Genomic DNA, 98,978 nt, shown 5'->3' on the forward strand with positions numbered 1-98,978 from the left:
CCGGCAGAACCGGCTCTCCCGGATCGGGTCGCTGACCCTGGTCGCCCTCATCGGCCTCAGCAACCTCGTCTCGCTCGGCCTGCTGGTCAACGCCATGGTCACCGACCGGGCCGACGACGGCGGCTCGCTGCTGCTGGCCGCGCTCCAGGTCTGGGCCACCGGCATCATCGTCTTCGGCCTGGCCTTCTGGGAGCTCGACCGCGGCGGCCCGGTGGTGCGCACCCAGGCCGACCGGGCCGAACTCCCGCTCGCCGACTTCCGGTTCTCCCAGGACGAGAACCACGACGCCGTCGAGGAGGTCGCCGACGGCTCCGCCCGCAGCTCCGACTGGGTGCCCACTCTGATGGACTACCTGTACGTCTCGGTGACCAACTCCACCGCCTTCAGCCCCACCGACACCATGCCGCTGTCCACCCGGGCCAAGGCCCTGATGGCCGTCGAGAGCATCGCCGCCCTCATCACGTCCCTGCTGGTCATCGCCCACGCGGTGGGCCTGCTCGACCAGTAGCACGGCTCCGGCGCGGCAGAGCGCCCGCCGCCCCGCACGGTCGCGGGGGCGGCGGCCGCTCGGCCGCGCCCGGCCGGTCAGGGCAGCCGGTGCCCGTCCGGGCCGCCGTGCACGCCGTCCCGCACCTCGTGGGCGGTCTCCCGGCCGGTGGCCCGCAGCTCCTGCGCCGCGTGCTGCCCGGCGTCCCGGGCGGCCGCCGCGGTGGTGTCGGCGGCCTGCCGGGCGGCGGCCTCCACGGACCGCACCGCCCGGGCGGCCGGGTCGTGCAGGTCGTCCCGGACGTCCCGCGCGGTGTCGAGGGCGGCCCGCTTCACCGGCTCCAGCAGCTCCGGGTGCTCGCGCAGCCGCTCGCCGCCCCGCTCCTCGATCCGGCTGGCGGGCAGCAGCGCCGCCGCGAGCAGGCCCGCGCCGAACGCCACCAGGCCCGCACCCAGCGGGCTGCCCTGCGTCCGCCGGCGCACCTGCTCGGGCGCCCGCCGGACGGACTCGCCCAGCTGGGCGGCGCCCTCCTGCGCGGTGCGGCCCAGCCGGGCGGCGGTGTCACCGGTGGCGTCCGCCGCGTGGCGGGTCGACTCGGCGCTGTCGTGGACGGGTCCCATCACTCGCTCCTTGATCCCGGTCATCGTGCGGCGTGCGGCGTCGGCCCGGCGGTGCACCACCCGGCTCGGGGTGATCCGGTCGGCGAGCCGGTCGACGTTCTGCGCCAGGTGCGCCCGGCGGGCCTCGACCTCGTTCCTCAGCTCATCGGGTGTCGCGCCCATGCGGCGTCCTCCTTCAGGGTCTGCACGGTCTGTTCGGGCTTGAGCCGGACGTCCTTCAGCCGCTTGCGGCCGGTGCTCCACAGCACCGCCCCGGCCAGCGCCCACAGGGCGGTGACCACCAGCGCGGCCCAGGCCGGGGGCATCACCGCGGCCAGCGCGAAGACCACCGTCAGGCTGCCCAGGACGACCGCCATGTGCCCGGCGTACCCGGCCCCGGCGAGCATGCCGGAGGCCTTGCCCGCCTTGGTCGCCTCCTGCTTGATCTCGGCCTTCGCGAGTTCGATCTCGTCGCGCACCAGGCGGCTCAGGTCGCCGGTGATCTCGCTGATCAGGTCGCCCAGCGACTCGTGCCCGCCCCGCTCGGCGGAGCCGGGCGGCTGCCGGGGCGGGGGAGGGGTCGGGCCCGGGGCCTCGGCCGCGGGGTACCCGGCGGTGCGGTGGTCGGTGAAAGGTGCGGTCACGGTTCACACCCCCCGGGCCGGCGGCTGCTGCCCCAGGCCGTGGAACGGGGCCTGCTCCCCGCCTTGCTCCCAGCCGTGGTCCCGGCCCTGCTCCCAGCCCTGGTCCCGGCCCTGCTCCCGGCCGGGGAGCGGCCCCTGCAACTGGCCGTGCCGCGGGTCCTCGACGTGGCCGGTGCCCCCGACGGGGCCGGGCTCCGGCGAGCGGCCCGGGTTCGGCCGGTAGGCGGGGGCCGTGCCGTACGGGTCGGAGGTGCCGGGGACGGCCGGGGGCACGGTGGGCGGGGCGCTCACCGGGGCCGTCACGACGCCCGGACGGTCCGGCCAGGCCCCGTCCCGCTCGTCGTGGCCGCCGAGCCCCTCCTGCCCGTCCTGCCCGTCGTGCCCGTCGTGCCCGTGCTCGGAGGGGCCGTCGGCCGCTGCGACGCCCTTGCCGGCCCGGCCGAGCGCGAACCCGGCCAGTGCCGCTCCCGCCAGGAACAGGCCGGGGCGGCGGCGCGCGAAGTCCTGCACGTCCTCCAGCAGCCCGTCCGGGCCGCGCCGCTGCAGACGGTCGGCCACCCGCTGCCCGCCGTCGGCGAGCTGGGCGACCGCGACGGCCGCCGTCGAGTCGGGCTTGCCGTGCGCGGCCATCTCCCGCAGCTCCGCCGCCAGCCGGCGGACGTTCTCCGCCAGCCGCTCCGTCTGCTCCCTGGCCTGGCCCCGCACCTGGCCGCGGGCCTCGTCGAGCAGGTCCCGGGCCTGCGCGAGCGCCTCCTGGGCGACCCGGGCGGCCTGCTCCTCGACCGTTCCCGCGACCTCACCGGCCTGGTCGGCCACCACGTGCGCGCCCCCGGCGGCGCCGTCCCGCACGCTCCGGGCGGCGGCACCCACCGGGCCGACGTGCTGCTCCGACTCCCAACTTCCCTGATTCGCATAGTCGTTCAAGGCTGCTCCTCACTCCGCGGGTCGGATCGTTCGTGCCGCCCGACTGCCCCGTTCCGGGCGACATACACAGATATGTCCGCAACCCGTTCGATCCGGCCCCGGCCGCGGCGGCCGCCGCTCCGTCAACCCGCCTGCCCGGCAAGGCGGGTGACGTGCCGTCGAGCGCCGGCCGATCCGGCCCCGGCCGGAACCGGGGGCACCCGGGCGACGTCCTGTCGGGGCATGGACAACAACACCTTGGGGCGGCGCGGACTCCTCCGGACGGCGGTCGCGGGGGCCGCCCTCCTGCCGGTGGCCGGGGCCGTCACCCCGGCCGCCGCCGCAGGCGAGCCGCAGCCGCAGTCACAGCCGCAGTCACCGCCGCAGGGCGGTGGCGGCGCCGAGACGGCGTTCACCTGGCTGGGCAACAGCGGCTGGCGGATCGAGGGCGACGGGCACACCGTCCTGTTCGACCCGTACCTCACCCGCTTCCCCACCCACGGCTTCGACGCCGCCACTCCGCTCACCGTGGCCACCGACGTGGTCGACCGGCACATCGGGGAGCCCGACCTCGTGCTGGTCAGCCACAGCCACTGGGACCACTTCAACGACGTCCCGTACATCGCGAAGAGCCGCGGGGTCCAGGTGGTCGGCACCGCCACCACCTGCCACCTGCTCCGGGCCACGGGCGTGCCACCGGCGCAGCTGATCGTGGTGAAGGGCGGCGAGGTCCTCGACTTCGGCGGGTACACCGTGCGGGTGGTGGCCAGCCTGCACAGCCGCAACGCGACGCACCGCTACTGGGCGCCCGGCACCCTCACCGCTCCGCCCGCCGCGCCGCCCGCGACCATCGGCGAACTCGTCGAGGGCGACACCCTGGCCTTCCAGGTCCGCATCGGTGACGGCCCGTCGACCCTGCTCACCGGCGCCAGCGACTTCGTCGAGCACACCTACGCCGGCCTGCGCCCCGACGTCGCGATGATCGCCGCCGAGAGCACCGCCCGCACCACCCACCAGTACGTGCCGCGGCTGCTCCAGGCGCTCGACCACCCGCGCACCGTCGTCCCCGTGCACTGGGACACCTTCGAGACGCCGCTGGCCGAACCCGCCGTCCAGGACCCCGGGATCGACCTCGACGGCCTCCTCGACCAGGTGCGCCGGCTCTCCCCGCGCACCCGGCTGGTCCGCCCCGAACACCTCGCCACCCTGCGGCTGCGGGCCTGACGGGCGGTCGCGGAATGCCGGCGGCCCGCCGGGAGTTGGGGCAGGCACCAAGCCCCCTCCGGCGCGGCCGCCGGCCGACCGGAACGACCCGCGCCGGAGCCCCGCATGACACCCCGTTCGTTCCTCTTCCTGCTCGGCAGCGCTCGCACCGGCGGCAACACCGAGGCGCTCGCCCGGGCCGCCGCCGAGCAGCTCCCGGCCGGCACCGGGCAGCGCTGGCTGCACCTGGCCTCCCTCGACCTGCCCGAGTACGTCGACGCGCGGCACGCGCCGGGCGGGCCGGAGTCCCGGCCCACCGTCGGGGACGAGGCGCTGCTGCTGGAGGCCACCCGCGGCGCGAGCGACCTGGTGATCGCCTCGCCGCTGTACTGGTACTCGCTCTCCTCCGCCGCCAAGCGCTACCTCGACCACTGGTCGAAGTGGCTGCGCACCCCGGACCCGGGGTTCCGGGCCGAGATGGCCGGGCGCACCCTGTGGGGCGTCACCGCGATGGCGCACGCCGAGGAGGAGGTGGCCCGCCCGCTGGAACTGACGCTCCAGCACACCGCCGCGTACATGGGCATGCGCTTCGGCGGCGTCCTGCTGGGCAACGCCAGCAGCCCGGGCCAGGTCCTGGCCGACGAGCGGGCGATGGCCCGCGCCAAGACCTTCTTCGCCGGGCGGCCCCCGCTCGCCCGCTTCCCGTACGAGGACTGACGGGGAGCGACGGGCAGCGGCGGCGGCTACCCGGAGGAGCGGGTGGCGTTGCGGGCCAGGTTGGCGAGCAGGCGGCGGTTGCGCAGGTGCAGGAGCAGCTCGGTGAGCGGGTTCTCCAGCCGGGCCCCGATCCCGCGCAGCGGGTGCTCGTCGAGCAGCAGCAGGGTGTCGTTGCCCCAGGGGACGAGCGAGAAGGCGATCCGGGCGGTGCCCAGCGGGTCCGCCGCGGCCTCCAGTTCGAGGCGGCGGCCCGGCTCGCAGATCCGGACGACGCAGGTGTCCTCCAGCGTGGCGGGCCCGAGGCCGACCCGGAACCTGAGCCGGGCCCCGACCTCGGGCCACTGCTCGTCCGCGTCCAGGACGTCCTGCGTCCCGACCACCCACTGCGCGTAGCTCCGGGCGTTCGCCAGGACGTTCCAGACCTGCGCCGCGGGGCAGTCGATCAGGCGTTGGCGCTGTGCCATGGGGATCCGTTCCCTTCGGACGGGCGGGTCAGCGGTGCGGCCCGCGCCGGACGGTCGGGCCGCCCGCCGGCAGGAAGCGGGCCGGCGAACGACGGTGGGCGTTCAGCGCGGCGCGGGCGGCGTTGGCGCCGCACGCCCCGTGCACGCCGCCGCCCGGGTGGGCGGAGGCGGAGGCCAGGTAGAGCCGGGCGACCGGGGTGCGGGGCCCGGCCGTGCCCGGGGTGGGACGCAGGAACAGCTGCTGGTGCGGGGCCGCGGTGCCGCCGTTGAGGGCGCCGCCGACCAGGTTGTCGTCGAGCCCGCGCAGCACCGGCGGGGTGAGCACCCGGCGGGCGGCGACCAGGTCGCGGAAACCGGGGGCGAACCGCTCCACCTGCCGCTCGATCCGGTCGGCCATCGCCTCGCCCTCCCGCTCGTCCCACCGGCCGGTGATGCCGTCCGGGCCGAGGTCCGCGGAGATCCGCTGCGGCACGTGCGTGTAGGCCCAGGCCGACTCGGTGCCGCGCGGCGAACGGGACGGGTCGGCCACCGTCATCTGCCCGAACAGGCTGAACGGACGGGCGGGCAGCCGCCCGGTGATCACCTGGTGCGCGAAGTCGCCGAGCTCGTCCAGGTCGGCGCCCAGGTGCACCGTCCCGGCCCGGCCCGCCAGCGGCGCGCTCCACGGCACCGGCCCGCGCAGCGCCCAGTCCACCTTGACGGTGCCGAAGTCCCACTGGAAGCGGCCCACGTCCCGGCGCAGCCGCCCGGGCAGGTGCTCCCAGCCGACCAGGCCGCCGTACAGCGCGGTCGCGGCGGTGTCCGCCAGGACGGCCCGCCGGGCCCGGTGCCGGCAGCCGTCCGCGGTGCGCACGCCGAGCGCCGTCCCGTCCCGCACCAGCACCTCCCGCACCGGCTGCCCGCAGTGCACCTCCCCGCCCCGGGACTCCAGCCGGCGCACCAGCGCGGCGGTCAGCGCGGACGCCCCGCCGACCGGCACCGGCCAGCCGTACCGCCGCCCCAGCATCGCCATCAGCCAGCCGAACGCGCCGCTGCCCGCCGCCTCCGGCAGCAGGTCCGCGTGCAGCGCGCACCCGGCCAGCAGCAGCCCCGGCGCGTCGCCCGCGAACTCCTCCTCGGCGAGGCGCCGCACCGGCAGCGCCAGGAACCGCGCCAGGTCCAGCAGCCCGGCCGGGCGCAGCCGGGCCGCGATCGCCGCACCCGCCCGCACCGGCGGGAACCGGGTCAGCAGGGCGTTCACCAGGTGCGGCTCCAACTCGTCCCAGCGGTCGGCCAGCCCCAGCCAGGCCCGGGCGTCGGGCCCGCCGAACATCCGCTCCAGCAGCTCCGGGTCCGGCCCGCCGTCGCCGTCCCGGTACAGGCCGGCGCAGCGGCCGTCCGGCAGCGGGTGGGCCAGCACCAGCGGGGCGTGGCTCCAGCGCAGCCCGAACCCCTCCAGCCCCAGCCCCCGGATCGCCGGGGAGGCGACGGCCAGCGGGTGGAAGGAGCTGAACAGGTCGGAGACGAAACGTGGGTCCACGCCCCGGTCGCTGCGCACCGCCCCGCCCGGGACGGGCTGCGCCTCCAGCACCAGGACCCGCCAGCCCGCGTCCGCGAGCAGGTTGGCCGCGACCAGCCCGTTGGGGCCGGATCCGATCACGATCGCGTCAGCCATGCCGGCCTCCTCAGGACCTCGACGGCCCCGCGCCTGCCCGACCCGCCCCGACCGCACACCTGCGGCCGGGACATCCGCCCCCGGCCGGGCCCGCTACCGCACCTCGAAGCCGACCAGGCAGGTGTCGTCGTCGGTGTCGGCGCCGCTGAACCGCAGCAGGTGGTCCAGGTGGGCGTCGAGGGCGGCGGCGCCCGCGCGCGGGGCGGCCTCGGAGAGGGCCACCAGGTTGGCGAGCGAGGTGTGCAGGCCCTGGTCACGGCGTTCGATCAGGCCGTCGGTGTACATCACGATCCGGTCGCCCGGCGCCAGTTCGATCTCGCTCTCCTGGTAGTCGGCCCGGCCGATCACGCCCAGCAGGATGCCGTCCACCTGCGGCAGGCACTCCGCGCTCCCGCCGCGCAGCAGCACCGGCGGGAGGTGGCCGGCCCGGGCCCAGCGCAGCCGGCGGTGCTCCGGGTCGTACAGGCCGCAGACCGCGGTGGCGGTGACGTTGTCGGTCAGGTGGTGCGTCACGCTGTTCAGCCAGGCCAGCAGCTGGGCCGGGCCGGCCCCGGTGGCGGCCAGGCCGCGCAGCGCGTTGCGCAGCGCGACCATCCCGGTGGCGGCCTCGATGCCGTGCCCGGCGACGTCGCCGACGCACACCAGCACCTGCCCGGAGGGCAGCGGCAGCGCGTCGTACCAGTCCCCGCCGACCAGGTGGTCCTTCTCGGCGGGCCGGTAGCGCACCGCGACGTCCAGGTTGTTCAGGGTCAGCGGGCCGCTGCTGGGCGGCATGATCGCGTGCTGCAGCTGCCGGACCAAGCGGTGCCGTTCGGCGGCCTGCTGCTCGGTCTGGGCCAGCTGGTCGCGGGTGGCGGCCAGCGCGACCTCGGTCCAGTGCTGGGCGGAGACGTCCTGGTAGGCGCCGCGGACGGCGCTGACCCGCTCCGCGGGGTCGTGGACCGGCTCGGCCACCACCCGGACGTGCCGGCTCACGCCGTCCGGGCGCTGCAGGCGGAAGGCCGTGGACGCCGGACGGCGGTGGTGCAGCAGGGTGCGCAGGAACCGGTCGACGGCGTGGCGGTCGTCCGGATGGGCGTGCTCGGTCAGCTCGTCCAGCGCGATCGGCCGCGCGGTGGCGGGCAGGCCGTACAGCTCGAACAGGGTGTCGTTCCAGACCACCTGGCGGGAGTCGAGGTCCTCCTCGAAGCCGCCGATCCGGCCCAGCCGCTGGGCGTGGTGCAGCAGCCGGGCGATCTTCGGCGTGTTGTCGGCCAGCCGCCACAGCACGGTCACGTGGCTGCCGTGCCGGCTGACCGACACGTACGCGTCCGTGCTCAGCGGCACCCCGTCCACCAGGGCGGCCAGCTGCATCCGCGGGTCCCGGAACGGCGTCCCGGTGGCGTGGACGTCCTCCACCGCCCCCAGCAGGCCGCCCTCCCGGGCGGCCAGCGGGTACGCCTCCAGCAGGGGCGAGCCGACCAGCGCGGCGGTCGGGCGGCCCGCGAAGTCCACGAACGCCGGGTTGGCGTGCCGGATCACGAAGCGCGGCGGGACGGCGTCGTCGGCGGGCTCCAGCACCATGCACGGGTCGAGCAGCCCGTCGACCAGCCGGGCCAGCTCGTCCAGCCGCCCGGTCCCCGGCGCCCCCTCCGGGGCGTCCGCCCCCCAGGTCTCCAGGGTGGCCGCGCACAGCCCGGCCAGCGCCTCGAACTGCCGCTGCAGCGACTGCGAGCGCTCCGGCAGCTCCCCGCGCCAGCACACCTCCAGGACGCCGATCAGCCGGCCGCCGACCCCGGCCGGGACGGCGATCCGCCCGCCGCCGGTCTCGTGCTGGCCGATCGACGGGACGGCCGCGTCGGCCAGCGTCCGGTACGCCACCGTCGCCCGCTCGTCCAGCGCCCGGCGGGCCGCGGTGACCACCCCGGGCGGCACGTGGCGCCACCGCCGGGCCTCCGCGTCGGTGAAGCCGGCGCTGCCCGCCAGCGCCAGCGACAGGTCGGGGCGGGCCGCCCAGATGGCCACCGCGACCGCGCCCAGCGGGCGCAGCGCGTGCTCCAGCATCGCCCGGGCCGCCGCGGCGGCGTCGCTGCCGCTCAGCGCGTCCGCCTCGGTGTTGCGCAGCCGGACGCCCACGCCCGGGTCCGCCGGGTCCGCCGGGTCCGCGGTCCGCGCCACGAAGTCCTGGGCGGCCTCGGAGATCTTGTCCGCGGCGGCCTGGTTGACCAGCCCGGCGGCGAGCTCCAACGGGGTGGAGCCGGCCTGCTCCGCCAGCAGGTGGAGCTGCTTGGCGGCCTCGGTCGGCCCGCAGCGCAGCCGCTCCACCAGGACGCCGACCGCCATCTCCACCACCGAGCGGCCCGCGGCGTGCGCCTGCGCCTCGTCGAGCTGCCGGCGCAGCTGGTCCACCGCGCCGGCCAGCCGCCCCAGCGCGCCGTCGGCCGGGGCGCCGTCGACCTGGGCGCCGTCGGCCGGTGCGCCCTCCGGCCCGGAGGCGTCGGTCGGGGCGGGCCGTTGGGCGCCGATCCGCCCGGACGGGACCGGGAGGGCCGACGGGATCGGCAGCTCCTGGCCGGGGTGCGGCTCCCGGGACTGGTGCACGGCGTGGACTCCTGCGGTCGGTCGGACGGGCGGTCGGGGTGGGACGGTCGGGCGCGGGGGCTACCGGGTGAGCTGGGCCTCGATCCGGCCGATCAGCTCGCCCGCGTCGACCGGCTTGGTGACGTAGTCGCTGGCACCGGAGGCGAGGCTCTTCTCGCGGTCGCCGACCATGGCCTTGGCGGTCACCGCGATGATCGGCAGCGCCGCGTACTGCGGCATCGCGCGGATCGCCGCCGTCGCGGCGTACCCGTCCATCTCGGGCATCATCACGTCCATCAGGATCACGTCGACGCCCGGGTTGGCGGCCAGCGTCTCCAGCGCCGCCCGGCCGTTCTCGGCCTGCAGCACCCGCATGCCGTGCAGTTCCAGGATGCCCGTGATCGCGTACAGGTTCCGGTCGTCGTCGTCGACGACCAGCACCAGGCGGCCGTTCAGGGCCGAGCTCCCGGCCTCCCAGGGGGCGTCCTGCGGGAGCCCGCGGACCAGCGGGACGTCCGCGGGGTGGTCGGCGCTCATGTGCAGGGCGATCCGCTCGCGCAGCTCGTCGAGGCTGGAGATGACCTCCAGCGGGCGGGCCCCGGCCCGGGAGAGCGCGTCGGCGTCGCCGGGCGTCCCGCGGTTGCTGTGCACCAGCACCGGCACGCCCTGCAGGGCGGGGTCGCGGTCCATCTCGCGCAGCAGCGCGGGGGCCGCCGCGTCGGGCAGGTCCAGGTCCAGCACCACGCAGTGCGGGGGAGCGGAGGCCAGGACGGCCGCGGCCTCCGCCGCGCCGACCGCGGTGACCACCTCGGCCCGGCGGCGGCCCTCCCCGGGCCCGGACAGGCCGGCCGGCTCGGCGGTGGCGTTCTCGGCGACCAGCGACAGCAGGCCGCCCTGGCGCTCCTCGACCACCAGCAGGCGGCGCGGCTGGAGCGGGGCGGCGCCCTCCTCGGCGCCCTGGTGCCCGGCGTCGCCGAGGGCCTCCCGCCGCTCGTCCGCCCCGGACCGGGGCTCGGCCTCCAGCACCAGGAACTCGGGGCGGGTGACCGGCAGGAACAGGGTGAAGGTGCTGCCGCTGCCCAGCACGCTCTCGGCGGTGATCGCGCCGCCGAGCAGGTAGGCGATCTCCCGGCTGATCGACAGCCCCAGGCCGGTGCCGCCGTACTTGCGGCTGGTGGTGCCGTCGGCCTGCTGGAACGCGCCGAAGACGCTCTCCAGGTGCTGCGGCGCGATGCCGATCCCGCTGTCCGAGACCTGGAAGGCCAGCACCGGCCCGCCGCGGCGCACCCCCTCGGGGACCTGCTCCTCCGGGGCCAGCCCGACCCGCAGCTCGACCCGGCCCCGCTCGGTGAACTTCACCGCGTTGGACAGCAGGTTCCGCAGCACCTGGCGCAGCCGGTAGTCGTCGGTGACCAGCTGCTCGGGCACGTCCGGGGCGGTGCGGACGGTGAAGGTCAGGCCCTTCTGGCCGGTCAGCGGCTTGAACGTGGCCTCGGCGTACTCCAGCAGGCTGTGCAGCGCGACCGGCTCGGGGGTGAGGTCCATCTTCCCCGCCTCGACCTTCGACAGGTCGAGGATGTCGTTGATCAGCTGCAGCAGGTCCGAGCCCGCCGAGTGGATGATGCCCGCGTACTCGACCTGCTTGGCGGTCAGGTTCCGGGTCGGGTTCTGGGCGAGCAGCTGGGCCAGGATCAGCAGGCTGTTCAGCGGGGTGCGCAGCTCGTGGCTCATGTTGGCCAGGAACTCCGACTTGTAGGTGGAGGCCAGCGAGAGCTGGTGCGCGCGCTCCTCCAGCTCCTGCCGGGCCTGCTCGATCTCCAGGTTCTTGGTCTCGATGTCCCGGTTCTGCGCGGCCAGCAGCGCGGCCTTGTCCTCCAGTTCCGCGTTGGACGCCTGGAGTTCCTCCTGCCGGGCCTGCAACTCCTGCGAGCGGGCCTGGAGTTCGGCGGTCAACCGCTGCGACTCGTCCAGCAGCTCGTCGGTCCGGACGTTGGCGACGATCGTGTTCAGGTTGACGCCGACGGTCTCCATCAGCTGGTCCAGGAAGGCCCGGTGGACAGTGGCGTACGGCCGGACCGAGGCCAGCTCGATGACGCCGAGCACCTGCTCCTCGACCACGATCGGGACGACCAGCAGCGACAGCTCCTCGGTGCGGCCGAGCCCGGAGGAGGCCGCCAGGTAGCCGGCCGGCAGGGCCTCGACGGCGATGGTGCGCCGGCTGCGGGCCGCCTGCCCGACGAACGACTCGCCGAGCCGGAAGCTGGCCGGCCGCTCGCCGTCCGGGTACGCGTACGAGCCGATCAGCCGCAGCAGTGTGCCGCCCTCGGCCTCCTCGGCCAGGTAGAACGCGCCGACCTGGGCGCCCACCAGCGGGGTGAGCTCGTCCATCACCGCCTCGGCGACCACGGCCAGGTCGCGCTGGCCCTGCAGCAGGCCGGAGAAGCGCGCCAGGTTGGTCTTGAGCCAGTCCTGCTCCTCGTTGGCCCGGGTGGTCTCGCGCAGCGAGCCGACCATGGCGTTGATGTTGTCCTTGAGGTCGGCGACCTCGCCGGAGGCGTCCACGGTGATCGAGCGGGTCAGGTCGCCCGCCGCGACGGCGCTGGTCACCTCGGCGATCGCCCGGACCTGCCGGGTCAGGTTCCCGGCCAGCTCGTTGACGTTCTCGGTCAGCCGCTTCCAGGTGCCGGAGACGCCCTCCACCTCGGCCTGGCCGCCCAGGCGCCCCTCGCTGCCGACCTCGCGGGCGACGCGGGTGACCTCGGCGGCGAACGAACCGAGCTGGTCGACCATGGTGTTGATGGTGGTCTTGAGCTCCAGGATCTCGCCGCGGGCGTCCACGTCGATCTTCCGGGTCAGGTCGCCGCTGGCGACCGCCGTGGTGACCTGCGCGATGTTGCGGACCTGCGAGGTCAGGTTGTGCGCCATGAAGTTGACGTTGTCGGTGAGGTCCTTCCAGGTGCCCGCGACGTTCGGCACCCGGGCCTGCCCGCCGAGGATGCCGTCGGTGCCGACCTCGCGGGCCACGCGGGTCACCTCGTCGGCGAACGCCGACAGGGTGTCCACCATCGTGTTGATCACCCCGGCCAGCGCGGCGACCTCGCCCTCCGCCTCGACGGTGATCTTCTGGCTGAGGTCGCCGCGGGCCACCGCGGTGGCGACCTGGGCGATCGAACGCACCTGGCCGGTCAGGTTGGACGCCATCACGTTGACGTTGTCGGTCAGGTCCTTCCAGGTGCCCGAGACGCCCCGGACGGTGGCCTGACCGCCCAGGTTGCCCGCCGTGCCGACCTCGCGGGCCACCCGGGTCACCTCGTCGGCGAACGCCGACAGCTGGTCGACCATCGTGTTGATGGTCTCCTTCAGCTCCAGGATCTCGCCCCGGGCGTCGACCCGGATCTTCTGCGTCAGGTCGCCCTTGGCGACGGCCGTGGTGACCTGCGCGATCGCCCGGACCTGCGCGGTCAGGTTGTCGGCCATCACGTTCACCGACTCGGTCAGGTCGCGCCAGGTGCCCGACACGTCCCGGACGTCGGCCTGCCCGCCGAGCCGCCCCTCGGTGCCCACCTCGCGGGCCACCCGGGTCACCTCGCCCGCGAACGAGCTCAGCTGGTCGACCATCGTGTTGATGGTGTCCTTCAGCTCCAGGATCTCGCCGCGCGCCGTCACGGTGATCTTCTGCGACAGGTCGCCGTCGGCCACCGCGGTCGCCACCTGCGCGATCGCCCGGACCTGGCCGGTCAGGTTGCCCGCCATCGAGTTGACGCTGTCGGTCAGGTCGCGCCACGTCCCCGAGACGCCCTGCACGTCGGCCTGCCCGCCGAGGATGCCCTCGGTGCCCACCTCGCGGGCCACCCGGGTCACCTCGCCCGCGAACGAGCTCAGCTGGTCGACCATCGTGTTGACGGTGTTCTTCAGCTCCAGGATCTCGCCCCGGGCGTCCACCGTGATCTGCTGCGACAGGTCGCCCTTGGCGACCGCGGTGGCCACCTGGGCGATGTCGCGCACCTGGGTGGTGAGGTTGCCCGCCATCGCGTTGACGCTGTCGGTCAGGTCCTCCCAGGTGCCGGACACCCCGGGAACGACCGCCTGGCCGCCCAACTGCCCCTCGGTGCCGACCTCGCGGGCCACCCGGGTCACCTCGGAGGTGAACCGGGACAGCTGGTCCACCATGCCGTTGAACACGGTGGCGATCTCGCCCAGCAGCCCGTCCGCGTCCTCCGCCAGCTCGGTGCTGAAGTCCCCGTCGCGCACCGCGGTCAGACCGGCCAGCAGCGAGCGCAGCTCGGCCTCGCCGATCTTCGAGCGGTCGGCCGCCGGCTCCGGCCCGGGGCCCGCCGAACGGGACCCCTCCGGTCGGGAGCCGGCCGGCCGGGGGTCTTCCTGCCGGGAGTCCGGGGACGTCGTCGAGCCAGCCATCGAAAGCTCAGCCTCCTAGCACGCTCCGCCGCAGGGCGGAGCAACCGATCGAGCGCACGGGCCCGGAAACCGTCCGAGCGCAGTCCCCCGGGGCCCCGGGCGAGGCTACCCCAGCCGGGCGAAGCACCGGAAACCCCGGCCCGGGGAACGCGCGGCGAACGGCTCCCCGGGAACGCCGGATTCAGGACGGGAACGCGGCGGGGGAGAGCCCGGCCGCGGGGAGCCCGGCCGGGGGGAGCGCGGCCTCCGCCACCACCGGGGCGCCGCCGTCCGCCGGGAGCACGGTGACGCGCAGGCGGTCGGTGCCGGCCGTGGCGGACAGCCGCAGGGTGCCGCCCGGGCCCGCGGGGGGAGCACCGGCGAGCGCCCCGGTGAACGCCTCCCCGCCGGCGGCCGCCGCCGCCCGGGCCGCCCCGGCCGGGACGCCGCACCCGGTCAGCCAGCCGCGCAGCGCCGCCCGGGCCGTCGCCGCCTCCTCCGGGCGGGCGGACAGCGACAGCTCCAGGCGGCCCGGCTGCCGGTAGAGCAGCACCGCCACGTCGTCCTCGTAACCCTCGCCGGGCGCCATCCGGCCGGTCACGTGGTCCGGGAGCTCGGCGGTCGGCAGGTGCCCGCCCGACCCGACCGCGCGGGCCGCCTCCGCGATGCCCGCGGCCAGGCTGCCGCGCCGCCGCTCGACCAGCCCGTCCGTGTACAGCAGCAGCGTGGAACGGCCGGGCAGCACCACGGTGGCCTCCGGCCGCGGCAGCCCGGGGCGCACGGCCAGCGGGAGCGAGCGTCCCCCCTCCAGCAGGACGGTGCTGCCGTCGGCGCGGACCAGCACCCCGGGCGGGTGCCCGGCGCTGGAGTGCCGCAGCTCGCCGGTGGCCGGATCGAGGACGCCGCAGAAGACGGTGGTGCAGACCGCGCCGGGCACGGTGGCGGCGAACGCGTCCAGCGCGGCCAGCGCCCGGGCCGGGGCCGGGTCCCGGAGCAGCAGGGCCCGGCACGCGCTGCGCAGCTGGCCCATCACGCTGGCGGCGGCCAGGCCGCGCCCGACGCAGTCGCCGACGATGATGCCGGTCCGGCCGTCCGGCAGCGGCACCGTGTCGTACCAGTCGCCGCCCACCTCCAGCGGCGGGACGGCCGGCTCGTAGCGGGCGGCGAAGCCCTCCGGCAGCCGGTCCGGGCCCAGCAGGGCGTGCTGCAGGGCGAGGGCCGTCTCGCGCTGCTGGTCGATCCGGCGGGCGCGGGCCAGGCCCTGGGCGAGCCGGCCGCCCAACAGGGTGAGCAGCAGCTCGTCCTCCCGGGTGAAGGGCCGCCGCCCGCCCAGCTCGACCACCAGGACCAGCGGCCCGTCGGGGTGCTCCAGCCGGACCCCGGTGCCGGCCGGCCCCGCCACCGGGACGAGGGCGGGCCCGGCGACCAGCTCCGCCAGCTGGCGCTCCGCCGACTCCGACAGGTGGGGCTCCGCCGGGGCGGGGGAGTCGTCGACGGCGGTGATCCGGGGCGGGGCGGCGGTGTTCGCGCGGTCGAAGCGGGCCGCCAGCACCCGGCGGGCCCGCCACAGCCGGCGCATCTCCGCCAGCGCGCAGCCGAGCGCCTCCTCGGCGTCCGCGGCCCGGCCCAGGCAGTCGGCCAGCGCGGCCAGCGCGCCCTCCCGCTGGACGGCGTAGTACTCGGCGGTCACGTCCCGGAAGGTGCCGACGGTGACGGTGCGCCCGGTCGCCGGGTCCGGCACCCGGTTGAAGGTGGAGTGCGCCCAGATCCGGTGGCCGTCCCGGTGGGTGGCGGGGACGGTGGCGCTGCCGCCGTCGCCCGCCATCGCCGCGGCCAGCGCGTCGGCGGACCGCTGCCGGGCCTCCGGGTCGGCCTCCTGATCCGCCCACCACGGGTGCGGCGGACGGTAGGGCAGCCCCTCCGGGCCGTACCCGAGGACGTCGGCGAACGCCGCGTTGACCCGGATGACCGCGCCGTCCTCGTCGCAGACGAAGAACGCGTCCTGGAGCGAGTCGACCAGCCCCTCGCTCCACCGGGTGTGCCGCTCGCGCAGCCGCGCCAGCCGCAGCGCCGCCCGCACCCGGGCCAGCAGGTCGGCCGCCGCGAACGGCTTGACCAGGTAGTCGTCCGCCCCCGACTCGAAGCCGTCGATGGCGTCCTCGCGCCCGGCCCGCGCCGACAGCAGCAGCACCGGCAGGGCGGCGGTGCGCGGATCGGCGCGCAGCGCCGCGACCAGCCGCAGGCCGTCCGTGCCCGGCATCATCACGTCGCTGATCACCAGGTCGGGGGCGACGGAGCGGACGGCGGCCAGCGCCCGGTCGCCGTCGCCGACCGCGGTGACCCGGTGGCCCGCGCCGGTCAGCACCCGGGTCAGGTAGTCGCGCATGTCGGCGTTGTCGTCGACGACCAGGACGTGCGCGGGCCCGTCCGGCCGGTCCGGCCCGCCGTCGCCGCCCGGCCCGCCGGGTCCGTCCTCCGCGGCGGCGGTCGGCCGGTCCGCGGCCTCCCAGCGGGCGGCCTCCTGGAGGAAGGACTCGGCGCCGTCGGCCGACCCGCGGCGGGCCGGGGCCGCGGGGAGGGCGGCGTCCGGGGCCAGCGGCAGGGTGACGGTGAAGGCGGTGCCCCGGTCCGGGACGGACTCGGCGCCGACCGTCCCGCCGTGCAGCTCGACCAGCTCCTTGACCAGGGCCAGGCCGATGCCGCTGCCCTCGTGCGAGCGGGCCCGCCCGCCCTCGACCCGGTGGAAGCGGTCGAACAGGTGCGGCAGCTCGGCGGCGGGGACGCCCACCCCGGTGTCCGCCACGGTGACCTCGGCCCGGCCGTCCCGCTCGCGCACCCGCACCCGGATCGCGCCCTCGAAGGTGAACTTCAGGGCGTTGCCGAGCAGGTTGAAGACGACCTTCTCCCACAGCCCCGGGTCCACCAGGACCGGGGCGCCCAGCGGCGCGCAGTCGACCTCCAGGGCGAGCCCGGCGCGCTGCGCGGCCGAGCGGAACACCGAGGCCAGCTCGGCGGTCAGCCGCGCCAGGTCGACCGGCTCCGGGCGGGCCCGCATCCGGCCCGCCTCGATCCGGGAGAAGTCGAGCAGCGTGTTGACCAGCCGCTCCAGCCGCAGCGCGTTGCGCCGGACGGTCTCCAGGTCCTCGCGGACGTCCGGATCGACAGCGGAGCCGGGCGCGCGACCGGGCCCGCCGTCCGCTCCGCCGTTCGTCCCGTCGTCGGCCCCGCCGCCCGCTCCGTCGTCCGCCCCGCCGCCCGCGAGCCGCTGCCGCAGGGCCTCGACCGGTCCCGCGATCAGCGTCAGCGGGGTGCGGAACTCGTGGCTGATGTTGGAGAAGAACGCGGTCTTCGCCCGGTCCAGCTCGGCCAGCTGCTCGGCCCGCCGCTGCTGCGCCTGGTGGCTGCGGGCACTGGAGACGCCCGCCGCCAGCCGGTCCGCCACCAGGTCGACGAAACCGAGCTGGTCGTCGTCGAGCGGCCGGTACCGGTTGAGGCCGACCACCAGGAAACCGCTCGGCCCCTCGTCACCGGGCCCGCCCAGCGGCACCACCCGGGCCCGCTCCGGCGGCTCCTGCCACGCCCCGCACGGCAGGTCCGCGAACGGGCCGCCCGCCAGCGCCGTCGTCGACGCCTCGCCGCGGCGGGCCGCCGCGACCGGCCACGGCCCGTCCGGGCCGGTCAGCGCGGGCGCGGCCGGGTGCCCGGCGGGCACGCCGGAGGAGGCGGCCAACCGGGCACCGCCCCCCTGCTCCTCGAACAGGTACGTGAGGGTGAAGGGCAGGTCGTACGGGTTGCGGGCGAGCTGCCCGGCGGCGAAGGCCAGGAACTCCTCCTCGGTGCGCACCGTCCCCGGGACGGAGCCCAGGTCGCGCAGCGTCGCCATCCGGCGCTCCGCGACCACCCGCTGGGTGTCCTCGCTGACCACGCACAGCACGCCGAGCACCTCGTCGCCCCCGTCGCGCAGCGGGCTGTAGGAGAAGGTGTGGTAGGTCTCCTCGGTGTACCCGGAGCGCCGCAGCCACAGCAGCAGCGCCTCGTCCCAGGTCGCCTCGCCCTCGGTCAGCACGTGCTCGATGCGCGGGCGGGCGTCCTCCCAGACCTCCGCCCACACCTCCCGGAACGGGCGGCCCAGCGCCCACGGGTACTTGCCGCCCAGCGTGTCGCGCCGGTACGCCCCGTTGCAGAAGAAGGTCAGCTCCGGGCCCCAGGCCATCCACATCGAGAACCGCGAGGACAGCACCAGGTCCACCGCCGAGCGCAGGCCCTGCGGCCAGTGCGCCGGGTCCCCCAGCGGCGTCGCCGCCCAGTCGACCCGCGCCAGGTCCGCGCCCACCACCGGATCGGCACCGAAGACCCCCCGTGTCCGCTCCCGCGCCACCGGGCTCCCTCCTCCCACCCGGCACCGCCGGACGCGGCACCGTCGTCACCATTCATTGTGCCGGGTCCGACCCCGGCCCTCGGCCCCGGACGGATGCCCGCTCCCCGGCCCGGTAACCGCCCGCACCGTCGGCCCGGTAACCACTGGGCTCGCCGACCCGGCGACCGCCCACCCCGTCGGCCTGGCAACTGCCCGCTCCACCGGTCCGGCGCCCGCCCGCCCCGCTGCTCCGGTAACCGCCCGCCCGGCTGCCCCGGTAACCGTCCACCCGGCCGGCCCGGCAGCCGCCCGCCCCGTCGGAGCGGTTGGCTAGCATGACCGCCATGACCGACCACATCGCGGGGCCGCCCGGAACGACGGTGCTGCCCCTGCGGGGCGACCTCGACCACGACAACCAACGCGAACTCGCCGCGGAGGTGGACGCCGCGATCGCCCGCACCACCGGCGCCCTCGTCCTCGACGTGTCGACGGTCACCTTCGCCGACTCCTCCGCCCTGCGGACCCTGGTCCTGGCGCAGCAGCGGATGGAGGCGGCGGACGGCGCGCTGGTCCTGCTCGGACCGCTCGGGCCCGCGCTCCGGCGGCTGCTGGAGATCACCGCCACCGACGGCTACTTCACCGTCGCCGACACCCTGCCGCTGGCCCTGGCGGCGGCCGCGGAACTCCTGCGCCGCGACCCGCGCGCAGCCGGCACCGGCTGATCCGGACCCGGGCCGCGCCGCATCATCCGCCCCGCCCGGGGCACAAGCTCCCCGACCCCTCCGCCCGGCCACACCGGCCGGCCCGAACGGTGCCGCAGACGATTCGAGGTCGTTCATGTCCCACGACGACGCCCTGCCGCTGACCCCGGAGGCCGCCGTCCCCGAAGACCGGCCGCCCGAGCCGGTGCCGGCGCCCGGGCCGCTGCTGACGGACGGGCCCGTGCGGACGGCGGAACCCGTGCGGACGGTCGAGCCCGAGCCGGAGGCGCAGCCCGTGCGGACGGCGGGCCAGGCCCGCACCGCACTCGCCCGACTGCTGGCCGCCGCCGGGCACCCCGGCGGCCGGGTGCTGGCCGACGCACAGCTGGCGGTCACCGAGCTCGTCGCCAACGCCATGAGCCACGGCGGCGGCCTGACCTGCTTCGACGCCCGCCTCGGCCGCTGCGGCACCGAGCTCGTCGTCGACGTCGAGGACGGCGACGACCGGCACCCGGTCGTCCAACCGCTGCACGACCGCGACCCCGCCACCACCGGCGGCCGCGGCTGGGCCATCGTCCAGACGCTCGCCGCGACCTGCCACGTCGTGCCGCTGCCCACGGGCGGCAAGCGCATCCGGGTCACCTTCGCGCTGTGAGGCCCGCGTTCCGGGGGCCGGCCGCCCGTCGGCCGCCGGCCGCCGGAAAAATTCAGAGGATTCGATCGGTGACGGCAGGTCAGACTGGGCGCATGAACACCGATCGCCGCTCGCTGTGGCAGCCCTTCTCCGAGACCGCCACCCAGCAGCCGCTGCGCCCCCGCGACGGGCAGCGGCCCGTGCGGGCCACCACGTCGCCCTTCCTCGAACCGGGCCCGGCGCCCGCCCGGTCCGAACCGCCCCGCGCCACCGCCGGGCACCCGGACCGCTGAGGACGGCGCCGGCCACGACCTCCTACGGTCGGCCCGGACCGGCCGCCAGGTCGGCCAGCACCTCGCGGGCCGCCCGCGCCCCCGAGGCCAGCGCGCCCTGCACCGAGCCGGTGGCCCGGTGGTCGCCGCACACGTACCGGCCGGGGGCCCAGCGGCTGGTGCGGGTCAGGGGGTGCGGGGCGGGCATCGCGGGCAGTGCGCCCGGGATCCGGTAGGCGGCCAGCGGCTCCCAGCCGGAGGTGTCGCGGCCGTACAGCTCCGCCAGCCGGGCGCGCACCGTCCGCTCCTCGGCGGCCGTGCCGAGCACCGAGGTCGACACCAGCGAGAGTCCCGGCGGTGCGCAGCCCGGCACCACCTCGGACAGCACCACCGTGTTGAGCAACCGCCGGTCGCCGTCCACCAGCAGGGTCGGCGCGGCCAGCGGGCTGCGCTCCGCCGCGTGGTAGAAGGTCGTCACCGCGCGGGTCGGCGGGACCGGGAGGCCGGGCAGCAGGGACGCGGCCGCCGCGGGCCCGGCGGCCACCACCACGCAGCGGGCCGCCAGTTCCCGGCCGTCCGCCAGCAGCACCCCGTCCCGGTGCACCTCGCCGACCGGGGCGTCCAGTCGCAGCACCCCGGGCGGCAGCAGGGCGGCCAGTGCCGCCGGTACCGCCCCGATGCCCGCCGCCGGGAGCGCGAGCGTGCCCCGGACCATGCTGCGCCAGTACAGGTGGAACACCCTGGCGGAGGTGGCCAGTTCGTCCTCCAGGAAGACCCCGGCCAGGAACGGCCGCAGCACCCCGTCGACGGTCGCCCGCGAGACGCCCGCCGCGCGCAGGGCCGCCGCCGTCGGCAGGTCGCGCCCGCGCCGCAGCAGGGCGGCGGGCAGCAGGGCGTCCCGCACGGTCAGCGCGCCGAGCACCGCCGCGTCCCGGGCCGGCAGCACCCGCCCGCCCAGCAGGTCGCCGGCCAGTCGCGGGCGGCGCAGCGGGTCGACCACCAGGCGGCGGCCGGCCGAACCGGCCAGGCCGAAGCCCGGGGTGAAGGGCCGCAGGCGCAGCGGGCGCAGGGCGAGGCGGCGCCGCAGTTGCGGGTAGGAGGTGTTGAACACCTGGAAGCCCCGGTCCAGCCGGAAGCCGTCGCGCAGGTCGGTGCGCATCCGCCCGCCCACCCCGTCCGAGCCCTCCAGCAGCCGCACCCGCCGTCCGGCCGCCGCGAGGTCCAGCGCGCAGGCCAGGCCCGCCACCCCGGCGCCCACCACCGCCACGTCCACCGCACCGTTCGCGTCCACCGCGCTCCTCCTGCCCTCGGCCTCCGGCCCGGGTGGGCCCGGAACCCATTCGGAACCGGACCGCCGGACGGATGGACCGCCGACCGGTGCCGGTTCCGGGGCTACCGTGGAGGGCGTGGACGTGGAACGGGCGGGCCTGCGGGAGCGGCTCGGTGCGGCCCTGTTCGCCAGGGTGGCCGGGCCGGAGGGCCCCGCCGTCCGGGAGCGCGTCCACGGCACCCCGGGGCCGCGCCGGTTCGGCCCGGAGCGGCCGATCCGGCGGGTGCACGGCGACGCCGCGATGTTCGTCGGCGGACTCGCCGCGCTCCTGGTCCAGTCGCTGCACCCGGCGGCGATGGCGGCGGTCGCCGCGCACTCCGGCTACCGGAGCGACCCGTGGGGCCGGCTCCAGCGCACCAGCACCTTCCTGGCCGTCACCACCTTCGGCACCGAGCCGGACGCGCGGGCCGCGGTGGACCGGGTCCGGGCCGTGCACGCCCGGATCAGCGGCACGACGGCCACCGGGCTCCGCTACCGGGCCGCCGACCCGCACCTGCTGGCCTGGGTGCACGCGGCGGAGACCGACAGCTTCCTGCGCGCCCACCAGGCGTACGGGGCCGCGCCGCTCGACGCGGCGGGCTGCGACGCCTACGTGGCGGACACCGCCGAGGTCGCCGCCGACCTCGGCGTCGAGCGGCCGCCGCGCAGCCGGGCCGAGCTCGCCGCGGTGCTCCGCTCCTACCGGCCCGAACTGGCCCGGACGGCCGAGGCCCGCGAAGCCGCCCGCTTCCTGCTGCTCCACCCGCCCCTCCCGTGGGCCGTCCGCCCCGCCTACGGCGCGCTGGCCGCCGCCGCGGCGGGCCTGCCCGCCGCCGAGCACCGGGCCCTGCTGGGCCTGCCGGCCGACCCGCTCAGCGCCGCCGCGGTCCGCCCGCTCGGCCTGGCCGTGGTGCGGGCGATCCGGTGGGCGATGCCGGTGCCCTCCGGACGAAGCTGAACGGTCGGAGGGGGAATCTTTCCGGGCAAGTCGGGCATACGGACCTCGTCAGTGACGGAACGATCGGTCAGGAGGCCGTGATGAGCATGGGCGACAAGGCCAAGAACGCCGGCGACAAGATCAAGGGCACCGCGAAGGAGGCCACCGGCAAGGCGGTCGGCAACGAGCGCCTGGAGGCCGAGGGCAAGGCCGACAAGGCCAAGGGGGACCTCAAGCAGGCCGGCGAGAAGGTCAAGGACACCTTCAAGGACTGAGCGGGGCCGCCCCGAACGCGAGGGGCCCGGGCCGTTTCACCGGCCCGGGCCCCTCGCGTTCGCGTCCACCGTCACAGCACGTCGTGGCGGCGCTCCTCGACCACCACCTCGTCCACGCCGCGCCCGCCCAGGTAGCGGCGCCGCCCCAGCACCCGCGCGTACACCACCACGCCGATCAGGCCCGCCGCCATCAGGACGACCCCGACCACCGTGAGGTTGACGCCCGCCAGGTGCCAGTGCACGCCGAAGGCCAGGATCGCTCCCGCCGCCAGCAGGATGATGCAGCCACCGAGTCCCATGATCTGATCGCCTCCGTCACCGTGTCGTTCCGCCCCGGGACCGGGGCCGCCCGGCGTCTACCCCCGACCGGCCGGAGGATTCCCGTCCCGGGCCCGGTCGCTGACGCCGCGTCGGCCGCCCGCCGGTCGTCCGTCGGCCTCAGGCGCCGGCGGGGTGCCAGGCCGCCAGCAGCACGGTGGCGTCGTCCCGCAGCCGGTCGCCCTGGTGAGCGGTGATCCGCCGGACGAGCCGGCGCAGCGCCTCGGGGGCGGGCAGGCCGTCGGCCATCGCCCGGGAGACCACGTCGACCAGGCGCTCCTCGCCGAACGGGACGCCGTCCGCGTCCCGCCCCTCGGTCACGCCGTCGGAGTGCACCAGCAGCTGGTCGCCCGGTTCCAGGCGCGCGGTGTGGACGGCCGGCGCGGTCCGCGGCAGGCCGGCGGGCAGGCCGAGCGGCGGGTGGACGGGGCGCTCCAGGGCCCGGGCGACGATCCGGCCGCGGCGGATCAGCAGCGGGGTCGGGTGGCCGCAGTTGATCCAGGACAGGGTGCCGGTGACCAGGTCCAGGTCGGCGATCACGCAGGTCAGCAGCCGGTCCGGGATCCACCGGGTGAGCGCGGCGTCGATCGCCCCGGCGATGTCGTCCAGGGTGCCGCCGTCCCGGCGGGTGGAGCGGCAGGCCGCGACGGCCACGGCGCTGCAGCCCCCGGAGGCCAGGTCGTGGCCCATCGCGTCGACCAGGGTCAGGTGCAGGCGGCGGCCGGCCAGGTTGTGGTCGAAGGCGTCCCCGCCGATGTCGTAGGCGGGCTCCAGCACCGCGCTGGAGGTGACCTGGGGGCTGCCGATCGTCCGGGGCGGCAGGAACGCCCGGACCAGCTCGGCCTGCAGCGTCATCGTCCGGCGCCGGCCGGTGCGCACCAGCAGGTCGCTGAACGGCGTCTTGGTGGCGACCAGCAGCGCCGTCGCGGTGGCCAGCGCCCGGCAGGAGGCCAGCCGGGCGCCGTCGAGGACGGGCGCGGTGACCTGGAGCACCCCCAGGCGCCCGATGCCGTCCACGATCGGCACCCAGCCCACCGCGCCCGCGCCCGCGCCCGCCTCGGCACCGGTGCAGGTGCGCTCGGTGCGGTAGGCCCGACCGGCCAGCGAGCCGTCCACGTCCAGCACCCCGGGGCCGGACGGCCCGGCCAGCGAGGCGTCCTCCGGCGGGACGGGCAGCGCGGTCAGGCACTTCTCCTGGACGTCGGCCAGGTAGATCCAGGCGCCGGTGAGGCCCAGCCGCCGGGCCGCGTCCCGCACCAGCCGCGGCAGGTCCCGGGGCCCGGCGCGGTGCGAGTCCTCCAGCAGGCGGAGCACCGCGGGCCCGGCCCGGTCCTCGTCGTGGCGGCGCATCGTCGGTCACCTCCGATTCCGTTCCCCCCGCGCCTGTCCCACCATCCCGGACCCGGGACGCACCCGCCCGCCGGGACCGCCCCGCCACCCGCCGGACCGGTGGCGGCCCGGCCCGGCCGGGGCGGCCGGAGGCCGGAGCGCAAGGCTTCACCGCAGGTCAGCGGGGTCTTATCGCCGTTGAAAACCGTCATCGGTGCAGCCTTTGCCAAGGTGCGCGGCGATGCGCTTCACTTCCCCGGGTCGAACGACCGGGACGGGGAGACGGGGAGGCGGAGCCGTGGGCGCCGAGCACGACCAGCACGAGGAACCCGAGCAGCACGACCACGACCGGCACGACCACGACCGGCACGACCACGAGCACGGGCCGGGCGGGCACGACCACGGGCACGGCGGCGGCCACGGCGGGCACTCCCACGGGGTGGCGGCCGACGCCGACCGCCGCTGGCTGGCCATCGCGCTGACCCTGATCTGCGCCTACATGGCGGTCGAGGTCACCATCGGCCTCGCCGCCGGTTCGCTGGCGCTGCTGTCGGACGCGGCGCACATGCTGACCGACGCGGCCTCCATCGTGCTGGCGCTGGTGGCGATGCGGCTGGCCGCCAGGCCCGCCCGGGGCGGGTTCACCTTCGGCCTCAAGCGCGCCGAGATCCTCTCCGCCCAGGTCAACGGGCTGACCCTGATGCTGCTGGCGGCCTGGCTGACGTACGAGGCGGTGGAGCGGCTGATCGACCCGCCGCAGGTCACCGGCTCGCTGGTGCTGTACACCGCGCTGGCCGGCATCGCGGTCAACGTCGCCGCCGCGTGGTGCCTCTCCCGGGCCAACCGCACCTCGCTGAACGTCGAGGGCGCCTACCAGCACGTCCTCAACGACCTGTTCGGCTTCGTCGCCACCGCCGCAGCGGGCCTGGTCGTCATGACCACGGGCTTCGCCCGCGCCGACGCGATCGTCTCGCTGGTCGTGGTGGTGCTGATGGTCAAGGCCGGGTGGGGGCTGCTCAAGGAGTCCGGCCGGATCTTCCTGGAGGCCGCCCCGGCCGGGACCGACCCGGACGCGATCGGCGCGGCCATGGCCGCCCGCCCCGGCGTGGTCGAGGTGCACGACCTGCACGTCTGGCAGATCACCTCCGGCCAGACCGCACTCTCCGCGCACGTCCTGGTCGCCCCCGACCGGGACTGCCACGCGGTGCGCGCCGCCCTGGAGCGGGAACTCGCCCACGCCGCCGGCATCACCCACACCACCCTCCAGGTCGACCACGCGGCCGCCGAACTCCTCACCGTCGGCGCCCCGCGGACCCCGGGCGCCCACTGCGCGGAACCGCACGGCGCCGTCCACCGTTAGACGCCCGGTGGGACGCCCCGGTCGGACGCACGGGTGCGGTGCGCCGGGCGCGTACGCAGGGTGAGCGGGCGCGTGCCCCCGGCGGCAATCGAACTCGCTGACGGATCGTCAAATTCCGTTCCACCGGCGGGTTGACCGCACCGGGCAATCCGGGAAACCGGGTGCCGTGATTACGTTCCGTCAGTATGCTGGTACGTGCGCGGCCACCTGGCCGGGCGGACGCCGGGGGAGGCGCGATGGCCGGGCGCGGGGCGGTGCGCGGGGGGCGGGGCGCCGGCGTGCCCGTGGCCCTGCTCGCCGTGCTGCTCTCCGCGCTGCTCGCCCTGCTCGCGGCCGGCCCCCCGGCCCAGGCCCGGGCGCCCCGCCCGCCGGCCTCCGCCACGGCCGAGGAACACCTGGAGTGCGGGCACCAGCAGGAGGCGCAGGCCCCGGCCGGGCGCGCCCGCGCCCACCACCGGGCGAACGGCGGCCCGCCCGCCCGCCCGCAGGACCGTCCCGAGGACGGGGCCGCCGCCGACCCGTCCGCCCCCGTGCCCGCGGGCCCCGCGCCCACCGGGTCCAGACCGGCCGCGCTCGCGCGCCTCCAGGTCTTCCGCTGCTGAGTCGGCCCGCGCACTGACGGCGACCGGCCGTGCCCCGGCACGCCCGGAAGCGACGTGCCCGGAACCCGCCGAGGCCAGGCTCCCGACGTCCCGTCAGTCCGCTCCGCTGCCCGGAACCAGCAGCCCCCGTCCCGGCCGACGCCGGGCGGGCGGAAGGAGACCCGATGCGAACGCCCGTGCACCACCACGCCCCCGCCCTCCCGCACCGGAAGGCCCGCGCGCTGTGAACCTCAACCCCGAGCCCGGCCCCGAGTTCGACCGCGCCACTGCCTTACGCGGTGCCCTCGCCCACTGGCGCCAGGACGTGCCCGCCTCGCTGGTGGTCTTCCTGGTCGCCGTCCCGCTGTGCGTCGGCGTCGCCGTCGCCTCCGGCGTGTCCGCCGAACGCGGACTGGTCACCGGCATCGTCGGCGGCCTGGTGGTCGGCCTGCTGCCCGGCAGCAGCCTCCAGGTCAGCGGCCCCGCGGCCGGCCTGACCGTCCTCGTCGCCGACGCCGTCCACCGCTTCGGCCCCGCCTCGCTCGGCGTGCTGGTGCTCGCCGCCGGACTCCTCCAGATCGCCATGGGCCTGCTGCGCACCGGCCGCTGGTTCCGGGCGATCTCGCTGTCCGTCGTGCACGGCATGCTGGCGGGCATCGGCCTGATCCTGATCCTCGGCCAGCTGTACGCCGTCTCCGGGCGGCCCGCGCCCCGGAGCGGCGGCGGGAAGATCGTCCACCTGCCCGCGCTGGTCGGCGACTGGTTCACCGGCCGGGCGGCCGGCACCGCGCTGCTGATGGCCGCCGCGACGATCGTCCTGCTGACGGTGTGGAAGAAGCTCCCCGCCCCGGTCCGCGCCGTCCCCGCCCCGCTCGCCGCCGTCGCCCTGGCCGCCGCGGCCACCGCCCTGTTCCACCTCGACGTGCCCCGGGTCGAGGTGGACGGCCTGCTGGACTCGATCTCCCCGCCCACCCGCGACGCCCTGGCCGCGGTCACCGGCGCCGCGGGCCTCGGCACCGTCCTGGCCTTCGCCCTGATCGCCTCCGCGGAGAGCCTGTTCAGCGCCGCCGCCGTCGACCGGATGCACCACGGGCCGCGCACCGACTACGACCGCGAACTGACCGCCCAGGGCATCGGCAACACGCTGTGCGGCCTGCTCGGCGCCCTCCCGATGACCGCCGTGATCGTCCGCAGCGCCGCCAACGTCCAGGCCGGGGCCCGCACCAAGACCTCCCGGGTGCTGCACGGCCTGTGGCTGCTGCTGTTCGCCGCGCTGATCCCCGCCGCCCTCGGCCTGATCCCGCTCGCCGTCCTCGGCGGCGTCCTCATCCACGCCGGGGCCAAACTGGTCCCGCTGCCCCAGGTGGTCGCGCTCTGGCGCGAGCACCGGGGGGAACTGCTGGTCCTGGTCGTCACCACCGCCGCGATCGTCCTGACCACGCTCTTCGAGGGCGTCCTGATCGGCGTCGCCCTCGCGGTCGCCAAGAGCGCCTGGCAGACCTCCCACCTGCACATCGACCTCACCGACACCGGCCCCGACACGCCCCTGCGGATCCGTCTGAGCGGCAACGCGACCTTCCTGCGCCTCCCCCGACTCCTCGACACCCTCGAATCCCTCCCCACCGGCCGCCCCGTCGAACTCGACTGGACCGACCTGCGCCACCTCGACCACGCCTGCCGCACCGCCCTCCTCACCTGGGCCAACCGCCACACCGCGCACGACGAGACCGCCGTCACCTGGGAACCGCCGCTCACCCTCACCACCTGAGAACGGGGGGAGAGCACCGCCAGGGGCCCGGGGAACGGCGGGTCGATGCTGCTGACGGTCGGAGCCCATCGAAGGTTCGTGCTGCTGCGTGTAGTAACGGAACCGGAAGCAGACGCACGCCACGGCAGTGAACCTCTCGCAGCCACGGCCTCGCCGTTCCCCGAGCCCCTGTATGCACGCTCTGCCGAGCCCCTGGCGGTGCTCGTTCGCAGCCGAGTCCCTGATTTCGTCACGGCGGTAAGGGGAAAGGTTTCAGCATGCGGGAACGAGAAGCCCCGGAGTCCGTCGAAACCGTCCCGCTGTCCGTGGCGCAGCGTCGGTTCTGGGCGGCCGCGGAGCCGTCGCCCGGCAGCCCGGTCCACCACCTGGCGGTCGAGGTTCGGCTGCCGGGGGCGGTGGACGAGCGGGTGGTCCGGTCGGCGCTGGGGGTGCTCGCCGCCCGGCACGGGCCGCTGCGCACCACGGTGTCCCCGGACGGGGGAGGGGCGCCGGTGCAGTGGGTGCACCGCCGACTGCCGTTGCAGTTGCGGGTGGTGGAGCTCGGCATGATCCCGGAGCGGGACCGGCCGGGCCTGGCGGGCCGGTCGGCGGCGGACGCCGCGCGCCGCCCGTTCGACCTGGCCGCGGGCCCGCTCTGGCGGGCGCTGCTGCTGCGTTCCCCGACCCGGGGGCGGCTCCACCTGGTGGCGCACCGGCTGGTCTTCGACGAGCACTCCGCCGCCGTCCTGCGGGCCGAACTGCTGGAGGGCGTCACGGCGGCACTGGCCGGGAGGGCCGCCCGGCTCCCCGAACTCCCGCTCCGGTACGCCGACTTCGCCCTCCGGCAGCAGGACGCCGCGGAACGGACCACCGGGCCCGCCAGAACCCCCGACGTCGCGCCGCTGCCGTACGACCGCCCGCACCCCGGTGCGGCGGATCCCCGGGGCGCCCGGCGGGAGTTCGCGCTGCCGGGCGGTGCGGCCGAGGTCCGCCGGGCGGCCCGGCGGGCGGGGGTGGCCCCGGAGCTGGTGCTGCTGGCGGCGTTCGCCGCGCTGCTGCACCGCTGGGGCGGCGGGACGGACCTGCTGATCGGCGTGCCGGAGGCCGGGCGGCCGCCCGAACTGCGGGGCCTGATCGGCTGCTTCGGGACCGTCCGGCCGCTGCGGGTGCGGATCCCGGCCGACGCCTCCGGCGGGCGGCTGCTGGCCGGGGTGCGCGCGGCCGAGGCGCAGGCGCTCGCCCGCCGCGGCGACGGACCGGGCCCGCTGCCCGGAGTCCCGTCCGTCCAGGCGGTGTTCGGCCCGTCGGCCGGTGACGCGTCCGGTCCGCCGTCGCCGCGGCGGTCGGCGGGCGACGGGCACCGGGAGGGTGCCGCGCGGTGCGACCTCGCGCTGGTGCTGGAGGAGCGCGGCGGCGACTACCTGGGCCGCTTCGAGTACCGCACCGCGCTGTTCGACCCGGGCACGATCGACCGGCTGCTGCTGCACTGGCGGGCCCTGCTGCCCGCGCTGCTCGCCGACCCGGACCGGCCGCTCGGCGAACTGCCCGGCCCCCGGTAGCGGAACCGGCGCCCCCGCCGCGGGGCGGTCCGGGGCGAGGGGGAGAATCGTGCGGTCAGGAGTCGTCCGGGGGTCGGTGAAGGGGCCGTGGAGTGCCGTACGTCGTCGTCAGCGCGCTCAGCCATGACGGGGTGGTCAGGGACCACAACGAGGACAGTCTGGTCCTGGGCCCGTGGACGCTGTGCGCCACCTCCACCGACAGCCCGCAGTCCCTGGTGTTCCCGCTCGGCGACACCCCGGTGGTGGTCGCGGTCGCCGACGGTCTCGGCGGCCACCCCGCCGGGGACGTGGCCTCCGCGCTGACCGCCCGCCACCTGGCCGCCGCCGGGCCGCGGTTGCGCGCCGAACAGGACGTCACCGACGAGCTGCGGGCCTGCCACGCCGTCCTGCACGCGGCGGGGGAGGCCGACCCCGGGCTGGCCGGGATGGCCACCACGGTGGCCGGGGCGGTGTTCGGCGCCGACCACGTCCTGGTGTTCAACATCGGGGACAGCCAGGTCCACGAGATCACCCCGGACCGGGGCGAGGGCCTCGGGCTGCGTCAGCTCAGCACCGACGACAGCCCGCCGCCCGCCCCCGGCCGGCGCACCAGCCACCTGGTCACCAGCACCCTCGGCGGCCCCACCGCCCCGGCGGACCTCCGGCCCCACCTCGTCCGGCTGCCCGTCGAGCCCGGCGCCCGCTACCTGCTGTGCACCGACGGCCTCACCGACCCGGTCGCCCCCGAGGAGCTCGCCGCCCTGCTCACCGAGGCGGCGGCCGAGGCCGACGGCGACCCGCAGGGCGACGACCAGCGCGCCCTGGTCGACCTGTGGCGGGCCGCGATCCGGGCCGGCGGCCCGGACAACGTCACCCTCGCCCTGGTGCGGATCGAGGACTGACCGAGGACCCGGCCGGCCGCCGGGGCGCGCGGAAGGCGGTACGGCGCCGCGACGGCTCGTCCACCCGGCCCGACCGGGAGCGGCTCAGGACGGCCGGAGCAGCAACTTGCCGGTGGTGCGGCCGGACTGGAGGTCCGCATGGGCCCTGGCGGCCTCCGCCAGCGGGTAGGTGTTGCTGACGGAGAGCCGGATCCTCCCCTCCCGCAGCCAGTCGAACACCTCCGCCGCCCGTGCGCGCAACTCCTCGGGTTCGGTGGCGTGGTCGACCAGGGTGGGCCGGGTGAGGAAGACCGAGCCCCGGGCGGCGAGCGACTGCGGGTCGAGCGCAGGGGCGGGCCCCGAGGCCGCCCCGACCAGGACGAAGGTGCCACGCCGGGCCAGGACGCCGAGACCGGCCTCGAAGGTGTCCCGGCCGATGCTGTCGAACACCACGTCGACGCCCCGGCCGTCGGTCAACTCGCGGACCCTGGCGGCGAAGTCGCCGTGCTCGCGGACCACCACCTCCGTCACGCCGGCCGCCGCGGCCGTCCCCGCCTTCTCGGCCGACGAGACCGTGCCGATCACCCGCACCCCCGAATCGGCGAGCAGCCGGGACAGGTGCCTGCCCACGCCGCCGGCCGCGGCGTGCACCAGCGCGGTCGCGCCCTTGCGCGCGGGCCAGGTGGAGGTGACGAGGTAGTGCGCGGTGAGGCCCTGGAGCAGGACCGAGGCCGCGTCGGCGTCCGTGACGTCGTCCGGCACCGGCACGGCGGCGTCCGCCCGGACGGTGACGAGCTCGGCGTAACTGCCGGGCGAGGCCCACCAGGCCACTCGGTCGCCGACGGCCGGTGCGGACACCCCGGGGCCCGCCGCGACGACCGTACCGGCGCCCTCGCAGCCGGGGACGAACGGCGCGACCGCCGCCGTCCGGCCCTCCCGCTCGTAGACGTCCTTGAAGTTGACCCCGACCGCCCCGGTCCGGACCACGACCTCACCCGGACCCGGTACCGGGTCCGGCCGCTCGGCGATGACGAGCACTTCGGGTCCGCCGGGTCGTTCCACCACGACTGCGCGCATCTTCTTCGTCCTCCTCGTTCCGTCGGATCCGCCCGACCGGGCGGCCCGTGACTGCGGTCCGGGCGCGGTGACGCCTGCAGCGCGCCCGTCCTGCCTGTGCGTCGTCCGTCCGGGTGCCGCCGACCCGGGCCCGTCACTCCGCGGCGCTCACCGCACGCTCCGCAGGATCACCCAGGTGACGGCGAGGAAGCCCACCGTCACCAGCCCCAGGCAGGTCCGCAGGCCGTCGGCCCGCGCCCCGACCAGCATCGGGCCGAAGAGCCCGACCGCCACCGCACCGCCGATCTGCCGGAAGGCGTTGAGCGAGCCGGAGGCGAGTCCGGACCGCTCGGCGGGCAGGGCCCGGAGGGCGACCGTCGGCAGGGAGGGCCCCATCAGGCCCGCGCCGAGCCCGAGCAGGCAACTGCCCGCGGTGAACACCAGCCAGTCCGGCGTCGCCCCCAGCGGCAGCAGGGCGAGGGAGCCGGCCGCCGCGGTGGCGGCCCCGGTCGCCAGCAGCGGTCGCAGCCCGGTCCGGTGCACCGCCCGGGCGAGGACGAAAGAGGCGAGGCTCCAGCACGCCGCGAACGGGACGAACGCGAGCCCGGCCCGGAACGCGTCGAGCCCCCAGCTCCGTTGCAGGTGCAACGAGATGGCGAACTGCCCACCGTAGGCGCCGAACTGGTAGAGCGCACCGACCGCGAGCGCGGCGGCGAAGCCGGGCCGCCGGAACGTCTCCGGCGGCAGGACGGGATGGGGGGAGACCCGCGCCGCCGCGACGAAACCGAGCGCGGCGACCGGGGTGGCCGCACACAGGGCGATCGTCGCCGGGGCCGTCCAGCCCGCGGCCCCGGCCTCGATCAGGGCGCCGACGCCGCAGCCCACCAGGGCGGCGGTCGCCGACTGCCCCAACAGGTCGAGCGGGGTCCGGCGGACCGGTGACACGGGCACCCACCGACGGCAGGCCAGTGCGGACAGCAGCCCGATCGGGACGTTGATCAGGAAGATCGCCCGCCAGCCGACCGCGGCGGTGAGCGCGCCGCCGGCCACCGGGCCGACCACCAGGGCGAGCGAGCTGATCCCGCCCCAGACGGTGAACGCCCTGGCGCGCGCGGCGGGTTCGGCGTACATCTGGGCGATGACGGCGAGGGACGCGGGCAGCAGCCCGCCCGCCGCCACGCCCTGGACCGCGCGGGCCGCGATCAGGGCGCCCATGCCCGGGCTCGCCGCGCAGGCCGCGGAGGCGCCGACGAAGAACAGCAGCGACACCAGGAACAGCCGCCTGGCCCCCACCCGGTCGGCCAGCGCGCCGCCGCCGAGCAGGCAGGCCGCCATCGCGACGGTGTACGCGTTGACCGTCCACTCCAGTTGCGCCAGGGAGCCGCCGAACTCCGAACTCAGGCTCGGCAGGGCGACGTTGAGGGCGCTTCCATCGAGCAGGACCATGAAGAAGCCGAGACAGACCGAGCCCAGCGCGGCACCGCCCACCGCCCGGCCGTCGCGGCCGATCGGGGCGGTGCGCCCGGCCGTTCCGATTGCTTCACCCATCCGACGTTCCACGTCCAGTCCGAATTCGCCGACCCCGCACGCCGACGGCCCGCGCGGTCTATAGTGTTCGATGGAGGTCGATCACAGTGCATCAAAGTCGCATCCTTGACGATCCGTCAAGTGCCGGTGCTCTCAAGGGTGATACCGGACCCCTCCACGGTTCGGGGGAGTGCGGGTCGCTGCGGTCGCGGAGGCTCAGCCACGCCGAACCGGCGGACGTCCCCCTGCAGGAGGCCCTGCAGGCGCTCGCCGACCCGGTGCGCCGCGCGATCGTGCGCGAACTCGCGGGCAGTCCCGAATGGAGCCGGGCCTGCGGCACCTTCGAACTCGGCGTCAGCAAGGCCACCCGCAGCCACCACTTCACCGTGCTCCGGCAGAGCGGGCTGGTCGAACAGCGGGATTCCGGAGCCCGCCGCTTCAACCGGCTGCGCCGGGCCGAGTTCGACGCGGCCTTCCCCGGCCTGCTCGCGCTCGTCCTCGCGGAGTGTGCGAACCGCACCGGATCCACCGGCTCCAGCGGCCCGGCGGGGCCCGGCGGGCCGGGGGAGTCCGGGGAGGTCCGGGCGAGCGCGTCCACCGTCGGGACGGACGCTCCGGTCGGTGCCCGTTGACCACCTCATTGCCGATTGACAATCACTGTCATAGTTTTGTCAGAGCCGGGCGGGACGAGGGCGGGGACCGGACCGGCCCCCGACCGCGGCGTGCCCTAGGGCCACTCCAGATCGCCGGTGGCCGCCCGGCCGGGCACGGCCGGGCCCGCGGGGAAGGGCTGCTGCGGCGATCCGGCCGGTACCGGTGGGGATCCGGCCCGGTCGGCCACCGGCCCCTGGCCGGAAGGGTCCGGGGTGTGAGTGGTGCGTGTGGCCGGGAACGGTGACATCAGTGGTTCGCTCCTACCGGGAGGTGATCGGCGTACGATGACGGTCGTGGACCAGCCCGCGTTCGGCCGGCGGCTGAGGCAGCTGCGCCTGGAACGGGGCATCAAGCAGACGGAGTTGGCCGGCGGCCCGGTGTCGGCGAGCTACATCTCACGCCTGGAGATGGGCAACCGCCTCCCCTCGGCGCAGACACTCAGCTACCTCGCCACCACCCTCGGCGTGTCGCTGGCCGCACTGCTCGCACCCGAGCCACCCGGGCTGCCCGAGCTGCCCGAGCAGCCCGGGCCGTCGGCGGCCGCCGCGGGGCGGACCGCCCTCGCCGTGCCCTGCGCCGCCGGCCGGTGCGGCGGGGACGCGCCGGTCCCCGCCCGGGGGCCGCTGCTGGCCGAGGCGGCCGCCGCCCTGCGGGACGGTGACGGCCGCCGGGTGGTCGACCTGCTCGAACCGGTGGCCGACCTGGTCGACGGAGTGCCCTTCGGCTGGGGCTGGCACCTGCTGTGGCTGCTGGCCGAGGCGTACGGGACCGAGGGCCGCCCCGTCGCGCGGGTGGAGGTGCTGCGCACCCTGGCGGAGTGCAGTGCCGCGTGGGCCGGTCCGGGGGTGGACACCGCCCGCGCCGGGCTGCTGGCCGAACTCTCGGTCGGCGAACGGACGATCGGCCGTCTCGCCGCGGCACTGGAGAACGGCGAGCGGGCCGTCGGCCTCTCGCACCGGGCACCCGCCGCGGAACGGGTGCGGGCCCTGATGGCCCTGGCCGCGGCCGAGGCGGAGGCCGGCCTGCTCTACCGGGCGGCCGGGCGGATCCCCGAACTGCTCCTCCTCGCGGACGAGGTGGTGCCCAGACTGGCGGCCCAGGCCTACTGGACCTGCGCCGGTCTGCGCGGCCGCGAAGGGCGCACGGAGGAGAGCGACCGGCTGATGGACCGGTCGCTGGCCAGTCTGGACAGCCGCGACGACCTCGCCGGCTGGGCGCGGCTGCGGACGGCGGCCGGGGCGCTCCGGCTGCGCAGCGGCCGCACCGACGGCGTGGAGGCGCTGATCGAGCAGGCCCAGCGCGCGGTCGACCTGGTCGGGAGCCCTGGTCAGATGGCCGTCCTGTTCTTCCTCCGGGCCTGGCTGTGCTGGGCCGAGGGCGCGTACGACAGCGCACTGTCGTACGTCGCCGAGGCGCAGCGGACGGGCCTGCTGACCTTTCATGACCGGCTGCGCGCAGGGTTGTTGAGGAGCCGGTGCCTGCTGGCGCTGGGAGCCGAGGCGGAGGGCCGGACGGCGCTGCGCGCGGTCGCCGTGGAGGCGGAGGACGCCGGGTACCTGGACCTCGCGACGGAGGCGTGGAAGGCGCTGGCCGCTGCCCTGGATCCGGCCTGAGCGCAGCACCGACGTCGTGCCGTTTTCACCGTGACTCCCTTTCCTCCCGCAGGACGTGGGGACAGCACCGGACCTGTCGGGCCGGACCGCAGCGGGTCGGCCGGTCCTTTCTGACGCCGTGTCAGGTTCGTTCACCAGTTCTTGCGAGCCTAACTCATTCGCGAGCTGACTGACCATAGCGGCCATGCCTCTGACTGCGATTCAGGCGCCGCTTGACTTGATCTGACAGTCGTGGTTAGCGTGATTCCGCATTGACGGCGAGTGACACGCCAGGGATGCGCCGCTATGGCGCCGCGCCACCCGCCGTCCGGTACCGGCCGCACGCAGGCCGTTCTCAGGGCAGCTCCGAGCAAGCCCGGCACGATCGGCCGCCGCCGGGCCTCCTCTCCGTGTCCTTCGGCTCAGTTCGCAAACCGTGTCAGCCCGTCATGTCAGCTCGTCATGTCATCCGGTCATGTCATCCCGTCGTCCGCACCGACTCGTGCTCGCCCTCGTCAGCAGCCGGCCACCGCCGCGCCCCCGCACGCCCGCCCCGGCACGCCTCGCCACGCCCCGCTCCGCCATGCCCGCACGGGTCCGGCGGGGTCCGCGGGCGCGGCGGGGACGGGCGGTGCACCGCGCTGCCGCATCGCAGAAAGGCACGTCCGCCATGAGCCCCGGCAACACAGCGCCGCAGTCCCAGACCGTGCGCGGCGCAGACACGTCGTTACAGCCCGTCCCGCCGCAGACCGCTCCGCCGCAGTCCGCCCCCGGGCCGGACCCGTCCCAGGCGGTCGCGCACACCGCCGCGGACCCCGCCGCGGACCCGGTCCGCGAGAGCATGCGGCGGCTGCCCCGCCCGGTGCAGCTGCCGCTCACCTTCCTGACCGGACGACCGCTGGCCGGCCAGCGGCCCGTCTCCCTGTCGCCGGGCTTCCACCTGGCCACCGCCACGCTCTCCGTCCTGGCCGGGGTCGTGCTCTCCGGGGCGGCGTTCGTCCTGGGCGGCCCGTTCCTGCTCCTGCTGGTGCCCGGCTGGGCGGTCACGCTGCACGGCCAGCGCAACCTCCGGATGATGATCTACCACCAGTGCTCGCACCGGAACATGTACGGGCGCCGCAGGCTGGACGCCGCGATCGGGTACGCGGTCTCCGCGCTCCTCGTGATCCAGAACTTCGAGCGCTACAGCCGCGAGCACGTCGCCGACCACCACGCCGTGCACCACATGACGCTGCGGGACCCCACCGTCCAGGCCTTCCTGATCAGCCTCGACCTGCACCCCGGCATGCCCCGCCGCCTGATGTGGCGCCGGGTGCTGCTGAAGTGCCTCTCGCCCCGCTTCCACCTGGCCTTCGGGATCGCCCGGATCCGCTCCTTCTGGCACAACGCCGCGCCCGCGGAGCGGGCCATCGCCCTCACGCTGTACGGCGGCGGAGGGGCCGTGGCCGTGGTGGGCGGATTCTGGCCGGCCGTCCTGCTGGTGTGGGCCGTGCCGACCTTCCTCTTCTTCCAGGTCAGCAACACCCTCCGGCTGTGCGTCAAGCACACCTTCCCCGAGCCCGGCACCACCGTCCGCCGGGGCCGCGACTACTTCGCCGGCCTGACCAACGCGATCTTCATCGGTGAGCCGGCGCCGCCCCGCGGCCTGCCCGCCGCCGCCGCTGCCGCCGGGTGGACGCGGTGGACGCTGCGCATGCTCCTGGTCCACCTCCCGGTCCGCTACCTGGTGCTCACCGGGGACACCGTGGTCCACGACTACCACCACCGTCATCCGGCCAGCAAGCAGTGGTCCGACTACGTCTTCGCCCGGCAGCAGGACCTCGTCGACGGCCACCGGGGCTGGCCCGCGTACACCGCCGAGTGGGGGTTCACCGCCGCCGTCAACCGGGTGTTCGACTCGCTCTCGGCGGCCGACCCCGAAGAGTTCGACGTCGCCCGGATCGGCTCGGTCAGCAAGCGCGAGCTCTTCGCGGCCTTCGACGACTGAGACCCCGCCGCCCGTCCCGCCCCGCCGCCCGTCCCGTCCCGCCAGTCGTCCCGTCCCGCAGCCCTCCTGAAAGGCAGATTTTGACATGCCCATGCCTGACCGTCCGAACGGTGCGCCCGAACGGGAAGGCCGTCTGGTGATCCTCGGTGTCGCGGCCAGCGACAGCCACGCCGTCGCCAACCACCTGATCGCCCACGGCCTGCGCGCCGACGGCTTCACCGTCGTCAACCTCGGAACCTGCACCCCGGTCGCCGAGTTCGCGGACGCCTGCGCCCGCCACCCGCAGGCGGAGGCGGTCCTCATCGGCAGCCTCAACGGCCAGATCCACGAGGACCTCCACGACCTCGCCGAGGCCAAGCGCTCCGGCCGCATCCCCTGCCCGGTCCTCGTCGGCGGCAACCTCTCCGTCGGCAGCGCCAAGGACGCGGCCTCGACGGAACGCCTCTACGCGCTGGGCGTCGACCAGGTGCTGTCCGCCGCCGCCGATCTCGTCCCGGTCCTCGACGCCCTGCACGCCGGGGCGGACGGGGCCACCGGCCGCATCCCGGTCGCCACCCGCCGGTGAGCGGTCTGCCGGTGGCCGCCGCCACGCCGACGCTGGAGGAATCGGCGGCGTACATCACGCGGAGCGGCAAACCCACCGCCGCCGAGGTGCTGGCCCGGGCCCGGACCAGCGGCCGACCGGCCCTCCAGCCCCGCTGCGGCGTCGGCGGGCACCGCGAGATGGCCGCCCTGCTGCTGGAACTGGAACGGGAGGGCGCGCCCGACCTGCTCACCCTGACCATCGACTCGCACACCAGGCTGCGCCGCTTCGAGAGCGCCGAACGGGCGCTGCGCACCGACCACCGCACGCTCAACGGCTACCCCCTGGTCACCCACGGCTGGCAGCGCGGCCGGGAGCTCAACGAGCTGGTCGCCGTCCCGCTGGAGATCAGGCACGGCTCGCCCGACCCGCGCGAGCTCTTCGCCACCGCGGTGGCCTCCGGCGTCACCTCCTTCGAGGGCGGCGGGATCTCCTACAACCTGCCCTACTCCAAGGACGTCCCGCTCGCCGACTCGCTGGCCGCCTGGGCCGAGGTCGACCGCACCTGCGGCGAACTCGCCCGGCTGGGCGTGGTGATGGACCGCGAACTCTTCGGCACCCTCACCGCCGTCCTGGTGCCGCCGTCGATCAGTCTGGCCGTGAGCGTGCTGGAGGCGGTGGCCGCGGCGGCCGCCGGGGTGCGCTGCGTCTCCGTCTCCTACCCGCAGGGCGGGCACCTCGCCCAGGACGTCGCCGCACTGCGCAGCATCCCGCTGCTGGCGGCCCGCTACCTGCCCCCGGGGGTGGAGGTCCACGCCGTGCTGCACGAGTTCATGGGGGTCTTCCCCCGTGACCGCGGGCACGCCGAGGAACTGATCTTCTACGGGGCCCTCACGGCCCGGCTCGGCGGCGCCTCCAAGCTCATCACCAAGACCTACCAGGAGGCGTTCGGGATCCCCGACGCCGCCGCCAACGCGGCGGGCCTGCGGCTCGCGTCCGTCGCCGGCTCGCCCCTGCTGGACTTCGTCACCGTCGACGAGGCCGCCGTCGGCGAGGAGCAGGAGTGGATCCTGCGCGAGACCGCGGAGATCGTCGAACCCGTGCTGTCCGCGCCGAGGCTGGACAGCGCGGTGGTCACCGCCTTCGCCGCGGGCCGGCTGGACATCCCGTTCAGCGCCAGCCGGCACGCCCGGTCGGAGGTCATCCCGCGGCGCGACCCGTCCGGCGCCGTCCGGTACCACTCGCCCGGACGCCTCCCGCTCTCCCGCGCCAGCGCCGAACGCAACCGCCGACTCCTCGGCGGCCCCGCGGACGACGCCTCGGGCGCCAGCCTGTTCGCGGCGCTGCGCCGGGACATCGACCACTTCCCCCTGCTGTTCGGCGAGACGCCCGAGGGCGCACCCGCCGGACCGTCCCCCGCCACCCCGGGAAAGGAACCCGCCCCGTGACCACCCGCCCCGCCACCACCGGCCCCGTGGCCACCGACTCCGCGACCGCCGCCCGGCCCGTCCTCCGCGTCGGCATCGTGGGCGCCGGTCCGCGCGGTGTCGTCGCCCTGGAACGGCTCTGCGCGAACGCCCCGCTGATCGCGCCCGGGGTGCCCGTCGAGGTGCACCTGGTCGACCCGTACCCGGCCGGCGGCGGCCGGGTCTGGCGCCGCGACCAGGACCGCTCGCTCCTGATGAACACGGTCGCCTCCGACGTGACCGTCTTCACCGACCCGTCCGTCCCCTGCGAGGGCCCGATCCTCCCCGGCCCCACCCAGTACCAGTACGCCCGGATGGTCGCGGACGGCCGGATCACCGACGTCACCGACGCGGAGCGGGAGGAGGCCGCGGGCATGCTGCCGTGGTCCTACGGCAGCCGCGCCTTCAACGGCGCCTACCTGCGCTGGGCACTGGAGCGCATCATCCGCGACGCGCCGGCCCAGGTCTCCGTCCACCTCCACCCCACCCGCGCGACGGCCGTCGACGACCGGGACGGCGGCGTCCAGCACCTGTGGCTGGACGGGGAGGAGCAGCCCCTGGTCTGCGACGCGGTCGTCCTCGCCCAGGGGCACTTCGACGTCGCGCCCACCGGCGGCCAGCAGCGGCTGAAGTCCTTCGCCGAACGCCACGGGCTGCTCTACCGCGAGCCGCTCAGCCCGGCCGAGTGCGACCTCACGGACATCCCGGCCGGCGAACCGGTGCTGCTGCGCGGCCTCGGCCTGAGCTTCTACGACTACGTCACCCTGCTCACCCAGGGCCGCGGCGGGCGCTTCCGGCGCGACGCCGACGGCCGGCTGCGCTACGAGCCCTCCGGCCGGGAACCGCTCGTCCACGCCGGCTCCGGCCGCGGGGTGCCCTACCTGGCCCGTGCCGAGGTGCACCTGGAGGTCGTCCCCCGCTACCAGCCGCGCTTCCTCACCGCCGAGGTCATCGCCCGGCTGCGCCGCTCGGCGGGCCGCGGCGAACTCGACTTCCGGAAGGACCTGTGGCCGTACGTCGCCAAGGAGGTCGGCTTCGTCTACTACCGCAGCCGCCTGGCCGACGCCCCCGAGGACGAGCGCGAGGCCTTCCTCGCCGAGTACGGCCGGTACGAGTGGGACAGCCCGGAACTGCGCGGGCTCATCGCCGACCGGTTCGAGGACCCGGACCTGCACTGGGACTGGGCCCGGGTCGACCGGCCGAGCCGCGGCCGGCGCTTCGCCGACCGTGCCGAGTACCAGGAGTGGGTGGCCGGCCGCCTGCGCTGGGACCTGGAGCAGTCCGCCGCGGGCCCGGCCCGCAGCCCGTTCAAGGCCACCGCCGCGATCATGCGCGACCTGCGGGACGAGATCCGCCAGGTCATCTCCCACCAGGGGCTGCGCGGCGGCTCGTACCGGGACCACGTCGACCGCTGGTTCAGCGGCCTCAACAACTACATCGCCAGCGGCCCCCCGACCGCCCGCGTCGAGGAGCTGGCCGCGCTGGTGGAGGCCGGCACCGTCCGCCTGGTGGGCCCGGAGATGACCGTCGAGCCGGACGAGGCCACCGGGCGCTTCCTGGTCTCCTCCCCGGCCGTCGACGAGGAACCGCTGGCCGTCGGCGCCCTGCTGGAGGCCCACCTGGCACTCACGGACGTCCGCCGCACCACCGACCCGCTGCTGCGCCACCTGCTCACCACCGGCGGCGCCCGACCCCACGTCATCCCCGACGCCCAGGGCGAGCCGTACGTCACCGGCGGGGTGGACGTCGCGGAGGTCTCCTTCCGGCTGCTCGACGCCGACGGCACGGACCACCGGGGCCGCTTCTCCTACGGGCCGCCGGTCGAGTCGGTGCAGTGGGTGACCGCCATCGGCGCCCGGCCCCACGTCGGCTCGCGCACGCTCATCCAGGGCGACGCCATCGCCCGCGGCTGCCTGCGGACCGGGGTGGAGAACCTCGCGCTGCGCGACCTCGCCCTGGCCTGACCCGCACCCGCACCCGCCCCGACCCGTGCCCACCCGCCCCGTCCCGTCCCGAAACCCCGGACACCGAGGAGACCCCGCCATGACCGACCCCGCACCCCGCCGGATGATGGACCTGCTGATCGGCTACTGGGCCTCCCAAGCCGTGCACGCCGCGGCGGCCCTGGGCCTGGCCGACCTCCTGGCGGACGGCCCCGCGTCCGCCGCCGAGCTCGCCGGACGCACCGGCACCCACGAGCCCTCGCTCGCCCGGCTGCTGCGCTTCCTGGTCGAGCTCGACGTGCTGGCGGACGGCCCGGACGGCCGCTACCGCACCACCGGGCTGGGGGAGACCCTGCGCACCGAGGAGCACGGCTCGATGCGCGACCTCGCCCTGCTCTACGGCGAGGAGTTCTACGCGGGCTGGGGCCAGCTGCTGCACACCGTCCGGACCGGCGAGAACGCCTTCGAGCACGTCCACGGCGCCGCCATGTACCCCTACTTCGGGCGCAGCCCGGAGTCGACCGCCAGGTTCGACCGGGCGATGGCGGCGAGTTCCTCCTTCTTCGACCCGATCCCCGGCCTGTACGACTTCTCCCGGGCCCGGACGGTGGTCGACATCGCGGGCGGCAACGGCGTCCTGCTGACGACCGTGCTGAAGGCGCACCCGGGCCTGACGGGCCTGCTGTTCGACACCCCGCACGTCGTGGACGCGGCCCGGGCCGAACTGGCCGGCTCGGAGTTCGCGGACCGGATCGGCTACGAGTCCGGCGACTACTACGAGAAGATCCCGGGCGGCGGCGACGTCTACCTGCTCTCGCGCGTCCTGCACGGCCGGGACGACGAGAAGTGCGTCAGGGTCCTGGAGCGGATCCGCGAGGCCGTCCCGGCGGACGGGGCGCTGCTGATCGTCGAGCGGGTGATCCCCGAGGACGGTTCGCCCTCGCTCGCGGCCTGGTTCGACGTCCACATGCTCGCCATCGCGGGCGGCTCGGAGCGGACCGCCGAGGAGTACCGCACGCTGCTGGAGCGGGCCGGGTTCGAGCTGACCGCGCTGCACGGGCTGCCGCTCGACAGCCAACTGCTGGTCGCCGAGCCGCGCTGAGCGGCTCCGCCTCGCCGTGCCGTCCCGCAGTGCCGCCCCGCCGGGTCACCCCGGCGGGGCGGTGCCGCTGGTTCAGCCGTCGGAGGAGACCGGGGTCAGCAGCCGGTGCGGCCTGGCCAGGGCGAGCGAGATCGGGTCCCGCCGGAGCCGCTCGTCGGTGCCGGGGCCGGGCCGCATCGTGATGTCCGCGGGCGGGACCGGGCGGTCGCAGGAGGGGCAGTGGCCCGTCCGGTCCAGCCGGGTGCCGCAGGCGGTGTGGCCGAAGAGGGTCCGCGGCCCGCCGGTCGAGGCGTTCCGCTCGCCCCACTGGGCCAACCCGTAGATCGGCTCCCAGAGTTCGAGGCCGGCGTCGGTCAGGAAGTAGCCGTACCGGACCGGGGAGCGCTGGTAGGGCTCCTTGTGCAGGACGCCCGAGGCCACCAGCGCCTGGAGCCGTGAGGTCAGCACGGCGCGCGGGATGTCGAGGTGGGCGAGGAAGTCGTTGAACCGGTGCACGCCGTAGAAGGCGTCACGGACGATCAGCATGCTCCAGCGCTCGCCGACCACCTCCAGGGCGCGCGCGAGTGAGCAGTCCTGCTGTGCGTAGTCGGTTCCCAGCGCCATGCGGCCCAGTCTAGCCCAAGGTTCCTTCACCGAACCCGGCGTGATAGATTCGTTCAGGTTCAATGAACAGACCTGACCCTGCCCCTCCCAGCCGAGGACGGCCATGAATCCCAGCCCGCCTCCCGCAGCCCGCCGCCCCGCCACCACCCTGCTGATCGCCGCCTTCGGCACGCTCCTCGTCCTGATCGACTACACCTCCCCGCTGACCACCCTGTCGCCCACCGCGGCCGACCTCGGTCTCGGGTCCTCCGCCCAGACCTGGGTCCTCACCGGCACCCTGGTCGGCCTGGCCGCGCTGCTGCTCACCATGGGCAGCGCCGCCGACGACTACGGCCGCAAGCGGGTGTTCGGCGCCGGGGCCGTCCTGCTGCTGGTCTCCACCGCCCTCTCCGCGGCGGCGCCCGGTCCGGCCGTGTTCCTGGCCGGGCGGGTCCTCCAGGGCTGCGCGGCCGCCGCGATCCTCGCCCCCACGCTCGGCCTGATCGGCCACGTGTACCCGCCCGGTCCCGGACGGGTCCGGGCCCTCGGCATGTGGGGCGCCTCGGTCGGCCTCGGCATCGCCGCCGGCCCGATCTACGCCGCCCTGCTGGAACGGGCCGGCGGCTGGCGGACGGTCTACTGGGTGCTCTCCGTGCTCTCCCTCCTCCTGGTGGCGCTGACCGCCCTCGGCCTGGAGGAGTCCCGCAACGACCGGCCGCGCAGGATCGACCTGCTCGGCGTGCTCACCCTCGCCGCCGGCGCGTCCTGCCTCATCGCCGGCCTCGCCGAGGGCAGGCACGGCTGGGGCCGCACCCCGGTGCTGCTCCTGCTCGGACTCGGGGTGGTGCTGCTCCTGCTCTTCGTGCTGGCGGAGGCCCGGGTCGCCGAACCCATGCTGGACCTCGCCCTGTTCCGCAGCCCCGGCTTCGTCGCCTCCAGCAGCGGGGCCCTCTTCACCGGCCTCGCCATCGTCGGCCTGATGAGCTACCTGCCGATGGCCCTGCAGAAGGCGCTGGGGGAGTCCCCGCTGACGGCGTCGCTCGTGCTGGCGATCTGGTCCGGCCTGTCGGTGGTCTCCGCCCTCCAGGCCCGCAGGCTGGCCGGCCGGGTCCCCGCGACGACCCAGGTGGCCGGCTCGCTGCTGCTCTGCGGGATCGGCGAGGCCGCCCTCTTCGGGATGCGGCCGGACGGCTCCTGGGTCCACTTCGCCCCGGGGCTCGTCCTCGCCGGCATCGGCAGCGGAGTCCTCAACGCGGCGCTCGCCCGCCTCGCGGTCAGCAGCGTCCCGGCGGACCGGGCGGCGATGGGGTCGGGCGCCAACAACACGGCCCGCTACCTCGGCTCCGCACTCGGCGTCGCCGTGACGCTCGCCGTGGCCGGCCAGGCCACCTCGGACCGCGGGCCGCGCTACGCCCTCGCCGCCGGCACCGACCGCGCCGTGCTCGTGGCCGCGGCGCTGTGCGGCGTCGGAGCCGCGGTCGCGCTGTGGGCCCGGATCGCGGAGTCCCGCGGTACGGCGCCGGCACCGCCGACACCGCAGCCGGCCGGGCCGCCCGCCGACGGCGGCGCGGTCGACGGCAGCCCGAGCGCGGCGGTGTCCCGTGGCTGACCTGCGACCGCTCACCCCGGGTGCTCCCGGCGCCCCCGGCACCCCCGCTGCCCAGGCCGCTCCCGGCGGGATCCTGCTGGAGCAGGGCAGGGGCCGCGTCACGGTCAGGTCCGGCGGGCTGCTGCTCGCCGACAGCCGCCGTCCGGTCGTCGTCCTGGAGGGCCACCACCCCGTCCGCTACTACCTGCCGCCCGAGGACGTCCACCGCGGGCTGCTCGTCCCCTCGTGGGAGAGCACGTACTGCCCCTACAAGGGCGCCGCCGTGCACTACGCGCTCGCTCCGGACGGCGGCGAGGCCGTCGCCTGGTCCTACCCCGACCCACTGCCGGGGATGGAGGCGCTCGCGGGCCTGATCGCCTTCTACCAGGAGCGCGTCCAGCTGGCCGTCGAGCCCTCGGGCTGACCCCGCGGGCTCCCGCGTACCGGGTGGTGACCGCGGCGGGCAGCTGCAGGGTCGTGGCGTCGCCCGTCGCCGGGGCGGGGTGAGCAGGATCCGCCGGACGGCGGCGCTGGGGCCGAGGCCGACCCGGATCCACCGCGGGCAGGTGTTGTCTGCGCCCTCCCCGTACGTGTTCGGGGTGCCGTCGACGGCGCTGCCGGAACCGTACGCCCGCGGGTGGCTGCTCTCGGAGGTCGGCGGGCCGGGCGCGAGGTCGGCGGCCGGGGTGGTGCCGCGGGTGGCGGCGGCCGGCGCCAGCACGGCCCGGTGGTGGGCGGTGGCGTTCTCCTGCCCGGTCCGTCCGGTGGCGGCCGGCCCGGGCCGGCCGCGCCGTCGGCCCGTCGGGGGAGCCGGCGCGCAGCTCCGCGAGGGTGAGGTGCTGCCACAGATGCGGGACGGCGGCCGCGGGCCGGCTCGCAGCCGCGCGCAGGGCTCCCGCGCGGCTGCGACGCCGCCACCGTCGGGAGCGGCCGCCGGTCCCGGCCCGCGCGGTGGCGCCGGGGGTGGTCAGGGCCCCACCCGGGCACCCCGCGGCCGGGCCGACAGCCAGCACAGGGACGACTGACCGGCCGTCGGCCACTGCCCGCGGATTCGGGTCAGTCCCCGGTGGGCCGCTTCCCGGCGGCCGGGGCGGGGGTGCCCAGCAGCTTGTGCAGGAAGCGGTCGACCTGCTCCGCCAGCGGGGGCCAGGCCAGGTCGGGCCGGTCGACCCGCATCGAGACCGCCCCGTGCACGGCGGCCCGCAGGTCCAGCGCGACGGCGGCGGCGTCGTCCGGGGCGGCCAGCCCGGCGTCCATGCAGGCCCGCACGGCCGCGGTGGTGGCGCGCCCCAGCTCCTCCTGGAAGGGCGCCGCGGCGTGCCGGTTGAGGGCGCTCGCGTGCAGCACCCGGTAGAGCCCGGGGTGCTCGTGCGCCCACGCCCCGAGGACCAGGACCCGGCCGCGCAGCCGGGCCACCGGGTCGCCGGCGGCCGCCTCGGCCTCCCGCAGGGCGTCCAGCAGGGTGCGGTGGCAGTGCTCCAGCGCGGCCAGGACCAGCGCGTCCCGGTCGGGGAAGTGCAGGTAGACCGAGGTCGCGGCCACCCCGACCTCCCGGGCGACGGCCCGCAGCGAGAGCGCCTGGTCGTCGCCGAGCCCGTCGAGCATCCGCAGCGTCGCCGCGACGACCTCCGCGCGCAGGCGTTCGCCCTGGCCCCGGGGGTTGCGCCCGCGGGCGGGCCGGCTGCTCGGCGTCGGGGTTCCCACGGGGTCCGCTGCTTCCACGATGGGTGATTGTATCGGGCCCGCCATTGCCTTACAGTCGTAGCGCTACAGCTGTTCACCTACGAGGGGGAGACATGTCGGACGCACGGTTGGAAGAGAACAAGCGGACGGTGCTGGCCTTCTACCGGGCCGCGATCGACGACAAGGACCACGCGGCCGCCGCCGCCCTGCTCGGCGACCGCTACGTCCAGCACAACCCGCGGATCGCCGACGGGGCGGAGGGCCTGCGGGAGTTCGTCGACACGCTCCGGGCGGACTTCCCGCACCTGCGGGCCGAGGTGAAGCGGATCTTCGCCGAGGGCGACCACGTCGTCGCCCACGTCCGGGGCGTCCGGGTGCCCGGCGGCCCGGCGACCGCGATCGTCGACGTCTTCCGGCTGGAGGACGGCCGGATCGTCGAGCACTGGGACGTCATGCAGCAGGTGCCCGAGGAGTCACGCAACCCCAACGGCATGTTCTGACGCTCCGTCGGGGGCGCCCCGCCGCAGGGTGCCCCGTCGCGGGGTGCCCCGCCACGGAGGGGGCCGCCGCGTCACCCGTTCGCGTGCCGACGCTGCGTCACCGGCGGGGCCCGGTGACGGTGGAGGGGAGAGCGGTCCCCTTCCCGAGAGGCGTGCGATGTACCAGAACCAGTTGGCGCGGACCGGGGCGGGCGTCCTGGTGATCGGCGGACTCACCCTGGCCGGGTGGTGGGCGGCCGCCGCCGCGGCGGGGCTGATCGCGGTCGGGGTGCTGTGCGTGCGGATCGGGTTCCGCCGTGGGCGCTGAGCACCGCCCGCCCGCCCCGGGGGCGCTGACGGCCCGTCGGCGGCGGCCCGCGCTGCTGCTCGCCGCCGCGGCGGGCCTGCTGGTGGCCGCGACGGTGCTGGCCGGGTACGGGCTGCGGGCCTGGAGCGCCGCGCTGGGCGTCCAGGGCTGGTGGACGCAGTGGCTGTGGGCGCCGCTGGCCGCCGCGCTGGTGCTGCAGACCGCGCTGTACCTGGCGGAGCGGCCGGCGGTCGCCACCCCGGAGCAGCAGCGCGGGCTGGACCGGCTGGAGGTGGCGGTGCTGGTGCCGGTGTTCGACGAGGACCCCGGCTACCTGCGCTCGGCGCTGGCCTCGCTGCTGGACCAGCACCGCCGCCCGGACTCCGTCCACGTCGTCGACGACGGCTCCACGGTCGACTACCGCGGGGTGCGCGGGCCGTGGCTGCGCGCCGCCGCCGCGGCCGGGGTGCGCGCCACCTGGGAGCGGCAGCCCAACCGGGGCAAGCGCCGCGCCCAGGTCGCCGCCGCCCGGCACTGCCCCGGCGCGGACGTCCTGGTCACCGTCGACTCCGACGCCCACCTCGACCCGCACGCCCTGCACGAACTGCTCCAGCCGCTCGCCGACCCGCGGGTGCAGGCCGTCGCCGGAGTCGTGCTGGCGCACAACAACCGGCGCGGGCCGATCAGCCGGATCACCGACCTGTGGTACGTCACCAACCAGCTGGCGGACCGCTCCGCGCTGTCGCCGCTGGGCGCGGTGATGGTGTGCTCCGGCTCGCTCGCCGCCTACCGGGCCGACCTGCTGGCCGACCACCGGGACGCCTACCTCGCGGAGACCTTCGCGGGCCGGCCGGTCACCTTCTCCGACGACTCGATGCTCACCTTCTACGCGCTGCGCCGCGGCCGGGTCGTCCAGCAGCCCACGGCGATCGTCTTCTCCGTCATGCCGGAGCGGGTCGGCCACCACCTGCGCCAGTACGTCCGGTGGATGCGCGGCTCCACCATCCGCTCGCTGTGGCGGGTGCGCTACCTGCCGCCGCTCCACCCGGCGTTCCTGGTCCAGGTCCTGCGCTGGTACCAGCACCTGGGCGCGAGCGCCGCGGCCGTCCTGCTGCTGTCCCGCTCGCTGCGCGCCGGGGCGCCGCTGCCGCCGGCTCTGCTGGCCGTGCCGCTGCTGGTCGTCTCCGGCCAGACCCTGCGGTACCTCACCGTGCGCCGCTCCGACCAGTCGCTCCGCTCGCAGCTGGGCACCTGGGCGCTGACCCCGCTGGCGCTCGCCTGGTCCTGGGCGGTGCTCCGCCCGGTGCACTGGTACGCCACCGCGACCTGCCTGCGCACCGGCTGGGGCACCCGCCGCAACGGCCCCGAGGTCGCCCCGGCCCCGCGCCCCGCCCCCTGACGGCCGGTCCGACCGGGGGCGCCGACCGGGCCGGGGCCGCCGATCGGGCCGGAGCCGCCGGTCAGGCCGCAGTTGCCGGTCAGGCCAGGCCGAGCGCGGGCAGGACGGCGGACTCCACGTACCGGGTCAGGTAGTCCGCGTCGGCGGGCCGGCCCTCGATCAGCGGGCGGATCCGGGTCACCCCGAAGAGCATGCTCGGGACGAAGGCGAGGGCCGGGTGGTCGGCCGGGACCTCGCCGCGCTCCACCCCGCGCCGCAGCACCGCCTCCAGCGCCGCGACCTCGGGGGCCACCACCGTCTCGCGCACCGCGTCCCGCAGGTCGCTGTCGGTCATCACGGCGTAGCCGAGCGCCTGCAGCAGGCCGGTGTCCTGGTCCGACCAGGCCCCGGTGACCGCGGCCGCCAGGCGCAGGTCGCCGGCCAGCGAGCCGGTGTCGATGCCCGCGCAGCGCGGCTGCCGGTCGGCGCGCAGGGCGGCCGCGACGAACCGGGCCTTGGTGCCCCAGCGCCGGTAGAGGGTGGACTTGCCGCACCGGGTGCGGGCGGCCACGCCCTCCATGGTGACGGCCTGGTAGCCGTGGTTGCGGACCTCGTCGAGCACCGCCTCGAAGAACTCCCGCTCCCGCTCGGAACTGATCTTCGAACGGGCCGGGGCGGTGGTCGGTTCCGCGTCCTGGTCGGGCGGTCGCGTCACGGCTTCCCCCATGGTGTCGGCACGGTGGCGGGCGTCTGTACACTACCGAAACGTATCGATACGCGCCCGTATCGATACGTTGGCGTATCGGCACTCGCGGGCGGTCCCCGAGCGCGGTCCGCCAGTAAGGGGGGAAGGGTTGCCCGCTCGGACGGAACCCGCCACGACACCCGCCGCGGACATACCCAGGCCCCGGCTGCTCCGGGAACTCCTGCTCGTCCTCGGACTGTTCACGGTCTACAAATTCGGCCGGAGACTGGCCATCGGCCACACCGAGGCCGCCTTCCACAACGCGGACCGGGTCTGGGACCTGGAACGCACCGTCCGCCTCCCCGGCGAGGGCGCCGTGCAGTCCCTGCTGCTGCACGACCACACCGTCGTCCAGGCGGCGAACGCCTACTACGCGACCGTCCACTTCCCGGCGACCGGGCTCTTCCTGGTCTGGCTCTACCTGTGCAGACCCGCCCACTACCTGTGGGCCCGCCGGGTGCTGGCCGCCGTCACCTCGGCCGCGCTGGTGCTGCCCTTCGTCTTCCCGCTGGCCCCGCCGCGGATGCTCACCGCCAGCGGACTGCTCGACACCGGCCGGCTCTACGGCCCCTCGGTCTACGGCCCGCCGACCACCGACCACCTCTCCAACCAGTACGCCGCGATGCCCTCGCTGCACTTCGGCTGGGCCCTGATGGTGGCGATCGGCCTGATCGCGGCCACCCGCTCGCGCTGGCGCTGGCTGTGGCTGCTGCACCCGCTGATCACCCTGACGGTGATCGTCGGCACGGCCAACCACTACTGGCTGGACTCGATCGCCGCCACCCTGATGTTCCTGCTCGCCTTCGCCCTCCTCCCCGGCCCCGGCCGCACCGGCACCAACCTCCGCCGCCGCGGCCCGCACCGCGCCCGGCCACCCGTGGCCACCCCGGCCCACCCGTAGCCGCCCCGGTCGCCGCGCCGCGCCCCCGCCCCGGCCGCCGGGGAGCGGGCGCGCGGCGGCCGGGCGATCCTGTGCACACCGGCGGTGAGCGCCGGGCCACGGGACGGGCCACCCGGTCCCGGGGCACGCCGAGCGAGAGGTCGGAGCCGATGGAACGGGTGAAGGGCGCACTGACGGCCTGGGCGGCACTGGCAGCGGCGTTCCTGCTGGCCGCCTGGCTGCTCCCGGGCATGTCCCTGCACGGCGGCCTGCGCGGCCTGCTCTGGACCACGCTGCTGTTCTCCCTGGTCAACCTGGTGCTGGGCAGTATCCTCCGGACGGCCGCACACCCCCTGGTGGTGTGCTCGCTCGGACTCTTCCTGGTCGTCATCAACACGGTCACCCTCAAGACCACCGCACTGATCACCTCCGACCTGGAGGTCCGCGGCGTGGCCACCGCGTTCTGGGCCGCCCTGGTGATGTCCGCGGTCACCCTCGCCACCCGGCTGCTCCGGCGCCGCCACCGCGCCCGCCCCGTCGAGGCCGTCTCCTGACCCGCCCGCCGCAGCCGCCACCGTCCGGGAGCGCGCACACCGACGGCCGCCCCGGGGACGGAGACCCGGACGGCGCCCCGGTCACCCGCGCGGTGGCGCTGGCCGCCGCCGTCCTGCTGTACGGGCTCGTGGTGGGCCTCCAGTACGGCACCGACGGCTGGCACCTGCCCTCCGTGCTGGTCGCGGTGCCCGCGGTCGTCGCGCTCGCCTTCGGACCGCCCGCGATCCTCGCCTCCGCGTTCCTCGCGGTCGCCACCCGCTGGGCGTTCACCCTCTCCGACCCCGGGCGCACCGGCGCCGCCGTCGGCACCACCCTGGTGATCCTCGGCATCGCCGCGCTCGGCTGCTTCGTGGTCCGCCGCCGCGAACGCTCCGCGGCCCGCCTGGTCAGCGTCGCCACCGTCGCCGAGACCGCCCAGCGCGCCGTGCTGCGCCCCGTCCCGGCCACCGTCGGCGGGTTCCGGGCCGCCGCCAACTACCGGGCCGCCGCCCGCTACGCCCGGATCGGCGGGGACCTCTACGCCGTCGCGGACACCCCGGCCGGACTGCGCGCGCTGATCGGCGACGTCCGCGGCAAGGGCCTGGACGCGGTGGCCACCGCCGCCGTCGTGCTCGGCGCCTTCCACGAGGCCGTCCTGGACGCGCCCACCCTGGACGCCCTCGCCGACCGGCTCGACGCCAGCCTGCGCCGCCACCTCACCGACCCGGAGTCCTTCGTCACCGCGTTCCTCCTGGAGGCCGCGCCCGACGGCACCGCCCGCGGCCTCTCCTGCGGCCACCCCGCCGCCCTGCTGCTGCGCGGCACCGCGGTCCGCGAGCTTCCCGCCCCGCCCGGCCTCCCGCTCGGCCTGCGCACCCCCGCGGCCGGCCCCGCGCCGGCCCCCGCCACCCTGCTGCACCCCGGCGACACCCTGCTGCTGTACACCGACGGGATCAGCGAGGCCCGCGACCGCGACGGCGCGTTCTACCCGCTCCCGGACCGGCTGGCCGCCTGTGCCGGACTGCCCCCGCAGGCCCTGGTGGACCGGCTGCAGCAGGACGCCCACGACTTCGCCGGCGGCACCGACGACGACACGGCCCTGCTCGCCCTGAGTTGGGGCCCCGCCGCGCCGGACCCGCTGCGCAGCGCTTGAACCGGGGCGCGGCGTTCGAGGCCGGCGTCGACGACGCTCCCGCCGGCCGGTTCCCGGACGCCACCGGGCGTCACCCGGCGCCACCGGGCTCCGGTGGGCGTACCGTCGGAGCCCGGTACCGAGGAGGGCTCCCGATGCACGACGTGACCTGTTCGATGACCATCTCGCTCGACGGCTACACCACCGACCCGGACGGCGGCCTCGGCTGGGCGGCACCCGACGAGGAGGTCTTCCGGCTCGCCACCGACGAGGTCCGGGGGACCGGCGTCCACCTGCTCGGCAGGCGGCTGTACGAGGCGATGCTGTACTGGGAGGACGCCGACCGGGACCCGGAACTCGACTTCTCCACCCGGGAGTTCGCCGAGCTCTGGCGGGGGCTCCGGAAGGTGGTCTTCTCCCGCACCCTCCCGGCGGTGCGCGGCAACGCCCGGCTGGCCTCCGGCACGCTCGCCGAAGAGGTCGCCCGGCTGCGGGCCGAGCCGGGGGACGGCGACATCGCGATCGGCGGCGCCGACCTCGCCGCCCAGGCGGCCGGCCTGGACCTGATCGACGAGTACCGGCTGCGGACGTACCCCGTCCTCCTCGGCGGCGGCACCCCGCTCTTCCCCCGGGACGGACGGCGCAGGGACCTCGAACCCGTCGAGTCCCGCCCCCTCGCCGCGGGGGCCCGCTACCTGCGCTACCGGGTGCTCAGGGAGCGGTGAGCGTGCCCAGCGCGTCCTGGGCGAAGGCGACGGCGGCGGCCTCGGCGGGGTCCGGCGCGCCCTCGGCGGACGGGCCGGAGCCGGCCGCCGCCGAGTAGTCGACCGTGATCAGCGCGTTGCCCCGGAGCGCCGTCAGGGTGACCCGGCCGAAGTTGCCGTAGGCGACGTGCAGCACCGTCGCCCGGTCGCCGAGCCCGGGGACGGTCCGGTCGCCGGTGATCTTCCCGCCGGCGCCGGACGCGCTGGTCCGGTCGACGGTCACCGTCTGCTGGTAGACGCTCCCCGCCTGCGGGGACAGCAGCACGCCGACCTCCACCGTGGCGTAGCCGCCCCCGCCCGTCCAGGTGCCGCGCGCCGAGACCGTCCCGCCGACGGCCGGTGACGCGGTGCAGGTGGCGCCCTTGGCGTAGCGCTCGACCGTCTCCGGGCGCAGCAGCGCGCAGCCGTCGGCCAGTGCGGTGTAGAGCGCGGGGGCGGTGCTCGGGGCGGTCGGGGCGGGCGAGGACGACCCGTCGGCGGCGGACGTCGCGGAGGCCGTCGCGGCGGAGGCCGCGGCGGACGGCGCCGGGTCGGTCAGGTGGGCCAGCAGGCTCAGGGCGAGGACCACGGCGCCGGCCCCGGCGGCCAGGCCGCCGAGCAGCCAGGTCCAGCGCCGGGCGGGACCGACCGGGCGCAGGTCCGCCGGGTCGGGGAGGGTGGCCGGGGTGGGCTGCTCCGGCAGGACGCGGGTGGCCGCGGGGGGCGGCAGCGGCCGGGTGGTGGGAGGCGGCGGGGCCCCGGGCGGGGGCAGCAGCGGGAGGGTCGCGGGCGGGGGTAGCAGCGGGAGGGTCGCGGGCGGGCCCGGCGGCAGCGGCCGGGTCGGCGGGTCGTCCTGGAAGTCGGCCATGGCGCGGTGGACCTTTCGACTCGACGGCGGGTCAGCCGGCGGGCAGGTGGTAGGCGGTCAGCGTGCTCCCGTAGCCGACCAGCAGGGCCGTGTCCCGGAGCAGGACCTGCGGTTCGCCCGGCTGCCGGGCGAAGGACTGCCGCCACCGGGGGGTGCCGTCGGCCGCGCCGAGCGCCTGCAGGGTGCTCCCGCCGTCCGCGGCGGGCGCGGTGAGCAGGACCAGCCCCCCGGCGGCGCCCCGGACGGTGCCGCCGCCGGGGGAGCGCCAGGTCCAGGTGGTGCGCCCGGTGCGCAGTTCGGTGCCGGACGCGCCCTGCGGCCCGCCCAGCACCAGGGTTCCGGCGGCGGCCGCGCTCCCGCTGAGGTAGCCGGGGCGCGGGCCGCCCCAGAGCCGGGTGCCCCCGGCGGCGTCGAGGGCCGCCGTGGTGACCTGCCCGTCCGGGACCGCCGCGCTGCCGGGCGGCAGGCAGGTGACCACGTCCTGGTGGAGGGCCAGCGAGCCCAGGTAGGAGCCGGTGGCGATGGTCGCGGCGGCCGGGGGCAGGCCGGTGGGCCGGGTCCAGCGGGCGGTGCCGTCCCGGGCGTCCAGCGCGGCGAGGTCCAGCTCCCGGGTCAGGGCGTACAGCCGGTCGCCGGTCGGCGGCACGCACAGGTCCTGGGCGTCGAGGGACCAGAGTTGCCGGCCGGTCGCGCGGTCGAGGGCGGCGAAGCGGAACAGGCGGTTCGCGGCCTGCTCCAACCCGGCGGTCAGGGTCAGCACCAGCAGGTCGGCCGCGGCCGAGCCCCGGGGGCCGTAGGAGGTGCCGAGCGCGGGGCCGGTCCACAGTCGGTCGCCGCGGTCGGCGTCGTAGCCGTGCACGGCGCCGTCCGGGCCGGTGACCAGCAGCAGGCCGGGGACCGGCAGGGTGACGGACTGCGCGCCCGGGACGGGGTCGGCCGAGCGCCAGAGCGTCCGGCCGTCCCGGGCGTCGCGGGCCCGCACGGCGCCGTCCGCGTCCACGGTCCACACCCGGTCGCCGTCGCCCACCGGGTGGGAACCGGCGGCCGCGGTGCTGCTCCACAGCGTCCGCCCGTCGGCGCGGGCGTAGCCGACCAGGCCGGTGCCGTCCGCGCAGACCACCGCCTGCGGGCCGCAGCCGAGCGGGGCCATGCCGGGGCGGGGGAGCGCCACCGACCAGCTCTTCGGGGGCGCCCCGGCGTCCGGGCCGGGCCACAGCGCCCGGGCGGCGCCCGCGGTGGCGGCGGTGCCGAGCAGGGCCGTGCCGAGGACGAGCAGGCGGCGCCGGGTGCCGTTCGGGTCCTTCAGCACCCGGGCCAGGTCCCGCTCGTGCCGGCGCACCGTCCGGTCCGCCCCGCCGAGCCAGCCGGCGCCGGCCGTCCAGCCGGTGCCGACCGCCGGGCCGTACCGGAACGCCTCGGCGAGCTCGGCCGGGGCGGGCCGCCCGGCCGGGTCGCGGTGCAGGCAGCGCAGCAGCAGCCCGAGCAGTTCCGGCGGCACCCCGTCGAGGTCCGGCGGCTCCTCGGCGGCCCGGTAGATCAGCACCGCGGACGGCCCGTGGCCGAACGGCGGGCGGCCGGTGGCGGCGAAGGCCAGCACGGCGCCGAGGGAGAACAGGTCGCTGGCCGGGGTGAGTTCCCCGCCCGCCGCGTGCTCGGGGGACATGAACCCGGGCGTGCCGATGATCTCGCCGCTCGCGGTGGGCAGCGCGTCGAGGGTCGGCTTGCTGATCCCGAAGTCGATGACCCGCGGGCCGTCCCGGGTGACCAGGATGTTCGAGGGCTTCAGGTCGCGGTGGATGATCCGGGCGCGGTGGATCGCGGCGAGCGCCTCCACCAGCCCCGCCCCCAGCACCTGCAGGGCCGGCCCGGCGAGCGGACGGTGCCGGGACACCGCCTCGTGCAGCGACGGCCCGACGACGAACTCGGTCGCCAGCCAAGGCAGTTCGGCATCGGTGTCGGCGTCCACCACCGCCACCGTGTAGGCCCCGTTGACCGCCCGGGCCGCCGCCACCTCCTGGGCGAACCGGCGCCGGAACTCGGCGTCGGCCGCGTACTGCCGCTGCACGGTCTTCACCGCGACGGGGCGCCCGCTGTCGGTGACGGCCAGGTGGACGTCGCCCATGCCGCCCGCGCCGAGCCGCCGCAGCACCCGGTACGGGCCGATCCGCCGCACGCTCACGCCGCACCCGCCCGGAACGCGCGCAGCGTGGTCGCCGAGGCGCAGTACAGCGTCGCGCCGTCGGCCGCGGTGGTCCACCGGCCCTCGTCGGAGGGCGCCCGGGCCACCCAGCGGACCGCGCCGCCCGCCCGGTCCAGCACGGCCGCCGCGGACGACCCGTCCAGCAGCGGCACGGCGAAGAAGCCGTCGCCCGCCGACGGCGCCTGGAAGTCCGTCCCCGTCCCGCCCGGGTCCACGGCCCGCACGGTGGTGTGCCACAGCCCCTTGCCGGTGCCGACGTCCAGACAGTACGCCGTGCCCCGGCTCCCGGAGAGCAGCAGCCGCCCGGCCCCGAGCGCGCAGCCGAAGACCGCCTGCGGGACGGCGGGCGCCGTCCAGCGCCGCTGCCCGGTCGCGGGGTCCAGGGCGGCCACCGCGGTCCCGCGGACCACGAGCAGCAGGTCGCCGGTGCGCAGCAGCCGGGAGGGCGTCCCGGTGTCCGGGGTGACGCCGGTGGCCTGCCAGCGGGACTCGCCGGTGCGCAGGTCCACCGCGTGCAGGGCAGTGCCGTCCTCGTAGTAGCAGCGGCCGTCGGCCACCAGGCCCATCGAACTGCCGGAACCGTCGAGCAGCGGCTCGTCGCTGCGGGCCGTGGCGACCGCCGTGCTCCGGCCGATCTCCTGCTGCCAGCGCACCGCCCCGCTGTCCGGATCGACCCCGGCCACCGTCCCGCCGCCGGTGACGGAGGTCTGCCGGGCGAGCACCACCGTCCGGTCGTCCGCGCCGAAGACCCGCAGGCTCATCGCCGCCGCGTCGTGCTGGTCGGCGGGCACCGCGAGCGGACCCTGCCGGACCCGGCCCCCGCCGTCCAGCCGCAGCAGGTTCGCGAGCCGCCCGGACGTCCCGTACAGCACGCCGTCCTGCACCTGGACGCACTGGACGTCCGGCCGGGAGGACCAGGCCGGGCGCCCGCTCGCCCCGTCGTAGCCGACCGCCTCCACACCCGCGCCCCACCACACCGGGGTGGCGCCGAGCAGGGACAGCCGGTGGCCCACCGTCACGCCGGTGACCGGGGTGCTCCACAGCGGGGCCGGGGCCCCGGCCGGCGTGCCGCCCGCGGCCTCCGCCCCCCACGCGTCCACCGCCCGCCCCACCGGGGCCGCGCCGTCCCGCTGCGCCGCGCGGCCGGTGAGCAGCAGCGGCACCCCGACGGCGCCGGCCGCGCCCGCGCCGAGACCCGCGCCCAGCCCGAACAGGCCGCGGCGGCTGAGCGACTGCCAGGTCCGCACCGGCAGCGCGGGCGGCTCGGCCGCCGGCGCCCCCAGGTCCGCCTCCGCCTGCCGCTCCCGGGCGTCGAGGTCGGCGAGCAGCCCCGGACCCAGCAGCGCCGCCGGGTCGGCCGGGGCCAGCGCCGCCAGCACGGCCGCCGGAGAGGGCCGCCGGGCCGGGTCCTTGGCCAGGCAGGAGGCGACCAGCGGCAGCAGCCCCGCGGGCACCCCGGACAGGTCCGGCTCCTCGTACACCACCCGCCGGTTGACCCGGGCGGGCTCACCGCCGCCGAACGGCGCCCGGCCGGTGAGCGCGTGCACCAGCACGCAGCCCAGCGAGAACAGGTCCGCCGCCCCGGAGGTGACGGAGTCGGAGACGACCCGCTCGGGGGCGATGTAGCCCGGCGTGCCGCACACCGTGCCGGTCCGGGTCAGGTGGACGGCGTCGAAGGCGCGGCTGATCCCGAAGTCGATGACGCGCGGGCCGTCCCGCGCGATCAGCACGTTGCCCGGCTTCAGGTCGCGGTGCACCACCCCCACCGCGTGGATCGCCGCCAGCGCCTCCGCCAGACCCGCCCCCAGCGCCCGCGCCCCCGCCTCGCCCAGCGGGCCGAACCGCAGCACCACCTCGCCCAGGGTCGGCGCGGGCAGGTAGGAGGTGGCCATCCAGGGCCGCCGCCCGCGCGGCTCCGCGTCGACCACCGGCGGGGTGTGGAAACCGGTCACCCGCCGGGCCGCCTCCACCTCCTGCCGGAACCGGCGCTGGAACTGCGGGTCCCCGGCGTACTCGGGCCGGATCACCTTCACCGCGAGCAGCCGCAACCCGGGCGAACGGGCCAGGTACACCTCCCCCATCCCGCCCTCGCCCAACAGTCGCAGCAACTGGTGCGGCCCCACGAACACGGCCCGCTGCGCCCGCCCGTCCGCGGTGTTCCCGTCGGCAGCCACCGAGCCTCCCCGTGCGCGTCGCCGTCCAACCCAGACAGACACAGTGACACGTACAGCTCACCGGCGGTTCCGTTTTCCCTCCGGAGGCGGCTTTCCGCCGAAGGAGGGCTTAACTCGCGTGCTGAGTAAGTAAGATGACGCTCGGACAGCTCCCGTTCCTCCGCCGGCGGCGGTCTCAGGGCTTGCGCGCGACGCCGCCCGCGATGCAGCGCCGGCCCGCGGTCAGCGGCTTCAGCCGGGGGCCGACGGGCCACCAGTCGCAGCACCGGACCAGGCCGGGGGCGAGCAGTTCCAGACCGTCGAAGAGCCCCAGCAGTTCGTCGCGGGTGGAGAAGATCCCGCTGCCCATCATGCTGTGCAGGAACACCTCCTCCATCTTCCGGGCGGTCCGGCTGTACTCGTCCTCCGGGTCCAGGAAGTGACTGACCGCCACGTACGACCCGGACGGCAGCGCGTCGGCGTAGGCGCGCACCAGCTCCCGGCGGGTGCGCACCGCCTCGCCGTTGTAGTGGTGCAGCGTGCCCAGCTGCAGCAGCGCGATCGGCCGCTCCCAGTCCAGGGCGGACCGCACCGTCGCGTCCCGCAGCAGCGCCTCCGGCGCGAAGATGTCCCCGGCGACGACGGCGGTCCGCTCGTCGCCCGCCAGCAGGGCGCGGCTGTGGGCCAGCACCATCGGGTCGTTGTCCACGTAGACCACCCGGGCCCGCGGATCGGCGCGCTGCACCACGGTGTGGGTGTTCTCGGCGGTGGGCAGGCCCGAACCGCAGTCCAGGAACTGGGTGATCCCGGCCTCCGCGGCCAGGTACCGGCAGACGCGGATCAGGAAGGCGCGGTTCTCGACCGCGAGGTCCACGGCCTCGGGCGCGACCTCCGTCACCCGGCGCACCACCTCCAGGTCCACCTCGTAGTGGTCGGTGCCGCCCAGGAAGGCGTCGTACACCCGGGCGATGCTCGGCTTCGTCAGGTCGACGTACGGCGGAACGGGTTCGTCGGAGATCGTCTGTGACACGCCAACGGACTCTAGCCCGGACGGGTCGGCCCCCGTGGCCGCGAACGCCCGGGACGCACCGGGCTCACCCGTTCGAGCGAACGTCGGCCGCTCGGGGACGGGACGGGGCGGAGGCGTAGCGGGGCGGGCGGGGCGCGTGACGGGCGGGCGTGCGACGTCCGAAATCCGCCGGACACCACCCGGCGGATGGCGAAGGCTGGTGCACACGGGGCGCCCGACGACCCGAACGACCGGAGAGGAACGACCGATGACCGTCCACATGACGATCGAGAGCCCGCTGGGCGACCTGCTGCTGGTGGGCGAGAAGTCCGCGGGCACGGGCGGCGGCCTCGCGCTCGCGTCGGTGTCGATGACGGGCCAGCGGAACGCCGCCGTGGTGCAGCCCGGCTGGGAGCACGCGCCCGCGGCCTTCACCGAAGTGGTGCGCCAGCTCGGTGAGTACTTCGCCGGCGCCCGCGAGGAGTTCGAACTGACCTGCCGCACCCGGGGGACGGCCTTCCAGCAGCGGGTGTGGTCCGCGCTGGACGGCATCCCGTACGGCACCACCACCAGCTACGGCGGGCTCGCCGCCGGGATCGGACTGCCCCGCACGGCGGTCCGCGCGCTGGGCACCGCGATCGGCGCCAACCCGCTGCTCGTGGTGCGCCCCTGCCACCGGGTGATCGGCGCCGACGGCTCGCTGACCGGCTACGCCGGCGGCCTGGAACGCAAGCAGCACCTGCTCCTCCACGAGGGCGCCGGCCGGGCCGCCTGAGCGAGCCCGTCCCGCCGCCCGAACGGCGCCCACCCCCGGCGGCCCACCCCGGCGCCGGGCAGCACACCGGAGGAACCATGACCACCACCACCCGCCCCGGGGCCGCCACGGTCGAAGCCGTCGACGCGGTCGAAGCGGTCGACGGGGCCGACTGGCCCGCCCTGACCCAGGAGTTGGACGCGCACGGCTGCGCGCCCACCCCGCGCCTGCTGACCCCGGCGCAGTGCCGCGAGATCGCCGCGCTGTACGAGCAGCCCGGGCACTTCCGCTCCACCATCGACATGGCCCGGTACCGCTTCGGCTCCGGCCAGTACCGCTACTTCGCCCACCCGCTCCCGGAACCGGTGAGCACCCTGCGGGCGGCCCTCTACCCGAAGCTGCTGCCGATCGCCCGTGACTGGGCCGCGAAGCTGGGCCGGCCCGCGCCCTGGCCGGACACCCTGGAGCAGTGGCTGGACGCGTGCCACCGGGCCGGGCAGCGCAAGCCCACCCCGATCCTGCTGCGCTACGGCGCCGGCGACTGGAACGCGCTGCACCGCGACCTGTACGGCGACCTGGTCTTCCCGCTGCAGGTCGTGATCGGCCTGGACGAAGCCGGCAGCGACTACACGGGCGGCGAGTTCCTGCTGGTCGAGCAGCGCCCGCGGGCCCAGTCCCGCGGCACCTCCACCGTCCTGCCGCAGGGCCACGGCCTGGTCTTCACCACCCGGGACCGCCCGGTCCGCTCGGCCCGCGGCTGGTCCACGGCACCGGTCCGGCACGGCGTCAGCACGGTGCGCTCGGGCACCCGGCGCACCCTCGGCCTGGTCTTCCACGATGCCGCGTGACGACGTGGCGACCACGGTGGCCGGCCGGGGGACCCGCCGGTACACGCTGCTCGGCGCCGACGGCCGACCGTACCCGAGCGACACGCCCGGCGCCCTCGGCGGCCACCGCCCCGGGCGCCTGTACGGACGCCTCGACTGCCCGTCCGCGCTGCGGGCGGTGGCCCGCGGCGGCTACGTCCGGCACCGGGTGTTCTTCGCCGACGAGCCGACCGCCCGCGCGGCCGGGTACCGTCCGTGCGCGGTGTGCCTGCCGGAGTGCTACCGCAGTTGGAGAACCGGTGCGAGGAGATGACGTGGGACGGCTGACCGAGAGCCGGGGGCGTTCGGGCGCGGGGTGCTGCCGCGGTGGGGGAGAGCCGGTGCGAGGAGATGGCGTGGGACGGCTGACCGAGAGCCGGGGGCGTTCGGGCTCGCCGCTGGTCGGCCGCCCGGGCGGGTACCGGCAGGCGGCGCTGAGTGTCCGTGCGGCCGGGTACCGTCCGTATGCGGCGTGTTGCCGCGGTGGGGAGAGTTGGTGCGAGGAGATGACGTGGGACGGCTGAGCGAGAGTCGCGGGCGTCCGGGCTCGCCGCTGGTCCGGCGTCCGGGCGGGTACCGGTCGGCGCCGCCGGGCGCCCACACCGGGGCCGAACTCGCCCGGCTGGTCGGGCTGTTGGCCGGGGCCAGGCCGTCGGTCGAGTCGGTCGCGGTCGGCCACGGCCGGGACGACGCGTCCCGCGCGGCCGCCCGCGCCTTCGCGGAGGTCTGGCAGTCCGCGCACGGCACCGTCCTGACCGTCGTCGACTGGCCCGAGGACGCCGCCTCCTGGCTGCGCCCGGCCCGGCGCCTGACGGCGGGGGCGCCGGACGCCTGGGTCGTCACCGGCGCCGCGCGGGGCTGGGCGCAGCTGAGCCGGCGCCTGCGGCACAGCACCGACTGGCGTCCGGACCGGACGTTCGCCTTCGCCCCGCTCGGGGACGCCGCGGTCCTCGAACTGGCGGGCGCCGACACCCTGGAGGGCTTGCGCGGCGCGTCCCCCGACGGCGGCAGCTGGTGCGTCGGCGGCGGCCTGATCATCCACGACGACCACGACGACCCGGAGGGTTGAGATGGCGGCACTCATTCCGCGTCCCCGGATGCAGCTCGCCCCGGGCGCCGTCCACGTCCCCGGCTGGCTCACCGTCGAGCAGCAGCGCGAACTGGTGGTGGCCTGCCGGGGCTGGGCATCGGCCCCGGTGCCGATCCGGCACACCAGGCTGCCGCGCGGCGGGGTGATGTCGGTGCAGACGGTGTGCATCGGCTGGCACTGGCAGCCGTACCGCTACACCCGTACCGCCGGGGACGTCAACGGCCACCGCGTCGCGCCGTTCCCCGGCTGGCTCGCCGACCTCGGCCGGCGCGCCCTCGTGGACGCCTACCAGGACCCGGCGGCGGGCGACGGCTACGCCCCCGACACGGCGCTGATCAACTTCTACGACGACCGGGCCACCCTGGGCATGCACCAGGACAAGGACGAGCGCTCCGGCGCCCCGGTCGTCTCGCTGAGCATCGGCGACACCTGCGTCTTCCGCTTCGGCAACACCGAGAACCGCAACAAGCCCTACACGGACGTGGAACTCGCCTCCGGCGACCTGTTCGTCTTCGGCGGCCCGTCCCGCTTCGCGTACCACGGCGTCCCGAAGGTCCTGCCCGGTACCGGCGACCCCGCGACCGGCCTGGCGAGCGGCCGCCTCAACCTCACCATGCGGGTCACCGGCCTGACCGGCTGACCCCGCCCGTCCCGCCCGCCGGTACGTCCGTCAGTCTCCGGCCGAGGAGGCAAGCCGCGGCGAGCGCGCAGAGGCCGGCGCAGATCCAGAACACGTTCCGGTACCCGGCCTGCGCGGCGACCGTTCCGGTGACGGCTCCGGCCAGGAGTTGGGCGACCGGGAAGGTGGACGAGTAGAGCGCGGAGGCGGTGCCCGAGCCGCCGGGCACCTCCCGCTGCACGATCACCATCGGGAGGCCGGCCACCACCGCGGTCCACAGGGCGTTGGGCACCTGCAGGGCGACGAGGGCGGCGGGCGATCCGGCCAGGGGCAGCAGGGCGAAGAACACGACGGCGAGGAGGACGGCCCAGACCACCAGGCGGGTCCGTCCGACCCGGTCGGCGAACCGTCCCACCAGGACCATCAGCGGGATCTCCAGGAGGGCGCAGGCCCCCGCGAGCAGGCCCACCAGGGCGGCCGAGCGGTGCAACTCCCTGGTGACGTACAGGGAGATGTCGATGAGGTAGACCTGATCCGCCACGTTCACCGCGGTCACCGCCCCGAGCAGCAGCCACGTCCGACGCGGCACGGTGGCCAGGACCCGGCGCGATCCGGCCCGCCGGTCCCCGGCCGCTCGGGGGCGGGGCGGGGCGGGGGCCGGGAGGAACCAGCGCCCCAGCACCGCGGTGACCAGGAGGAGGCCCGCGGCGCCCGCGTACATCGGCCCGAAGCCCAGGTGCACGAGCAGGAAGAGGCCGGCGGGCGGGCCGACCACCCAGCCGGCCGAGAGGACGGAGCGCACCCCGGCACTGAACGGCGTCAGCTCCCGGCCCGTGGAGTCGGCGAAGTCCTTGACGTACGCGAACAGTTGGGAGAGGTGGCCGTCGTTCAGGCTGAGCAGCACCGCCCCGGCCGCGAATACCACGGCGTAGTTCCGGACCGCGCCGAAGACCGCCGCGCCGACGACACCGGCCAGCGCGGTGACGGCGAGGGCGGTCCGTCGGTCCCCCAGCCGGTCGGACAGCGGCCCCGCGACCAGGTCGACGCCCACCGCGGCCAGGGCGCAGCCGACGAAGTACAGGCCGACGAGCCCTGGTCCCGCGCCGACGGCGTCCACCAGGAACAGGCTGGTCGTGGTGCCGAAGACCGACATGGCCAGGGCGTAGCAGCCGGTGGCGGCGCCCACCACCACCGCCGTCCGGCCGGTCCGGGAGGTGCCTGCGAGCTTCACGTCGTTCCTCGGTCGCCGTCGGGTGGAAGCGGGCCGGTCGAGGTCGTCCCCTCCACCCGGTCGGCCGGCCCGTCGTCCTCCGCCGCGAGGTGTCCGGGCCCTGCTGCGTCCACCAACGTAGGTCGCCGCCGCGGGCGGGCCCACCGTCTTTCACGCCGCGTCGGGCGAGCGATTCGCCCCGAATGGCCGCTCCGTCCCCGCACCCCGGCCAGGGCCTCCCGGGCCCGGGGCGACCGGCTGCGAAGTGATCACCGCAGATCAGGGCGCGACCGGCCCGGACGACATCTTTCAAGGCTTGATAAAAGTCGATCCGCCGCGCACGTGGCCGATTCGGACCCCGGTGCCGGAGCCGGGCCGGGCGCGGGCTCCGGCACCGCGCCACCGGCCGCTGGCCGCGGTGCCGGTGGGGCGGTGCCGGAGGGGGTGGGTTCAGCTCGCGGTGCAGGTGAGCGTCGGTGCGGTGTTGGCGCCGGTGCGGGTGCCCTGGAAGCCGAAGGAGGCGCTGCCTCCCGCGGCGACGGAGCCGTTGTAGCCCATGTTGACGGCGGAGACCGACGCTCCGGTCTGGGTGGCGGTGGCGTTCCAGGCGTTGGTGACCTTCTGGTCGCCGCCGTAGGTCCAGGTGACCTTCCAGGAGGTGATCGCGGCGGTGCCGGCCTTGACCTTCACGTCGGCGGTGAAGCCGCTGCCCCAGTCGCTGGTGACGGTGTAGGTCGCGGTGCACCCCTTGTCGCCCGGCACGGTGGTGCCGGTGGTGGTGACGGTGACCGCGGCGGAGGCGGCGGAGGTGTTGCCGGCGGCGTCGCGGGCCTTGACGGTGTAGCCGTAGGCGGTGCCGGGGGTCAGGCCGGTGTCCGTGTACGAGGTGCCGGTGACGGCGGCGACCTTGCTGCTGCCGCGGTAGACGTCGTAGCCGGTCACCCCGGTGTCGTCGGTCGAGGCGGTCCAGGACAGCGTCACGGTGGAGGCCGTCGCGGTGCCGGTCAGGCCGGTGGGCGCGGTGGGCGCGGTCGTGTCGCCGCCCGTGCTGCCGCCGGTGTGCTTGAAGTCGCCGAGTTCGTCGAGGGTGATGACGTACGGGTCGCCGTACACCCGCTTGAGGAAGTCCGGCGAGTTGTTGGCGCCGTCCTGCTCGAAGCCGGACCAGGCCACGAAGTACGACCAGTCGGCCCGGTAGGCGCGCAGCAGGTCGGGGTCCGGGACGGTGCCGACCTCCGACAGGGCGGCGACCTTGGTGTCGCCGGTCAGCGCCAGTTCGCGGTCGTAGGTGAGGGCCACCGGGCCGTGGTCGCCGGCGGTGGGGTAGGAGTCGGCGCTGACCATGTCGACCACGTCGTCACCGGGGTACCAGGCCGGGTCCACGGAGTTCCACTGCCAGATCAGGTTGTGGATGCCGTCGACCTTGGTGAGCCGGTCGTGCACCAGCCGGTAGAGGGCCTTGGCCGACTCCGGTCCCTTGGCGCCCCACCAGAACCATCCGCCCTCGGCCTCGTGCAGCGGCCGCCAGATGACCGGCACGCCCGCGTCCTGCAGGCGCTTGAGCTGGACGGAGATGGCGTCGATGTCGCGCAGCAGCAGCTTGTAGTCGTTCGAGGTCGGGTCGGCGAGGGCCGCCTGGACGTCGAAGGTGGTGGAGTCGGTGTAGAAGCCGCGCCACCACTCCTTGCCGGGCTGGTCGATCAGGCCGCTGGGGGCGTTCCAGTGCCAGCAGAAGGCGACGATGCCGCCGCGCTTGTCCCAGGCGATGGCGTTGTCGGTGTCCTGGCCGGTGGTGCCGCGCTCCACCCGGCTGGGGGTGTAGTCCATCATGTCCAGGCCCTCGATGGCCGGGGCCTTGCCGACGTTGGTCTCGATCCACTGCTCGTGGGCGGCGTCCTGCTGGCCGCTGAGGATGTTCTTGCCGTAGTTCGCCGTCAGGTACTTCATCAGCGACTTGGCCTCGGGAGTGGCCTGGGGGTCGGTCAGTTCGCCGGTGGCGGCGTGCGGCGGGCGGGCCGGGGCCGGGGTGAGGGAGATCGAGTCGATCAGGTACCAGCCCCAGTCGTTGCTGATCGTCACGGTGTTGGTGCCGGCCTTGAGGAGCACGTTGCCGGCGGTGGCGTCCGCCCAGCTGGTGGTGGCGGGGAGCGAGACCTCCCCCACGCCGCCGCCGTTGACCAGCAGGTTCGCCTTCTTGTCGCCGTACGGCCCGGCGTAGCGGACCGACAGGCTGTAGAGGCCGCCGGGGCTGTCGGGCACGGTGACCGTCAGGCTGTCGCTCGACTGGTCGAAGCCCTCGACGTAGCCGGTGCCCTGGAAGCCGGTGACCGACGTGCCGACGGCGACGCCGTTCAGCGTGCCGTCCTCGGCCTGGTAGACCTGGGCCGCACCGGTCTCGGCCGCCTGGGCGGCGTCCGGCTGCAGGACCGCCGCCGCCGGGAGGGCGAGCGCGGCCGACAGTGCCAGGCCGAGCAGTCTGCTTCTGAACTGCGAGTGGGGGGACAAGGGGGGCCTCCGCGTTCCATGGTGGGGACAGTTGACCTGGGTCAACTGCATGGGAGCGCTCCCAAGAAAGCGTGGGGTGACCTGGGTGTCAAGGCACCGGGTGGATGTCCGATCTCCACCTACGCGGCGTCAAGTACCTTGCAGCGCCTAGGATTCGGGCCCGCCGGCGCCGGGGGGAGGCCCGGCCGGGCGGAGCCGTTCGTGGAACTTTCACGCCCCCGCGCGGGCGGACCCGAAGCCCGTCCTCCCGGGCGGACCCGAAGCCCGTTCGCGCGGGCGGCGGTCAGGGGCAGTTCTCGTCGACCTTGTACTGGAGGGCCCTGGGGTAGTCGTGCCGGCTGAGGCGGACGCGGGCCAGGACCGGGGCGTGGTTGAGGTCGTTGTCGGGGTCGGCGAGGTCGGCGAGGAGGGAGTCGAGCTCGGCGTGGGTGCTGAGCTCGAAGCCGCGCATCGGGTCCTTCTCGGAGCCGAAGACCTCCGCCAGCTTCTCGTAGCGCCACGGGTGCAGCACGTTGTAGAAGTCGGCCCCGTCGGACGGCCTGCCCTTGTAGTAGCAGGGGCTGACCAGCATCTGCTCGATGCCGTAGAAGCCCTCGTTGTCGAGGACGAAGACCACCGGCCGCAGGTGGTGCCGGACGTGGGTGGACAGTTCCTGGCAGATCTCCTGGAAGGAGCCGTCGCCGACGAAGACCAGCGGGCGCTTCAGCGGCTGCTGCCGGCCCAGCGCCACGCCGGTGGCCGCGCCGACGGAGTAGCCGATGGACAGCCAGCTGTTCTGCGCCAGGTAGCCGGCCCGTTCGGTGATCCGCAGGTTCATCGAGCCGAGCAGGGCGAACGCCGCGTCGGAGACCACCGTGAAGGGCGAGGGGGCCTGCGGGTCGCCGCCGGTGGCCTGGTGCTCCAGGAAGTGGTTGACGCGCTCGAAGAAGCCGTCGTAGGTCAGTTCGGTCCCGTCCGGGTGCGCGGAGCTCAGCGAGTCCAGGAACTCGGCGGTGGTGGCCGGGACGTCCAGGCCCGCCTCGCGGGCCAGCGCGAAGTGGTCGGCGGGGAACGTCCGGCCCGCCAGCGCGGTCTGCAACGCCGGGACGAAGTGGCCGAGTTGGACGTCCGGGAAGTACAGGGCGCCGACGCTGACGCCGCCGCGCGCCGCCACGATCCAGTCGTCGCCGATGGACTGCTCGCCGTTGAGGTTCTTGGACGTGGACCACGTCCCCAGGCCGATCCGGCAGCCCGCGTTCTTGAAGGTCTCGCGGATCTCCGGCAGGCTCGCCTTGCCGTTGTAGACGCCGGCGAACCGCGGATGCCGTTCGGAGACCACGGACTTGGCGCCCACCGTGGTGCAGAACTGCATCTCGGTGGCCTCGACGAACTCCAGCAGTTCCCGCTCCAGCCGGTGGCGCACGAGCTCCTCGCCCGCCCAGACGATCGGCGTGCCGAGCCTCGTGATCAGCTCCGCCGCCGCCGCGACGGCCTTGTCCAGGATCGCCTGGTTCCGCTCGGTGAACGGCCGCTCGTGCGCCCGGAGCCGGCCCTGCGGGGCGTCGCAGGGCGCGTGCCAGAGGTCCTCCATGACCTCCAGGTAGACCGGCTTGCGCTCGGTCAGGCAGGCGGTGATCGCGCTGTCGATCTGCGAGGGGGCCAACCCCGGGTTGGAGAGCACCTGCGCGTCCACCGTGACCTGCCGGTAGACCTCCAGGTTGCTCTCCCGGCGCGGGCTCATGTGGGTGGTGAGCAGGCCCACCGCCTGGAAGTTGAGCCACTGCTCGTAGGACGGCGCCCCGTTGATCGCGATCAGCGGGACGTCCTCGACGTACGCGCCGCCGACCGCGTTGAGCAGGTTGAACGCGCCCACGCTGTACGTCACCGCCACGGCGGCGACGCCCTGTTCGGGCTGGTCGGCGCCGGCGTCGGCGAGCCGCACCCGGGCGTAGGCGTCGGCCGCGTAGCCGGCCCCCAGTTCGGTGGGGGTGCCGACCCAGCGCACCGCCGTGGTCTCCTGCATGATCGTCAGGAACGGGCCGAGCAGGTCGCCCGGCACGCCGAAGACGTGGCGGATGCCCAACTGCTCCAGCCTGGTCGCCAGGTAACGGCCGACCGTCCATTCGTCAGCGCTGCTCATCGGTGTGCTGCCTCCTCGTGGTTGTGCCGACAGGGCTCGACCTCCGGGGCGTCGCGGAAGCCCTCGTGCTCCGGGGCTCCCGGCGGGAGTCCGCCGCGCCGGACCGCGGGTGCCGTCCGGCGGTCGAAGCGCCCGCGGTCCTGTTCGGCGTGGACGCGGCCGCACCGGTGCGCGCGCTCGACCGCTCGGGCTCCTCGGGTGCGGACGGAACCGATCGCACGGTGTCATCGGCCCGGGGCCCAACGTAACCAGACCGCTCCGTCGCTGCCAGCGGACATCGGCCTTCCGAAGCCTTCCGGCGAGCCGATCGTGTGCCGTCGAACGAATTCCGGTCGGTGCGGTCGACCATTCGGCGGGTCCGTTCCCGAGCGCCCGCACTCCTCGATCACGGCCGAATGCGCGTCCTGGTCCCGGTTCGGCGGCGAGCCGGGCATCGCGCGGGGTGGCCGCCGACCGGCTCGGGTTCCGGCCGCCGACAGAACTGACGTTCGGTCAACATCACTACACTGGCGCGGTTCCATTCGATCTGAGAACGGGAAGAGTCATGCGCCGTAAGATTGCATCCACCCTGGTCGCCTTCGGCATCGCCGCAGCGGGCCTCACCGTGGGCGCCCCCACCGCGTCGGCCGGAGAGTGGGGTTGCGCGGGCAACGAGATCGACACCTACTCCGTGACGTACGGCTCCACCATGTACGGCGCCGTCCACCTCTACTACGACTCGTCCACCGGCAAGAACTGCGCCGTCACCGTCGCCACCAGTGCGGGCGGGTACGGGGTGGCCAAGTACATGTCGGTGATGCTCGCCCGCTGTACCCAGACCTCCCCGTCCTCCACCTGCAGCCTCGACGACGTGAAGGTCGACGCGGACACCTACAAGTACTACGCGGGGCCGGTCTCGCTGTCGGCGGCCGGCCACTGCATCAGCGTCAGGGGCCGGGTCACGTACAACGGCCACGAGGCGGCCGGCAGCACCTACGGCGGGGTCCACTGCGGCTGACCCCTCGCACCCGCCCCGCGTCAGGCCCGGTCCCCGGCGCCGAGTGACACGACCCGCGGGGGCGGGGGCGGGTGCGGTGACGGCCCTGGCGGCGCGGGCGGGCGGCCGGCGGCGAAGCACGACCGATCCGCGGGGGGCGCGGTTCCGAATCCGGGGAGCAGACGACACCGAGGCCGCGTCCCGGCCCCGCCCGGCGGAGGGGAACCATGAACACCGAACCCACGACCCGTAGCACCCCGGTACCGGGACAGCGGAGAGCGGCGCGGACGAGCGCCGCCGAGGTGCTCGAACCGGTCCTGCGCGAGGTGTTCGGCGGCCCGCCGCCCTTCGGCCTGCGGCTGTGGGACGGCTCGACGACGGGTCCGGCGGACGGGCCGCGGGTGCTGGTCCGGCACCGCCGGGCGCTGCGCAGGCTGCTGTGGCAGCCGGGCGAACTCGGGCTCGCCGACGCCTGGATCAGCGGGGAGCTCGACGTCGAGGGCGACCTCGCCGAGGCGCTGTCCGACGTCCGGCAGGGCCTCGCCGGTCGGACGCTCGGGCGCCCGGCCCTGCGCGACTGGCCGGCGCTGCTGGCCGCGGCCGCCCGGCTCGGCCTGGTCGGGCCGCCGCCGCCCCGCCCCGGCGGCCGGGCGAAGGTCCGCGGCGCCCTGCACAGCCGGGGCCGCGACCGGGCGGTGATCAGCCACCACTACGACCTGTCGAACGAGTTCTACGCCCTGCTGCTCGGACCGGCGATGGCCTACTCGTGCGCCTACTACACCTCGGACGACCAACCCCTGCAGGCCGCCCAGGAAGCCAAGTTCGACCTGATCTGCCGCAAGCTCGACCTGCGCCCCGGCGCCCGCCTGCTCGACATCGGCTGCGGCTGGGGCGCGCTCGCCCGGCACGCCGCCCGCCACCACGGCGCCCGGGTCACCGCCGTCACCCTCTCCGCCCGCCAGCACGAACACGCCCGCGCCCTGGTGGCCGAGGCCGGGGTAGCGGACCTGGTCGACGTCCGCCGCTGCGACTACCGGGAGATCGCCGCGGACGCCTACGACGCCGTCAGCTGCGTGGAGATGGGCGAACACGTCGGCAGGGACCAGTACCCCGACTTCGCCGCCCGCCTGCACGCGCTGCTGCGCCCCGGCGGCCGGCTCCTGGTCCAGCAGATGTCGCGCGGGGCCGCCGCCCCCGGCGGTGGTGCGTTCATCGAGGCGTACATCGCTCCCGACATGCACATGCGCCCGCTCGGGCAGACCGTCGACCTGATCGAGGCGGCCGGCCTGGAGGTGCTGCACACCGAGGCGATGCGCCCGCACTACGCCCGCACCATCGACGCCTGGCGGGCCAACCTGACGCGGCACCGGGACCGCTTCGACGCCCTGGTCGGCCGGCCCACCGTGCGGCTGTGGGAGCTCTACCTGGCCGGGAGTTCGCTGGCCTTCGCCGAGGGGCGGATGGGCGTCGACCAGCTCCTCGCCCGCCGCCCCGGCGATACCGAGGAGACCGTCAGGCCAGCCGACTGGAACGGGAACTGACGCCCCGACATCCGCTCCGGACGCGAACCGGTGCGCAGACCGCCGAGAAGAAGAGTCCCATGCCCGCGCACGCCGCCCACCTCCCCGCCGACACCCGGTCCGTGCTGCTCGTCCTGCACGGGGGCAGGGCGGAGAGCCTCGCCCGCCAGCCCCGCCTGGGGCTGGCCAGGCTCCGGATGCGGGCCTTCGGCGCGGCGGTCCGCCGACTGGCCGCCGACCCGTCGCTCACGGTGGTCGAGGTGAAGTACCGCTACCGGGGCTGGAACGGCGGCCACGCGCACCCCGCCGCCGATGCGCGCCGGGCCCTGCGGGAGATCGCGTCCCGCGCTCCCGGGGCGAAGGTCGTGCTGCTCGGGCACTCCATGGGCGGACGGGCGGCGCTCGCCGTCGCCGGCCACCCCCAGGTGCTCGGCGCCGTCCTGCTGGCACCGTGGTGCCAACCCGCCGACCCGGTGGAACACCTGCGCGGCAGACGCCTCGCCGTTCTCCACGACCCGTCCGACCGCGTCACCAGCGCGGAGGGCTCCCGCGCCTTCGCGGCCCGGGCCCGGCGTGCGGGAGCCGACGTGCGGTTCGTCGCGATGCCCCGCGGCGGACACGCCATGATCAGCGGCGCCGGCGCCTGGCAGCGCCTGGCGGCCCGCTCGGTCACGGCGATCCTCGCGGGGGAGCCGCTGCCGGACCTCCCCCCGGACGCGCCGCCGTGACGCCACCGGCCGCGGAGCCTGGGTCTGGCTCTGGGTCTGTGTCTGGAGCTGGGCCTGGGCCTGGGCATTCCGTGACGTGACCCGGTCTCGAACGGGCGGGGACGGGACCCGTGGTGCCAGCCGGAGGGTCCCGTCCCCGCGGTGCGCGAGATGGCCGACCCTGGCTTCGCGCACACCCGGCATTCGCGGGGGGACGCGCGTCGGCTTGGTGCCGGTCGGCGACGTTCACCCGATCGGCTCAACGGGGGGTGCGCAGGGCCTGGTCAGAGGTGGGCCGGGTCGCCGCCGAGGCGGGTGTAGAGCTGCTGCCAGGCGCGGTCCGTGGCGGTGGGCGGCTTCCCGTCGCAGTAGGGGGTGCGGCCGTTGGCGGTGTAGTAGCGCATCACCTCCAGCACCGCGGCGGTGTCGGCGTCCCGGCCCGCGGTGTAGCGGTCGGCGGGCTCGTGGGACTGGTGGACGAGGCAGGTGGGAGAGGGGGTGGCGGCCTGGGGGTCGAGGTCGCCCCGGGGCGGGCCGGCGCATCCGGCCAGGAACAGGGCCGGTGCGGCCGAGAGGACGAGCAGTCGGGCGATCGCCGCCGGACGAGTGGACACGGGCGTTCTCCGGGGACGGCGTCAGAGGGCGGACGGCAGGCTGCGCAGCACCATGCCCGTACCGACGGCGAGGACCAGCAGCGCGGTCAGCACGGCGCTGTAGGGGGCGAGCGCGCGCAGCCGAGCGAGCGCCGGGCGGGTGGCGAGCGGGCCCAGTCGGTGGCCGAGGCCGACCAGCAGCAGGCCGGCTCCGGTCAGGGTGGCGGCCATGCCGACTCCGTAGGCGAGCACCAGGGTCACGCCGAAGACCGTCCGGCCGAGGGCGACGGCGCCGAGCAGCACCAGCAGCGCGGAGGGACTCGGTACCAGGCCGCCGGCGACGCCCAGTCCGATCAGTCGGCGCCGGTCCGTTCGGGCGGCCCGGCCGTGGCCGTGGTGGTGACCGAGCAGGCCGTGGTGATGGTGGTGGGGGTGCCCGTGCTCGTGGCCGTGCTCGTGGCCGTGCTCGTGGCCGTGGTCGTGGCCGTGGTCGGGCCCGTGGTCGTGCTGTTCCTCGTCATCGTGCTGGGGGTGGTGATGACGGTGGGCGCCGGTGTGGGCGGCGGCGGAGTGGACGGCCGCCCCGACGGGGACGGGCCGCGCTTCGAGCCTGCGCCGGTCGACGGTCTCCGTGGCCGGGGCGCTTCCGGTCCGGTCGCGCCGGGAGCGCAGGGCGTCCCGCAGGAGCAGTGCGCCGACGAGCAGGACGAGCCCGCCGCTGACGGTGCCCAGGCGGGCCAGCAGGCGGTCGCCCGCGAGGGTGGAGAAGGCGGTGAGCAGCAGGCCGGTGGCCAGTACGCCGGCGGTGTGGGTGAGGGTGACGGTGGCGCCGACGGTGAGCGCGTCGCGCGGCCGGCCGCGTTTCCCGGCCAGGTAGGCGGCCATGACGGTCTTGCCGTGCCCGGGCAGCAGGGCGTGGCCCGCGCCCAGGACGATCGAGAGCAGGACGGCGAGCAGGCCGAGCGGCAGGGTCAGCTGGCGGGCGGTGCCGAGCGCGGTGAGCCGGGCTTCGAGGGCGGCCAGCCGGCTGTCCGTGCGGCCGGCCGCCACCGCTCCGCTCCGTGCGGCGGGCCCGGTGCCGGTGCCGGGCCGGGCGTGGAAGGCCGCGGCGGTGACGCCTTCGGGGGCGTCGAGCAAGTCCCGCGGGTAGTCGTGCAGTTCGTGGCTGACGGACTCGGCGGGGACGTCGGAGCGGTCGAGGGCGGCGCCGTCGCCCCGGACGGTGATCTCGTTCCAGCCGACCCGGCCGGGATCGGCACCGGTCTCGATCCGGAAGTCCGCCCCGTCCCGGGCGAGTTGCCGCTCGGCGTGCAGGCGGCATTCGAGACGGCCGGTGCGCAGTCCGGCCGCACCGTCCTGGTAGTTGAACGCGGCCGAGGCGACCGTCCAGGCGAGGAGGGCGCCGTCGGCGGTGAGCCGGATCCGGTGGGCGGCTTCGTCGCACCGGCCGGCCGCCCAGGCGGCCCGTTCGGTGGCGCCGACGGTGCCGTCGTGGTCGGTGTCGGCGGCGGGCTGCTCCTGGAGGGTGGGGATCTCGGCCAGGTCGGTGACGGCGAGGGCCTCGACGCCCCCGGCCCTGACGGTGAGTCCGAGGTAGTGGTTGACCGAGAAGTTGCCGAGCGGGTGGGCCCGGGCGGCGGGCGCGGCCAGGGCGGTGAGGGCGAGGGCCGCGGCGAGCGCGGCCCCGGCACGGGTCAGGGTGTGGTGGACTGCCACGCGGTGCCTCCGGAGTGCGGAACGGCGGTGGGCGCGGGTGCCCCGTGCGGGCTGGCGGCGCGGCAGGGTTTCGGCGCTGGTGCCCGCACACTGTCTCGGCCGTCCGTCCGCGGTGTCCACCGGCGCGGCCGCCCCGTCCGGCCGGACGGGTGACCGTGCTGGGCCGCAAGGGTGATCGCGGCACGCCGGGGGCCCGTTCGCGGCGAACCACGTCCGAGGGCGGAGGACAGTACGTGTCGGCCGACCCGCCGCACGACATCCGTACGTCCCGCATCCGCCACGGATGCGAACGACCGTTCCTGACAAGGAAATCGGAGACTCCTTGATGAGCCTTCTTCGTCGATCCCCGGGTCACGGCTCCGCCGCCCGCACGGCCGCGGTCCTCACCGCCCTCGCCCTCGGCATGGCCGGCACCACCCTGCTCGGCACCGGCGCCGGGACGTCCTCGGCGTCCAGCCACCGCGAGGCGCCGCTGATCGCCGCCGACCCGCAGGTCGACAACACCGACGTGTACGCCTTCACCAGCCCCGACAACCCCGACACGGTCACCCTGATCGCCAACTGGCTGCCGTTCCAGGAGCCCAACGGCGGACCGAACTTCTACCCGTGGGCGGACGGCGCGCACTACGACGTCAACATCGACTCGCAGGGCACCGGGCACCCCGACCTGACCTACCGCTGGACCTTCCACACCGAGGACCTGCGCGGCACCGACACCTTCCTCTACGACAAGGGCCCGGTGAACAACCTCACCGACGACACCCTGCGCTTCCGCCAGTACTACACGCTCCAGGAGCTCCACCCGAACTGCGACCCGGTGACCCTGGTCGAACACGGCCAGGTCGCCCCGTCCGACACCGGCCGGGCCTCGATGCCCGACTACGGGCGGCTGCGGCAGCAGGCCACCGTCCAACTCCCGGGCGGCGGACAGACGGTGGCCACCCAGGCCGCCGACCCGTTCTTCCTCGACCTGCGGGTCTTCGACCTGCTGTACGGCGGCAACCTCTCCGAGGTCGGCCAGAACACCCTGGCCGGCTACAACGTCAACTCCGTCGCCCTGCAGATCCCCAAGAGCCGCCTCGCCTACAAGGGCGACCCCGCCCGCAACCCCGTCATCGGCGTCTGGTCGAGCACCGAGAAGCAGAGCATGAGGCTCAGCCCCGGCAAGGCCGACCCGGTCGGCGACTACGTGCAGGTCTCCCGGCTGGGCAACCCGCTGGTCAACGAGGTCGTCGTCCCGGCCGGGCTGAAGGACGCGTTCAACGCGCTGCCCCCGTCCGAGGACCACAACCAGCCCGCCGTGGTCGCCAAGGTCCTCGACCCCGAGGTGCCCAAGCTCGTCCAGGCGATCTACGGCCTGCCCGCGCCCGCCGCGCCGCGCACCGACCTGCAGGAGATCTTCCTCACCGGCATCGCCAAGGCCGCGAACGGCCCGCTCGCCGTCGACCTCAACTCCCAGCTGATGAACCGGGACATCGACCCGAACCGGTTCGTCCCCGCGGAGGAGCTGCGGCTGAACATGTCCACCCCGGTGACGCCGAAGCCGGACCGCCTCGGCGTCCTCAACGGCGACTTCCAGGGCTTCCCCAACGGCCGCCGCCTCGGCGACGACGTCGTCGACATCGCCCTGCAGGTCGTCGAGGGCGCCACCCCCGGCAAGTTCGTCCAGGCCCTCGCCGCCGGCGACAAGGTCAACGGGCCCGGCAAGCCGTTCGCCGCGACCTTCCCGTACCTGGCCCTGCCCTACGACAAGGCCGTCAACCAGAAGTGACCACCCGTGCGGCGGCCCCGGCCCGGGGCCGCCGCCGGCCGCGCCGCCGACCGAGGAACCAACTCCCGTGCGCCGTCTCCCCCTCGTCCTCGCCACCACCCTGGTGTGCGGCGCCCTCGCCGCGGCCGGCGGCCTGACCGGCCCGCCGCCCCCGGCCCCCACGGCGCCCGCCCGACCGACCGCACCTCCGCCGGGCGGCGCCCTCGCCGCCGCGATCAGTGCCGACCGGCAGCACCTCCGGGCCCGCCCCGACGACGCCGCGGCCTGGGCCCGGCTCGGCGGCGAGTACGTCGAACAGGCCCGGCTGACCGCCGACGCCTCGTACTACCCGAAGGCCGACGAGGCCCTGCACCGCTCGCTCACCCTCGCCCCCACCGGCAACACCGACGCACTCACCGGCCTCGGCGCCCTCGCCAACGCCCGCCACCTGTTCGCCGAAGCCGCCGACCACGCGCAGCGCGCCCTCGACAGCGCGCCGCTGCACTGGCAGGCGTGGGCCGTCCTCACCGACGCCCGCACCCAGCTCGGCGACGACACCGGCGCCACCGACGCCGCCCAGCACCTGCTCGACCTGCACCCGGGCACCGCGTCCTTCACCCGCGCCGCCTACGACCTCGAACAGCACGGCCGCCCCGAAGAGGCCCGCACCGCCCTGCAACGCGCCCTCGCCGACGCCTACGACCCCGCCGACAAGGCGTTCTGCCACTACCAGATCGCCGAACTCGACCGGAACGCCGGCCGCCCCGCCGACGCCCTCGACGGCTACCGGCGCGCCCTGGCCGCCGACCCCGCCCACACCGCCGCCCTGGCCGGACAGGCCCGGGCCGAGGCCGCCCTCGGCCGCACCGACGACGCCCTCGCCCACTACGCGCAGGCCGCCGCGAAGGTGCCGCTGCCCCAGTACCTCCTCGAACTCGGCGAACTCCACGAATCCCTCGGCCACAGCGCGCAGGCCGCCGAGCAGTACCGGCTGCTGCGCGCCGAAGCCGACCTCGCCGCCGCGAACGGCGTCGTCGACGACCTGACGCTCGGCCAGTTCGAGGCCGACCACGGCGACCCCGCCACGGCCGTCCGGCTGCTGCGCGCCGAGTGGGACCGCCGCCACCAGGTGTTGGTCGCCGACGCCCTCGCCTGGGCCCTGCACCGCACCGGCGCCGACCGCGAAGCCCTCGACCACGCCGAATTCGCCCTCGCCCACGGCTGGCGCAACGCCCTGTTCCACTACCACCGCGGCGAGATCGAGCGCGCCCTCGGCCGGACCGCCGAGGCCCGCACCGACCTGTCGCAGGCCCTGGACACCGACCCGCGGTTCAACCCCCTCCAGGCACCGCTCGCCCGCTCCGCCCTGGCCGAACTGGACGCCCGGCAAGAAGAGGACCGCTGAGCCCGCGGCTTTCGAACCGGCTGTCGCCGGGCTCGTCGCCGTTCCCGCCCCGCGGGTCAACTCCCCGCCCGCCGTTCACTCCCGCAGGTGACGGCGTCCGAGCGGACCAAGCCGGCGCTTCCCCGGTGCCGAAGGCGTCGTGAGCGGGGCGCGGAGTTGGCCGGGTCCCGGACCGAGACGAGGCATGATGGCCACAGAGCACATCGACTCCCGGCTGCTCGCGGAACTCACCGAGCAGTCCGAGGACTTGAACAGCGACGCGCAGCGCATCACGCGCACCGCGCTGACCGAGTTCGGGCAGGTGTCCGAGTTCGGGCCGGTGTCCGAGTTCGGGCCGGTGTCCGAGCCGCGCCGACGCTGGTGGCAGCGGGGCGGGGCGCTGGCCGGCGCGGCGGGCGTCGCCGCGCTGTGGGGCACCTCGCGGGCGCTGGCCGCCTCCGCCTCGGCGAGCGCCGACGACGTGATGGCGCTGCAGACCGCCGCGTCGATCGAGAACCTCGCCGTGTCGGTCTACCAGACCGCCGCCGCCCTGCCGTTCATCAAGGACGGCAACAAGACGGTGGCCGCGTTCATCACCAAGACCACCGCCCAGCACCAGGCGCACGCGAAGGCGTTCAACTCGGCCGCCACCCAGGCCGGCGGCAAGGCCCAGGACCAGCCCGACCCGAAGTACAAGGCGGTGGTCGACCAGGCGCTGCCCACCATCAAGAGCCCCGCGGACGTGGTGAAGCTGGCCATCACCCTGGAGGACGTGGCCGCGCAGACCTACACCAAGAACGTCTCCCAGGTCTCCTCGCCCGAACTGCGCAGGCTGTTCGGCTCGGTGGCCCCGGTCGAGGCCCAGCACCGGGCGGTGCTGCTGGCCGTGCAGGCGCTGCTCGCCGGCAACGCCGCCGACCTGATCACCATCCCCGTCGACCCGGCCGAGCTGCCCGCCGCCGCGGGCAGCGTCGGCTTCCCCGACGCCTTCTACCAGACCGAGAACGCTTCGCCGATCAACGAGGGGGCCGTCAAGTGACCGCTCAGGACTGGGACCTGCCGATCAGCGAGGCCGAACTGTCCCGCCTCACCCGGGACATGGAGGAAGCCCACCGCGCCACCTTGCCCGCGATGCGCTCCGGCGCGGTCGACCTGGCCGCCGAACTCCGTACCCGGCCCGGCGGGCAGGCGCTCGACACCGGCCGCCGCCGCTTCCTGCTCGGTGCGGGCGGCGCGGCCGCCGCGCTGGCCCTCGCCGCGTGCTCCAGCGGCAAGTCCGGCAACTCGCCCGCCCCGAACGCCTCCTCGGCGGCCGCCTCCGGCTCGGCGTCCGGGCAGTACACGGGCGACCTGAAGGTGGTGGCACTGGCCACCGCGCTGGAGAACCAGGCCGTCGGCGCCTACCGGGCGGCCCTGGACGCGGCGAAGGCCGGCAAGCTCGGCACCGTCCCGCCCGCGGTGGCGACCTTCATCACCACCGCGATGGGCCAGCACGCCGACCACGCCGCGGCCTGGAACGGCGTCCTGACCGGTGCGGGCAAGCCCGCCATCACCGGCGTGCCGCTGTCCAACCAGCCCGCCACCCTGGAGGCCCTCGGCAAGGCGACCACCGTCGGCGACGTCGCCAAGCTCGCCCTCCAGTTGGAGGACCAGGCCGCGCAGACCTACCTCTTCGCGACCTACCACGTCACCAGCCCCGGCGGCATCGCCACGGCGGCCACCATCGCCCCCGTCGAGGCCATGCACGCCGCCATCCTCACCTACGTGCTGGGCCAGTACCCCGTCCCCGACGACTTCCTGCCCACCGACAAGGCCGCCGACCCGGCCCTGCTCACCGTCTGAGGGACGAGCGCGGGCGCTGGGACCGGGAGCTCGCCCCCACGACCGTCCCGGTACCGCCCCCGCCCCGGCGGCGGGTCGGTCCGGCGGATCAGACCGACAGGTCCTCCAGGCCGCGGGCGGTGACCAGGCGGGCGGCGCCGTCGGAGAGCTGGTAGGACAGGCCCACCACGGCGGTGCGCCCCGCCGCGACGGCGTTGGCCAGCACCCGGGAGCGCTCCAGCAGCACGTCGACGGTCTGCTCCACGTGGACGTCGATGAAGTCGTGGTCGCCGGTGCGCCCGGCGCTGCGCGCCGCCAGCACGCTGGGGGTGACGCGTTCGACCAGGTCGCGGACGTACCCGTGGTAGGCGGCGCCCTCCTCCACCGCCCCCCGGGCCGCGGCGACCGCCCCGCAGGAGTCGTGGCCGAGGACGACGACCAGCGGGCAGCCGAGCAGGGCGACCCCGTACTCGATGCTGCCCAGCGCCTCGGCGCCCAGGACGTGCCCGGCGGTGCGGACCACGAACAGGTCGCCCAGGCCGCGGTCGAAGATGATCTCGGCGGCCAGCCGGGAGTCCGAACAGCCCAGCAGGACCGCGAACGGACGCTGGGAGGGGGCGGTCTCGGCCCGCCGGGCGGCGTCCTGGTTGGGGTGCAGGGGAGTGCCGTCGGTGAAGCGGCGGTTGCCGGCGAGCAGGGCGGCGAAGGCGTCAGCAGCGGTCATCTGATCATCGGTCATGCCCCACAGCGTACGGTCGGCACGTCGACGCCTTCCTGCGGAGCCACCGGCCGGGAGCCGTCACGGCTGTCATGGCGTCCGCCGGCAGGTCATCGGACGCACGGGATCCGAGGGCGGGTGGTCCAGCGGTCGTCGGCGCGGGGCGGTGGCCGAGCAGTGCCCGTCGGAGGCGGCATGCGCAGGGGCGTACCGGGCAGAAGGCCGCCGGGCGCACCGGACGCGGACCGCACGCGGGCCGTCCTGCGGTGGTGCCCCCGATCAGGCCCGCGCGGGCACAGACGAACGGGGAGGATGAACGTCAGTGAAGGGTTTCCGGGGTTTCGTCCTGCGGGGCAACGTCGTCGACCTGGCCGTGGGCGTGGTGATCGGGGCGGCGTTCTCCGGCGTCGTGACCGCACTGGTCCGGGCCTTCCTCACCCCGCTGGTCGGCCTCGCCACCGGCGCGGTGGGCGACTTCAGCCGCCGGACCGTCAAGGTCCACGGAGTGGAGTTCCCGTACGGCGGGTTCATCGACGCCGCGATCACCCTCCTGCTCACCGCGCTGGTGCTCTACTTCGTGGTCGTGCTGCCGTTCAACAAGCTGCACGAGCGCTTCGCCCCGCACCAGGACGTCCAGGCGCCCAAACGGGACTGCCCCGAGTGCCTGTCCGCGATCCCCGCCCGGGCGATCCGGTGCGCCTTCTGCACCGCCCAGCTCACCCCGATGCCCGACCTGCCGTGACCGCCCCCGGCCCGGCGGCCTCGTGGCGCCGCAGGACGGCCGACGGGTGGCGGGCCACCGGGGACGCGCTGCGCCACCCCGTGCGCGCGCTCCGGTCGCACCGCGAGTCGGTCGTGCAGACCGCCCGGGTCGCGGTGGCCTGCGCACTGGCCTGGGAGGCCGCGGTCATCCTGCTGGGGGAGGACGAACAGCCCGTCCTCGCACCGCTGGCGGCGCTGCTGACCGTCCAACTCACGGTGTTCCGCACCCTGGCGCAGGGCCTGCGGCAGACCGGCGGCGTCGTGCTCGGGGCACTGGCCGCCCTCGGCCTGCTGCGCCTGGCCGGGGCGAACTTCGCCAGCATCGGCCTGGCCGTCGGCGTCTGCCTGGGCCTGGGGAAGCTGCTGCGCCTGGGGGAGCAGGCCACCGAGGTGCCGGTCACCGTCCTGCTCGTGCTCAGCACCGGCGCCCCGTACGCCCCCGTCCGGATCTGGGACACCCTGGTCGGCGTCGCCTCCGGCGTCCTGGTCAACCTGGTCGCGGCGCCCCCCACCTACGTGGGCCACGCCGCGCACCGGGCCGCGCGGGTCGCCCACCGACTCGCCGACATCGCCCACGACACCGCCCGCGGACTGCGCGAGGACTGGGACGAGCGGACCTCCGACGGCTGGCTGCGCCGGGTGGAGGCGGCCGCCCGCGAACTCGACCGGGCCCGGGAGACGGCCGCCCAGGCCGAGGAGGGCATCCGGCTCAACCCCCGGCGGCTGCGCCAGGAGACCGACCCGGCGGTCGCGCTCGGGCCGCTGGGCGAAGGGCTGACCTGCCTCGGCCACGTCTGTGACCAGCTGGGGTCGGTGCTCCGCGGCCTCGACGACCTGGCCCGCGGCGAGCGCCAACTCCCGCGCGGGCCAGAAGCCTTCACCGACGCGCGCGAACGGGTGCGGCCGCTCGCCGACGTCCTGGCGGCCGTCGGCGACGCGCTCGACGTCCTCGCCCGGATCCAGCGCGACCACGTCCGCGAGCCCGGGCACACCGACGACCTGACGGCGGCCCTGGAACGCGGCCGCGACCACCACGCCGCGGCCGCCGAGACGCTCTGCCGCACCGACCGCGACCCCGCCGTCTGGTCCCTGCACGGCTCGATCACGGACGAGACCCGGCAGATCCTCCACGAGCTCGACCCCCGCCACGGCCCCCACCCGGCCGCCCTGCAGCCCCGGCCGGCCCGGCTCGCGGCCCCGCACGAAGGGAGCCCGGACCCGGCCCGGTGAAACGGGGACGCCGTCGTGGAGGCCGTCGAGGCCGTCGAGTCGGCTGCCGCGGCGCCCTGTCGCCGCAGGCCCTGCCCGAGGACCGGGACCCGTACGCGGCCACCCTCGCTCGCCGAACCCCGGCCGTGGAACGGCTGCGGCCGGTGACCGCTGCGGGAGCGGTGCGACTTCGCCCCGGCGGGCCGGGTGCCGACAGTGGGAGTGGAGGCGTCCGCCTCCCCTGTCGAAGGAGGGGTCGTCATGGCCTTCCGTGACGAGTTTCCCGTGGACCGCCACCCCGACCCGGCCGCCCCCTCCGGGGCCCGGGCCGGTGGCGCGGGGCCGGCCCGGTGAGCGGGCCCCGACCGCACTGGCTCTTCGGGGACCAGCTCGGCCCGCACTTCCTGGAGCCGTCCGGGTCCGGGCCGGACCCCGACGCGCCCGTGGTGATCGTCGAGGCGCGCTCGGTGTTCCGCCGCCGGCGCTTCCACCGGGCGAAGGCGCACCTGGTGCTGTCCGCGATGCGGCACCGGGCCGCCGAACTCGGCGACCGGGCCCGCTACGTGCGGGCGGAAACCTACCGGGAGGGGCTGCGGCGGGCCGTGGGGGAGCGCGCCGTCACGGTCCGCCACCCGACGTCCCGGGCGGCGCTCGGCCTGGTCACGGCGCTGCCGCAGGTGGAGGTGCTCCCGCCGGGCGGCTTCCTGGTCCCGTTCGGGGACTTCCGCCGCTGGGCCGACGGCCTCGGCGGCCGGCGGCTGGTGATGGAGGACTTCTACCGGCGGGTCCGCCGGGCCGAGCGCCTGCTCCTGGACCCCGCCGGGGAGCCCGTCGGCGGCCGGTGGAACTTCGACGCCGACAACCGGGAGCCGCCGCCGCGCGGGGAGCCCGTCCTGCCCGTGCCCCCGCCCCGGTGGCCCGAGGAGGACGAGATCGACGAGCGGGTGCGGGCCGACCTCGACCGCTGGGAGCGGTCGGGCGAGGTGCGCTTCGTCGGACGGGACGGCCCCCGCCGCTTCGCCGTCACCCGGGCCGAAGCCCTGCGCGCGCTGGAGCACTTCGCCACCGCCCGCCTGCCCCACTTCGGACGCTGGGAGGACGCCGTCCTGGCGGCGGACCCGTGGATGGCGCACAGCCTGCTCTCCGTCCCGCTGAACCTCGGCCTGCTCGACCCGGGGGAGTGCGTGCGCCGCGCCGAGGACGCGTACCGCTCCGGGGGCGCGCCGCTCAACAGCGTCGAGGGGTTCGTCCGGCAGGTGGCCGGCTGGCGCGAGTACGTCTGGCAGCTGTACTGGTACCTCGGTGAGGAGCACCGGCACCGCAACGCGCTCGGCCACCGCGCGCCCCTGCCCGACTGGTTCGCCGAGCTGGACGCGGACGCGGTGCGGGCCCGCTGCCTGTCCGGCGTGCTGGCCCAGGTCCGGGACACCGGGTGGACCCACCACGTCCCGCGGCTGATGGTGCTCGGGAACTGGGCCCTGCAGCACGGGTACGACCCGGCCGCGGTCACCGACTGGTTCCACCGCAGCTTCGTGGACGGCTACGACTGGGTGATGGTCCCCAACGTGGTCGGCATGTCGCAGTACGCCGACGGCGGCACCATCACCACCAAGCCCTACACCTGCGGCGGCGCCTACCTCAACCGGATGGGCGACCTCTGCCGCCCGTGCCCCCACCGCCCCGGCGACCGCACCGGGGAGCGCGCCTGCCCGTTCACCGCCGGCTACTGGGCCTTCGTCCACCGCCACCGCGCCCTGCTGGCCGCCAACCACCGCACCGCCCGCGCCGCCGCCGGGCTCGACCGCCTCGACGACCTCCCCGAGGTGCTGGCGGCCGAGGCCGTCCGCGGGAGCGCCGCCCCCTGACCGCGGGCCGTCCGGCGCGGCCGCGGGAAAACGGTGCAAGAGCACTGCGAGTGGAAGGCCGCGGCGATCGGCGGCAGGTTCGACCCATGCGAACCAGTCCCCTGCACGCCCCCGTGCGGCCCCTCCCCGGAGACGTCCGCTCCCTGCGCGCCGAGCGGCTGCGAGCCCTGATGGACCGGACGGCCCGGGGCGACCGGGAGGCGTACGCCGACCTCTACGAGGAACTCGCGCCGACCGTCCACGGCATCGCGCTGCGCGTGGTCAGGGATCCCGCGCAGGCCGAGGAGGTCGCCCAGGAAGCCCTCCTGGAGGTGTGGCGCTCGGCACCGTCCTACCGGCCCGAGCGGGGCCCGGTCGCCGCCTGGGCCTGCACGATCGCCCACCGGCGCGCCGTGGACCGCGTCCGGTCGGTCCGCGCGTCCTGCGAACGCGAGCAGCGCGTCGTCCGGGAGGACCGGACGGCTCCGGAGCCCGTGGCCGAGACGGTCGAGCGGACCATGGAGGCGGTCCGGGTCCGCCGCGCCCTGTCCGGCCTGAGCGCGGCCCAGCGCCAAGCGCTGGTGCTGGCCTACTACGGCGGCTACTCGCAGAGCCAGATCGCCGCCGTCCTCGGGCTGCCGCTGGGCACGGTCAAGTCCCGGATGCGGGACGGCCTGCTGCGCCTGCACGGCGCCCTGCGGGACGGGTGAGCGCCACGACCCGCCCCGACCCGCAGGACGGACCCGCCCCGACCCGCCCCGACCCGTGAGGAGCCCCGCCATGGACGACGGAACCGACCAGGCCGATGTTCCCCTCGGCGTGCCGACCGGGACGGTCGCCCGCCGGCTGGGCGTGTCGCCCACCACGATCCGCTCCTGGGAGCGCCGCTACGGCATCGGCCCCTCCCACCGCGGGCCGGGCCGGCACCGCCGGTGGTCACCGGAGGACGTCTCCCGGCTGGACGAGATGTGCCGACTGACCGCCCGCGGCATCCCGCCGGCGGAGGCGGCGAAGGCGGTGCGCTCCACCGCGCCCGGTACGTACCGGAGGCCCGAGGACGGCCCGCGCCCGGCGGAGCCCGCCCCCGCCCCCGTCCCGCCCCGCTCCGTCCCGCCCCGTCCCGCCCCGGAACCGGCCGACGCCGCACACCCGGGCGGCAGCCGCGCCATGCCGCTCGGCACCGTCCGCCCCGAGTGCCGCGGCCTCGCCCGCGCGGCGGTCAGGCTCGACGGCCCGGAGGTGGCCGAGATCCTGCGCGCCGCCGTGGACGGGCTCGGACCCGTCCGGGCGTGGACCGAGGTGATGATGCCCGCCCTGCGCGCGGCCGGCCGCAAGTGGGCCGCCGACGGCGAGCAGTACGTCGAGGTCGAGCACCTGCTCTCCTGGCACGTCGCCGCCGCGCTGCGCACCGCCGCCGTCGCCCCGGTGCGGTACCGGGAGGCACCGCCGGTGCTGATCGCCGCCATGCCGGGCGAGCAGCACACGCTCCCGCTGGAGGCCGTGGCAGCCGGGATGGCGGTGCGGGGCCTGCCGTACCGGATGCTGGGAGCCGCGGTGCCCGCGCGGGCGCTCCTCGACGCGGTCACCCGCCTCGGCCCCTCGGCGGTGCTGCTGTGGGCCCAGCACCGCGCCACCGCCGACCCGCACCTCGCGCGCGAGGTCGGCCGCGCTTCCTGGGGCGCCGCCGGTGCCCGGCTCGACACGCTGGTCGTCATCGCCGGACCGGGTTGGAACCGCCACGAGCACCCGACCCGACTCGCCTGTCCGCGCACGCTCGAATCCGCCCTCGACCTACTCCAGCGGGCCGTCGACGACCGGGACACCTCCGCCGCCGACGCCCGCCCGGCCACCGCCGTCCGCACGCCGCCGACAGCGCGGACGGAGGGGCGCGCCGGTCCGTCCGGGGGGAAGGAGGACCCGTGCGCCCCGAGCCGGTGACCGACCTCGCCCCGCGGACGGTGCGCCCGACGCTGCTGTCCCAGGACTGGCGCGACGTGCTCTTCCTGCACTGGCCCGTCCACCCCGCCGTGGTCGCGCCCCTGCTGCCGCCCGGCACCTTCCCCGACGTCCGCAACGCCACCACCTGGGTGGGGCTCGTCGCGTTCTCCATGGAGCGGCTGGGGCCCGGCCGCACGCCCCTCCCGTACTTCGGGACGTTCCCCGAGGTGAACGTCCGGCTCTACTCCGTCGACGGGCACGGCCGGCGCGGAGTGGTGTTCCGTTCGCTCGACTGCCCGCGGCTGCCCGCCGTGCTGGTGGCACGGACGGCGCTCGGCCTCCCCTACCGCTGGTCGCGGACCCGTTGGACGGCGGACGGGGACGCGTTGCACCTCGCCACCCGGGTGCGCGGAGCCGGGGGCGGCGCCCGGTGCGTGCTGCACGCCCGGGTCGGCCCGCGCCTGGAACGGCCCGGCCCGCTCGCCGAGTTCCTCACCGCCCGCTGGGGCCTGCACACCCGCACCGCCGGCCGCACGGTCTACCTGCCGGTCGAACACCCGCCGTGGCCGCTGCACCAGGCGGAGGTGGAGCAGCTCGACGAGACCCTGCTGCGGGCGGCCGGCGTGGAGGTCGCCGGTCCGCCCGCGAGCGTGCTGTTCTCGCCGGGGGTGCCCGTGCGGTTCGGACCGGGCGGCGCGGCGGTGCCGCGCCGCCCCGCGGTCAGCTCTTGGTGATGCCGCAGGAGTAGGTGGCGCTGCCCGAGCCGCTGTACGCCTCCAGGTCGGCGTAGTAGGTGCCGCTGCTGGTCGCCGTCCAGCTCAGCGACTCGCCCGCGCCCTTGCCGTTGTTGACCGAGCGGGTCAGGGTGCTGCCGCCCGCGTTCATGAAGTACAGGTCCGCGTCGTAGGCGGCCGGGATCGTGCAGGTGACGGTGGCGGTCTGGCCCGAGGTCAGGGAGAGCCTGTAGTAGTCGCGGTCCGAGCCGGACTTCATGCTGCCGGTGACGGTCGCCGGGTAGCTGAGGCCGGTGATGTCGTTCGCGGTGCCGGTGCTGTCGTTCGGCTCGGTCTCGGTGCGCGAGGAGCCCGTGCCCGTGCCGCCGCCACCGCCGCCGCAGTCGGTGACCGGGGCGCCGGAGTACAGGTTGGCGTCGGGGGTGCCGTTGCTCACGCTGCGGGTGTAGTAGCCGCAGCTGGGGCGGTTCTTGAAGTCGAAGGTCTGTCCGGCGGTGAGGTGCCAGATCTTGAAGTTCGAGTAGGTGAGGGGCCGGCCGGAGACGGCCTGCTCGGGCTGGTGGTCGCCGAGCACCACGTAGGCGTCCGAGCCGGAGAGGGTGGCCAGGCCGTTCTTGTCCAGGAACAGCGAGCCGCCGCCCTGTTCGACGCCCACGCCCCAGGCTTTGCCGGAGGTGGTCAGGCCGTCCTTGACCGCGCGGGCGACGAAGGCCATGGTGCGGCCCATCCGGTCGCGGGTGACGAAGTGCGAGTCGTTGATCGTGTCGGCGTAGTTGGGCCAGGCGAACATGCCGGTGGTGAAGGTGACGCTGCTGTCGTAGGGGTCGGCCAGCGCGGTCGCGGAGTCGGTGCTCGCGGTGCAGGCGTCGTAGACGACGGCGCTGTTGATGTGATGGCCGGCGCTGCCGCCGCCCGAGCCGCCGCCCTTCGCGATGACGGACTGGACGGAGGACTGGAGCGAGGTCCCCTTCCAGGAGGCGTAGACGCACTGGTTGCCACCGGCGAAGTACACGAACTCGGCGTTGCGCACGTCGGTGTTGACCTGGGCGTTGTTGCCGTCGGCGGCGGAGGTGACGACGTCGGTGGTGCAGGAGTTGACGCCGGACAGCCCCATGAACACGTCGCACTCGGGGGTCTGGCTGCTGCCGGTGGCGGCGGAGTCGGCGAGCACCGTGACGTCGATGCTGCCGCTTCCGCCGGTGATGGCGGCGATCGCCTTGGCGGCGGTGGCGGGCACCACGGCACCGTCGCCGTTGAAGGTGAAGGCGGGGCCGCTCCACGAGGTGCGGCTGACGTCGGAGGAACCGCCGAGGCGGATCCGGGTCACCGAGGCGTGGGCCGCCTGCGGGGCGGCCACCGCGCCGGCCCCGGCGGCGGTCAGGGCGAGCGCGAGGAGGGTGGCGGATCTGGCGGACCCGAGGCGGGACAGGGCAGGGCGCATGGGAGCTCTCCTGGATGTGGGGGGTGGGGCACCGCCGTGGGGAGGGGTGCGTATCAGAAGTTACATCTGCTTTCGTCTTGTCAGTAGATGTAATGCACGTTGCCGTGGCAAAGCTTCTCCCAAGGGCCGGAGAGTCCAGGCTGTGCGCAATCGATGCGACTTCCGGCCGGGGGCGGCCGGGCGCACGGTGGTCGGTGGGGGCCGACGGAACGAGGAGTGATCGCCATGATGATCGTTCGCAAGCTGCACGAAGCCGGTGTCACCAGCGAGCACGCCTACGCGGCCGCGCTCGGCTCGGTGGGGCTCTCCCTGCTGAGCTGGGTGGTGTCGATGAAGGCCGAGCGGGCGGGCGTCGAACGGGCCGACCGCTGGGGCATCTTCGTCGGCGAGTGGGCGCCGACCTTCTTCGGCCTCGGCCTGGCCCTCGCGCACTACGAGGGCGGGGCGGCCGGCGAGGCGGGCGACCACCGCAGCGCGTGGTTCGACCGCCGCGCGGCCGCCGCCGAGGCCGGCTGAGCGTCGCCGACGACCGGGCCGCCCGGCGGGCGGCGGAAGACGGAGGATCCGACCCGGGTCCGGTGCGCGCTGCCCCGGACCCGGGTCCTTCCTACGTGGGGCGGAGTCGGGTCCGGTGCGGGGCGCCGGCCGGCGGGGCGTCAGTCGAGGGCGCCGTTGATGGTGGCCTGCGCAATGGCGATGCTGGGCACGTGGTAGGCGTCGAGGATCCTGCCGTACGAGCCGTCGTCCATCAGGGACTGGAGCGCGGCCTGAACGGCCTCCTTCAGCCCGGGGACGGACTTGGAGACGCCGATCCCGATCGGCGAGGCGCTGGTCGGCCCGACGGCCGCCTTGCCGAGGACGGTGTCGAACGTGCTGCCCCCGTCCGCCGTGTCCGCCACGTAGGCGGCCGTCACCTCGTCGAGGAAGTCGGCGGACACCTTCCCCGAGCGCAGCGCGAGCTGCGCCTCGGAGTCCTTCGGGAAGGCGAGGACGGTGATCGGCGGCAGGCCCTGCTCCTTGCAGAGCTCCTGGCGCTGGTCGAGGATCTTCTGGTGGTTGGTGCCGGCCTGCACCGAGACGCTCTTGCCGCACGCGTCGGTGACCACCTCGATGCCGTCGGGGTTGCCCTCCTTGACCAGCCAGCCCGGCCCGGCGTTGACGTAGTCGACGAAGTCGACGGCCTCCTCGCGCGCCTTCTTGTCCGTCATGGCGGACATGACGGCGTCGAACTTGCCGGCCTGCACCGCCGGGAGGAGGCCGTCGAACTTCTGGCCGGTGAACTCGAACCGGATGCCCAGCCGGGCGCCGATCGCCTGGCCCATGTCGTGGTCGATGCCGGTGATCTCCTGGCTGCCCTCGGAGACGTACATCTCGAACGGCGGGTAGGGGACGTCGGTGGCGACCCGGACCTTGCCCGCCTTCTTCACCGCCTCGGGCAGCTTGTCGGTGAGCTTCGGGTCCGACGCGATCGAGACGCCCTTGACGACGGTGGTGGTCGGCGAGGCGGACCCGCCGTCGCGGGCCGGGCCGGCGGCGGACGATCCGCAGGCGGTCAGGGCGAGACCGCAGGCGGCCGCCAGGGCCGCGGAGGTGATCGTCCTGAGCGCGGCGGTGCGGGAGGAGGTCATGGGGGAGCCCTTCGGTCGTGCGCCTCGGAGGAGTGTGCGGACGGCGCGAACAGAAGTTACATCTGATGCGTGTTTGGAGAATATGTATCGAGAGTTACGTTCGCGCAACGGTGTCGGGGGTGTGGAGCAGCCAGGCCGGAGGCCATTGATTCGTTACAGAATGTCTGCTACTTACTGATTCTGAAACGTACAGTACGAGCTGTGCGGTATCCGCGACAGATCCCGGGACACCGTGAACCCTCACTCCACGCCCACCGACGCCCGCCGCGTCGAGCACGACCTCCTCGGCGCGCGCGAGCTGCCCGCCGGGGCCTACATCGGCATCCACACCCTCCGGGCCACCGAGAACTTCCCCCTGACCGGGACGCCCGTCTCCGTCCACCCCGAACTCGTCGCCGCCCTCGCCGCGGTGAAGCAGGCCGCGGCGCTCGCCCACCGGGAGCTCGGCGTGCTGGACGACCGCCGCTGCGAGGCCGTCGTCGCCGCCTGCCGGGAGATCCGCGCCGGGCGCTGGCACGAGCACTTCGTGGTCGACGTCCTCCAGGGCGGCGCCGGCACCTCCACCAACATGAACGCCAACGAGGTCATCGCGAACCGGGCGCTGGAGATCCTGGGGAGCGGGCCCGGCGACTACGCGCTGCTCAGCCCCAACGACCACGTCAACCTCGGTCAGAGCACCAACGACGCCTACCCCACCGCGGTGAAGCTCGCGCTCCACGAAGCCGCGCACGCGCTCGCACCGGCCATGGACCGCCTCGCCGACGCGCTCGCCGACCGCGGGGCCGCCTTCGCGGACGTGGTCAAACTGGGCCGGACCCAGTTGCAGGACGCCGTGCCCATGACGCTCGGCCAGGAGTTCGGGGCCTTCGCGCTCGGCGTCCGCGACGACACCGCCGTCCTGCTCCGCTCCACCCGCGCCCTGTGCGAGATCAACATGGGCGGAACCGCCATCGGCACCGGCCTCAACGCCCACCCCGGCTTCGCGCGGGCCTGTGCGGAGCACCTCGCCGAGATCACCGGAGTGCCCGTGCACCCGGCCCGCGACCTCGTCGAGGCCACCCAGGGCACCGGGGCGTTCATCGAGCTCTCACACGCCCTCAAGCGCTTCGCGCTCCGCCTGGTCAAGGTCTGCAACGACCTGCGCCTGCTGTCCTCCGGCCCCCGGGCCGGGTTCGCCGAGATCAGGCTGCCCGAACTGCAGGCGGGTTCCAGCATCATGCCCGGCAAGGTCAACCCCGTCGTCCCCGAGGCCGTCACCCAGGTCTGCTTCGACGTCGTCGCCGCCGACACCGCGGTCTCACTGGCCGCGCAGGCGGGCCAGCTGCAACTCAACGCCTTCGAGCCGCTGATCGCCCACCGCCTGCTGGCCGCCCAGCGCCGCCTCGCCGCCGCCTGCACGCTGCTCGCCACCGCGTGCGTCGACGGGATCAGCGCCGACGCCGAGCGGGCGTACGGCCACGCCAGCGGGTCCGCCGCCCTCGCCACCGCGCTCAACCCGGTCATCGGCTACGAGCTGTCCACCGAACTCGCGCGGCGCGCGGTGGCGCAGCAGCGCCCGGTGCGCGAGGTCGCGGAGGAGGCGGGGGTGCTGCCGTCCGAGGTCCTCGACGAACTCCTCGACCCCCGCCGCCTGGTCGGCGGGTAGCCCGCGCGGCCCCCTCCGGCGGGCCCGACGCGCCGAACGGTGCGCAGACGATGCGACTTCCGCCGGGCGCACCCCCCGGCGAGAGTGGGGTCACGGGGAACCACCCCCGAGGCACGAATGGAGCGCTGTCATGGACTTCCGCGACGAGCTTCCCGTCGACCACCGACTCGCCAACGTCCACCGGATCGGCGCCGGACTGTGCGGCGTGCTGCTGCTGGTCTTCGGCTGCCTGGGCCTGGCGGACGGCCTGGCGTTCTTCAGCACCAGCGGCGAGCGCGTCGCCGGGCTGACCAGCAACGGCCTGCTCAGCCTGGTCTCCATCGCCACCGCGGCGGTGCTGATCGTCGGGGCGGCCATCGGCGGCAACACCGCCTCCACGATCAACATCGTGGTGGGCACCCTCTTCGTCCTGAGCGGGTTCGTCAACCTCGCCCTGCTGGACTCGGGGGCCAACGTGCTGGCCTTCCGGATCCCCAACGTCCTGTTCAGCTTCGTCATGGGCCTGGTCGTCGCCACGTTCGGGATGTACGGCCGGGTCGGTTCCAAGCTGCCGCTCGACAACCCGTACTGGCGGCACCGCCACCCCGAGGGGGCCCGGGCCGAGGCGGCCCAGCCCGTGGCGGCGCGGCTGCTCGGCGCCCCGGAGGCCCGTCCGGGCATCACCGGCCCGGCCCGGTAGCCGGACGCACCGCCCCGAGCGGCCGCGGGGCGGCTCCCGCGGGCCCCGGCCGCGGGGCGCGCGGGAGCCGGGAGGCGTCGGCGGACGAAAGGGAGGCCGGTCATGGACGTGCACGGGGCGCGGCTGCTCGTGGTGGGCGCGACGGGGGAGTTCGGCGGGCTGGTGGCCGCTCTCGCGGCCGACCGCGGGGCGCGCGTCGTCCCCGCCGGGCGTGACGCCGGGCGGCTCGCGGCGGTGGCCCGGCGCGTCGGCTCCCCGTTCGCGCCGGCCTTCGACGCGTACGACCTCGACCGCTGCTCCGCGCTCGCCGCCCTGGCCGCCGAGCACCTGGGCGGACTCGACGCCGTCCTGGTCAGCGTCGGCGCCGTGGCGTTCGGGCGGGCCGAGGAGGTGTCGGCCGAGATCGAGGAGCACCTGATGGCGGTCAACGCGCTCGCCCCGATCGCCGTCCTGCGCGGGGCCCTCCGCGCCGTCGGCCGGGGCGGTGCCGTCGGGGCCGTCACCGGGATCGTCGTCGAGCGCCCGACGGCCTCGGCGGGTGCCTACCACGCGTCGAAGGCTGCGCTCAGCGGGTGGTTGGAGACCGTGCGGCTGGAACAGCGGGCCAGGGCGGTCGGCGTCCTGGAGGCCCGGCTTCCCCACCTGGCGAACGGTTTCGCGGCGCGTGCCCTCGCCGGGGCCCCGCCGCGGCTGCCCGCCGGGAGCGACCCCGGTCCGTGGGCCGGCGCGGTCCTGGACGCGTTGCTGGCCGGCGCCGACCTCGTCCGCTGAGGCCGAAGCAGAACATACAGAACCATGGTGGTTCTCGATGGTTGTAACGACCTTTCGCGGTGGGCCCTCCGTCATCTGAGGGACCATCAGGGCTTTTCTTGAGGTTCATCGAGCGTTATGGATTCGTAGCCTTCATTACATATGGCCACCAAGATGGTTTACCTGTAACGTCCTGGCTTGCGGCGCGGCCCCTCGGCGCCGCCCAGGTCCTCGAAAGGTTGCTCCGTGAACCCCTCCGCCCCCCGCAGACCGGCCCGGCCGGCCGCGGCCGCCCTCGTCCTGTGCGGCGCCCTCGCCCTGACCGCTTGCGGGAGCAGCGGGACCAGCGGTCCCGCGGCGACCGGCCCGGTCACGGTCGCCGGTGTCAGCATCAGCGCCGACCCCGCCCTCCACGACGCACTGCCCGAGGCGGTCCGGAAGGCGGGCAGGGTCCGCGTCGCCACCGACGTCCCCTACCCGCCGTTCGAGATGTACGTCTCCGAGGGCAGCAAGGAGCTGACCGGCCTCGACCACGACCTCGGACAGGCCGTCGGTGCCAAGCTCGGCGTCCGGTTCGAGTTCCAGGCACAGAAGTTCGACGGCATCGTCCCCGCCCTCCAGGCCGGCAAGTACGACGCCGCGATCAGCGCCATCACCGACAACAAGGAGCGCGAGCAGGTCGTCGACTTCGTCGACTACTCGGTCTCCGGCAGCGGCGTCCTGGTCGCCAAGGGCAACCCGCAGAAGATCACCACCCTCGACGACCTGTGCGGCCGCTCGGTCGCCGTGCAGAGCGCCACCAACCAGCAGAAGCTCCTGGACCAGCACCAGGACAAGTGCCGCGAACTCGGCAGGGCCGCCGTCGAGGTCCAGACCTTCCCCAAGGACTCCGACGCCCAACTCGCCCTGCGCTCCGGCAAGGTGGTCGCCGACGTGCTCACCAAGCCCGCCGCCGGGTGGACCGCCAAGAGCGCCGACGGCGGCGCCGCGTTCGAGGTCGTCGACGACCCGGCCGCGCTCGGCGGCTACCACGCCTCCCCGAACGGCATCGCCGTCGCCAAGAACCTGCCGCAGCTGACCGACGCGGTGCAGAAGGCCGTGCAGGCCCTGATCGACGACGGTTCGCTCGCCAAGATCTACGACAAGTACGGCGTCGCCTCGATCGCCGTCAAGCAGGCCACCAAGAACGGCGCGGTGGACTGACGTGCCCGTCACCGAACGCCCCGCCGAGGCGGCCCCCGCCCGGCCGGACGACCTGGTGGCCGTCCCGGTCCGGCACTGGGGGCAGTGGACCGCCGCCGTCGTCGCCGTGCTCGGCCTGGTCGGCCTGGTCGGCTCGCTCGCCAAGAACCCGAACCTGAAGTGGGACGTCGTCGGCCACTACCTGTTCGCCGACCTGATCTTCGACGGCCTGTTCACCACCCTGTGGCTGACCGCCGCCGCGATGGCGGTCGGCCTGGGCCTGGGCACCCTGGTCGCCGTCATGCGGCTGTCGACCAACCCCGTCCTGTACGGGCTCTCCACCGGCTTCGTCTGGCTGTTCCGCGGCACCCCGCTGCTGGTCCAGATCCTCTTCTGGGGCTACGCCGCCGCGCTCTACAAGCACCTGATGATCGGCATCCCGTTCACCACGGTCACCTTCGTGGAGTTCGACACCAACAGCCTGCTGCCCGCCTCCGTCGCGGCGCTGCTCGCCCTGGGCCTGAACGAGGCCGCCTACGCCTCCGAGATCGTCCGGGCCGGCATCCAGTCCGTCGACCCGGGCCAGACCGAGGCCGCCCACTCGCTGGGCATGAAGCCCGCCCTGACGATGCGCCGGATCGTGCTGCCGCAGGCGATGCGGGTGATCATCCCGCCGATGGGCAACGAGACCATCAACATGCTCAAGACCACCGCGTACGTCTCGGTGATCGCCGCGCACGACCTGATGTCCAACATCCAGGACGTCTACAACCAGAACTACCAGATCATCCCGCTGCTGGTGGTCGCCGCCCTCTGGTACCTGGCGCTGGTCACCGTGCTGTCCGTGCCGCAGGCCTGGCTGGAGCGCCGCTACGGCCGCGGCACCGCCCGGGCCGGGCACGTCTCCCCGCTGCGGCGGATGCTCACCGGCCTGCCCGGCCTGCTCCCCACCACCCGCGAACGGAAGGGCTGAACCGATGGCCCGCCCCATGGTGCACGCCGAGGGCGTGCGCAAGCACTTCGGCCGGCTGGAGGTCCTCAAGGGGATCGACCTGACCGTCGAGCGCGGACAGGTCTGCTGCCTGCTCGGCCCGTCCGGCTCCGGCAAGTCCACCTTCCTGCGCTGCATCAACCACCTGGAGAAGGTCGACGGCGGACGCCTCACCGTCGACGGCGACCTGGTCGGCTACCGGCAGTCGGGCAACCGGCTGCACGAGCTGCGCGAGTCCGAGGTCGCCGAGCGCCGCCGTGAGATCGGCATGGTCTTCCAGCGCTTCAACCTCTTCCCGCACCTGACCGCCCTGGAGAACGTCACCGAGGCGCCGGTCCGGGTCGCCGGGGTCAACCGCACCGACGCCCGGCAGGAGGCCCTGCGCCTGCTGGAACGGGTCGGCCTCGCCGACCGCGCCGACCACTACCCCGCCCAGCTCTCCGGCGGCCAGCAGCAGCGGGTGGCGATCGCCCGCGCGCTAGCGATGAAGCCCAAGCTGATGCTCTTCGACGAGCCGACCTCCGCCCTCGACCCCGAACTCGTCGGCGACGTCCTGGACGTGATGCGCGACCTGGCCGCCGACGGCATGACGATGGTCGTGGTCACCCACGAGATCGGCTTCGCCCGCGAGGTCGGCGACACGGCCGTCTTCATGGACGAGGGCGTGGTCGTCGAGGCCGGCGACCCGCGCAGGGTCCTGGTCGACCCGGAGCAGGAGCGCACCAGGGCGTTCCTCTCCAAGGTCCTGTGAGCGCCCCCGCCGAACCGGCGAACCGCGCGGCCGCCGCCGAACTGGCGGCCGCCGCCGAGCAGGCGCTGCCCCGCTACCTCGCCGACCTGGCCGAACTCGTCGCCGTCGACTCCGGCTCCTACGACGCCGACGGCGTGAACCGGGTCGCCGACTGGTTCGAGCACCGGCTGCGCTCGATCGGGTTCAGCACCGAACGCACCACCCCCGGGCGGGTGGACGGGCACCGCTTCGGGGACGTGCTGGTCGGCCGGCTCACCGGTTCCGTGCCGGAGGAGGACGGCGGAGCGCGGATCGTCCTCGTCGGCCACATGGACACCGTCTTCGAGGACGGCACCGCCGCCGCCCGCCCGTTCCGGGTCCTGGACGGCCGGGCCCACGGGCCCGGCGTCAGCGACGACAAGGGCGGCCTGCTGGCCGGGGTCACCGCGGCCGAACTCCTGGTCCGGCACGGCCGGACGGCCTTCGCCGAGCTCGTCGTCCTCGCCACCCCCGACGAGGAGGTCGGCTCGCCGGCCAGCCGACCGGTCACCGAGCGCACCGCCCGCGGGGCGCACTACGCGCTCGGCCTGGAGTGCGCCCGGGAGAACGGCGACCTGGTCATCGAGCGCAAGGGCGTCGCCGACCTGCTGGTCACCGTCACCGGGCGGGCCGCCCACGCCGGGATCGAGCCCGAGCGCGGCGCCAACGCCGCCCTCGCCGCCGCCCACCTGGTGGTCGCCCTGCAGGCCCTCAACGGCACCTGGCCCGGCGTCACCCTGAACGTCGGCGTCGTCCGCGCGGGCACCCGCACCAACATCGTCTGCCCGCAGGCCGAGCTGTACGTCGAGGTCCGCGCCGCCACCACCGCCGGCCTGGACACCGCGATCGCCGAGATCCGCGCGGTCGCCGCCCGGACCGTCGTCGAGGGCACCGCGGCCCGGGTCGACCAGCTGGACCTGTGCCCGCCCATGGAGCACACCCCGCAGGCGGCGGCCGTGCTCGCCGCGGCCCTGCGCACCGGCGCCGACCTCGGTCTGCGGATCCGCGGCGCCTCCACCGGCGGCGTCGGCGACGCCAACCTCACCTCGGGCCTGGGCATCCCCACCCTCGACGGCCTCGGCCCGGTCGGCGGGGCCGACCACACCCCCGAGGAGTGGCTCGACACCGCCGGCGCCCCGGGCCGGATCGCCCTGCTGGCGATGCTCGTCGAGCGCCTCGGACGGCGCTGACACCCCCCGGGTGTCCCACGACCGGCCCGCGCGGCCCGGCTCACCCGGCCCCGCGCGGGCCGCACCACCGCCGGGTGCGCGCCACCCCCGGACGCGCACCCGGCGCCGCACGGTTCCAGAATCCAACGACCACGGAGTTCCCGGATGAACCGACACCTGCGCACCCGCCGCGGGCGCACCGCCCTCGCCCTCGCGGCCGCACTGACCCTCCTCGCCGCCACCGCCCAGACCGCCTCCGCCCGCCCGGCCGCGGCCGGGGGCACCCTGATCCTGGTCGGCGGCGGCCTGAAGGACGGCAACACCGAGATCTACGGGGAGATCGTCCGGAAGGCCGGCGGTGCCGGGAAGGCGCGGATCGGCGTCCTGACCGCCGCCTCCGTCCCCGAGAGCCAGGACCCCGACGCCGCCGACCCCGACACGTGCTCCAACTCCCGCTGCAACGGCCTCTACTACGCGGCCCTCTTCGAGCACTACGGCGCCGCCGACGCCCAGTGGGTGCCGATCGACGTCGAGCACGTCGACGCGGCCGACTCGGACGCCGCGGTCGCCCAGGTCGAATCCATGACCGGCTTCTTCTTCGGCGGCGGCGACCAGTACCGCTACGTCACCAGCCTCCTGCACGGCGACGCCCGCACCGACTCCAAGGTCATGGCGGCCATCCGCCGCAAGCTCGCCGCCGGAGCCGTCGTCGCCGGCTCCAGCGCCGGCGCACAGATCGCCTCCGGACCGGACATGGTCACCGGCGGCGACAGCTACCAGGCCCTGCGCGACGGCAGCACCCCCGGCTACTTCGCGGACCCGACCAGGCTGGGCTACCTCCCGCAGGGCGGCTTCGGCCTCTTCGACGCGGGCCTGCTCGACACCCACACCGGCACCTACGGCCGCGAGGGCCGCGCGATCCGGCTGGCCGCCGACACCGGCCACGACCGGGTCCTCGCCCTCGACGAGGACACCGCGATCGAGGTCGAGCACACCGGCACCCGCGACGAGAGCCTCCGGGTCCTCGGCACCCACGGCGTCTCGGTGTTCGACCTGCGCTCCGCCCGGACCGGCACCACCGGCGGCCACTGGACGATCGACAAGGTCCGCTACAGCTACCTCACCGACGGCGACCGCTACGACCCGCGCACCTGGCACGTGCGGGCCGGGGAGGGCAAGCGCCCCCTCACCGCCACCTCCGACACCCCCGTGCCGCCCAACCACGACGCGTTCTACTCCGTGGACGACCCGGACGGCCGGCCCTACTCCCTCTCCGGCACCGCCCGCGCCCTGACCGCGACCACCGCCCAGCGCACCGCGACCGCCGGCACCTTCGAGTCCGCCCCCGCCTTCGAGGTGCTCCTGAGCAAGCGCGGCGACACCCGGGCGTGGACCGCCGACGGCACCACCGCCGCCTCCTTCACCGACCTGGAGGTCGGCGTCCACCCGGCCGCCGACTGATCCCGGCCCCGCTCCGGGGCACCGAACCGTTCCGTGATCTCCGCAGCCCGGCACTTCGCTAGGCTGCGGAGGCACGTGCCGCGCCGCACCACCGACGACCGCCCGTAGTCCGGGAAGGGGAACCCCGCCCATGCCCACCGTCACGCTCGCCGAGGACATCCGCCAACGACTCGGCGACTGCAGCCCCGCCGAGCGCAAGGTCGGCAGGATCCTGCTCGCCGGGTGGCCGGCCGCGGGGTTCGAGACCATCGCCACCCTCGCCGAGCGCGCCGACGTCAGCGCCCCCACCGTGATCCGGTTCGTCAACCGCCTCGGCTACCGGGGCTTCCCCGACTTCCAGGCGGCCCTGCGCGCCGAACTCGACGAACGCCACGCCTCGCCCGTGACGCTCTACAGCAGCGGCAACTACGGCAGCGCCGCCGCCGACCCCGCAGCCGTCGGGGCCAAGGCCGAGAACCTCCTCGCCCACGGCCGGGAGGTGTTCACCGCGGCGGTCGACCGCACCCTCGCCGAGGTCACCCCGCACGACCTGGAGCGGGCCGTCCAACTCCTCGCCGACCCCAAGCGGCGCATCACCCTGGCCGGTGGCCGGTTCACCAACCTCTTCGCCCAGTACCTCGGGCTGCACCTGATGCAGGTGCGCGACGACGTCCGCTTCCTCCCCGACCGGGCCGTGGAGCGCACCGCGCTGCTCTCCTCGCTCGCCCGCCGCGACGTCCTGGTCGTCTTCGACTACCGCCGCTACGAGGAGGACAAGGTCACCGTCGCCGAACTCGTCCGCGAGGCCGGGGGGCGCGTCGTCCTGTTCACCGACACCTGGCTCTCGCCCGTCAGCACCCACGCCGAAGTCGTCTTCTCCAGCCAGGTCGGGGCCCCCTCGCCGTACGACAGCCTGGTGCCGACGCTGGCCGTGGTCGAGAGCCTGGTCGCCGGACTGATCGCGGAACTCGGCGACCGCGCCCACCGGCACATGCGCCACAACGAGGAGACCGCCACCCGGGCCGGCCTCACCTGAGGCCCGGAGCGCAGTGACCTTCCAGCGGACGCGGGCGCACCCGTTCCCGCCCGCGAAGCGGAAGGACCCCGCACCGCGGACCGCCCCGACGGGCCCGCGGGCGGTGCACGAACGGTGCGACCGACCTGCTCCGGCCCGCCGACGGCTCGACCCTCTGCGAGTGGAAGGGACGGGCGCGGTACTGGGACGTCGAGGCCGGCGGCCGGTTCTCGGTCCGGGCGGCGTGGAGCTACCCGGAACCGCTGCCCGGGTACCGGGAGCTCCGCGACCACCTGGCGTTCCACCCGGGCCGGGTGGAGCGCTGCACGGTGGCCGGCGAGGTCGTGCGGCCGCAGGAGGGCGGGTCCTACGGGGGGTGGATCACGGAGGAGATCACCGGCCCGTTCAAGGGCCCTCCCCGGGCCGCGGGTTGGTGAGCGGCCGGGGAGGAGCCCGCGCGGGTGTCCGGCAGGTCAGGAGGTGGGCATCAGGACGGTGTCGACGATGTAGACGGTGGCGTTGGCGGTCTGGACGTTGCCGCACAGCACCTTGGAGTTGCCGTTGACGGTGAAGTCGGGCTCGGAGCCGGTGACGGTGAGGTCGCCGCCCTCCAGGGTCTTGTGGGTGCCGGCCAGCGCGTTGGGGGCCAGGCGCTCGGGGGCGACGTGGTAGGTGAGGACCTTGGTCAACTTGTCCTTGTCGGCCAGCAGCGCGTCCAGGTCGGCCTTGGGGAGCTTGGCGAAGGCGTCGTTGGTGGGGGCGAAGACGGTGATGTTCTGCGCGGAGTTGAGGGTGTCGACCAGGCCGGCCTGCTTGACGGCGGTCACCAGGGTGGACAGCAGCGGGTTGTTGGAGGCGGCGGTGGCGACCGGGTCCTTGGCCATGCCGGTGAAGGAGCCGGCGCCGTCCTTGGGCACGGCGGCGCAGGCCGCGCCGAACGGCTGGTCGGCCGCCGCCGCGGCGGAGGCGGTGCTGCCGGACATCGCGGCGGAGCTGGAGGCTGCGGTCTGGGCGGAGGCGGACGAGGAGCTGGAACCGCTGCTGCTGCTGCACGCGCCGAGGGTGAGGGCCAGCGCGCCTGAGGCGAGCAGGGCGGTGAAGGTGCGGCGGTTGCGGATGGAAGCGGACATGGCGGATCTCTCCTCGGTGCTCGGGTGAAGTGTTGCCCGGATGAAGTGGTCTGTGGAAAAGGGAAGTCGACGGATGGTCAGGTAACGGTGACGACGGTGCTGTGCCAGCCCGTCGCTCCGGCGGGGAAGGGGGCGGCGCGCCGTTCGGGTTGTACGGCGCCGGTGGCGTCGGTGGCGCGGACCTCGATGCGGTGGGTGCCGGGGGTCGCGTCCGTCCAGGCGTAGGACCACTGCCGCCACAGGTCGGGTCCGGCGTCGGCGGCCAACTCGGCTTGCTGCCACGGGCCTTCGTCGATGCGGAGTTCGACG

At 75.6% G+C, this 98,978-nt stretch carries 86 protein-coding genes and 2 pseudogenes (1 of these 88 running past the window's edge); 58 read left to right on the forward strand and 30 right to left on the reverse strand.

What is annotated here, in order from left to right; translation table 11 throughout:
- Positions 1-508: the 3' portion of a hypothetical protein gene (locus tag ABD345_RS04840; protein WP_344550483.1), read on the forward strand. It extends 233 nt beyond the left edge of the window; 508 of the gene's 741 nt are visible here — the last part of the coding sequence; its start codon lies off the left edge, out of view; the stop codon is at positions 506-508.
- 77 nt (positions 509-585) lie between these two features.
- Here the strand turns inward: ABD345_RS04840 and ABD345_RS04845 are convergent, their stop codons facing one another.
- Genes ABD345_RS04845 through ABD345_RS04855 form a run of 3 tightly spaced genes read right to left on the reverse strand, consistent with a single transcriptional unit; the run spans position 586 to position 2,654 of the window.
- Complete coding sequence (locus ABD345_RS04845; protein ID WP_344550484.1) at positions 586-1,269, reverse strand: DUF3618 domain-containing protein; 684 nt, start codon at positions 1,267-1,269, stop codon at positions 586-588.
- Entirely contained in the window at positions 1,245-1,730 is a 486-nt protein-coding gene (locus tag ABD345_RS04850; RefSeq protein ID WP_344550485.1) for a phage holin family protein, read from the reverse strand. Before ABD345_RS04850 ends, ABD345_RS04845 begins: the two co-directional genes overlap by 25 nt.
- A gap of 3 nt (positions 1,731-1,733) precedes the next feature.
- Positions 1,734-2,654: a hypothetical protein gene (locus ABD345_RS04855; RefSeq protein ID WP_344550486.1), complete on the reverse strand. Its 921-nt coding sequence runs from the start codon at positions 2,652-2,654 to the stop codon at positions 1,734-1,736.
- Positions 2,655-2,876: 222 nt separating this feature from the next.
- On the opposite strand from ABD345_RS04855, the gene ABD345_RS04860 reads away from it, so the two are divergent.
- Positions 2,877-3,857 carry an MBL fold metallo-hydrolase gene (locus tag ABD345_RS04860; protein ID WP_344550487.1) on the forward strand — a complete coding sequence of 327 codons (981 nt, stop codon included), beginning with the start codon at positions 2,877-2,879 and terminating at the stop codon, positions 3,855-3,857.
- A 105-nt stretch (positions 3,858-3,962) separates the two neighbouring features.
- Positions 3,963-4,553, forward strand: coding sequence for a flavodoxin family protein (locus tag ABD345_RS04865; RefSeq protein ID WP_344550488.1), 591 nt, complete (start codon positions 3,963-3,965; stop codon positions 4,551-4,553).
- Positions 4,554-4,579: 26 nt separating this feature from the next.
- On the opposite strand, the gene ABD345_RS04870 is transcribed toward ABD345_RS04865, so the two are convergent.
- From ABD345_RS04870 to ABD345_RS04890, 5 genes are all read right to left on the reverse strand, one after another.
- Positions 4,580-5,017, reverse strand: coding sequence for an SRPBCC family protein (locus ABD345_RS04870; protein WP_344550489.1), 438 nt, complete (start codon positions 5,015-5,017; stop codon positions 4,580-4,582).
- Between the two features lie 28 nt (positions 5,018-5,045).
- Positions 5,046-6,671 carry a phytoene desaturase family protein gene (locus ABD345_RS04875; RefSeq protein ID WP_344550490.1) on the reverse strand — a complete coding sequence of 542 codons (1,626 nt, stop codon included), beginning with the start codon at positions 6,669-6,671 and terminating at the stop codon, positions 5,046-5,048.
- A gap of 93 nt (positions 6,672-6,764) precedes the next feature.
- Positions 6,765-9,251: a SpoIIE family protein phosphatase gene (locus ABD345_RS04880; RefSeq protein WP_344550491.1), complete on the reverse strand. Its 2,487-nt coding sequence runs from the start codon at positions 9,249-9,251 to the stop codon at positions 6,765-6,767.
- Positions 9,252-9,311: 60 nt separating this feature from the next.
- Complete coding sequence (locus ABD345_RS04885) at positions 9,312-13,646, reverse strand: HAMP domain-containing protein (RefSeq protein WP_344550492.1); 4,335 nt, start codon at positions 13,644-13,646, stop codon at positions 9,312-9,314.
- A gap of 181 nt (positions 13,647-13,827) precedes the next feature.
- Entirely contained in the window at positions 13,828-17,844 is a 4,017-nt protein-coding gene (locus tag ABD345_RS04890) for a SpoIIE family protein phosphatase (RefSeq protein WP_344550573.1), read from the reverse strand.
- 482 nt (positions 17,845-18,326) lie between these two features.
- Between ABD345_RS04890 and ABD345_RS04895 the strand changes: the two genes are divergently transcribed.
- The 3 genes from ABD345_RS04895 to ABD345_RS04905 all read left to right on the forward strand — a co-directional run bounded on the left by ABD345_RS04895 (position 18,327) and on the right by ABD345_RS04905 (position 19,610).
- Positions 18,327-18,704 (forward strand): STAS domain-containing protein, encoded by a 378-nt coding sequence (locus tag ABD345_RS04895; RefSeq protein WP_344550493.1) that lies wholly within the window; start codon positions 18,327-18,329, stop codon positions 18,702-18,704.
- Positions 18,705-18,819: 115 nt separating this feature from the next.
- A complete protein-coding gene (locus ABD345_RS04900; RefSeq protein ID WP_344550494.1) occupies positions 18,820-19,338 on the forward strand; it encodes an ATP-binding protein in 519 nt (172 codons plus the stop codon).
- A 92-nt stretch (positions 19,339-19,430) separates the two neighbouring features.
- Entirely contained in the window at positions 19,431-19,610 is a 180-nt protein-coding gene (locus tag ABD345_RS04905) for a hypothetical protein (protein WP_344550495.1), read from the forward strand.
- Positions 19,611-19,632: 22 nt separating this feature from the next.
- On the opposite strand, the gene ABD345_RS04910 is transcribed toward ABD345_RS04905, so the two are convergent.
- Positions 19,633-20,880 carry an FAD-dependent oxidoreductase gene (locus ABD345_RS04910; RefSeq protein WP_344550496.1) on the reverse strand — a complete coding sequence of 416 codons (1,248 nt, stop codon included), beginning with the start codon at positions 20,878-20,880 and terminating at the stop codon, positions 19,633-19,635.
- 115 nt (positions 20,881-20,995) lie between these two features.
- On the opposite strand from ABD345_RS04910, the gene ABD345_RS04915 reads away from it, so the two are divergent.
- On the forward strand, positions 20,996-21,856 hold the full coding sequence (locus tag ABD345_RS04915) for an oxygenase MpaB family protein (protein ID WP_344550497.1): 861 nt from the start codon (positions 20,996-20,998) through the stop codon (positions 21,854-21,856).
- 80 nt (positions 21,857-21,936) lie between these two features.
- Positions 21,937-22,110: a CsbD family protein gene (locus ABD345_RS04920; protein ID WP_344550498.1), complete on the forward strand. Its 174-nt coding sequence runs from the start codon at positions 21,937-21,939 to the stop codon at positions 22,108-22,110.
- Between the two features lie 71 nt (positions 22,111-22,181).
- On the opposite strand, the gene ABD345_RS04925 is transcribed toward ABD345_RS04920, so the two are convergent.
- Both ABD345_RS04925 and ABD345_RS04930 read right to left on the reverse strand, forming a co-directional pair.
- Positions 22,182-22,409 (reverse strand): hypothetical protein, encoded by a 228-nt coding sequence (locus tag ABD345_RS04925; RefSeq protein ID WP_344550499.1) that lies wholly within the window; start codon positions 22,407-22,409, stop codon positions 22,182-22,184.
- A gap of 139 nt (positions 22,410-22,548) precedes the next feature.
- A complete protein-coding gene (locus tag ABD345_RS04930) occupies positions 22,549-23,778 on the reverse strand; it encodes a PP2C family protein-serine/threonine phosphatase (RefSeq protein WP_344550500.1) in 1,230 nt (409 codons plus the stop codon).
- A gap of 277 nt (positions 23,779-24,055) precedes the next feature.
- Here ABD345_RS04930 and ABD345_RS04935 point away from each other — a divergent pair, with 277 nt between their 5' ends.
- The 5 genes from ABD345_RS04935 (at position 24,056) to ABD345_RS04955 (ending at position 29,885) form a co-directional block, all read left to right on the forward strand.
- Positions 24,056-25,117 carry a cation diffusion facilitator family transporter gene (locus ABD345_RS04935; protein WP_344550501.1) on the forward strand — a complete coding sequence of 354 codons (1,062 nt, stop codon included), beginning with the start codon at positions 24,056-24,058 and terminating at the stop codon, positions 25,115-25,117.
- Between the two features lie 278 nt (positions 25,118-25,395).
- On the forward strand, positions 25,396-25,719 hold the full coding sequence (locus ABD345_RS04940; protein ID WP_344550502.1) for a hypothetical protein: 324 nt from the start codon (positions 25,396-25,398) through the stop codon (positions 25,717-25,719).
- Between the two features lie 304 nt (positions 25,720-26,023).
- A complete protein-coding gene (locus tag ABD345_RS04945) occupies positions 26,024-27,466 on the forward strand; it encodes a SulP family inorganic anion transporter (RefSeq protein WP_344550574.1) in 1,443 nt (480 codons plus the stop codon).
- A 257-nt stretch (positions 27,467-27,723) separates the two neighbouring features.
- Positions 27,724-29,004: a condensation domain-containing protein gene (locus tag ABD345_RS04950; RefSeq protein ID WP_344550503.1), complete on the forward strand. Its 1,281-nt coding sequence runs from the start codon at positions 27,724-27,726 to the stop codon at positions 29,002-29,004.
- Positions 29,005-29,096: 92 nt separating this feature from the next.
- On the forward strand, positions 29,097-29,885 hold the full coding sequence (locus ABD345_RS04955; RefSeq protein WP_344550504.1) for a PP2C family protein-serine/threonine phosphatase: 789 nt from the start codon (positions 29,097-29,099) through the stop codon (positions 29,883-29,885).
- 84 nt (positions 29,886-29,969) lie between these two features.
- Here the strand turns inward: ABD345_RS04955 and ABD345_RS04960 are convergent, their stop codons facing one another.
- Both ABD345_RS04960 and ABD345_RS04965 read right to left on the reverse strand, forming a co-directional pair.
- On the reverse strand, positions 29,970-30,941 hold the full coding sequence (locus tag ABD345_RS04960; RefSeq protein ID WP_344550505.1) for a quinone oxidoreductase family protein: 972 nt from the start codon (positions 30,939-30,941) through the stop codon (positions 29,970-29,972).
- Between the two features lie 147 nt (positions 30,942-31,088).
- Positions 31,089-32,468 (reverse strand): MFS transporter, encoded by a 1,380-nt coding sequence (locus tag ABD345_RS04965; protein WP_344550506.1) that lies wholly within the window; start codon positions 32,466-32,468, stop codon positions 31,089-31,091.
- A 257-nt stretch (positions 32,469-32,725) separates the two neighbouring features.
- On the opposite strand from ABD345_RS04965, the gene ABD345_RS40240 reads away from it, so the two are divergent.
- The 7 genes from ABD345_RS40240 (at position 32,726) to ABD345_RS05000 (ending at position 41,714) form a co-directional block, all read left to right on the forward strand.
- A complete protein-coding gene (locus ABD345_RS40240; protein WP_380271850.1) occupies positions 32,726-33,079 on the forward strand; it encodes an ArsR/SmtB family transcription factor in 354 nt (117 codons plus the stop codon).
- A gap of 315 nt (positions 33,080-33,394) precedes the next feature.
- Complete coding sequence (locus ABD345_RS04975) at positions 33,395-34,714, forward strand: helix-turn-helix domain-containing protein (RefSeq protein ID WP_344550507.1); 1,320 nt, start codon at positions 33,395-33,397, stop codon at positions 34,712-34,714.
- 820 nt (positions 34,715-35,534) lie between these two features.
- On the forward strand, positions 35,535-36,680 hold the full coding sequence (locus ABD345_RS04980; protein ID WP_344550508.1) for a fatty acid desaturase: 1,146 nt from the start codon (positions 35,535-35,537) through the stop codon (positions 36,678-36,680).
- Between the two features lie 91 nt (positions 36,681-36,771).
- Positions 36,772-37,245, forward strand: a complete 474-nt coding sequence (locus ABD345_RS04985; protein ID WP_344550509.1) for a cobalamin-dependent protein — start codon at positions 36,772-36,774, stop codon at positions 37,243-37,245.
- Positions 37,242-38,651 carry a methylaspartate mutase gene (locus ABD345_RS04990; RefSeq protein WP_344550510.1) on the forward strand — a complete coding sequence of 470 codons (1,410 nt, stop codon included), beginning with the start codon at positions 37,242-37,244 and terminating at the stop codon, positions 38,649-38,651. The genes ABD345_RS04985 and ABD345_RS04990 overlap by 4 nt, the downstream gene beginning before the upstream one ends.
- Positions 38,648-40,633 carry an FAD/NAD(P)-binding protein gene (locus ABD345_RS04995; protein WP_344550511.1) on the forward strand — a complete coding sequence of 662 codons (1,986 nt, stop codon included), beginning with the start codon at positions 38,648-38,650 and terminating at the stop codon, positions 40,631-40,633. Before ABD345_RS04990 ends, ABD345_RS04995 begins: the two co-directional genes overlap by 4 nt.
- Before the next feature lie 79 nt (positions 40,634-40,712).
- Positions 40,713-41,714 carry a methyltransferase gene (locus ABD345_RS05000; RefSeq protein ID WP_344550512.1) on the forward strand — a complete coding sequence of 334 codons (1,002 nt, stop codon included), beginning with the start codon at positions 40,713-40,715 and terminating at the stop codon, positions 41,712-41,714.
- A 72-nt stretch (positions 41,715-41,786) separates the two neighbouring features.
- Here the strand turns inward: ABD345_RS05000 and ABD345_RS05005 are convergent, their stop codons facing one another.
- Positions 41,787-42,317: a winged helix-turn-helix transcriptional regulator gene (locus ABD345_RS05005; RefSeq protein WP_344550513.1), complete on the reverse strand. Its 531-nt coding sequence runs from the start codon at positions 42,315-42,317 to the stop codon at positions 41,787-41,789.
- Positions 42,318-42,411: 94 nt separating this feature from the next.
- Between ABD345_RS05005 and ABD345_RS05010 the strand changes: the two are divergent.
- Both ABD345_RS05010 and ABD345_RS05015 read left to right on the forward strand, forming a co-directional pair.
- Positions 42,412-43,905: pseudogene (locus ABD345_RS05010) on the forward strand (MFS transporter); the annotation flags it as partial.
- Positions 43,898-44,308 carry a DUF427 domain-containing protein gene (locus ABD345_RS05015; protein WP_344550515.1) on the forward strand — a complete coding sequence of 137 codons (411 nt, stop codon included), beginning with the start codon at positions 43,898-43,900 and terminating at the stop codon, positions 44,306-44,308. The pseudogene ABD345_RS05010 and the gene ABD345_RS05015, both read left to right, overlap by 8 nt.
- Before the next feature lie 632 nt (positions 44,309-44,940).
- Here ABD345_RS05015 and ABD345_RS05020 read toward each other — a convergent pair.
- Entirely contained in the window at positions 44,941-45,588 is a 648-nt protein-coding gene (locus tag ABD345_RS05020) for a TetR/AcrR family transcriptional regulator (RefSeq protein ID WP_344550516.1), read from the reverse strand.
- Positions 45,589-45,680: 92 nt separating this feature from the next.
- Between ABD345_RS05020 and ABD345_RS05025 the strand changes: the two genes are divergently transcribed.
- The 3 genes from ABD345_RS05025 (at position 45,681) to ABD345_RS05035 (ending at position 47,752) form a co-directional block, all read left to right on the forward strand.
- The gene (locus ABD345_RS05025) at positions 45,681-46,067 is read left to right on the forward strand and encodes a nuclear transport factor 2 family protein (protein WP_344550517.1); all 387 of its coding nucleotides are present in this window, start codon (positions 45,681-45,683) and stop codon (positions 46,065-46,067) included.
- 157 nt (positions 46,068-46,224) lie between these two features.
- Entirely contained in the window at positions 46,225-46,374 is a 150-nt protein-coding gene (locus tag ABD345_RS05030) for a hypothetical protein (protein WP_344550518.1), read from the forward strand.
- Positions 46,364-47,752 carry a glycosyltransferase gene (locus ABD345_RS05035; RefSeq protein ID WP_344550519.1) on the forward strand — a complete coding sequence of 463 codons (1,389 nt, stop codon included), beginning with the start codon at positions 46,364-46,366 and terminating at the stop codon, positions 47,750-47,752. Before ABD345_RS05030 ends, ABD345_RS05035 begins: the two co-directional genes overlap by 11 nt.
- Before the next feature lie 79 nt (positions 47,753-47,831).
- On the opposite strand, the gene ABD345_RS05040 is transcribed toward ABD345_RS05035, so the two are convergent.
- Complete coding sequence (locus tag ABD345_RS05040; RefSeq protein ID WP_344550520.1) at positions 47,832-48,446, reverse strand: TetR/AcrR family transcriptional regulator; 615 nt, start codon at positions 48,444-48,446, stop codon at positions 47,832-47,834.
- Positions 48,447-48,585: 139 nt separating this feature from the next.
- On the opposite strand from ABD345_RS05040, the gene ABD345_RS05045 reads away from it, so the two are divergent.
- The 4 genes from ABD345_RS05045 to ABD345_RS05060 all read left to right on the forward strand — a co-directional run bounded on the left by ABD345_RS05045 (position 48,586) and on the right by ABD345_RS05060 (position 51,747).
- Positions 48,586-49,377: a phosphatase PAP2 family protein gene (locus ABD345_RS05045; RefSeq protein ID WP_344550521.1), complete on the forward strand. Its 792-nt coding sequence runs from the start codon at positions 48,586-48,588 to the stop codon at positions 49,375-49,377.
- 149 nt (positions 49,378-49,526) lie between these two features.
- The gene (locus ABD345_RS05050) at positions 49,527-49,910 is read left to right on the forward strand and encodes a phage holin family protein (RefSeq protein WP_344550522.1); all 384 of its coding nucleotides are present in this window, start codon (positions 49,527-49,529) and stop codon (positions 49,908-49,910) included.
- A gap of 92 nt (positions 49,911-50,002) precedes the next feature.
- Complete coding sequence (locus tag ABD345_RS05055) at positions 50,003-51,043, forward strand: PP2C family protein-serine/threonine phosphatase (RefSeq protein WP_344550523.1); 1,041 nt, start codon at positions 50,003-50,005, stop codon at positions 51,041-51,043.
- A 134-nt stretch (positions 51,044-51,177) separates the two neighbouring features.
- The gene (locus tag ABD345_RS05060) at positions 51,178-51,747 is read left to right on the forward strand and encodes a dihydrofolate reductase family protein (protein WP_344550524.1); all 570 of its coding nucleotides are present in this window, start codon (positions 51,178-51,180) and stop codon (positions 51,745-51,747) included.
- Here the strand turns inward: ABD345_RS05060 and ABD345_RS05065 are convergent.
- The 4 genes from ABD345_RS05065 to ABD345_RS05080 form a co-directional block, all read right to left on the reverse strand.
- A complete protein-coding gene (locus ABD345_RS05065; RefSeq protein ID WP_344550525.1) occupies positions 51,734-52,633 on the reverse strand; it encodes a hypothetical protein in 900 nt (299 codons plus the stop codon). The two genes, ABD345_RS05060 and ABD345_RS05065, sit on opposite strands and share 14 nt — an antisense overlap.
- 31 nt (positions 52,634-52,664) lie before the next feature.
- Positions 52,665-54,812 (reverse strand): serine/threonine-protein kinase, encoded by a 2,148-nt coding sequence (locus ABD345_RS05070; protein ID WP_344550526.1) that lies wholly within the window; start codon positions 54,810-54,812, stop codon positions 52,665-52,667.
- Positions 54,809-57,007, reverse strand: coding sequence for a protein kinase domain-containing protein (locus ABD345_RS05075; RefSeq protein WP_344550527.1), 2,199 nt, complete (start codon positions 57,005-57,007; stop codon positions 54,809-54,811). The genes ABD345_RS05070 and ABD345_RS05075 overlap by 4 nt, the downstream gene beginning before the upstream one ends.
- Before the next feature lie 175 nt (positions 57,008-57,182).
- Positions 57,183-58,016: an SAM-dependent methyltransferase gene (locus ABD345_RS05080; protein ID WP_344550528.1), complete on the reverse strand. Its 834-nt coding sequence runs from the start codon at positions 58,014-58,016 to the stop codon at positions 57,183-57,185.
- Positions 58,017-58,263: 247 nt separating this feature from the next.
- Between ABD345_RS05080 and ABD345_RS05085 the strand changes: the two genes are divergently transcribed.
- From ABD345_RS05085 to ABD345_RS05105, 5 genes are all read left to right on the forward strand, one after another.
- Complete coding sequence (locus ABD345_RS05085; protein WP_344550529.1) at positions 58,264-58,770, forward strand: methylated-DNA--[protein]-cysteine S-methyltransferase; 507 nt, start codon at positions 58,264-58,266, stop codon at positions 58,768-58,770.
- Positions 58,771-58,847: 77 nt separating this feature from the next.
- The gene (locus ABD345_RS05090; RefSeq protein WP_344550530.1) at positions 58,848-59,597 is read left to right on the forward strand and encodes a 2OG-Fe(II) oxygenase; all 750 of its coding nucleotides are present in this window, start codon (positions 58,848-58,850) and stop codon (positions 59,595-59,597) included.
- Positions 59,587-59,889: a metal-binding protein gene (locus ABD345_RS05095; protein WP_344550531.1), complete on the forward strand. Its 303-nt coding sequence runs from the start codon at positions 59,587-59,589 to the stop codon at positions 59,887-59,889. The genes ABD345_RS05090 and ABD345_RS05095 overlap by 11 nt, the downstream gene beginning before the upstream one ends.
- A gap of 237 nt (positions 59,890-60,126) precedes the next feature.
- On the forward strand, positions 60,127-60,684 hold the full coding sequence (locus ABD345_RS05100; RefSeq protein WP_344550532.1) for an ABC transporter substrate-binding protein: 558 nt from the start codon (positions 60,127-60,129) through the stop codon (positions 60,682-60,684).
- A gap of 1 nt (position 60,685) precedes the next feature.
- The gene (locus ABD345_RS05105; protein WP_344550533.1) at positions 60,686-61,345 is read left to right on the forward strand and encodes an alpha-ketoglutarate-dependent dioxygenase AlkB family protein; all 660 of its coding nucleotides are present in this window, start codon (positions 60,686-60,688) and stop codon (positions 61,343-61,345) included.
- On the opposite strand, the gene ABD345_RS05110 is transcribed toward ABD345_RS05105, so the two are convergent.
- The 3 genes from ABD345_RS05110 to ABD345_RS05120 all read right to left on the reverse strand — a co-directional run bounded on the left by ABD345_RS05110 (position 61,326) and on the right by ABD345_RS05120 (position 67,158).
- Positions 61,326-62,555 carry a sugar efflux transporter gene (locus tag ABD345_RS05110; protein ID WP_344550534.1) on the reverse strand — a complete coding sequence of 410 codons (1,230 nt, stop codon included), beginning with the start codon at positions 62,553-62,555 and terminating at the stop codon, positions 61,326-61,328. The two genes, ABD345_RS05105 and ABD345_RS05110, sit on opposite strands and share 20 nt — an antisense overlap.
- Positions 62,556-62,984: 429 nt before the next feature.
- Positions 62,985-65,039, reverse strand: a complete 2,055-nt coding sequence (locus ABD345_RS05115; RefSeq protein ID WP_344550535.1) for a glycosyl hydrolase — start codon at positions 65,037-65,039, stop codon at positions 62,985-62,987.
- 283 nt (positions 65,040-65,322) lie between these two features.
- Entirely contained in the window at positions 65,323-67,158 is a 1,836-nt protein-coding gene (locus tag ABD345_RS05120) for an alpha-keto acid decarboxylase family protein (protein WP_344550536.1), read from the reverse strand.
- A gap of 544 nt (positions 67,159-67,702) precedes the next feature.
- Here ABD345_RS05120 and ABD345_RS05125 point away from each other — a divergent pair.
- From ABD345_RS05125 to ABD345_RS05135, 3 genes are all read left to right on the forward strand, one after another.
- Positions 67,703-68,155: a hypothetical protein gene (locus ABD345_RS05125; RefSeq protein WP_344550537.1), complete on the forward strand. Its 453-nt coding sequence runs from the start codon at positions 67,703-67,705 to the stop codon at positions 68,153-68,155.
- A gap of 206 nt (positions 68,156-68,361) precedes the next feature.
- Complete coding sequence (locus ABD345_RS05130; protein WP_344550538.1) at positions 68,362-69,675, forward strand: class I SAM-dependent methyltransferase; 1,314 nt, start codon at positions 68,362-68,364, stop codon at positions 69,673-69,675.
- 59 nt (positions 69,676-69,734) lie between these two features.
- Complete coding sequence (locus ABD345_RS05135; protein ID WP_344550539.1) at positions 69,735-70,382, forward strand: alpha/beta fold hydrolase; 648 nt, start codon at positions 69,735-69,737, stop codon at positions 70,380-70,382.
- 263 nt (positions 70,383-70,645) lie between these two features.
- Here ABD345_RS05135 and ABD345_RS05140 read toward each other — a convergent pair whose 3' ends face one another.
- Positions 70,646-70,975 carry a hypothetical protein gene (locus ABD345_RS05140; protein WP_344550541.1) on the reverse strand — a complete coding sequence of 110 codons (330 nt, stop codon included), beginning with the start codon at positions 70,973-70,975 and terminating at the stop codon, positions 70,646-70,648.
- A gap of 21 nt (positions 70,976-70,996) precedes the next feature.
- Positions 70,997-72,670: a high frequency lysogenization protein HflD gene (locus tag ABD345_RS05145; RefSeq protein WP_344550542.1), complete on the reverse strand. Its 1,674-nt coding sequence runs from the start codon at positions 72,668-72,670 to the stop codon at positions 70,997-70,999.
- Between the two features lie 325 nt (positions 72,671-72,995).
- Here ABD345_RS05145 and ABD345_RS05150 point away from each other — a divergent pair, with 325 nt between their 5' ends.
- The 4 genes from ABD345_RS05150 (at position 72,996) to ABD345_RS05165 (ending at position 77,646) form a co-directional block, all read left to right on the forward strand.
- On the forward strand, positions 72,996-74,441 hold the full coding sequence (locus ABD345_RS05150) for a DUF4331 domain-containing protein (RefSeq protein ID WP_344550544.1): 1,446 nt from the start codon (positions 72,996-72,998) through the stop codon (positions 74,439-74,441).
- A gap of 67 nt (positions 74,442-74,508) precedes the next feature.
- Positions 74,509-75,825, forward strand: a complete 1,317-nt coding sequence (locus ABD345_RS05155; RefSeq protein WP_344550545.1) for a tetratricopeptide repeat protein — start codon at positions 74,509-74,511, stop codon at positions 75,823-75,825.
- A gap of 187 nt (positions 75,826-76,012) precedes the next feature.
- The gene (locus ABD345_RS05160) at positions 76,013-76,843 is read left to right on the forward strand and encodes a ferritin-like domain-containing protein (protein WP_344550546.1); all 831 of its coding nucleotides are present in this window, start codon (positions 76,013-76,015) and stop codon (positions 76,841-76,843) included.
- Entirely contained in the window at positions 76,840-77,646 is an 807-nt protein-coding gene (locus tag ABD345_RS05165) for a ferritin-like domain-containing protein (RefSeq protein WP_344550547.1), read from the forward strand. Before ABD345_RS05160 ends, ABD345_RS05165 begins: the two co-directional genes overlap by 4 nt.
- Before the next feature lie 88 nt (positions 77,647-77,734).
- On the opposite strand, the gene ABD345_RS05170 is transcribed toward ABD345_RS05165, so the two are convergent.
- Positions 77,735-78,364: a carbonic anhydrase gene (locus tag ABD345_RS05170; RefSeq protein WP_344550548.1), complete on the reverse strand. Its 630-nt coding sequence runs from the start codon at positions 78,362-78,364 to the stop codon at positions 77,735-77,737.
- Between the two features lie 301 nt (positions 78,365-78,665).
- Here ABD345_RS05170 and mscL point away from each other — a divergent pair, with 301 nt between their 5' ends.
- From mscL to ABD345_RS05200, 6 genes are all read left to right on the forward strand, one after another.
- Positions 78,666-79,085 carry a large conductance mechanosensitive channel protein MscL gene (mscL, locus tag ABD345_RS05175; protein ID WP_344550549.1) on the forward strand — a complete coding sequence of 140 codons (420 nt, stop codon included), beginning with the start codon at positions 78,666-78,668 and terminating at the stop codon, positions 79,083-79,085.
- Positions 79,082-80,335 carry an FUSC family protein gene (locus tag ABD345_RS05180; protein WP_344550550.1) on the forward strand — a complete coding sequence of 418 codons (1,254 nt, stop codon included), beginning with the start codon at positions 79,082-79,084 and terminating at the stop codon, positions 80,333-80,335. The genes mscL and ABD345_RS05180 overlap by 4 nt, the downstream gene beginning before the upstream one ends.
- A gap of 329 nt (positions 80,336-80,664) precedes the next feature.
- Positions 80,665-82,179, forward strand: a complete 1,515-nt coding sequence (locus ABD345_RS05185; protein ID WP_344550551.1) for a cryptochrome/photolyase family protein — start codon at positions 80,665-80,667, stop codon at positions 82,177-82,179.
- An 86-nt stretch (positions 82,180-82,265) separates the two neighbouring features.
- On the forward strand, positions 82,266-82,868 hold the full coding sequence (locus ABD345_RS05190; RefSeq protein WP_344550552.1) for a sigma-70 family RNA polymerase sigma factor: 603 nt from the start codon (positions 82,266-82,268) through the stop codon (positions 82,866-82,868).
- A gap of 70 nt (positions 82,869-82,938) precedes the next feature.
- On the forward strand, positions 82,939-84,096 hold the full coding sequence (locus ABD345_RS05195; RefSeq protein WP_344550553.1) for a MerR family transcriptional regulator: 1,158 nt from the start codon (positions 82,939-82,941) through the stop codon (positions 84,094-84,096).
- Positions 84,078-84,830, forward strand: a complete 753-nt coding sequence (locus ABD345_RS05200) for a YqjF family protein (protein ID WP_344550554.1) — start codon at positions 84,078-84,080, stop codon at positions 84,828-84,830. Before ABD345_RS05195 ends, ABD345_RS05200 begins: the two co-directional genes overlap by 19 nt.
- Here the strand turns inward: ABD345_RS05200 and ABD345_RS05205 are convergent.
- Positions 84,817-86,271: a pre-peptidase C-terminal domain-containing protein gene (locus ABD345_RS05205; protein WP_344550555.1), complete on the reverse strand. Its 1,455-nt coding sequence runs from the start codon at positions 86,269-86,271 to the stop codon at positions 84,817-84,819. The genes ABD345_RS05200 and ABD345_RS05205 overlap by 14 nt on opposite strands.
- 228 nt (positions 86,272-86,499) lie before the next feature.
- On the opposite strand from ABD345_RS05205, the gene ABD345_RS05210 reads away from it, so the two are divergent.
- Positions 86,500-86,787 (forward strand): hypothetical protein, encoded by a 288-nt coding sequence (locus ABD345_RS05210; RefSeq protein WP_344550575.1) that lies wholly within the window; start codon positions 86,500-86,502, stop codon positions 86,785-86,787.
- A gap of 140 nt (positions 86,788-86,927) precedes the next feature.
- Here ABD345_RS05210 and ABD345_RS05215 read toward each other — a convergent pair whose 3' ends face one another.
- The gene (locus ABD345_RS05215; protein ID WP_344550556.1) at positions 86,928-87,899 is read right to left on the reverse strand and encodes an ABC transporter substrate-binding protein; all 972 of its coding nucleotides are present in this window, start codon (positions 87,897-87,899) and stop codon (positions 86,928-86,930) included.
- A 232-nt stretch (positions 87,900-88,131) separates the two neighbouring features.
- Between ABD345_RS05215 and ABD345_RS05220 the strand changes: the two genes are divergently transcribed.
- The 10 genes from ABD345_RS05220 to ABD345_RS05265 all read left to right on the forward strand — a co-directional run bounded on the left by ABD345_RS05220 (position 88,132) and on the right by ABD345_RS05265 (position 97,976).
- Complete coding sequence (locus ABD345_RS05220; RefSeq protein WP_344550557.1) at positions 88,132-89,544, forward strand: aspartate ammonia-lyase; 1,413 nt, start codon at positions 88,132-88,134, stop codon at positions 89,542-89,544.
- A 130-nt stretch (positions 89,545-89,674) separates the two neighbouring features.
- The gene (locus tag ABD345_RS05225) at positions 89,675-90,223 is read left to right on the forward strand and encodes a DUF4383 domain-containing protein (protein WP_344550558.1); all 549 of its coding nucleotides are present in this window, start codon (positions 89,675-89,677) and stop codon (positions 90,221-90,223) included.
- Between the two features lie 102 nt (positions 90,224-90,325).
- Positions 90,326-90,994 (forward strand): SDR family NAD(P)-dependent oxidoreductase, encoded by a 669-nt coding sequence (locus ABD345_RS05230; RefSeq protein ID WP_344550559.1) that lies wholly within the window; start codon positions 90,326-90,328, stop codon positions 90,992-90,994.
- A 225-nt stretch (positions 90,995-91,219) separates the two neighbouring features.
- Positions 91,220-92,176 carry an ABC transporter substrate-binding protein gene (locus ABD345_RS05235; protein WP_344550560.1) on the forward strand — a complete coding sequence of 319 codons (957 nt, stop codon included), beginning with the start codon at positions 91,220-91,222 and terminating at the stop codon, positions 92,174-92,176.
- A 1-nt stretch (position 92,177) separates the two neighbouring features.
- On the forward strand, positions 92,178-93,128 hold the full coding sequence (locus tag ABD345_RS05240; RefSeq protein WP_344550561.1) for an amino acid ABC transporter permease: 951 nt from the start codon (positions 92,178-92,180) through the stop codon (positions 93,126-93,128).
- A gap of 16 nt (positions 93,129-93,144) precedes the next feature.
- Complete coding sequence (locus ABD345_RS05245) at positions 93,145-93,897, forward strand: amino acid ABC transporter ATP-binding protein (RefSeq protein WP_344550576.1); 753 nt, start codon at positions 93,145-93,147, stop codon at positions 93,895-93,897.
- Complete coding sequence (locus ABD345_RS05250; RefSeq protein WP_344550562.1) at positions 93,894-95,105, forward strand: M20/M25/M40 family metallo-hydrolase; 1,212 nt, start codon at positions 93,894-93,896, stop codon at positions 95,103-95,105. Before ABD345_RS05245 ends, ABD345_RS05250 begins: the two co-directional genes overlap by 4 nt.
- Positions 95,106-95,249: 144 nt before the next feature.
- Complete coding sequence (locus ABD345_RS05255) at positions 95,250-96,545, forward strand: cyanophycinase (RefSeq protein WP_344550563.1); 1,296 nt, start codon at positions 95,250-95,252, stop codon at positions 96,543-96,545.
- Positions 96,546-96,675: 130 nt separating this feature from the next.
- Complete coding sequence (locus ABD345_RS05260; RefSeq protein WP_344550564.1) at positions 96,676-97,560, forward strand: MurR/RpiR family transcriptional regulator; 885 nt, start codon at positions 96,676-96,678, stop codon at positions 97,558-97,560.
- A gap of 125 nt (positions 97,561-97,685) precedes the next feature.
- Entirely contained in the window at positions 97,686-97,976 is a 291-nt protein-coding gene (locus ABD345_RS05265) for a DUF427 domain-containing protein (protein ID WP_344550578.1), read from the forward strand.
- 36 nt (positions 97,977-98,012) lie between these two features.
- Here the strand turns inward: ABD345_RS05265 and ABD345_RS05270 are convergent, their stop codons facing one another.
- On the reverse strand, positions 98,013-98,669 hold the full coding sequence (locus tag ABD345_RS05270) for a fasciclin domain-containing protein (RefSeq protein ID WP_344550565.1): 657 nt from the start codon (positions 98,667-98,669) through the stop codon (positions 98,013-98,015).
- A 77-nt stretch (positions 98,670-98,746) separates the two neighbouring features.
- A pseudogene (locus tag ABD345_RS05275) lies at positions 98,747-98,978 on the reverse strand (molybdopterin-binding oxidoreductase); the annotation flags it as partial.

Origin of the sequence: Kitasatospora saccharophila, from assembly GCF_039529925.1 — a bacterium.
In the GTDB taxonomy this organism is placed as follows: Bacteria; Actinomycetota; Actinomycetes; order Streptomycetales; family Streptomycetaceae; genus Kitasatospora; species Kitasatospora saccharophila.

Bases quoted from the DNA above. Each gene is read 5' to 3' on its own strand.
- ABD345_RS05255 (WP_344550563.1), top strand. From the start codon at position 95,250: ATGAACCGACACCTGCGCACCCGCCGCGGGCGCACCGCCCTCGCCCTC.
- ABD345_RS04925 (WP_344550499.1), bottom strand. From the start codon at position 22,409: ATGGGACTCGGTGGCTGCATCATCCTGCTGGCGGCGGGAGCGATCCTG.
- ABD345_RS05000 (WP_344550512.1), top strand. From the start codon at position 40,713: ATGACCGACCCCGCACCCCGCCGGATGATGGACCTGCTGATCGGCTAC.
- ABD345_RS05205 (WP_344550555.1), bottom strand. From the start codon at position 86,271: ATGCGCCCTGCCCTGTCCCGCCTCGGGTCCGCCAGATCCGCCACCCTC.
- ABD345_RS05060 (WP_344550524.1), top strand. From the start codon at position 51,178: ATGCACGACGTGACCTGTTCGATGACCATCTCGCTCGACGGCTACACC.
- ABD345_RS04895 (WP_344550493.1), top strand. From the start codon at position 18,327: ATGACCGACCACATCGCGGGGCCGCCCGGAACGACGGTGCTGCCCCTG.
- ABD345_RS04875 (WP_344550490.1), bottom strand. From the start codon at position 6,671: ATGGCTGACGCGATCGTGATCGGATCCGGCCCCAACGGGCTGGTCGCG.
- ABD345_RS04950 (WP_344550503.1), top strand. From the start codon at position 27,724: ATGCGGGAACGAGAAGCCCCGGAGTCCGTCGAAACCGTCCCGCTGTCC.
- ABD345_RS05105 (WP_344550533.1), top strand. From the start codon at position 60,686: ATGGCGGCACTCATTCCGCGTCCCCGGATGCAGCTCGCCCCGGGCGCC.
- ABD345_RS05150 (WP_344550544.1), top strand. From the start codon at position 72,996: ATGAGCCTTCTTCGTCGATCCCCGGGTCACGGCTCCGCCGCCCGCACG.
- ABD345_RS04965 (WP_344550506.1), bottom strand. From the start codon at position 32,468: ATGGGTGAAGCAATCGGAACGGCCGGGCGCACCGCCCCGATCGGCCGC.
- ABD345_RS04870 (WP_344550489.1), bottom strand. From the start codon at position 5,017: ATGGCACAGCGCCAACGCCTGATCGACTGCCCCGCGGCGCAGGTCTGG.
- ABD345_RS04985 (WP_344550509.1), top strand. From the start codon at position 36,772: ATGCCTGACCGTCCGAACGGTGCGCCCGAACGGGAAGGCCGTCTGGTG.
- ABD345_RS04905 (WP_344550495.1), top strand. From the start codon at position 19,431: ATGAACACCGATCGCCGCTCGCTGTGGCAGCCCTTCTCCGAGACCGCC.
- ABD345_RS05195 (WP_344550553.1), top strand. From the start codon at position 82,939: ATGGACGACGGAACCGACCAGGCCGATGTTCCCCTCGGCGTGCCGACC.
- ABD345_RS05225 (WP_344550558.1), top strand. From the start codon at position 89,675: ATGGACTTCCGCGACGAGCTTCCCGTCGACCACCGACTCGCCAACGTC.
- ABD345_RS05170 (WP_344550548.1), bottom strand. From the start codon at position 78,364: ATGACCGATGATCAGATGACCGCTGCTGACGCCTTCGCCGCCCTGCTC.
- ABD345_RS04960 (WP_344550505.1), bottom strand. From the start codon at position 30,941: ATGCGCGCAGTCGTGGTGGAACGACCCGGCGGACCCGAAGTGCTCGTC.
- ABD345_RS05005 (WP_344550513.1), bottom strand. From the start codon at position 42,317: ATGGCGCTGGGAACCGACTACGCACAGCAGGACTGCTCACTCGCGCGC.
- ABD345_RS04885 (WP_344550492.1), bottom strand. From the start codon at position 13,646: ATGGCTGGCTCGACGACGTCCCCGGACTCCCGGCAGGAAGACCCCCGG.
- ABD345_RS05050 (WP_344550522.1), top strand. From the start codon at position 49,527: ATGGAACGGGTGAAGGGCGCACTGACGGCCTGGGCGGCACTGGCAGCG.
- ABD345_RS05065 (WP_344550525.1), bottom strand. From the start codon at position 52,633: ATGGCCGACTTCCAGGACGACCCGCCGACCCGGCCGCTGCCGCCGGGC.
- ABD345_RS04865 (WP_344550488.1), top strand. From the start codon at position 3,963: ATGACACCCCGTTCGTTCCTCTTCCTGCTCGGCAGCGCTCGCACCGGC.
- ABD345_RS04980 (WP_344550508.1), top strand. From the start codon at position 35,535: ATGCGGCGGCTGCCCCGCCCGGTGCAGCTGCCGCTCACCTTCCTGACC.
- ABD345_RS05210 (WP_344550575.1), top strand. From the start codon at position 86,500: ATGATCGTTCGCAAGCTGCACGAAGCCGGTGTCACCAGCGAGCACGCC.
- ABD345_RS04920 (WP_344550498.1), top strand. From the start codon at position 21,937: ATGAGCATGGGCGACAAGGCCAAGAACGCCGGCGACAAGATCAAGGGC.
- ABD345_RS05085 (WP_344550529.1), top strand. From the start codon at position 58,264: ATGACCGTCCACATGACGATCGAGAGCCCGCTGGGCGACCTGCTGCTG.
- ABD345_RS04845 (WP_344550484.1), bottom strand. From the start codon at position 1,269: ATGGGCGCGACACCCGATGAGCTGAGGAACGAGGTCGAGGCCCGCCGG.
- ABD345_RS05090 (WP_344550530.1), top strand. From the start codon at position 58,848: ATGACCACCACCACCCGCCCCGGGGCCGCCACGGTCGAAGCCGTCGAC.
- ABD345_RS05270 (WP_344550565.1), bottom strand. From the start codon at position 98,669: ATGTCCGCTTCCATCCGCAACCGCCGCACCTTCACCGCCCTGCTCGCC.
- ABD345_RS05215 (WP_344550556.1), bottom strand. From the start codon at position 87,899: ATGACCTCCTCCCGCACCGCCGCGCTCAGGACGATCACCTCCGCGGCC.
- ABD345_RS04900 (WP_344550494.1), top strand. From the start codon at position 18,820: ATGTCCCACGACGACGCCCTGCCGCTGACCCCGGAGGCCGCCGTCCCC.
- ABD345_RS04860 (WP_344550487.1), top strand. From the start codon at position 2,877: ATGGACAACAACACCTTGGGGCGGCGCGGACTCCTCCGGACGGCGGTC.
- ABD345_RS05030 (WP_344550518.1), top strand. From the start codon at position 46,225: ATGTACCAGAACCAGTTGGCGCGGACCGGGGCGGGCGTCCTGGTGATC.
- ABD345_RS05120 (WP_344550536.1), bottom strand. From the start codon at position 67,158: ATGAGCAGCGCTGACGAATGGACGGTCGGCCGTTACCTGGCGACCAGG.
- ABD345_RS05190 (WP_344550552.1), top strand. From the start codon at position 82,266: ATGCGAACCAGTCCCCTGCACGCCCCCGTGCGGCCCCTCCCCGGAGAC.
- ABD345_RS05130 (WP_344550538.1), top strand. From the start codon at position 68,362: ATGAACACCGAACCCACGACCCGTAGCACCCCGGTACCGGGACAGCGG.
- ABD345_RS04930 (WP_344550500.1), bottom strand. From the start codon at position 23,778: ATGCGCCGCCACGACGAGGACCGGGCCGGGCCCGCGGTGCTCCGCCTG.
- ABD345_RS05160 (WP_344550546.1), top strand. From the start codon at position 76,013: ATGGCCACAGAGCACATCGACTCCCGGCTGCTCGCGGAACTCACCGAG.
- ABD345_RS05260 (WP_344550564.1), top strand. From the start codon at position 96,676: ATGCCCACCGTCACGCTCGCCGAGGACATCCGCCAACGACTCGGCGAC.
- ABD345_RS05230 (WP_344550559.1), top strand. From the start codon at position 90,326: ATGGACGTGCACGGGGCGCGGCTGCTCGTGGTGGGCGCGACGGGGGAG.
- ABD345_RS05135 (WP_344550539.1), top strand. From the start codon at position 69,735: ATGCCCGCGCACGCCGCCCACCTCCCCGCCGACACCCGGTCCGTGCTG.
- ABD345_RS05095 (WP_344550531.1), top strand. From the start codon at position 59,587: ATGCCGCGTGACGACGTGGCGACCACGGTGGCCGGCCGGGGGACCCGC.
- ABD345_RS05245 (WP_344550576.1), top strand. From the start codon at position 93,145: ATGGTGCACGCCGAGGGCGTGCGCAAGCACTTCGGCCGGCTGGAGGTC.
- ABD345_RS04890 (WP_344550573.1), bottom strand. From the start codon at position 17,844: ATGTGGATGGCCTGGGGCCCGGAGCTGACCTTCTTCTGCAACGGGGCG.
- ABD345_RS05025 (WP_344550517.1), top strand. From the start codon at position 45,681: ATGTCGGACGCACGGTTGGAAGAGAACAAGCGGACGGTGCTGGCCTTC.
- ABD345_RS05125 (WP_344550537.1), top strand. From the start codon at position 67,703: ATGCGCCGTAAGATTGCATCCACCCTGGTCGCCTTCGGCATCGCCGCA.